General features: G+C 73.4%; 124 protein-coding genes, 1 tRNA gene and 1 riboswitch (1 of these 126 only partly in view). Of the genes, 80 read left to right on the top strand and 45 right to left on the bottom strand.

Annotation, left to right across the window (positions count from 1 at the left end; translation table 11 throughout):
* The 26 genes from ACQZ2A_RS02345 to ACQZ2A_RS02220 all read left to right on the top strand — a co-directional run.
* Window positions 1–98 carry the 3' portion of a hypothetical protein gene (locus ACQZ2A_RS02345; RefSeq protein WP_430206890.1) on the top strand. Its footprint begins 58 nt before the window's first position, so the window shows 98 of its 156 coding nt (coding positions 59–156); the start codon falls outside the window, past its left edge; its stop codon occupies window positions 96–98.
* 167 nt (window positions 99–265) lie between these two features.
* Window positions 266–664, top strand: a complete 399-nt coding sequence (locus tag ACQZ2A_RS02340; RefSeq protein ID WP_430206889.1) for a hypothetical protein — start codon at window positions 266–268, stop codon at window positions 662–664.
* Entirely contained in the window at window positions 661–1083 is a 423-nt protein-coding gene (locus tag ACQZ2A_RS02335; protein ID WP_430206888.1) for a hypothetical protein, read from the top strand. Before ACQZ2A_RS02340 ends, ACQZ2A_RS02335 begins: the two co-directional genes overlap by 4 nt.
* A gap of 5 nt (window positions 1084–1088) precedes the next feature.
* On the top strand, window positions 1089–1463 hold the full coding sequence (locus ACQZ2A_RS02330; protein ID WP_430206887.1) for a hypothetical protein: 375 nt from the start codon (window positions 1089–1091) through the stop codon (window positions 1461–1463).
* On the top strand, window positions 1460–1765 hold the full coding sequence (locus tag ACQZ2A_RS02325; protein WP_430206886.1) for a hypothetical protein: 306 nt from the start codon (window positions 1460–1462) through the stop codon (window positions 1763–1765). The genes ACQZ2A_RS02330 and ACQZ2A_RS02325 overlap by 4 nt, the downstream gene beginning before the upstream one ends.
* Entirely contained in the window at window positions 1765–2712 is a 948-nt protein-coding gene (locus ACQZ2A_RS02320) for a hypothetical protein (protein WP_430206885.1), read from the top strand. Before ACQZ2A_RS02325 ends, ACQZ2A_RS02320 begins: the two co-directional genes overlap by 1 nt.
* A gap of 2 nt (window positions 2713–2714) precedes the next feature.
* Window positions 2715–3836, top strand: a complete 1122-nt coding sequence (locus ACQZ2A_RS02315) for a hypothetical protein (protein ID WP_430206884.1) — start codon at window positions 2715–2717, stop codon at window positions 3834–3836.
* Complete coding sequence (locus ACQZ2A_RS02310) at window positions 3833–4147, top strand: hypothetical protein (protein ID WP_430206883.1); 315 nt, start codon at window positions 3833–3835, stop codon at window positions 4145–4147. Before ACQZ2A_RS02315 ends, ACQZ2A_RS02310 begins: the two co-directional genes overlap by 4 nt.
* The gene (locus ACQZ2A_RS02305) at window positions 4144–4896 is read left to right on the top strand and encodes an exonuclease domain-containing protein (protein ID WP_430206882.1); all 753 of its coding nucleotides are present in this window, start codon (window positions 4144–4146) and stop codon (window positions 4894–4896) included. The genes ACQZ2A_RS02310 and ACQZ2A_RS02305 overlap by 4 nt, the downstream gene beginning before the upstream one ends.
* Window positions 4896–5369 carry a hypothetical protein gene (locus ACQZ2A_RS02300; RefSeq protein WP_430206881.1) on the top strand — a complete coding sequence of 158 codons (474 nt, stop codon included), beginning with the start codon at window positions 4896–4898 and terminating at the stop codon, window positions 5367–5369. Before ACQZ2A_RS02305 ends, ACQZ2A_RS02300 begins: the two co-directional genes overlap by 1 nt.
* Entirely contained in the window at window positions 5369–5668 is a 300-nt protein-coding gene (locus tag ACQZ2A_RS02295; RefSeq protein ID WP_430206880.1) for a hypothetical protein, read from the top strand. The genes ACQZ2A_RS02300 and ACQZ2A_RS02295 overlap by 1 nt, the downstream gene beginning before the upstream one ends.
* Window positions 5665–6141, top strand: a complete 477-nt coding sequence (locus ACQZ2A_RS02290) for a RusA family crossover junction endodeoxyribonuclease (protein WP_430206879.1) — start codon at window positions 5665–5667, stop codon at window positions 6139–6141. The genes ACQZ2A_RS02295 and ACQZ2A_RS02290 overlap by 4 nt, the downstream gene beginning before the upstream one ends.
* On the top strand, window positions 6141–6467 hold the full coding sequence (locus ACQZ2A_RS02285) for a hypothetical protein (protein WP_430206878.1): 327 nt from the start codon (window positions 6141–6143) through the stop codon (window positions 6465–6467). The genes ACQZ2A_RS02290 and ACQZ2A_RS02285 overlap by 1 nt, the downstream gene beginning before the upstream one ends.
* Window positions 6464–7567: a helix-turn-helix transcriptional regulator gene (locus ACQZ2A_RS02280; RefSeq protein ID WP_430206877.1), complete on the top strand. Its 1104-nt coding sequence runs from the start codon at window positions 6464–6466 to the stop codon at window positions 7565–7567. The genes ACQZ2A_RS02285 and ACQZ2A_RS02280 overlap by 4 nt, the downstream gene beginning before the upstream one ends.
* Window positions 7568–7592: 25 nt before the next feature.
* Window positions 7593–7997, top strand: coding sequence for a hypothetical protein (locus ACQZ2A_RS02275; RefSeq protein ID WP_430206876.1), 405 nt, complete (start codon window positions 7593–7595; stop codon window positions 7995–7997).
* A 3-nt stretch (window positions 7998–8000) separates the two neighbouring features.
* Window positions 8001–8873, top strand: a complete 873-nt coding sequence (locus ACQZ2A_RS02270; RefSeq protein ID WP_430206875.1) for a DUF2303 family protein — start codon at window positions 8001–8003, stop codon at window positions 8871–8873.
* Window positions 8874–8970: 97 nt separating this feature from the next.
* On the top strand, window positions 8971–9330 hold the full coding sequence (locus ACQZ2A_RS02265; RefSeq protein WP_430206874.1) for a hypothetical protein: 360 nt from the start codon (window positions 8971–8973) through the stop codon (window positions 9328–9330).
* On the top strand, window positions 9327–10901 hold the full coding sequence (locus ACQZ2A_RS02260) for an AAA family ATPase (protein ID WP_430206873.1): 1575 nt from the start codon (window positions 9327–9329) through the stop codon (window positions 10899–10901). The genes ACQZ2A_RS02265 and ACQZ2A_RS02260 overlap by 4 nt, the downstream gene beginning before the upstream one ends.
* Window positions 10902–11098: 197 nt before the next feature.
* Window positions 11099–11488, top strand: coding sequence for a hypothetical protein (locus ACQZ2A_RS02255; protein WP_430206872.1), 390 nt, complete (start codon window positions 11099–11101; stop codon window positions 11486–11488).
* The gene (locus ACQZ2A_RS02250) at window positions 11485–11754 is read left to right on the top strand and encodes a hypothetical protein (RefSeq protein WP_430206871.1); all 270 of its coding nucleotides are present in this window, start codon (window positions 11485–11487) and stop codon (window positions 11752–11754) included. Before ACQZ2A_RS02255 ends, ACQZ2A_RS02250 begins: the two co-directional genes overlap by 4 nt.
* Window positions 11751–12341, top strand: coding sequence for a hypothetical protein (locus tag ACQZ2A_RS02245; RefSeq protein WP_430206870.1), 591 nt, complete (start codon window positions 11751–11753; stop codon window positions 12339–12341). Before ACQZ2A_RS02250 ends, ACQZ2A_RS02245 begins: the two co-directional genes overlap by 4 nt.
* 3 nt (window positions 12342–12344) lie before the next feature.
* Window positions 12345–12539: a hypothetical protein gene (locus tag ACQZ2A_RS02240; RefSeq protein ID WP_430206869.1), complete on the top strand. Its 195-nt coding sequence runs from the start codon at window positions 12345–12347 to the stop codon at window positions 12537–12539.
* Complete coding sequence (locus ACQZ2A_RS02235) at window positions 12536–13000, top strand: hypothetical protein (RefSeq protein WP_430206868.1); 465 nt, start codon at window positions 12536–12538, stop codon at window positions 12998–13000. Before ACQZ2A_RS02240 ends, ACQZ2A_RS02235 begins: the two co-directional genes overlap by 4 nt.
* Complete coding sequence (locus tag ACQZ2A_RS02230) at window positions 12997–13677, top strand: hypothetical protein (RefSeq protein WP_430206867.1); 681 nt, start codon at window positions 12997–12999, stop codon at window positions 13675–13677. The genes ACQZ2A_RS02235 and ACQZ2A_RS02230 overlap by 4 nt, the downstream gene beginning before the upstream one ends.
* Window positions 13677–14093 (top strand): hypothetical protein, encoded by a 417-nt coding sequence (locus tag ACQZ2A_RS02225; protein WP_430206866.1) that lies wholly within the window; start codon window positions 13677–13679, stop codon window positions 14091–14093. Before ACQZ2A_RS02230 ends, ACQZ2A_RS02225 begins: the two co-directional genes overlap by 1 nt.
* Window positions 14090–15022 carry a hypothetical protein gene (locus ACQZ2A_RS02220; RefSeq protein WP_430206865.1) on the top strand — a complete coding sequence of 311 codons (933 nt, stop codon included), beginning with the start codon at window positions 14090–14092 and terminating at the stop codon, window positions 15020–15022. The genes ACQZ2A_RS02225 and ACQZ2A_RS02220 overlap by 4 nt, the downstream gene beginning before the upstream one ends.
* 251 nt (window positions 15023–15273) lie before the next feature.
* Here ACQZ2A_RS02220 and ACQZ2A_RS02215 read toward each other — a convergent pair whose 3' ends face one another.
* A complete protein-coding gene (locus ACQZ2A_RS02215; RefSeq protein WP_430206864.1) occupies window positions 15274–15555 on the bottom strand; it encodes a hypothetical protein in 282 nt (93 codons plus the stop codon).
* 134 nt (window positions 15556–15689) lie between these two features.
* Here ACQZ2A_RS02215 and terL point away from each other — a divergent pair, with 134 nt between their 5' ends.
* The 16 genes from terL to ACQZ2A_RS02135 all read left to right on the top strand — a co-directional run bounded on the left by terL (window position 15690) and on the right by ACQZ2A_RS02135 (window position 27471).
* Window positions 15690–17207: a phage terminase large subunit gene (terL, locus tag ACQZ2A_RS02210; protein ID WP_430206863.1), complete on the top strand. Its 1518-nt coding sequence runs from the start codon at window positions 15690–15692 to the stop codon at window positions 17205–17207.
* Window positions 17208–17226: 19 nt separating this feature from the next.
* Complete coding sequence (locus tag ACQZ2A_RS02205) at window positions 17227–18765, top strand: hypothetical protein (protein ID WP_430206862.1); 1539 nt, start codon at window positions 17227–17229, stop codon at window positions 18763–18765.
* A 6-nt stretch (window positions 18766–18771) separates the two neighbouring features.
* Window positions 18772–19848: a phage minor head protein gene (locus ACQZ2A_RS02200; RefSeq protein ID WP_430206861.1), complete on the top strand. Its 1077-nt coding sequence runs from the start codon at window positions 18772–18774 to the stop codon at window positions 19846–19848.
* Between the two features lie 189 nt (window positions 19849–20037).
* Complete coding sequence (locus ACQZ2A_RS02195) at window positions 20038–21411, top strand: hypothetical protein (RefSeq protein ID WP_430206860.1); 1374 nt, start codon at window positions 20038–20040, stop codon at window positions 21409–21411.
* A 3-nt stretch (window positions 21412–21414) separates the two neighbouring features.
* Complete coding sequence (locus tag ACQZ2A_RS02190; RefSeq protein ID WP_430206859.1) at window positions 21415–21783, top strand: hypothetical protein; 369 nt, start codon at window positions 21415–21417, stop codon at window positions 21781–21783.
* A 13-nt stretch (window positions 21784–21796) separates the two neighbouring features.
* The gene (locus ACQZ2A_RS02185; protein WP_430206858.1) at window positions 21797–22951 is read left to right on the top strand and encodes a Mu-like prophage major head subunit gpT family protein; all 1155 of its coding nucleotides are present in this window, start codon (window positions 21797–21799) and stop codon (window positions 22949–22951) included.
* Window positions 22945–23277, top strand: a complete 333-nt coding sequence (locus tag ACQZ2A_RS02180; protein ID WP_430206857.1) for a hypothetical protein — start codon at window positions 22945–22947, stop codon at window positions 23275–23277. Before ACQZ2A_RS02185 ends, ACQZ2A_RS02180 begins: the two co-directional genes overlap by 7 nt.
* A gap of 203 nt (window positions 23278–23480) precedes the next feature.
* Window positions 23481–23846 (top strand): hypothetical protein, encoded by a 366-nt coding sequence (locus ACQZ2A_RS02175; RefSeq protein ID WP_430206856.1) that lies wholly within the window; start codon window positions 23481–23483, stop codon window positions 23844–23846.
* On the top strand, window positions 23843–24268 hold the full coding sequence (locus ACQZ2A_RS02170; protein ID WP_430206855.1) for a DUF6093 family protein: 426 nt from the start codon (window positions 23843–23845) through the stop codon (window positions 24266–24268). The genes ACQZ2A_RS02175 and ACQZ2A_RS02170 overlap by 4 nt, the downstream gene beginning before the upstream one ends.
* A 13-nt stretch (window positions 24269–24281) precedes the next feature.
* On the top strand, window positions 24282–24626 hold the full coding sequence (locus ACQZ2A_RS02165) for an HK97-gp10 family putative phage morphogenesis protein (RefSeq protein ID WP_430206854.1): 345 nt from the start codon (window positions 24282–24284) through the stop codon (window positions 24624–24626).
* A complete protein-coding gene (locus ACQZ2A_RS02160; protein WP_430206853.1) occupies window positions 24623–25066 on the top strand; it encodes a hypothetical protein in 444 nt (147 codons plus the stop codon). The genes ACQZ2A_RS02165 and ACQZ2A_RS02160 overlap by 4 nt, the downstream gene beginning before the upstream one ends.
* 46 nt (window positions 25067–25112) lie before the next feature.
* Window positions 25113–25448: a hypothetical protein gene (locus ACQZ2A_RS02155; RefSeq protein ID WP_430206852.1), complete on the top strand. Its 336-nt coding sequence runs from the start codon at window positions 25113–25115 to the stop codon at window positions 25446–25448.
* A complete protein-coding gene (locus tag ACQZ2A_RS02150) occupies window positions 25448–25906 on the top strand; it encodes a hypothetical protein (protein WP_430206851.1) in 459 nt (152 codons plus the stop codon). The genes ACQZ2A_RS02155 and ACQZ2A_RS02150 overlap by 1 nt, the downstream gene beginning before the upstream one ends.
* A gap of 2 nt (window positions 25907–25908) precedes the next feature.
* Entirely contained in the window at window positions 25909–26421 is a 513-nt protein-coding gene (locus tag ACQZ2A_RS02145) for a hypothetical protein (RefSeq protein WP_430206850.1), read from the top strand.
* A 106-nt stretch (window positions 26422–26527) separates the two neighbouring features.
* Entirely contained in the window at window positions 26528–27112 is a 585-nt protein-coding gene (locus ACQZ2A_RS02140; RefSeq protein ID WP_430206849.1) for a hypothetical protein, read from the top strand.
* Between the two features lie 65 nt (window positions 27113–27177).
* Window positions 27178–27471, top strand: a complete 294-nt coding sequence (locus tag ACQZ2A_RS02135; RefSeq protein ID WP_430206848.1) for a hypothetical protein — start codon at window positions 27178–27180, stop codon at window positions 27469–27471.
* Here the strand turns inward: ACQZ2A_RS02135 and ACQZ2A_RS02130 are convergent.
* Complete coding sequence (locus ACQZ2A_RS02130) at window positions 27468–27623, bottom strand: hypothetical protein (RefSeq protein ID WP_430206847.1); 156 nt, start codon at window positions 27621–27623, stop codon at window positions 27468–27470. The two genes, ACQZ2A_RS02135 and ACQZ2A_RS02130, sit on opposite strands and share 4 nt — an antisense overlap.
* Window positions 27624–27725: 102 nt before the next feature.
* Between ACQZ2A_RS02130 and ACQZ2A_RS02125 the strand changes: the two genes are divergently transcribed.
* The 19 genes from ACQZ2A_RS02125 to ACQZ2A_RS02035 all read left to right on the top strand — a co-directional run bounded on the left by ACQZ2A_RS02125 (window position 27726) and on the right by ACQZ2A_RS02035 (window position 43951).
* A complete protein-coding gene (locus tag ACQZ2A_RS02125) occupies window positions 27726–31361 on the top strand; it encodes a phage tail tape measure protein (RefSeq protein ID WP_430206846.1) in 3636 nt (1211 codons plus the stop codon).
* Window positions 31358–32299, top strand: a complete 942-nt coding sequence (locus tag ACQZ2A_RS02120) for a carbohydrate binding domain-containing protein (protein WP_430206845.1) — start codon at window positions 31358–31360, stop codon at window positions 32297–32299. Before ACQZ2A_RS02125 ends, ACQZ2A_RS02120 begins: the two co-directional genes overlap by 4 nt.
* Window positions 32299–33654 carry a glycosyl hydrolase family 28-related protein gene (locus ACQZ2A_RS02115; RefSeq protein ID WP_430206844.1) on the top strand — a complete coding sequence of 452 codons (1356 nt, stop codon included), beginning with the start codon at window positions 32299–32301 and terminating at the stop codon, window positions 33652–33654. The genes ACQZ2A_RS02120 and ACQZ2A_RS02115 overlap by 1 nt, the downstream gene beginning before the upstream one ends.
* A 48-nt stretch (window positions 33655–33702) precedes the next feature.
* Window positions 33703–35049, top strand: a complete 1347-nt coding sequence (wzy, locus tag ACQZ2A_RS02110) for an O-antigen polysaccharide polymerase Wzy (RefSeq protein ID WP_430206843.1) — start codon at window positions 33703–33705, stop codon at window positions 35047–35049.
* Between the two features lie 86 nt (window positions 35050–35135).
* Window positions 35136–37019 (top strand): hypothetical protein, encoded by a 1884-nt coding sequence (locus tag ACQZ2A_RS02105; protein ID WP_430206842.1) that lies wholly within the window; start codon window positions 35136–35138, stop codon window positions 37017–37019.
* 12 nt (window positions 37020–37031) lie between these two features.
* The gene (locus ACQZ2A_RS02100) at window positions 37032–37586 is read left to right on the top strand and encodes a hypothetical protein (protein ID WP_430206841.1); all 555 of its coding nucleotides are present in this window, start codon (window positions 37032–37034) and stop codon (window positions 37584–37586) included.
* Window positions 37583–37981 (top strand): hypothetical protein, encoded by a 399-nt coding sequence (locus ACQZ2A_RS02095; RefSeq protein ID WP_430206840.1) that lies wholly within the window; start codon window positions 37583–37585, stop codon window positions 37979–37981. Before ACQZ2A_RS02100 ends, ACQZ2A_RS02095 begins: the two co-directional genes overlap by 4 nt.
* The gene (locus ACQZ2A_RS02090) at window positions 37978–38439 is read left to right on the top strand and encodes a hypothetical protein (protein WP_430206839.1); all 462 of its coding nucleotides are present in this window, start codon (window positions 37978–37980) and stop codon (window positions 38437–38439) included. Before ACQZ2A_RS02095 ends, ACQZ2A_RS02090 begins: the two co-directional genes overlap by 4 nt.
* Window positions 38436–38873 (top strand): hypothetical protein, encoded by a 438-nt coding sequence (locus tag ACQZ2A_RS02085; RefSeq protein ID WP_430206838.1) that lies wholly within the window; start codon window positions 38436–38438, stop codon window positions 38871–38873. The genes ACQZ2A_RS02090 and ACQZ2A_RS02085 overlap by 4 nt, the downstream gene beginning before the upstream one ends.
* A gap of 62 nt (window positions 38874–38935) precedes the next feature.
* The gene (locus tag ACQZ2A_RS02080) at window positions 38936–39076 is read left to right on the top strand and encodes a hypothetical protein (protein ID WP_430206837.1); all 141 of its coding nucleotides are present in this window, start codon (window positions 38936–38938) and stop codon (window positions 39074–39076) included.
* Window positions 39073–39945, top strand: coding sequence for a CHAP domain-containing protein (locus ACQZ2A_RS02075; protein ID WP_430206836.1), 873 nt, complete (start codon window positions 39073–39075; stop codon window positions 39943–39945). Before ACQZ2A_RS02080 ends, ACQZ2A_RS02075 begins: the two co-directional genes overlap by 4 nt.
* A gap of 10 nt (window positions 39946–39955) precedes the next feature.
* On the top strand, window positions 39956–40198 hold the full coding sequence (locus ACQZ2A_RS02070) for a hypothetical protein (RefSeq protein WP_430206835.1): 243 nt from the start codon (window positions 39956–39958) through the stop codon (window positions 40196–40198).
* Window positions 40199–40202: 4 nt separating this feature from the next.
* Entirely contained in the window at window positions 40203–40349 is a 147-nt protein-coding gene (locus tag ACQZ2A_RS02065; RefSeq protein ID WP_430206834.1) for a hypothetical protein, read from the top strand.
* Window positions 40346–41494, top strand: coding sequence for a beta-galactosidase (locus tag ACQZ2A_RS02060; RefSeq protein ID WP_430206833.1), 1149 nt, complete (start codon window positions 40346–40348; stop codon window positions 41492–41494). Before ACQZ2A_RS02065 ends, ACQZ2A_RS02060 begins: the two co-directional genes overlap by 4 nt.
* A 10-nt stretch (window positions 41495–41504) precedes the next feature.
* Entirely contained in the window at window positions 41505–41825 is a 321-nt protein-coding gene (locus ACQZ2A_RS02055) for a hypothetical protein (protein WP_430206832.1), read from the top strand.
* Between the two features lies 1 nt (window position 41826).
* A complete protein-coding gene (locus tag ACQZ2A_RS02050; RefSeq protein ID WP_430206831.1) occupies window positions 41827–42162 on the top strand; it encodes a hypothetical protein in 336 nt (111 codons plus the stop codon).
* A 9-nt stretch (window positions 42163–42171) separates the two neighbouring features.
* Entirely contained in the window at window positions 42172–42945 is a 774-nt protein-coding gene (locus ACQZ2A_RS02045; protein WP_430206830.1) for a hypothetical protein, read from the top strand.
* On the top strand, window positions 42945–43646 hold the full coding sequence (locus ACQZ2A_RS02040; protein ID WP_430206829.1) for a hypothetical protein: 702 nt from the start codon (window positions 42945–42947) through the stop codon (window positions 43644–43646). The genes ACQZ2A_RS02045 and ACQZ2A_RS02040 overlap by 1 nt, the downstream gene beginning before the upstream one ends.
* Before the next feature lie 92 nt (window positions 43647–43738).
* On the top strand, window positions 43739–43951 hold the full coding sequence (locus tag ACQZ2A_RS02035) for a hypothetical protein (protein WP_430206828.1): 213 nt from the start codon (window positions 43739–43741) through the stop codon (window positions 43949–43951).
* 8 nt (window positions 43952–43959) lie between these two features.
* Here ACQZ2A_RS02035 and ACQZ2A_RS02030 read toward each other — a convergent pair whose 3' ends face one another.
* From ACQZ2A_RS02030 to ACQZ2A_RS02010, 5 genes are all read right to left on the bottom strand, one after another.
* Window positions 43960–45270 (bottom strand): ComEC/Rec2 family competence protein, encoded by a 1311-nt coding sequence (locus ACQZ2A_RS02030; protein ID WP_430206827.1) that lies wholly within the window; start codon window positions 45268–45270, stop codon window positions 43960–43962.
* Window positions 45267–46223 (bottom strand): helix-hairpin-helix domain-containing protein, encoded by a 957-nt coding sequence (locus tag ACQZ2A_RS02025; RefSeq protein ID WP_430206826.1) that lies wholly within the window; start codon window positions 46221–46223, stop codon window positions 45267–45269. The genes ACQZ2A_RS02030 and ACQZ2A_RS02025 overlap by 4 nt, the downstream gene beginning before the upstream one ends.
* A gap of 97 nt (window positions 46224–46320) precedes the next feature.
* Window positions 46321–46920: a glycerol-3-phosphate acyltransferase gene (locus tag ACQZ2A_RS02020; protein ID WP_430206825.1), complete on the bottom strand. Its 600-nt coding sequence runs from the start codon at window positions 46918–46920 to the stop codon at window positions 46321–46323.
* A gap of 5 nt (window positions 46921–46925) precedes the next feature.
* Window positions 46926–47789 (bottom strand): DegV family protein, encoded by an 864-nt coding sequence (locus ACQZ2A_RS02015; protein ID WP_430206824.1) that lies wholly within the window; start codon window positions 47787–47789, stop codon window positions 46926–46928.
* Between the two features lie 36 nt (window positions 47790–47825).
* On the bottom strand, window positions 47826–48338 hold the full coding sequence (locus tag ACQZ2A_RS02010; RefSeq protein ID WP_430206823.1) for a hypothetical protein: 513 nt from the start codon (window positions 48336–48338) through the stop codon (window positions 47826–47828).
* Between the two features lie 26 nt (window positions 48339–48364).
* On the opposite strand from ACQZ2A_RS02010, the gene ACQZ2A_RS02005 reads away from it, so the two are divergent.
* Together ACQZ2A_RS02005 and ACQZ2A_RS02000 are read left to right on the top strand one after the other, a co-directional pair.
* Window positions 48365–49075, top strand: a complete 711-nt coding sequence (locus tag ACQZ2A_RS02005) for a response regulator transcription factor (RefSeq protein ID WP_430206822.1) — start codon at window positions 48365–48367, stop codon at window positions 49073–49075.
* Window positions 49072–50361 carry an ATP-binding protein gene (locus tag ACQZ2A_RS02000; RefSeq protein WP_430206821.1) on the top strand — a complete coding sequence of 430 codons (1290 nt, stop codon included), beginning with the start codon at window positions 49072–49074 and terminating at the stop codon, window positions 50359–50361. Before ACQZ2A_RS02005 ends, ACQZ2A_RS02000 begins: the two co-directional genes overlap by 4 nt.
* A gap of 28 nt (window positions 50362–50389) precedes the next feature.
* Here the strand turns inward: ACQZ2A_RS02000 and ACQZ2A_RS01995 are convergent, their stop codons facing one another.
* Window positions 50390–50791, bottom strand: coding sequence for a hypothetical protein (locus tag ACQZ2A_RS01995; protein ID WP_430206820.1), 402 nt, complete (start codon window positions 50789–50791; stop codon window positions 50390–50392).
* Between the two features lie 197 nt (window positions 50792–50988).
* Here ACQZ2A_RS01995 and ACQZ2A_RS01990 point away from each other — a divergent pair, with 197 nt between their 5' ends.
* The 5 genes from ACQZ2A_RS01990 to ACQZ2A_RS01970 are packed head-to-tail and all read left to right on the top strand — an operon-like array spanning window position 50989 to window position 54506.
* Window positions 50989–51441 (top strand): hypothetical protein, encoded by a 453-nt coding sequence (locus ACQZ2A_RS01990; RefSeq protein ID WP_430206819.1) that lies wholly within the window; start codon window positions 50989–50991, stop codon window positions 51439–51441.
* Window positions 51438–52412: an FAD:protein FMN transferase gene (locus ACQZ2A_RS01985; RefSeq protein WP_430206818.1), complete on the top strand. Its 975-nt coding sequence runs from the start codon at window positions 51438–51440 to the stop codon at window positions 52410–52412. The genes ACQZ2A_RS01990 and ACQZ2A_RS01985 overlap by 4 nt, the downstream gene beginning before the upstream one ends.
* On the top strand, window positions 52409–53017 hold the full coding sequence (locus tag ACQZ2A_RS01980; protein WP_430206817.1) for a ferric reductase-like transmembrane domain-containing protein: 609 nt from the start codon (window positions 52409–52411) through the stop codon (window positions 53015–53017). Before ACQZ2A_RS01985 ends, ACQZ2A_RS01980 begins: the two co-directional genes overlap by 4 nt.
* Window positions 53014–54279 carry an NADH-ubiquinone oxidoreductase-F iron-sulfur binding region domain-containing protein gene (locus tag ACQZ2A_RS01975; protein ID WP_430206816.1) on the top strand — a complete coding sequence of 422 codons (1266 nt, stop codon included), beginning with the start codon at window positions 53014–53016 and terminating at the stop codon, window positions 54277–54279. Before ACQZ2A_RS01980 ends, ACQZ2A_RS01975 begins: the two co-directional genes overlap by 4 nt.
* Window positions 54276–54506: a ferredoxin gene (locus tag ACQZ2A_RS01970; RefSeq protein ID WP_430206815.1), complete on the top strand. Its 231-nt coding sequence runs from the start codon at window positions 54276–54278 to the stop codon at window positions 54504–54506. The genes ACQZ2A_RS01975 and ACQZ2A_RS01970 overlap by 4 nt, the downstream gene beginning before the upstream one ends.
* Window positions 54507–54519: 13 nt before the next feature.
* Here the strand turns inward: ACQZ2A_RS01970 and ACQZ2A_RS01965 are convergent, their stop codons facing one another.
* The 4 genes from ACQZ2A_RS01965 to ACQZ2A_RS01950 form a co-directional block, all read right to left on the bottom strand.
* Window positions 54520–55869, bottom strand: a complete 1350-nt coding sequence (locus ACQZ2A_RS01965) for an aminotransferase class V-fold PLP-dependent enzyme (protein WP_430206814.1) — start codon at window positions 55867–55869, stop codon at window positions 54520–54522.
* A 44-nt stretch (window positions 55870–55913) separates the two neighbouring features.
* Window positions 55914–56027: riboswitch (SAM riboswitch) on the bottom strand.
* Between the two features lie 69 nt (window positions 56028–56096).
* Window positions 56097–57749, bottom strand: coding sequence for an amidohydrolase (locus ACQZ2A_RS01960; RefSeq protein WP_430206813.1), 1653 nt, complete (start codon window positions 57747–57749; stop codon window positions 56097–56099).
* A gap of 35 nt (window positions 57750–57784) precedes the next feature.
* Window positions 57785–60688, bottom strand: a complete 2904-nt coding sequence (leuS, locus tag ACQZ2A_RS01955; protein ID WP_430207076.1) for a leucine--tRNA ligase — start codon at window positions 60686–60688, stop codon at window positions 57785–57787.
* A gap of 188 nt (window positions 60689–60876) precedes the next feature.
* Window positions 60877–61347 (bottom strand): DUF4396 domain-containing protein, encoded by a 471-nt coding sequence (locus ACQZ2A_RS01950; protein ID WP_430206812.1) that lies wholly within the window; start codon window positions 61345–61347, stop codon window positions 60877–60879.
* A 135-nt stretch (window positions 61348–61482) separates the two neighbouring features.
* On the opposite strand from ACQZ2A_RS01950, the gene ACQZ2A_RS01945 reads away from it, so the two are divergent.
* Window positions 61483–62460, top strand: a complete 978-nt coding sequence (locus ACQZ2A_RS01945) for a M43 family zinc metalloprotease (RefSeq protein ID WP_430206811.1) — start codon at window positions 61483–61485, stop codon at window positions 62458–62460.
* Window positions 62461–62515: 55 nt separating this feature from the next.
* On the opposite strand, the gene ACQZ2A_RS01940 is transcribed toward ACQZ2A_RS01945, so the two are convergent.
* Window positions 62516–63160, bottom strand: a complete 645-nt coding sequence (locus ACQZ2A_RS01940) for a lysoplasmalogenase family protein (protein ID WP_430206810.1) — start codon at window positions 63158–63160, stop codon at window positions 62516–62518.
* A 488-nt stretch (window positions 63161–63648) separates the two neighbouring features.
* On the opposite strand from ACQZ2A_RS01940, the gene ACQZ2A_RS01935 reads away from it, so the two are divergent.
* A complete protein-coding gene (locus ACQZ2A_RS01935) occupies window positions 63649–64299 on the top strand; it encodes a MarR family winged helix-turn-helix transcriptional regulator (protein ID WP_430206809.1) in 651 nt (216 codons plus the stop codon).
* Here ACQZ2A_RS01935 and ACQZ2A_RS01930 read toward each other — a convergent pair.
* Complete coding sequence (locus ACQZ2A_RS01930; protein ID WP_430206808.1) at window positions 64292–65764, bottom strand: flavin-containing monooxygenase; 1473 nt, start codon at window positions 65762–65764, stop codon at window positions 64292–64294. The two genes, ACQZ2A_RS01935 and ACQZ2A_RS01930, sit on opposite strands and share 8 nt — an antisense overlap.
* A gap of 80 nt (window positions 65765–65844) precedes the next feature.
* Here ACQZ2A_RS01930 and ACQZ2A_RS01925 point away from each other — a divergent pair, with 80 nt between their 5' ends.
* Genes ACQZ2A_RS01925 through ACQZ2A_RS01915 form a run of 3 tightly spaced genes read left to right on the top strand, consistent with a single transcriptional unit; the run spans window position 65845 to window position 68100 of the window.
* Window positions 65845–66345: a glutathione peroxidase gene (locus tag ACQZ2A_RS01925; RefSeq protein ID WP_430206807.1), complete on the top strand. Its 501-nt coding sequence runs from the start codon at window positions 65845–65847 to the stop codon at window positions 66343–66345.
* Window positions 66342–67487, top strand: a complete 1146-nt coding sequence (locus ACQZ2A_RS01920) for a metallophosphoesterase (protein WP_430206806.1) — start codon at window positions 66342–66344, stop codon at window positions 67485–67487. Before ACQZ2A_RS01925 ends, ACQZ2A_RS01920 begins: the two co-directional genes overlap by 4 nt.
* A gap of 7 nt (window positions 67488–67494) precedes the next feature.
* Window positions 67495–68100 (top strand): DNA-3-methyladenine glycosylase I, encoded by a 606-nt coding sequence (locus ACQZ2A_RS01915; RefSeq protein ID WP_430206805.1) that lies wholly within the window; start codon window positions 67495–67497, stop codon window positions 68098–68100.
* A 70-nt stretch (window positions 68101–68170) separates the two neighbouring features.
* On the opposite strand, the gene katG is transcribed toward ACQZ2A_RS01915, so the two are convergent.
* The 7 genes from katG to ACQZ2A_RS01880 form a co-directional block, all read right to left on the bottom strand.
* The gene (katG, locus tag ACQZ2A_RS01910; protein ID WP_430206804.1) at window positions 68171–70372 is read right to left on the bottom strand and encodes a catalase/peroxidase HPI; all 2202 of its coding nucleotides are present in this window, start codon (window positions 70370–70372) and stop codon (window positions 68171–68173) included.
* Window positions 70373–70415: 43 nt separating this feature from the next.
* On the bottom strand, window positions 70416–70844 hold the full coding sequence (locus ACQZ2A_RS01905) for a Fur family transcriptional regulator (protein WP_430206803.1): 429 nt from the start codon (window positions 70842–70844) through the stop codon (window positions 70416–70418).
* 321 nt (window positions 70845–71165) lie between these two features.
* Window positions 71166–71238, bottom strand: a tRNA-Ala gene (locus ACQZ2A_RS01900).
* A 67-nt stretch (window positions 71239–71305) separates the two neighbouring features.
* Window positions 71306–71971: a histidine phosphatase family protein gene (locus ACQZ2A_RS01895; RefSeq protein ID WP_430206802.1), complete on the bottom strand. Its 666-nt coding sequence runs from the start codon at window positions 71969–71971 to the stop codon at window positions 71306–71308.
* The gene (rsfS, locus tag ACQZ2A_RS01890; RefSeq protein ID WP_430206801.1) at window positions 71968–72348 is read right to left on the bottom strand and encodes a ribosome silencing factor; all 381 of its coding nucleotides are present in this window, start codon (window positions 72346–72348) and stop codon (window positions 71968–71970) included. Before rsfS ends, ACQZ2A_RS01895 begins: the two co-directional genes overlap by 4 nt.
* Window positions 72345–72914, bottom strand: coding sequence for a nicotinate-nucleotide adenylyltransferase (gene nadD, locus ACQZ2A_RS01885; protein ID WP_430207075.1), 570 nt, complete (start codon window positions 72912–72914; stop codon window positions 72345–72347). Before nadD ends, rsfS begins: the two co-directional genes overlap by 4 nt.
* A gap of 26 nt (window positions 72915–72940) precedes the next feature.
* The gene (locus ACQZ2A_RS01880) at window positions 72941–73201 is read right to left on the bottom strand and encodes a hypothetical protein (protein ID WP_430206800.1); all 261 of its coding nucleotides are present in this window, start codon (window positions 73199–73201) and stop codon (window positions 72941–72943) included.
* A 572-nt stretch (window positions 73202–73773) separates the two neighbouring features.
* Here ACQZ2A_RS01880 and ACQZ2A_RS01875 point away from each other — a divergent pair.
* Window positions 73774–74820, top strand: coding sequence for a glycosyltransferase family 2 protein (locus ACQZ2A_RS01875; protein ID WP_430206799.1), 1047 nt, complete (start codon window positions 73774–73776; stop codon window positions 74818–74820).
* On the opposite strand, the gene ACQZ2A_RS01870 is transcribed toward ACQZ2A_RS01875, so the two are convergent.
* Window positions 74805–76097 carry a glutamate-5-semialdehyde dehydrogenase gene (locus ACQZ2A_RS01870; RefSeq protein WP_430206798.1) on the bottom strand — a complete coding sequence of 431 codons (1293 nt, stop codon included), beginning with the start codon at window positions 76095–76097 and terminating at the stop codon, window positions 74805–74807. The two genes, ACQZ2A_RS01875 and ACQZ2A_RS01870, sit on opposite strands and share 16 nt — an antisense overlap.
* A gap of 74 nt (window positions 76098–76171) precedes the next feature.
* Between ACQZ2A_RS01870 and pdxY the strand changes: the two genes are divergently transcribed.
* Window positions 76172–77026, top strand: a complete 855-nt coding sequence (gene pdxY / locus ACQZ2A_RS01865) for a pyridoxal kinase PdxY (RefSeq protein ID WP_430206797.1) — start codon at window positions 76172–76174, stop codon at window positions 77024–77026.
* A gap of 10 nt (window positions 77027–77036) precedes the next feature.
* Here the strand turns inward: pdxY and proB are convergent, their stop codons facing one another.
* The 8 genes from proB to ACQZ2A_RS01825 form a co-directional block, all read right to left on the bottom strand.
* Entirely contained in the window at window positions 77037–78176 is a 1140-nt protein-coding gene (proB, locus tag ACQZ2A_RS01860) for a glutamate 5-kinase (RefSeq protein WP_430206796.1), read from the bottom strand.
* A gap of 5 nt (window positions 78177–78181) precedes the next feature.
* A complete protein-coding gene (gene obgE / locus ACQZ2A_RS01855; protein WP_430206795.1) occupies window positions 78182–79705 on the bottom strand; it encodes a GTPase ObgE in 1524 nt (507 codons plus the stop codon).
* Between the two features lie 103 nt (window positions 79706–79808).
* A complete protein-coding gene (rpmA, locus tag ACQZ2A_RS01850) occupies window positions 79809–80075 on the bottom strand; it encodes a 50S ribosomal protein L27 (RefSeq protein ID WP_430206794.1) in 267 nt (88 codons plus the stop codon).
* Between the two features lie 33 nt (window positions 80076–80108).
* Window positions 80109–80417 (bottom strand): 50S ribosomal protein L21, encoded by a 309-nt coding sequence (gene rplU / locus ACQZ2A_RS01845; protein ID WP_430206793.1) that lies wholly within the window; start codon window positions 80415–80417, stop codon window positions 80109–80111.
* 153 nt (window positions 80418–80570) lie between these two features.
* Window positions 80571–83453, bottom strand: a complete 2883-nt coding sequence (locus ACQZ2A_RS01840) for an Rne/Rng family ribonuclease (RefSeq protein ID WP_430206792.1) — start codon at window positions 83451–83453, stop codon at window positions 80571–80573.
* A 154-nt stretch (window positions 83454–83607) separates the two neighbouring features.
* Window positions 83608–84366 (bottom strand): TIGR03936 family radical SAM-associated protein, encoded by a 759-nt coding sequence (locus tag ACQZ2A_RS01835; RefSeq protein ID WP_430206791.1) that lies wholly within the window; start codon window positions 84364–84366, stop codon window positions 83608–83610.
* Window positions 84367–84438: 72 nt separating this feature from the next.
* Window positions 84439–85302: a hypothetical protein gene (locus tag ACQZ2A_RS01830; protein WP_430206790.1), complete on the bottom strand. Its 864-nt coding sequence runs from the start codon at window positions 85300–85302 to the stop codon at window positions 84439–84441.
* Window positions 85299–86240, bottom strand: coding sequence for a hypothetical protein (locus tag ACQZ2A_RS01825; RefSeq protein ID WP_430206789.1), 942 nt, complete (start codon window positions 86238–86240; stop codon window positions 85299–85301). The genes ACQZ2A_RS01830 and ACQZ2A_RS01825 overlap by 4 nt, the downstream gene beginning before the upstream one ends.
* Before the next feature lie 186 nt (window positions 86241–86426).
* On the opposite strand from ACQZ2A_RS01825, the gene ACQZ2A_RS01820 reads away from it, so the two are divergent.
* On the top strand, window positions 86427–87794 hold the full coding sequence (locus ACQZ2A_RS01820) for a transaminase (RefSeq protein ID WP_430206788.1): 1368 nt from the start codon (window positions 86427–86429) through the stop codon (window positions 87792–87794).
* A 70-nt stretch (window positions 87795–87864) separates the two neighbouring features.
* On the opposite strand, the gene ACQZ2A_RS01815 is transcribed toward ACQZ2A_RS01820, so the two are convergent.
* The 7 genes from ACQZ2A_RS01815 to ACQZ2A_RS01785 form a co-directional block, all read right to left on the bottom strand.
* Window positions 87865–89733: a S53 family peptidase gene (locus tag ACQZ2A_RS01815; protein ID WP_430206787.1), complete on the bottom strand. Its 1869-nt coding sequence runs from the start codon at window positions 89731–89733 to the stop codon at window positions 87865–87867.
* A 277-nt stretch (window positions 89734–90010) separates the two neighbouring features.
* Window positions 90011–90973 (bottom strand): permease prefix domain 1-containing protein, encoded by a 963-nt coding sequence (locus ACQZ2A_RS01810; protein ID WP_430206786.1) that lies wholly within the window; start codon window positions 90971–90973, stop codon window positions 90011–90013.
* A gap of 27 nt (window positions 90974–91000) precedes the next feature.
* Complete coding sequence (locus ACQZ2A_RS01805; protein WP_430206785.1) at window positions 91001–91330, bottom strand: PadR family transcriptional regulator; 330 nt, start codon at window positions 91328–91330, stop codon at window positions 91001–91003.
* A gap of 81 nt (window positions 91331–91411) precedes the next feature.
* A complete protein-coding gene (locus ACQZ2A_RS01800) occupies window positions 91412–92362 on the bottom strand; it encodes an acyl-CoA thioesterase (protein WP_430206784.1) in 951 nt (316 codons plus the stop codon).
* 33 nt (window positions 92363–92395) lie between these two features.
* The gene (locus tag ACQZ2A_RS01795; RefSeq protein ID WP_430206783.1) at window positions 92396–92890 is read right to left on the bottom strand and encodes a hypothetical protein; all 495 of its coding nucleotides are present in this window, start codon (window positions 92888–92890) and stop codon (window positions 92396–92398) included.
* A gap of 27 nt (window positions 92891–92917) precedes the next feature.
* Window positions 92918–93469, bottom strand: a complete 552-nt coding sequence (locus ACQZ2A_RS01790; RefSeq protein WP_430206782.1) for a VOC family protein — start codon at window positions 93467–93469, stop codon at window positions 92918–92920.
* A complete protein-coding gene (locus ACQZ2A_RS01785) occupies window positions 93466–94554 on the bottom strand; it encodes a potassium channel family protein (RefSeq protein WP_430206781.1) in 1089 nt (362 codons plus the stop codon). The genes ACQZ2A_RS01790 and ACQZ2A_RS01785 overlap by 4 nt, the downstream gene beginning before the upstream one ends.
* A 109-nt stretch (window positions 94555–94663) precedes the next feature.
* On the opposite strand from ACQZ2A_RS01785, the gene ACQZ2A_RS01780 reads away from it, so the two are divergent.
* Window positions 94664–95101, top strand: a complete 438-nt coding sequence (locus ACQZ2A_RS01780) for a YdeI/OmpD-associated family protein (RefSeq protein WP_430206780.1) — start codon at window positions 94664–94666, stop codon at window positions 95099–95101.
* A gap of 21 nt (window positions 95102–95122) precedes the next feature.
* On the opposite strand, the gene ACQZ2A_RS01775 is transcribed toward ACQZ2A_RS01780, so the two are convergent.
* Both ACQZ2A_RS01775 and ACQZ2A_RS01770 read right to left on the bottom strand, forming a co-directional pair.
* Window positions 95123–97096 (bottom strand): TIGR03960 family B12-binding radical SAM protein, encoded by a 1974-nt coding sequence (locus tag ACQZ2A_RS01775; protein WP_430206779.1) that lies wholly within the window; start codon window positions 97094–97096, stop codon window positions 95123–95125.
* A gap of 56 nt (window positions 97097–97152) precedes the next feature.
* Window positions 97153–97740 carry a DinB family protein gene (locus tag ACQZ2A_RS01770; RefSeq protein WP_430206778.1) on the bottom strand — a complete coding sequence of 196 codons (588 nt, stop codon included), beginning with the start codon at window positions 97738–97740 and terminating at the stop codon, window positions 97153–97155.
* A 137-nt stretch (window positions 97741–97877) separates the two neighbouring features.
* Here ACQZ2A_RS01770 and ACQZ2A_RS01765 point away from each other — a divergent pair, with 137 nt between their 5' ends.
* Genes ACQZ2A_RS01765 through ACQZ2A_RS01755 form a run of 3 tightly spaced genes read left to right on the top strand, consistent with a single transcriptional unit; the run spans window position 97878 to window position 100741 of the window.
* On the top strand, window positions 97878–99257 hold the full coding sequence (locus ACQZ2A_RS01765; protein WP_430206777.1) for a dihydrolipoyl dehydrogenase family protein: 1380 nt from the start codon (window positions 97878–97880) through the stop codon (window positions 99255–99257).
* A 57-nt stretch (window positions 99258–99314) separates the two neighbouring features.
* Window positions 99315–99890: an RNA polymerase sigma factor gene (locus ACQZ2A_RS01760; RefSeq protein ID WP_430206776.1), complete on the top strand. Its 576-nt coding sequence runs from the start codon at window positions 99315–99317 to the stop codon at window positions 99888–99890.
* Window positions 99887–100741, top strand: a complete 855-nt coding sequence (locus ACQZ2A_RS01755) for a hypothetical protein (protein ID WP_430206775.1) — start codon at window positions 99887–99889, stop codon at window positions 100739–100741. Before ACQZ2A_RS01760 ends, ACQZ2A_RS01755 begins: the two co-directional genes overlap by 4 nt.
* A 64-nt stretch (window positions 100742–100805) precedes the next feature.
* Here the strand turns inward: ACQZ2A_RS01755 and ACQZ2A_RS01750 are convergent, their stop codons facing one another.
* The 6 genes from ACQZ2A_RS01750 to infB all read right to left on the bottom strand — a co-directional run.
* Window positions 100806–102677 (bottom strand): AMP-dependent synthetase/ligase, encoded by a 1872-nt coding sequence (locus ACQZ2A_RS01750; protein ID WP_430206774.1) that lies wholly within the window; start codon window positions 102675–102677, stop codon window positions 100806–100808.
* Window positions 102678–102774: 97 nt separating this feature from the next.
* Window positions 102775–103905: a rod shape-determining protein RodA gene (gene rodA, locus ACQZ2A_RS01745; RefSeq protein ID WP_430206773.1), complete on the bottom strand. Its 1131-nt coding sequence runs from the start codon at window positions 103903–103905 to the stop codon at window positions 102775–102777.
* Entirely contained in the window at window positions 103869–104831 is a 963-nt protein-coding gene (locus ACQZ2A_RS01740; RefSeq protein ID WP_430206772.1) for a bifunctional riboflavin kinase/FAD synthetase, read from the bottom strand. The genes rodA and ACQZ2A_RS01740 overlap by 37 nt, the downstream gene beginning before the upstream one ends.
* Window positions 104832–104841: 10 nt before the next feature.
* Window positions 104842–105777 carry a tRNA pseudouridine(55) synthase TruB gene (truB, locus tag ACQZ2A_RS01735; RefSeq protein ID WP_430206771.1) on the bottom strand — a complete coding sequence of 312 codons (936 nt, stop codon included), beginning with the start codon at window positions 105775–105777 and terminating at the stop codon, window positions 104842–104844.
* Entirely contained in the window at window positions 105761–106234 is a 474-nt protein-coding gene (rbfA, locus tag ACQZ2A_RS01730) for a 30S ribosome-binding factor RbfA (RefSeq protein WP_430206770.1), read from the bottom strand. Before rbfA ends, truB begins: the two co-directional genes overlap by 17 nt.
* A gap of 229 nt (window positions 106235–106463) precedes the next feature.
* A partial coding sequence (gene infB / locus ACQZ2A_RS01725) for a translation initiation factor IF-2 (RefSeq protein ID WP_430206769.1) occupies window positions 106464–108900 on the bottom strand: 2437 nt, incomplete at its 5' end.

Below are 108900 nucleotides of genomic sequence, written 5' to 3'. Positions count from 1 at the left end.
GCCCTCCCCCACCCCACGTGCTCTCCCGGGTGCGAGCCATCCGCACGAGAGCCACCAAGCACGCCGCGAACCCGATGCCCCCGGGCGACGCGGCGTAGCCGGCCGGGGCGTGACTCCCCCTCCCGCCCCGGCCGGCATCCCAAGAACACCTCGGTGGACCTGTCAGGGGGATCCACCGAGGACCAGCACCACACCGACAGAAAGCCGGAGGCCGGGCCTCCCGACAAGAAGAACCCGGCCTCACGAACCACAAGGAGTGTCCCAGATGGGAAGCACCGACACCAGCAACAAGGCCGCGATGCAGCGGTCGATGGACTACATCGCGACCAACTCGACCCTGCTCACCGGCGCCTACCTCATGTCCGCCTGGGCTGGAGAGGTGAAGATCCAGGGCAACCGCATGGACGTCATCGAGCTCGTCCGCGTCCTTGGCCTCGCCTACGACGACGACCACACCACCGACACCGGCGTCGTCATCGCCACCTACCGCGGCGTCGACGGCGACATCGCCATCGACCTGGCCGTCTGCTACAGCCCCATGCTCGGCCAGTGCGACGTGTGCGACGACATGGCCACGGCGCCCCACCCGAAGCAGGACCACTACCTCACTCCGAAGCAGGCCGCGCACAACGACCGCGAGTCCTTCCAGGCGGTGACGGTATGACCACCCCGCAGCTCGAGGTCGACCGCATCGTCGAGAACACCGACGACGGCCACACCCACCACGTCCAGATCACCCTTTCCCCCGTCCAGTACCGGATGCTCGTCGGCGACATTGCCCGCCGCATCCACGCCATCCGCGGCGCCAACTCCGTCGCCATCTGGGCACTCATCCACCGCGCCGGCGAGCCCCGCTCCTCGGTGCTCCGCGAGGACGCCCTCAGCGACCTCCTCCAGATCCTCAACCTCCCGGCGCCCTCGGTCCTCATCGAGGCCGGCGAGGAGTTCGAGGAGCTGATGGCCGCGCTCGAGGAGGCCGGGGCCGAGCCGGCCCTGTGCGGGTGCGGCGCCGCCGTCGAGCGGCCCGGGTTCACCGAGTGCGGCGTGTGCGACGAGCGCCACGACACGCGACGGGCCGGGTGATCGCGATGACCGCCACTGCCACCTGGACCGAGGTCGAGCACCTCGACACCGCCGAGACCCTCCTGGTCTCCGGCTGGGCCCACTTTCTCACCCACGGCCAGACGCCGGAGTTCATCGCCGGGCTCATCGTCGCCGCTGTCCACTACGAGCCCCGCCTCGGCATGTCCATGGACGTCTGCGAGAAGCACGGTTGCTCAACCTTCGTCGACGAGGCCGCGCGTGACGAGCTCGGCCGGCTGTTCTGCTCCGAGGGCTGCCGTGACGAGCACGACTCCAACGTCTACGACGAGTGGGTCGAGCGGACCTACCTCTGCGGTGGCCCGACCCGCCGCGAGCCGTCCTACGAGATCGACCCCATGACCGGGCGGTGGGCGTCATGAGCCGCCTCGACCGCATCGTCATGTGGACCATCCGGCTGATGCTCCTGGCTGCGCTCGGCGCCCTCGCCGGCTGGGCCGCCGCGATCGTCGGCCTCGACGCCGCGACCACCGCCGCCGCGTTCACCCTCGGCCTCGGCTCCCTCGTCGTCGTCGGCATCGCCCTCGCGGTCGCCGCCATCCGCGACGAGATCAACCGGGCGCCGAAGCAGCCGGCCGCCCTCTCGGCCTACGACATCCGCTCCGGCCACGACTACTCCGCGCACAACGAGCAGGCCGCCGTGGCCGGGAAGCGACGTGCCTGATGACCAGCCCCCGCCACGCCGAGGCCACCGCCCTCGGCCGCTACTACACCCACCCGATCACCGCCGAGTCCCTCATCAGCGTCACCAACGTCCTGTCCGTCGGCTGCGCCAAGCCCGCCCTCGTCCCGTGGGCCGCCAAGATCGTCGCCGAGCACTCCTGGGACCTGCTCCCCCGCATGGCCGGCGCCCTGCGCGCCAAGGACTGTGGCGCCGGACCGAAGCGCGACCAGGCATGCGGCCGCTGCCGCGACTGCCTCACCCGCGAGCTCAAGGGCGAGGTGACCGTCGCCCGCGACAAGGCCAGTGACCTCGGCACCCGCGTCCACCACCTCGCCGAGCAGCACGTCCTCGGCGTCGAGGTCGCCGAGCAGGAGGGCGACGACGTCGCACGCCAGTACCTCGCCCAGTACCTCGCCTTCCTCGAGGGCTGGGGCGTCGACCTCGAGCACGACGTCGAGGCCGTCGAGGTCACCGTCGCCAACCCGCGGCTCGGGTACGCCGGCACGCTCGACCTCATCATCCGTCTCCCGCTCGACGGGTTCGTCGCCGGCCAGAAGGTCCAGCCCCTGCCCGACGGGAAGAAGAGCCTCTGGCTCGTCGACCTCAAGACCTCCGAGACCCGCGCCGCCACCAGCGTCTACGGGGAGTACGCCCTCCAGCTGGCCGCGCTGCGCTTCGCCTCCGAGGTCTGGCTGCCCGACGACACCACCGCTCCGATGGTCAAGGGCATCACCGGCGCTGCCGTGCTCAACCTGCGCCGCCGCACCTTCGAGCTCGTCCCCCTGCCCACCGGCAAGGCCGAGTTCGACGCGTTCCAGGGGTCGCTGGCCCTCTCGAAGTGGATGCACTCCACCGGCCACGACATCAACGGCGGCACCTACCGCCCCATCACCCGTACCGGAGCCGTCAAGCCCAAGCGCGGCGCCACCACCAGGAAGGCCGCCTGACCATGCCCATCATCACCACGCAGCGCCGCATGGCCGAGCACGGACGAATCCGCCTCGGCCAGAAGGTCACCGGCACCAGCCGCGCCGGCAAGGAGTACACCCGCCCCAGCAAGCTCGACCGGTTCCGCTTCACCTCGCCCAACCAGGGCCTCATCGAGCAGATCGCGCAGCGCTACGGCGGGACCGCCGCCCCCTGGGACAACGCCGGCAAGGCCGAGCACGAGGTCGTCAGCGACGCCCGCTCCATCCCCGTCATCGTCGTCAAGGGCGGCTTCTCCCAGTGGCATGAGTTCTGGACGGCCGGCGGGTGCAAGCACCGCTGCGACGGCGAGAAGGACCCGACCGGCGCCTACTGCGACCCCGACGACCCGAACCACATCGCCGCCATCGACAAGCCCACGACCCGCCTGTCGGTGATGCTCTCCGAGATCGAGTCCCTCGGCGTGTGGCGCATGGAGAGCAAGGGCTGGAACGCCGCGGCCGAGCTGCCGTCCATGGCCGAGCTCGCGATGCACGTGGGCGACCTGGTCCCGGCCACCCTGTCGCTGGCCGAGCGCTCCTCGATCATCGAGACGCAGAAGGGCCCGCAGACCTCGCGGTTCGTCGTGCCCGTGCTCGACCTGCACGTCACGAAGGCCCGCCTCGTCGAGCTGGTCGGTGGCCCGAACGGCGCCCCGCAGATCGGTGCCGCTCCTGCCGGCGGCGCCGCGCAGATCGAGGCCGCCCCGGCCGTGCCCGACTACGGCGACGACATCGCCGCCTGCACCACCGTCGACGAGGTCTCCTCGCTGTGGCGCCAGATCGCCGCGTCGGGGCACCTGTACGACCACGTGCGAGCCGCACTCATCGCCCGCGGTGACGCACTCCAGCCGGCCGCCGAGCCCGAGCCGCAGCCCAACGACGACGGCACCTATGACGCCGAGGAGGTTCCCGACGAGGACGCCTCCGGCGTCTGGATGCAGGTCCTGGCCGAGGCCGGCGAGCACGGCTGGACGAGCAACGCGCTCGTCTCCGCGTTCGAGCAGTGGGCCGCCATCCCGGTCTCCGACGGCAGCGGCGCGCAGTACCAGGAGTTCCTGGCGGCGCTGCGCCGTGGTGAGGTCGGGACCGAGGGGGCGGCGTGAGCGCTGACAACTGGGCCCGATGCCCCAAGTGCCTCGACCGCGCGCACGAGCAAGTGCTCGACCTCCAGGCGAAGGTCAACGCCTCCTACGGCGAGGTCTCCATCGAAGAGTTCGACCGCCTGCGCTCCGAGCTGAGCCGGCGCGCGATCGATCTCGACGACCCGACGTCGTTCCAGACTCTGCGCGAGGAGTACGAGTTCCACGGCGCCGAGCAGGGCAAGGTCACCGCCGCGTACGGGGCCGGGTGCACCGTCTGTGGCCTGTCGGCTTCCTTCTCTCACAGCCAGGTCATCTGGGAGCAGCAGTCATGAGCTGGCACACCGGGCCGTTGGCCCTCTTCGACCTGGAGACTACCGGCGTCGACCCCCACCGCGACCGCATCGTGACCGCAGCCGTCATCACCGCCGGCGGCGGCCGCCCCACGCAGAACCGGGAGTGGCTCGTCAACCCCGGCATCGACATTCCCGAGGGCGCGGCCGCCATCCACGGCATCACCACCGACCTCGCCCAGTCCGACGGCACCGACGCCCGCGACGGCGTCTGGGAGATCGCCGACACCCTCCTCGCCTGCATCAACGCCGGCGGCCGGCCCGTCGTCGGGCACAACATCACCTACGACCTCACCATGCTCTTCGCCGAGTGCGTCCGCCACGGCCACGACAGCTACGCCGAGCAGCTCACCCGCGTCCGGCCCGTCATCGACACCTTCGTCCTGGACAAGTGGGCCGACAAGTTCCGCAAGGGCTCCCGCAAGCTCGTCGACGTCGCCCGCCACTACGGCGTCGAGCTCTCCGAGATCGACGCGCACGGTGCCGCTGCTGACGCTCTGGCCGCCGGCCGGGTCGCATGGCACATCGCTCAGCGGTACCCGGGAGCGCAGATGGACCCGCTCGAGCTCCACGACTTCCTCGTCGAGGAGAAGCGCTACCAGGCCGAATCGTTCGGCAAGTACCTGGTCAAGCAGGGCAAGGTCGACGACGTCGCGCGGGAGTGGCCGATCCAGCCGTTCCCCGCCGGGTGGTCGCCCGAGCAGCTGCCGGCCGAGCGGGCGGTGGCCTGATGGGCACCTACGCTTCCGACACCTCCGTCTCGAGCGAGAAGTCCCGCAACGAGATCGAGCGCACCCTCGCGCGCTACGGCGCCTCGTCGTTCATGTACGGCTGGGAGGACCGGTACGCCGTCGTCGGCTTCGTCGTCGACTACCGCCGCGTCCGGTTCACCCTCCCGATGCCCGACCGCAACGCGCGCGAGTTCACCCACACACCGTCCCGTGGCAACCGCCGCTCCGACGCCCAGATCGCGGCCGCGTACGAGCAGGCCGTCCGGCAGCGCTGGCGCGCCCTCGCCCTCGTCGTCAAGGCGAAGCTCGAGGCCGTCGAGGCCGGGATCGTCACCTTCGACCAGGAGTTCGGCATGCACTTCCTCCTCCCGTCCGGCAAGACCGTCGCCGACGAGGTCCTCCCCGCGATGGTCGAGGCCTACCGACTCGGCCACATGCCCACCGGCGGCCTCCTCCAGATCGGGCGTGCGTGATGGCGCGCACGACGACCCGGCCCAGCAGCGACCTCGACGTCCGCGTCGACCTGCGCCGCGACACCCAGGGCAAGTGGCGCTGGCACGCCCGCGTCCCGGGCCACCTCCTCGCCGACTCCGGCGAGGGCTACTCCCGCCGCATCGACTGCCTGCACGGCGCCATGCGCGTCGTCGGTGTCCACAGGGTCGAGTGGCTCACCGAGCAGACCGGACGTGAGTCACGGATCTACGACTACGGACAGGCGTCCCGCGGCGCCTCCGTCGTCGAGTTCTACATCTGGAAACGGTGGGTCCGATGACCGACGTCCTCATCATCAGCGTCAACGGCACCCCCGGCGCTCAGGGCAGCAAGCGCCACGTCGGCCGCGGGGTCATGGTCGAGTCCAGCAAGAAGGTCAAGCCCTGGCGCTCCGACGTCAAGGACGCCGCCGAGCGCACCATCGCCAGCCTCGAGCACTTCGCGCCGTGGGCCGTCCTCGACGGGCCGCTCCACGCCTCCATCACCTTCCGGTTCCCCCGCCCGAAGGGCCACTACCGCACCGGGCGCAACGCGCACCTCCTGCGGGACAGCGCCCCCGTGTGGCCCACCAGCCGCGCCCTCGGCGACGTTGACAAGCTCGTCCGCTCCACCTTCGACGCCCTCGTCTCCGCCGGCGTCGCCGCCGACGACTCCCTCTTCGCCCGCGTCCTCGCCGAGAAGGTGTGGTGCAGCGACGGCCAGCCAGCCGGCGCGCTCATCCGCATCCGACCACTCACCGCGGCGGTGGCGTGATGCCCTGCACCGACACCGAGAAGTGCGGCCGCCCCCAGGACGGCCCCGGCCACCCACGCAAGGGCTGGATCCGCACCCACGTCGCCGGCACCTCCGGCTCCACCCGTTGGTGGTGCTCACTGCGCTGCCTCATCGCCGGCATGACCGGCGTTCCCGGCGCCGACCGCGACGACGTCGCCGCCTGCGTCACCTGCACCAACCGCCACGACCGCGACCACCGCTGCCCCGTCTGCGGCACCCGCCCCCAGCAGGTCCAGGGCGTCCCCACCGCGGCGACGCCGCGAACCGGTGGCCGGATCTTCCAGAACCTCGGGAGGTCCGCGTGAAGCGCTACACCGCCGGCCCCTGCGACACCTGCGGCTACGTCGCCGGACCGTCCAAGACCCAGCCTCTGGCCGAGCACGGCTTCCGCATCCACTCGTGCGCGAAGCGCCTGGCGCGCAAGGCCTCCGCCGCACGTGGCCGAGCGCGCGACGCTGCGGTCGACCGCACGCCCAAGCGGTGCGAGCACCCGCAGGCCCAGCACGAGCACGGCACTCATGCCTGCTACGTTCTCGACCGGTGCCGCTGCCGGCCCTGCGCCGCCGCCAACGCCCGGTACGAGCAGCAGCGGGCGCGCCGCCACGCCTACGGCCGGTTCGACACCTACGTCGACGCCCAGCCCGCTCGTGACCACGTGCGGCGCCTCATGGACGCCGGCGTCGGCCTTAAGCGCATCGCCGAAGTCGCCGGCGTCAGCCAGTCCGCCCTCGGCAAGCTCATCTACGGCGCGAAGGGCCGCCCGGCCACCGCCAGGGCCACCCGCCCCGTCGCCGACAAGATCCTCGCCGTCCGCCTCACCCTCGACACCTACGCCCCCGGGGCGCGCGTGCCCAACGTCGGCACCAAGCGCCGGCTCCAGGCCCTCATGGCCGGCGGCTGGTCCCAGACCCGGCTCGCCGAGCAGATCGGCATGGAGGTCCGGAACTTCAACCACCTCCTCCACGGCAAGCGGGCCGTGACCGCGCGCACCGCCCGCGCCGTGGCCGACCTTTATGACCATCTGTGGGACCAGGCGCCGCCTGCCACCAGCCGCTGGACCGCCGGCGGCATTACCCGCTCTCGGGGGTATGCCCTCGAGCACGGCTTCGCGCCGGCTGTCGCGTGGGACGACGACACCATCGACGACCCAAGCGCCACGCCCGACCTCGGCGAGACCGGCCCCAAGCGCGCCGGGCGTCCCGTCGAGCACGTCATCGAGGACATCGAGTTCCTCCTCGACCTCGAGCCGCTGGCCACTGCCGAGCAGATCGCGCAGCGCCTTCGTTACCGCGACCGCTCCGCCGTCCAGAACCTCCTGGCGCGCGCGGAGCGTCGGGACCTGCTCGACGTGCTCGCCCGCAATGCCTCCCTCATCACCGGCAGCGACTCCCGTCGCACCGCCTGACCACCACAGAAAGGACACCCACCACATGGCCGACCAGCCAGACCAGCCCCGCATCCGACCCTTCGCGGACTTCCTCCGCGAGCACGGACGCGGCCGCACCCACGACGAGCTCGGAGAGACCCTCCACCAGCTCATCGCCCGCGTGAAGGACACCGGCAAGAAGGGCGCCGTCACCCTCACCGTCGTCGTCGAGCCGATGAAGAAGGACGACCGCATGGTCGTCGTCTCCGACCAGATCAAGGTCAAGCTCCCCGAACACGACCGCCCCTCCGGCGTCTGGTTCGTCGGTCCCGACGGCAACCTTCAGCGCGACGACCCCGACCAGATGGCCTTCGACTCCCTGCGCGAGGTCCCGCCCCCGCCCGGGGTCGACCCGGCCACCGGCGAGGCCGACGCCTCCGTCCCGATCCCCACCACCCGGAAGGCCTGACCCATGGCAACCAGAGACCTCAGCACCGAGATCGAGGCCCGCATCGGCACCACCGAGGAGACCAGCGCCGCGCGCGTCGTGCGCGACCTGGCCTTCAAGGCCGCCGAGCCGACCGTTGTCAGCGAGGGCCTGTACCTCCTGAGCAGCGGCCAGACCGTCGATCTCCGCAAGGACCTCGAGCGGTTCGAGGAGCGCCCCCGGCGCAAGCGCGGCGGGTACACCGTCACCGACGCCACCTCGTTCGTCGCCTACCTCGCCAAGCACGCCCTCCCCCAGACCGAGCTCTGGGCCAACGACCGGGCCGGGACCGTCCGGGCCGTCGTCAACGCCCCCATGGGCGTCGTCGAGGACGGCGTCGAGGACTACGCCGGGTGGGAGGACCACACCGCCACCCTCGCCCTCCCCTTCACCAAGGACTGGCTCGAGTGGGTCGCCCGCGACGGGAAGATGCTCCCGCAGAACGAGTTCGCCGAGTTCATCGAGGACCACCTCCCCAACTTCGTCCAGCCGAGCGGCGCCGACATGCTCGAGCTCGCCCAGACCTTCCAGGCCAAGACCAAGGTCGACTTCGAGTCCAGCCAGCGCCTCAAGTCCGGCGAGACCCAGCTCACCTACGTCGAGGACACCACCGCGTCCGCCGGCAAGAAGGGCTCGCTCGCCATCCCCGACACCTTCGAGCTGGCGCTGCAGGTCCACGAGCGCGGCCCGATCTACCGGGTGAAGGCCCGCTTCCGGTACCGCATCAGCGGCGGGAACCTCTTCCTCGCCTACCGGCTCGACCGCATCGACGACGTCCGCCGGCACGCCTTCGACGAGGTCGTCACGCAGATCACCGCCGACACCGGCCGCGAGGTCTGGAACACCACCACCGGGTGACCCGCGAGCGCCGCGGCGGCCGGCCCCACTGAGCCGAGCGACCGGCCGCCGCGAGCCCCACCAGCACACCACCCGAACCAGCCCAGAGAGGCACTCCGTGACCGACCCTCGTCCAGCCGGCCCCGAGCTCTTCGATGCCACGCCCTGGCTCGTCGAGCCCGACAACGACGAGCCCCTCAGCGCCGACCGCCGCCGGACCCTCCGTCAGCGCAACGACATCGCCCTCGGCCGCCACCCCCTCGCCGGAGCGCCCATCCACGCCCAGGCACCCGCCGACGCAGCCCCCGGCGACCGCAGCCGCCCCTTCACCTGCGGCACCTGCACCCACCGCACCCGCCGGCGCGGCTACCCCAAGTGCGACCTCGCCCCCGACACCCACGGCGGTGGCACCGACCTCCGGCTCTGGTGGCCGGCCTGCACCCAGTACAACGACACCCCCGCCAGCGGTGACGCATGACCGACCGCCACCTCACCGTGGCCGACCTCGCCGAGCCACCACCGGACGAGCCACGCCCCGACGAGCGCACCCCACCCAACGACCACCGCGCCGAGCAGGCCGTCCTCGGCTCCATGCTCTTCGACCCACGCGGGGCCGTCGAGATCACCGGCGTCATCGACGGCCACCACTTCTACTACCCCCGCCACGAGACCATCTACGAAGCCCTGCGCAAGCGGGTCCACAGCCTCAAGCCCATCGAGCGCTACCTCCTGGCCAACGACCTGCGCGACGCCGGCACCCTCGCCCGGTGCGGCGGGACCGTCTACCTCGAGGAGCTCTACCAGCTCGGCATCGCCGTCCCCACCGACGCCGCCCTCCACTTCGCCGACGAGGTCCGCCGCACCGCCGCCCGCCGCCGCCTCGTCGAAGCCGGCACCCGCATCATGGCGCTCGGCTACACCCCCAGCGACACCCCACCAGCCGAGCTCCACCACACCGCCCTCGACACCCTCGAGCGCGACCTCATCCTCCAGCCCGTCCCCGGCGTCGACGAGGAGGTCGGCGACCGGTTCCTCGACTTCACCACCCTCTACACCACCCCACCCCAGCCGATCCCCTGGCTCATCGCCCCCATCCTCGCCGAGGGCCGCATCACCCTCCTCTACGCACCCGGCAAGGCCGGCAAGTCCCTCGTGGCCATGGAAGCCGCATGCGCCCTCGCCACCGGCGGTCTCGCCCTCACCCAGCGCACCCCCCACCACCCCGTCCACGTCCTCTACGTCGACCAAGAGCAGACCCCCGAGGACTGGCGCGACCGCACCCAGGCCATGGGCTACACCGTCCAGGACGCCGCCGAGCTCACCGAACACCTGCACGTCTCCAACCTCCAGGCGTGGGCCCCCCTCGACACCGTTGCCGGCGGCGCCCAGCTGCTCGCCGAGGTCCGACGCACCGGCGCACGCGTCGTCATCATCGACACCGTCTCCAAGGTCGTCGCCGGCGAGGAGAACAGCAACGACACCCACCAGGCGCTTTACCGCCACACCCTTGCCCCCCTCAAGCGCGAAGGCCTCGCAGTCCTCCTCCTCGACCACACCGGCAAGGACCTCGAGAAGGGCGCCCGCGGCGGCTCCGCGAAGACCGACAACATCGACATCGCCTACCAGCTCACCCCCCGCAGCCACGACAAGCTCACCCTCGCGCCCACCCACGTCCGGTTCCGCGACGACGCCACCAGCCGCACCATCACCCTCGTCCGGTCCACCATCCCCCGCCTCACCCACGTCGAGGACACCTGGAGCGACAGCACCAGCCCCGCCGCCGAGTTCCGGCCCACCCGCTTCATGGAGAAGATCAGCCGGCTCGTCGAGGCCACCCCCGGCCTGTCCAAGTCCGAGGTCCTCGACCTCGTCACCGGCCGCGCCGAGTACAAGCGCAAGGCCCTCGCCACCCTCATCGCCGAGGGCTACATCGAGGACGTCCGCGGCCAGCACAACAAGGCCACCCTCGGCGAGCTCAAGCCTTACCGCGAGGCCTCCGACCCCATGGCCTCCGACCGTCCCGACGGCGACCAGGACGGCACCCCGTGAGCGCTCTCCAGTTCGGTCCCCAGATAGGTCCCCAGTTAGGTCCAGACCTGTCCCACGGTGCCCCCACAGCAGTTGGGTCCGTCCGGTCCCTACCTCTACGAGGACCGGACCCAACTGCGGCCACCCCGCCGGACCCATCAGTTCGGTCCTCAGTTCAGTCCCCGACCCCGTCAACCACCACCACGAAGGAGCACCCCGTGAACGAGATCCAGCCGGCCGCCACTCCACCCCGGGACCTCGTCGACGTCGTCATCCAGCAGCTCGGCGACGCCCGTGACGTTCCGGGCTCGTCGGGCGCGCACGAGGTCGTGTACGTCGACTCGGCCCCGCGCATCCCCGGCCACCTGGGCACCACCGCCGCCCACGTCCACGTCCGCGGCACGGATGCGTGCCTGCGCCGCCCGGACGGGGTGGAGTGCCTGACACCGGCTGAGCTGCGGCTGCGGCTGGACGCGTTACGGCACTTGGCCCAGGAGCGCGCGACCGCGCTGTACATCAAGCGCGTCGTCTACCCGCACGAGGTGCTGGAACTCCTCGACCCTCCCGTCCTCGACGCCCCTTCCACCACCAAGGAGACCAACCGATGAGCGACACCCAGCAGACCAAGCGGCCGATCTACGCCACCTGCCCGCTGCCCCACTGCGACGCTGACCTTGGCATCGAGGTCAGCGCTTGGGACCCGATCGACGACCGCCCCGGCGCACACCTGCCCGATGCCCAGCACCCCCGCTACGGCTACTGGAAGCTGACCTGCGAACAGGGTCACGTCGTGGACGAGGGGGCGCACGAGGCAGACGGCCGTTCCGCCCTCGTCGGCCACCGCGTCGGACAGGTGCTCGGAGGCGTGCGATGACCGCCTCGGACGCTCACGACGACACCCAGGCCCGGCAGGCACGCCACGCCCACTGGGACGCGCTGGAGGAGCGGGCACGTGCAGCGACACCCGGACCGTGGGAGGCGGTCAGCGAGCACGGGCGCGACTACACCGACGAAGGCTGGTCGTACGTCGCCGTGCGCGCCGGGCGCATTGACCTCGCTGTCACCTATCCGCTCCCTGGTGGCTACGAGCACGACCAGCACGAGGCCGACGCCGCGCACATCGCGGGTGCTGACCCGGCCACGGTCCTCGCCCTCGTCGAGCAGGCACGCAAGGCCGACACGCTCCAACGGCAGGTCGACGCCGTGACGGCGCTGCGAGACGAGTGGCGCGCCGGACACGAGCCGGTCCACCACCTCGGCTACATCGCGGACCTCGACCGAGCCCTCGACGGTGCGGTCCCGGCCCCGCCCCAGAACCAGCCGCAACCCACCGACGAGGCGGAGGGGCGCGCTTTCCCGACGGGCGAATGCAAGGACGCCGAGCCCCACGGCAAGCACCTCGCCGAGGGGACGTACCGCTGCATCGGTCGCGCCGCCCGGCAGCAGGACGGGGGCGCGTGAGCCGTGAGCAACCGCACCGACCGATACCCGCCCTTCACGGCTAGCCCAGCCGACCAATGCGACATCCCGGGCTGCGACCAGACATCGGTCGCGCTCGTCGCCAACGACGAGCCGCTCCTGAGTTCCGACTACCTCGAACGTCAGGTCTGCCGCTGGCACGTCGCCAACCCGTTCCCGACCGAGGAGGCCACCCAATGACCGCCCTCCCGCCCGCCACCCCGGACGACGCGACACCGACCCCCGCGCCGCCACCCGACCGCATCGACACCATCGCGCGGGTGCGCGCCATCGGGCTGTACCACCGGCCCGCTGCCATCTCGGTCGAACGCGACACCCTGACCTGTCAATGCGGTCACGAGTCGGCGAACACCGACGGCCTCGAGGAGCACCGCGCAACGCTCATCGTCGACCTGTTCCTGACCGAACCGGCCGTGGTCCGTGCCCTCGCCGACCACCTCATGGAGAACCACCCCGACGTCACCGACTGGCGCACCACCCCCGGCGTGGCCGTCGGAGGCATCTACATCCGCCTCCCCGACGGCCGAGCGTCCTACATCCCCGCCGTCGCGCTCATCGGCGAGGACGGCGAGATCGACATCACGCCGACCGGCGAGAGCCGCCCCGTCACCATCGTCGACGACACCCAGGACCAGCCGTGAGCGCCACCCCGTGGGACTGCCCCGACTGCGGCGACACCCACCCCAAGGGCTGCCACGCCCACACCAACCTCAAGGACGACGACGGCCGCATCACCGGCCGCCGCGCCTGCAAGGCACCCGCCGTCACCGGCCTCACCGTCTGCTACCGCCACGGCGGTGCCACCGCCAAGGCCTCCGCCAAGGCCGCCACCGCACGCACCGAGCAGGCCGCCGCCCGCGAGGTCGCCCGCCTCGGCGTCAAGCTCGACGTCCACCCCGCCACCGCCCTCATCGACCTCGTCCAGTGGACCGCCGGCGAGGTCGCCTACTGGCGCGACGTCGTCACCGTCCTCGCCGAGGGCGGCCACGAGGCGCTCACGTGGGGCGTGACCAAGACCGAGCAGGGCACCGACCGCGACCAGGTCACCGACATCACCACCGAGCAGGCCGGCCAGCACATCGCCTACACGATGCTCGAGAAGGCCTCCGACCGGCTCGCCTCCTACGCCGCCGCCGCACTGCGCGCCGGCGTCGACGAGCGCCGCGTCCAGCTCGCCGAACGCCAGGGCGCCCTCGTCGCCGACGTCATCAAGGGCGTCCTCGACGCCCTGCACCTCACCCCCGAGCAGCTCGAGCTGGTGCCGACCGTGGTGCCCGCCCAGCTGCGCCTGCTCACCGCCACCAAGGAGATCGGCTGATGGCCAACCGCCGCCCCCGAGTCACCGCCCACCACCACCGCGAGGCCCTCACCCTCGACAAGCTCTGCGGCATCGGGGAGACCACACCGAGCGTCGACCTGGTCGTCGAGTTCGACCTGCACGACCACACCGGTGCCCTCATCGCCCTCGAGGCAGCCGTCGCCGACGTCCGAGCCCAGATCGAGGAGACACGGGAGCGGCCCACCTCGTCCGGCGGCTTCATCGACGGGTCTCCGGTCACCGTCGCCGTGCGCCCGGCCGGCCACGACGCCCAGAGCCACCCCCTCTTCTCCATCAACGGCGGTGAGCCCGAGCGCATCTACTCCGTCGACGACCTGCGCAAGCTCAGCGACCGCGACCTCGCCGACATGCTGCGCGCCCACGCCACCCCCACCGAGGAGACCCGCGACCGATGAGCCGCCGCCGTGAGTTCACCGAGCCCACCACCGACGACCTCCCCAGCACCCCCGTCGACGAGGTCCGCAAGGCCCTCGACACCATCGCCCGCGGGTGGCGCCACGTCCTGGACCCCATCCGCACCACCGGGGCCGGCGTCACCCAGACCGGCATCCGACCAGCCACCGAGGAGGAGCACGAGCTCCCACCCGACGCCCGCCTCGACACCCCCCGCGTCCTCGCGTTCTGGGTCCACGCCGCCCTCGACGAGTGGCCCACCATCCTCCAAACCCTCGTCGAGGGCGAGGACGGCCGGCACCGCCTCGAGACCACCGAGAGCATCGACTGCACCGACGTCCCGGCCATGGCCCGCCTCCTGCACCGCGAGGCCGACCGCATCGTCGCCTGGGTCGAGCCCGGCCACGACTTCGGGCGCACCTTCACCGAGGAGGTCACCGCCATCGCCCGCGCCGTCGAGCGCGTCGCCTGGCCACCCAAGGGCGACCGGCTCACCATCGGCGAGTGCCCGGACTGCGGCCGGCGCGTCCGGGTCAAGGCGCCCACCTGGCGCCAGCGGCCCGTGCGCGTCCCCGTGCCGACCACCGACCCCACCACCCTCGCCGAGTGGACGTGGATCGTCCCGGACAGCGCCGAGTGGGCGGCCGACCGGGACAAGCCGATCCGCTGCCGGTGCGGCCTCGAGGGCACGCTCGAGGAGTGGCGGGCCAGAATCGCCGGCCCGCCCAGGCTGCTCACGGCCGAGGAGCTCGTCGTCGAGGTCCGCACCCACCTCGGCCTGCGCTACCAGCCGGCCAGCGTCCGGCAGTGGCAGCGCCGCGGCTTCGTGCAGCGCGTCGACTACTCACCGCAGGGTCACGCCCGCTACGACCGCACCCAGGTGTTCGCCGCGCTCATCGCCCGCGAGAAACAGCGGGACCGCGCCTCGTGACGGGGTGCTTGACGAACGAATCACACCCGTGTCATTCTTCAGCCGTGACACGACAGGGGTAGAACTCTGCCCAGTCGTACCGAACGCCCCCGCCGGCCCAGTGGTCGGACCGGGGGCGTTCGGCGTTCACCCCCAGACTGGCCTCGCCGCCACCCAGCGACCCTTCACCTCCGACATGCGGTGCCGCTGCGAGCGGCCTTCCCGGAGTGCATGAGGCGCGGAGAGCGGCGGGGCCGGAACCTCAGCTCGGCTCAGCCCGGCCAGTTCACGCGGATCCAGTTGGCCGCCTCGTCCGGCAGCCACCCGTTCCGGTCGTCGCGCGTCACGTCGACGACCAGGAGCGAGTCGTTGTCGTCCACCCCGGCGGCCTTGAGCTTCTGCGCCACCTGCCCGGTCGACGAAGACGTCACGATCAGCCAGGTGGACTCCAGCGGGTGACACCAGGTCGTCCCCGCCGACTTGATGGCGTCGTGCACCGCCGGGTACTTCTGGCCCGGGTTGTTCAGGTCGTACGTGATGAGCATGACCGCCATGGCCTGCCCCCCTTCCGTCTCGCCGCCTCCCCTGCCGGGCTGCGGTCTACGTGAAGCGTCTCAGGTGTCGCCCACACCACCCGGCGATACGTCCACAGGCCAGTCGGTGGGCAACGACCGTGCGGGGAGGTCCGGTGACCGTCGACCTCGACCTCTGGGAAGCCGCCGCCCGCCGCTTCGAGCCACCCCGCCGGCGCTGGGCCACCCCGGGCGCGCTCGCTCGCGAGCTCAACCCGAAGACCGTGCAGACCCCGGCGCTCCAGCTCATCGACGAGGCGCTCGTGCGGGTGGCCAACACCCCCGACAGTCGCCAGATCATCACCATGGCCCCGCAGGAGGGCAAGAGTGTCCGCGTCGCCGGCGACTTCCCCACCTGGCTCCTCACCGAGGATCCCGACCTGCGCATCGTCACCGCGTCCTACGGCCAGTCCCTCGCCAACCGCAACGGCCGCGCCATCCGCAACCGGATCACCAGCCACCCCGAGCTCGGGCTGCGCATCGCCCCTGACAACGGTGCCGTCCACGAGTGGAGCATCGACGGCCACGAGGGCGGCGTCCTCTCCGTCGGCGTCGGCGCGGGCGTCACCGGCCGGGCCGCGGACCTGCTCATCATCGACGACCCCATCAAGGACCGCGCGCAGGCCGACTCCAAGACCTACCGCGACAACGTCTGGGACTGGTGGACCGACGCCGCCTCCGCCCGCCTCGCCCCTGGCGCACCGGTCGTCCTGATCCTGACCCGCTGGCACCACGACGACCTCGCCGGCCGCCTGCTCGCCCTCGACGAGGGCTGGCAGATCCTCAACATCCCCGCCCAGGCCGACCACGACCCGGCCAAGGGTGGCACCGACCCGCTCGAGCGCGAGCCCGGCGAGTTCATGATCTCGGCTCGCGGCCGCACCACCGCCCAGTGGGAGCAGCGCAAGCGCACCGCCGGCTCCCGCACCTGGGCCTCGCTCTACCAGGGCCACCCCACCCCGGACAGCGGCAACCTCTTCCCGTCCGACGGCTGGTCCCGCTACACCCAGCCCCTCTGGGTCGTGCGCGACGACGGCGCCCGCCTTGTCCCCGAGGCTGGCCACGACCCCGACGTCGAGCTCGTCCAGTCCTGGGACTTCACCTTCAAGGACACCAAGGGCAGCGACTACGTCGTCGGCCAGGTGTGGCTGCGCCGCGGCGTGCACGCCTACCTGCTCGACCAGGTCCGCCGGCGGATGACGTTCTCCGAGTCCTGTCAGGCCATCCTCGACCTGACCGCGCGCTGGCCCCAGGCCGTCGCCAAGCTCGTCGAGGACAAGGCCAACGGCCCGGCCATCCTCAACGCGCTACGCGCGAAGGTCGGTGGGCTCATCCCAGTCGAGCCCGAGGGGTCGAAGTACGCCCGGGCCGCGGCCATCACGCCTCTGGTCGAGTCGAAGAACGTCCACCTGCCGGACCCGACGCTCGTCGAGGGCACCGCGTGGGTCTCCGAGCTCACCGAGGAGGCGCGGGACTTCCCGAACGCCGCGCACGACGACACCGTCGACGCCATGAGCCAGGCCGTGCACCGCCTCCTGCTCGTGCCCCTGCTCGACGGGACCGTGCACGACGCTGCCGATCTGCTCGCCGACACCGACGACGACCTCAGCCTCGACTGGGCCGCCAACTACTGACCCGCGAGGAGGGCGACCCGTGGCCGACACCGTCACCCTCCCCGCCGGCGAGCTCGCCCAGCTCGAGCACCTCGTCGAGACCCTCGAGGAGGCCGCGCTCGACGCGCAGCGGATGCTCGCCGCCGACGACTACGGCTGGGCCAAGGTCGGGGACCTCGCCGGCGAGGGCGCCATCGGCCGCGAGACCGTCAAGGGTGTCCAGCGCCTCGCTCGGGTCATGGCCATCGCCGACCCGCTCATCCGGCGCGCGGTGGCGCTGCACAAGGCCTACGTCTGGGGCGGCGGCTGCACCATCGCCGCGAAGCAGGAGGACGGCGCCGAGCAGGACGTCAACGCCGTCGTCCAGGCCTTCCTCGACGACCCCGGCAACCAGGCCGCCTTCACCAGCGCCCAGGCGCGTGAGGACCTCGAGGGCAAGCTGCAGACCGACGGCGAGGTCTTCCACGCCCTGGTCACCCGGCCCCTGAGCGGCGGCGTCCAGGTCCGCGAGATCCCCGCCCTCGAGGTCGATGAGATCATCAGCAACCCCGAGGACGCCGTCGACGTCTGGTTCTACAAGCGGACCTACACGCAGAAGCGCCTCGCCGCGCGCGGCGTCGAGACCGTCACCGAGTCCTCCACCGTCACCGTGCTCTACCCGGACGTGAACTACCGGCCGGCCGTGCGCGTGCGCACCATCGACGGGCACACCGTCCAGTGGGACTCCCCTGTCATCCACACCGCCATCAACCGCTCCGGCGGCCGCGGCACCCCCGACCTCTACGCCGCCCTCCCCTGGGCCCGCGGCTACAAGGGCTTCCTCGAGGACTGGGCCACCTTGGTCAAGGCGCTGTCCCGGTTCGCGTTCCGCGCCACCGCGAAGAACCGCGCCGGCGCCGCCGCGGTGCGCACCGCCATCGCGTCCGCCCCGGCCGCGGCCAACGGCCAGGTCGGGCAGACCGTCGTCACCGGCGAGGGACAGGCCTTCGAGGCCATCGGCAAGTCCGGCGCGACCATCGACTCCGAGTCCGGCCGGCCACTGGCCGCCATGGTCGCGGCGGCGACCAACTGGCCCGTGACGATGCTGCTGGCCGACCCGGGTGTCACAGGCGCCCGCGCCACCGCCGAGACCCTCGACGGCCCGGTCCGCGCCATCATCGGCGCCCGCCGCACCCTGCACGCCAGCCTCATCCGCTCGGTGCTGCTGCACGTGATCCGCGAGGCCGTCCGCGCCCCCCGCGGCCCGCTCAAGGGCACCGTCATCCGCGACGCCGTCACCGGCCGCGAGGTCGTCACCCTGCGCGGCGACCAGCCCATTCGGCTCGACGTCGACTTCCCGACGCTGGACAAGGTCGACGTCAAGGTCCTCATGGACGCCATCACCGCGGCCGACGGGATGGACAAGCTGCCGTCGCTGCTCGTCGCGAAGCTCGCCATGCTCGCCCTCGAGGTCGACGACATCGACGACTGGCTCGAGCAGATCACCGACGCCGAGGGCAACTTCGTGGCGCCGGCCGACTCCGACGCAGCCCGCTCCCAGCAGGACGCCATCGCCCGCGGCGACGTCCCCCAGGACTGACCCGCGGTGGCCATCGACCGGCGCACCCTCGACGAGATCCGCGGCATGCGGATCGACCTCGACGGCACCGTCGGGTTCCACGAGCAGCAGCTCATCCTCGCGTGGGCCCGCTCCTGGTCCGAACTGCGCGGCGCCTGGCTCGACGCCATCGACGACCTCGTCGCCGCCAGCCAGGACGGCGCGTGGCCGTCACGCGCGAAGATCCGCAAGGCCCGCCGCGCGCAGGCCGCCCTCGCGCTCACGACCGACGCGCTCGACCAGCTCGCCCGCGACTTCCAGGTCCGCATCCTGCGCGACGTGCCCAAGGTCGTCGGCGACGCCGCGCAGTGGGAGGCCCGGCTCATGGCCGCCCAGCTGCCCGAGACCGAGGTGCTGACCGCCACCCTCGCCGGGCAGTTCGACCGCATCGACGCTCGGGCGCTGGACGCCATCGTCGAGCGCACCACCGGCCGCATCACCTCACTCACGCAGCCGCTCTCGACGCAGGCCGAGACCGCGATGCGCTCCGCTCTCGTGCGCGGCGTCGCCCTCGGCCAGCACCCCGAGCGCGTCACCACCGACCTCCTCCAGCGCCTCGAGGGCGGCTTCAACGGCGGCCGGAACCGCGCCCTCGTCATCGCCCGCACCGAGCTCCTCGACGCGCACCGCGCCGCGGCCTACGGGCAGGACCAGGCCAACGCGAAGACCCTGCGCGGCTGGCAGTGGGTCGCCACCCTCGACCGCCGCACCTGCCCCTCGTGCTGGGGCATGCACGGGACGGACCACCCGCTCGAGGAGCCCGGCCCGCTGGACCACCAGCAGGGCCGGTGCGCGCGCATCCCGCGGATCCGGCCGTGGAGCGAGCTCGGCATCGACGTCGACGAGCCCGAGGACCTCCTGCCCGTCGCGCGCGACGTCTTCGACCGGCTGCCGCGCGAGGACCAGCTCGCGATCATGGGCCCGGAGCGCCTGCGGCTCCTCGACGACGAGCAGATCGACTTCGGCGACCTGGCCAAGAAGCGCTCGACCGGCGGCTGGCGCGACTCCTACGCGCCGGCGTCGACGCGGGACCTACTGCGGGTAGTCAACCAGTCCGGCCGGTGAGGTCGTCCGGCGTCACCAGACGCGGTGCCCCGCACCGGGAGCACTCCTCCTCGACGTAGGCCCCGTCACCGGCCAGCGTCACGCCGACCAGCGCCCAGGCGTGCTCGACGCACTCCCCAAGGCCCGGTCCTTCATTCCGGTCGTCTGAACCCATCGGCTTCATCGTCCCACCCCGAGGAGGGCCACACCATGCCCAAGGAGATCCGCGAGGCCGGCCCGTTCGGCGCCGTCCGCGAGACCAGCAGCGGCCGCATCCAGGTCGGGCTCATCACCCCCGGCTGGGGCTCGTCCGGCTACTACAGCCAGCAGGTCCTCGAGAACGCCGCCGCCGCCAAGGTCTTCCCCGCCGGCACCCAGATGTTCCTCGACCACCCCGGCGAGACCGAGCGCTACGACCGCCCCGAGCGTTCCGTGCGCGACCTCGCCGCCGTCCTGACGACCGACGCCGTCTGGGACGGCAACGCCCTCGTCGGCGAGGCGCAGGTCTTCGGCCCGTTCATCGACACCCTCACCGACGAGCACTTCGCCAAGGCCATCGGCGTCTCCATCCGCGCGGCCGCCGAGGTCACCGCCGGCGAGGCCGAGGGCCGCAAGGGCACCCTCGTCACCGAGCTCGTCGAGGCCCAGTCCGTCGACTTCGTCACCCGGGCGGGCCGCGGCGGGTCCATCCTCGCCGTCCTCGAGTCCGCCCGCCCCGCGCAGGTCCTCGAGCGGGCCATCGCGCACGGTGTGGCCGAGGCCTCCGCCAACGACACCCGCGACGCCCTCATGGACGCGCTCAAGGGCGCGTACGGCGCCGAGAAGACCTGGGTGTGGGTGCGCGACTTCGACGAGACCACCGTCTGGTTCGACCTCGAGACCCCCGACGAGCAGTCCGTCTACCAGCAGGGCTACACCCTCGACGACCAGGGCGGCGCCGTCCTCGTCGACGGCGACCCGCTCGAGGTCCGCGCGCGCACCGAGTACGTGCCCGTCACCATCGCCGCCGAGAGCGGCCTGGTCATCCGCCTCACCGGCTCGCTCGACCCGGTTTCCGTGGCGCGACAGGTCGAAGCCGCGCTGGCGCAGCACCGCACCCCCAAGAACGCCCCAGCGCCCGCTGGGCAGTCCACCGCCACCGAGTCCAAGGAGACGACCATGGCAACCACCCAGATCGAGGAGGCCGAGCTCGGCCGACTCCGTCAGGACGCCGAGCGGGCGCAGACGCTCGAGTCCGAGCGCGACACCGCCCGAGGCGAGCTCGCGACCTTCAAGGCCCGCGAGGCCGCGCGCCCCGCGGTGACCAAGAAGGTCGGCGAGTCCGCCACCCTCCCGCCGAGCCGCAAGGCCCGCGTCGTCGAGTCGGTCCTCAAGCAGGTCCGCGTCGACGAGAACGGCGCCGCCAACGCCGAGGAGCTCGTCCGCATCACCGAGTCCGAGGTCACCGAGGCCGAGACCGAGCTCGCCGAGCTCGCCGAGGCCCTCGGCCACGGCCGCGTCACCGGCTTCGGCCAGGTCCACGAGTCCACCGGCGCCAGCGTCGAGGACTTCGACGCCGCCTTCTCCACCAGCCAGGAGGGCTGACCGATGAAGAACGAGTTCCAGCGCCCGGCCACCGAGCTCTCGCTCCCGGTCGTCGCGCAGACCAAGTCGGGCGACCCCGTCCGCGTCGGCGTCGTCAACGGCGTCGCCGCGACGGACCGCGACGGCGGCGGCAACCCCTCCGGGTGCGCCACCGTCGTCACCGACGCCCGGTCGTACACCTACGAGGTCGCCGGTGCCATCGCCGGCCCCTTCACGCCGGTCTACCTGGTGCCGCGCTCCGGGGCCACCGCCCCCATCCTCCAGACCACCGCCTCCGGTGCGATCTGGGGCTACACCGTCCCCAAGGTCGGCGAGACCGGGGTGCGCACCGCGACCTCCGGCGTGGCCGTCGTCCGCCCCGCCCAGGTCTGAGGAGGCCGCCATCATGAGTTCCGCCCTGTTCCGGCCCGAGACCTTCGGGCTCAACGAGTCCATGCGCCTCGACGGCGACACCCCCCGCGCCCGCCGCGACCGGGAGCGTGCGTCCGAGGCGATGCGCTCCCGCATCCTCCAGGCCAAGAGCCTGCTCGAGGCCGCGTGGCACGGCGACCCCCTCGCTCGACTCAAGGTCAACGAGGCCATCACCACGTCCGACCTCTTCAAGTCGGCCGCCGGCGCGGTCCTCGACCGCATCCTCGTCGCCGACTACGAGCGCCGCCAGGGCGCCACCTGGTCGACGTTCTCGGCGAAGACCTCGCTCAAGGATTTCAAGCCGAAGACGCTGATGGAGCTCACGAGCAACACCGGCGCCCTCCCCCGCGTCCCGGAGCACGCCAACTACTCGAAGGCCAACATCGACGCCGCCGAGCGCACCATCTCGGTCGGCAAGTTCGGTGAGCAGTACGGCTACACCTTCGAGGCGCGCGTCAACGACGACATCGGCGAGCTCGAGCAGGTCCCGGCCGGCTGGTCCGCCCAGGCCACCGCGACGGAGAACCGGACGTCGCTCGAGCAGATGGCGAACCCGCTGACGGGCGCCCCGAACACGGGCTTCTTCTCGCCGGCGAACACGAACATCTACACCGGCGCGCTCACGGCCGACAACCTCCAGGCGGCCTACACCGCCATGACCACGAAGCGCGACAAGGACGGGTCGCTCCTCGTCGCCCCGGCGATGCAGCTCATCGTCGGGCCGGCCCTGCAGTTCACCGCCGAGCGGATCATGAACGCGCAGACCGTGCGCCTCACCAACGGCTCCACTCAGACCGAGGAGCCCAACCCCCTGCGGGGCAAGTTCCAGGTCAACGTCCTGCCGAACCTGCCGGGGACCGCGTGGTTCCTCGTCCCGGTGCCGCAGCAGGGCCGCAAGAACGCCTTCTACACCGGCTTCCTCATCGGCTACGAGACCCCCGACATCCGGGTCAAGGCCGACGCGGGCGTCCGGGTCGGCGGCGGCGCCATCGCCGCCCAGGAGGGCTCGTTCGACGACGACACGGTGTGGTTCCGTGTGCGCCACATCGTCGGCGGCGCGCAGGGCGACCCGACGTTCACCATGGCGTCGGACGGCACGGGCACCACGCTCACGAAGGCCGGGTGGTGACGATGGCGGACAAGGTCAAGTTCGTCGACGTCGTCGACGCCGACGGTGAGGTCATGCCCGGCTTCGAGCACCCGGTCCCGGAGCACTGGGTCGGCAGCGACCTGCTCCCGGCCGGCGCGAAGAAGAAGGGCCGCTCCTCCAGCGGCTCCTCGTCGAAGCAGGAGCCGCCCGCGGGCGGCGGAGTCCCCGCCGTGTCCTCGACCCGCCCCGAGCTCGAGGCCTACGCCACGGGTACCGCCGGGTTCACCGAGGACGAGGCCAAGGCCTTCGCCACGAAGGAGGAGCTCCACGCCGAGCTCGTCAAGCGCGCCAGCTCCTCGAGCTGACGCCCTTCTCTCGCGGCCCCGGTCGACCGACCGGCTGGGGCGGCGGGGGTGGGGCGTCAACGACCGAAAGCTGGCACAGCAGCGGATCACGTGAGGTCGAAGGCCGCTTGGGGAGCCCGTGGCGGGAAACGCCGAGCCGGTGCCGCGCTCACCTTCCCTCCCTGCAACAGCGCGACCTGCGCCCCAACCCTCCAGGAGGACTCGTGCCCGACAACGCCAACGCCATCGGCCTCGCCCGCCTCTACGCCGCCGACGTCGACGACACGGCCCCGCTGCTGACCAACGGCCAGTACGCCACCCTCCTCGCGCACAACGGCGACAACGCCCGCCTCGCCGCCGCGGACGCCCTCGAGGCCATCGCCGTGTCCGAGGTGCTCGTCGCGAAGAAGATCCGCACCCAGGACCTCACGACCGACGGTCCTGCCGTCTCGGCCGAGTTGCGCGCGCTGGCCCAGCGCCACCGCGAGCTCGCCGCGGCCGGTACCGACGACGGCATCTTCGACGTCGTCGACACCCTCCCCGGGTGCCGTCGCCCCGAGCACACGAACCACGAGGTGTGGGGACTGTGAGTCCCCTGCCGAACACCCGCGTCGTCCCGGCCGACTGGTCGCGGCACCACGCCCGCGCGGCGGCCGGCGGCATGAACGGCCGGTGCCGCATCTACGACCCGACCACCGAGACCACCGGCTGGGACGACGCCACCGAGTCCAGGACGCTCGAGCGCGGCCTGCCGGTCTACGCCGACGCCTGCCGCATCCAGGCGCTCGTCGACGTGCGCACCGAGGTCCAGGCCGACGAGGAGGTCGGCCGGCGCCGCTACCTCGTCCAGCTCCTCTTCGACGCCCCGCCGCTCGAGAAGGGCTGGGTGCTGGTGCCCTACGGCTGCACCAACGACCCGCAGCTCGAGGGCGCCGAGCTCGTCATCGACGACATCCAGCTCGGCACCGAGCGCTTCACCCGCGACATCGCCTGCACCCACAAGCTGACCTGACCCGGGAGGTGCCGTGGACGTCGACCTCTCCGACCTCAACCGGCACATCGCGGAGCTGGGCAAGGTCGGCCCCCGTGTCGCGAAGAAGGCCGCCTTCCTCGTCGAGGCCGCCACCCGGGGCACCGAGCGCGACGGCAAGATCCTCGCCGCCGTCGACACCGGAACCATGCGGGACAGCATCACCAGCGAGGTCCGCGGGCTGACCGGCGAGGTCGGCCCCACCGCCGAGTACGCGATCTACGTCGAGCTGGGCACCTCCCGCATGGCGCCCCAGCCGTTCATGGGCCCGGCCACCGACCGCAACGCCGCCCTCTTCTTCAAGGGCATGGAGACCCTCGCGGACCGGGAGGGCCAGTGACCCCGAACGAGCTGCGCCAGACCTGCCTCACCCTTCTCGCCGCCCAGTCCAACCTGCAGGTCTGGAACGGCGCCCCGGCCGAGAGCGAGCCGGCGCTCGGCTTCGGAGCCGGTTCGCTCGACGTCGCCCTCGACCCCGACGGCCGCGCCCACCTCTACGCCGCGCTCTACGTCGGGTCCGGCTGGCGCACACCCGAGGACGACCGGCTCGCCGGCGTCTCCGGCACCCGCGTCTCCACCTTCCAGGTCACCGCGGCCGGCGGCGACATCGACCGGTGCCTCCGGGCGGCCGACAAGGTCTTGGCCGCGCTCGACGGCGTGCTCATCGCGTCGGGCGGAGTCATCCGCAACGACATCGACCCGGGCCTGCCCCGCGAGGACCGGGACCCCAAGCCCTCGCGGTACTACCTGCCGCTCATCTTCCGCGTCGCCATCTCCTGACGCCGCGGCCGCCACCACAACCACGCTCCCGGAAGGGGACATCACCATGGCACTGCTCTCTGTCCAGCAGGCGTCCCTCGACGGGAAGCCGATCACCTACGGCGCCGCCGGCGCCGGCGGGGACACCTTCCCCGTCCCGCACGGCGCCGTCGCCCTGCGCGTGAAGAACGGCAGCGGCTCGGCCATGACGGCCACGCTCGCGTTCCCGGGCAACACCGCCTACGGCGTGGCGAACCCCGCCAAGCAGTCCGCGAGCATCGCGGCCGGCGCCGAGGTCGTCATCGGCCCCATCCCGCAGGCCGCGGTCGACACCTCGACCGGCGTCGCCAGCGTCTCCTACTCCAGCGCCACCTCGGTGACCGTCGCGGTGGTGGGGCACTGATGACCGACACCCAGCCCGAGGTCACCGACCAGGTCGAGGTCTACGACCCGTCAGCGCACACCGTCCCCCAGGTCCTCGAGCACCTCGAGACCCAGCACCCCGACGAGCGCGCACGCATCCTCGCCGCCGAGGAGGCCGGTAAGGCCCGCACCACCATCCTCGACAGCACCGTCGCCGCCGAGGCCGAGGAGGTCGAGCCCGCCTCCGTCGAGGAGCAGCTCGGCGCCGACGACCCATACGAGCTCGTGCGGGCACGCACCGCCGGCGACAGCCCGGTCGAGTACACGACCACCCGCGTCGCCGCCCTCAACGCCGGCTCGACGGTCCTGGACAAGCCGGCCGCCGACCAGTTCGGGGTCTCGTACCCCACCAAGACCGTCCTCGACCTGAGTGCTGAGGCGACCCCCACCGACGCCGAGGCTGACAGCCAGCCCGGCACCGACTCCGAGGAGATCTGACCATGCCCACCACGGTGCCCCCGGGCTTCGTCGCCGACGCCTCCCTGCGGGTGTGGGTCGTGACGTCGCTCGCCAACCCCGCCGCCCCGATCGTGTCGAGCGAGATCAACGCCGGCACGACCATCGACGCCTCGTGCTACCTGACGAACGGGTTCAACCCCGACGCCAACACGGCCACGATCAGCGACGACCGGCTCTGCCTCGCCCAGGTCCTCGAGGACATGGGGACCACGACCTGGTCCATCGACGACATCGAGTACATCTACGACGTCCAGAACGCCGCGAGCGTCTCGAACAAGCTCTACGCGGGCCTCCCGCAGGGCGCCTCGGTCTTCCTCGTCGCCCGCTACGGCATGAGCGTCGACACCGCGCCGGCCGCCGGCCAGAAGGTCGACGTCTTCCCCGTCAAGGTCGGCCCCGGCCGCAAGCTCCCGCCGGAGCGCAACACCAAGGGCCGCGTGCGGCAGAAGCCGTTCGTCAACGGCGTCGTCCAGCGCGACGTCGCCCTCGTCTGACCCCAGACGCCCGATGCGGGCGGGGCGGCCCCGGGCTGGTGCCGCCCCGCCTCTCGACTCACCCACCAGCCCACCACCAGCCCGAACCAGCCCACAGGAGAACGTCATGAGCAACAACGGAAGCGCCTTCACCTCCACCCCCGACAAGCCCGAGACCGCCGACGTCACCGGCTTCGACCTGCGCGCCTGGATCCGCGGCGCCACCCCCGTCACCCGCTCCGTCACCGTCTACGGCCGGCCCGACCTCATGGGCCAGATCGAGGCGCTCAAGGAGCAGCTCGTCGCCGTGCAGAGCGCGCCCTTCGACGACGACCGCCCGCTCGTCAAGACCGAGGCGATGCGCATCGCCGAGGAGATCGAGCGGCTGCGCGACGAGATGAAGGACAGCGCCCTGCGTTTCCGGTTCCGCGGCATGAAGAACGGCGAGCTCGAGGACATCAAGAAGGAGATGGGCCGCGAGGACGACGCCCCCGACGGCATCGGCGAGCTCGACTACCGCTGCATGGAGCGGCAGTGCGTCGAGCCGGCCGGCCTGTCGTGGGAGGACTTCCGCGAGCTGCACACCAACCTCGGCAACTACTTCAACCAGACAATCATCCGCACCTGCAACGCCGCGGCCCGCGGGGGCGAGGTGGACGTCCCTTTCTCGTCGGCGTCCTCAGCGCTGACCGGGACCTCCTCCAAGAGCTGAGGGCGGCCCAGCAGAACGCGCTCCCCCCGCTGGTGTGGTGGGGGGATCGCGATCCCGGCACGCGCATGACGGACGCCGACCGCCTCATCCTGCGGGCCCTGCACGAGTACGAGAGCGGCCTCTGCGCCTGCGGCCACCCGCGCTCCGAGTCATGGAGCCCCGAGCACGACCCGGCCAACCCCGAGCACGTCGCGCGATACCAGACCGGCGCGCCGTACCGGTGCTTCGCCTGCACCGAGCTCGCGAAGTCGCAGAAGCGCTACACCACCCAGCTCGGGCAGGACTCCGACTACGCCGACGGCGCGTACTGGGTCACCGAGCTGGTCCCGCGGGGCCTGGCTCTCGCGCCGCCGGGCTAGCGGGCCCGGAGGCGCCCCACGGCAAGCATCAGCAGGGCGACAACCCCTACGGCCAGGCCGACCCCCGCCACCACCTGGGCGTGCGCCAAGAGCGCGACCACCCAGACCGCCAGACCGGCCGCCGCCACGAGCAGCCATCGCTTCGTCGTCATCCCCGTCATCGCACCAGTCAACCACCAGCCCATCGGCCTCGCCGTCGGTGAGCTGGTGGCGACTGCGTCGTCGCCTCAGCCCGTCCCGATGGAGGTGACCCGTTGGAGCGCACGGTCGTCACCCGGTACGAGGCGAAGATCGAGGGATACCTCGCCAGCCACTCCCGCATGGAAAAGGCGAACCAGAAGCTCGCCCAGACGACCGTCGCCGCGGCCAAGACCTCCACCCAGACCCGCGCGCAGAGCACCAAGAGCGCCGAGGAGTCGGCCGCCTCGATCGTCAAGGCGCTGGACAAGCAGGAGCGCGCCGAGCGGCACCTCGCGAGCGTCCAGATCGCAGCCCAGAAGGAAGACGCGGCCCGCAGCGCGAAGCGCTCGGCGTCCATGCGCGAGCTCGGCGACCAGACTGCGAAGACCGCCACCGTGGCAGGTCTGGCCCTTGGCACGCTCGTCGCGACCTCGGTGAAGAAGTACGCCGACTTCGAGGCCGAGATGTCGAAGGTCGCGGCCGTCACGAACGCGACGACCGCCGAGCAGGAGAAGCTCTCGCGCGCCGCCATCCAGGCGGGACAGGACACCGTCTTCTCGGCGACCGAGGCAGCTCAGGCGCAGGCCGAGCTGGCCAAGGCCGGCGTCAAGACCTCTGACATCCTCGGCGGCGCCCTCCGCGGCTCCCTCGACCTCGCCGCCGCTGGCGGGCTCGATCTCGCGAAGTCCGCCGAGATCGCCGCCCAGTCGATGAACATCTTCAACAAGGAGGGCAGCGACGTCGGGCACATCGCCGACGTCCTGACCGCTGGCGCGAACAAGAGCGCGGCCGGTGTCGACGACCTCGGCCTCGCCCTGCAGCAGGGTGGGCTCGTTGCCAAGCAGACCGGTCTCACGTTCGAGGACACCGTCGGCGTCCTTTCTGCCTTCGCCGACAACGCGCTCAAGGGATCCGACGCCGGCACGTCGCTCAAGACGATGCTGCAGCGGCTCAACCCGCAGTCCGACGAGGCAGCGGCCCTCATGGACCAGCTGGGCCTGCGCGCCTACGACGCCCAGGGCAACTTCGTCGGCCTCGAGAAGTACGCCGGGATGCTGCAGAGCGCGCTCTCTGGGATGTCGGCGGAACAGCGCAACGCCGCCCTCCAGACCCTCTTCGGCTCCGACGCCGTGCGCGGCGCCAACGTGCTGTACGAGCAGGGCGCCGCCGGGATTCGCGAGTACATCGCCGCGGTCGACGACCAGGGCGCCGCACAGCGCATGGCTGCCCGGATGACCGACAACCTCAAGGGCGACCTCGAGCAGCTGTCGGGCACCCTCGAGTCGGCGTTCATCAACGGCGGCTCTGGCAGCTCCGAGGCCCTGCGCGACCTGGTGCAGATGGTCACCGGCCTCGTCGACCGCTTCAACGACCTCTCCCCCTCGACCCAGAACGCCGTCGTTAAGATTGCGGCCGCGACCGCGGCGGCGCTCCTGCTCTCGGCGGCCGCCATCAAGACCGCCACCTCCGTCGCCGCGATGAAGGCGAGCATCGAGGCGGCCGGCATCTCCGGCGGAAAGCTGACGACGTCGCTCAAGGCGGCCGGCACCGCGGCCGCCGTGCTGGGCGGCATCACCATCGCAGGCAGCGCGATGCAGGACATGTGGGTCGGGCTGTCCGGCGCGAACGACGACGCCACCCGATCGCTGCAGGCCTACATCGACGGCGGGTCCGACGCGAAGTACGTCACGGACCAGATGGGCTACGGCCTCTCGAACCTGGCCGACCAGGTCAACCAGGCGATGAACCACGGCTTCCTCAACAACGTCGGCGAGTTCTTCGCAGAGATCGGCACCGTGGGCGGCATCTTCGGCCCGACCCGCCGGGACGAGGCCGAGGCCTTCTTCGCCACCCTCGACAAGGGCCTCGCCGGGCTCCAGCGGTCCAACCCCGAGCAAGCCGCCGCCACCTTCGCGAAGATCGCGAAGGAGATGCAGGCCCAGGGCTACTCGCTCGACCAGACCCGCGAGCTCCTGCCGCAGTTCTCGGCCGCCCTCGACACCTCGACGGTCTCCGCCCAGGGCACCGCCGGCGCGGTGGACCAGCTCACCAACGCGAACCAGAAGACCGCAGAGGTCACCGAGGAGGCCGCGCAGGCTCAGATCGACCTCGCCAAGGCGCTGGTCGAGACCCGCGACGCCGCTCTCGCGGCCTCGAACAGCAACATCGCCCTCGGTCAGGCCAACGCCGACCTCGCGAAGACCGCCGAGGAGCTCAACGGCCAGACCAACAAGTCGCGCACCGCCTTCGACCTGTCGAAGAAGTCCGGCCGCGACGCGCAGACCGCGCTCAACGAGTACGCCGCCACGGCGCGCAAGGCGGCCGAGGACAACCTCGCCGCCGGCGACTCGACGGCCAAGGTCGGCAAGGCCATGGACACCTCGCGCGAGGCCTTCATCAAGGCTGCCACGCAGATGGGGCTGTCGAAGAAGGCCGCGTCCGAGATGGCCGACGAGTTCGGCCTCTCGCGCAAGGGTGTCAACGAGCTCAAGGGCTCGCTCGACAAGCTGCCCAGCTCGAAGAACGTCAACGTCAACGTCAAGACCTACGGGCTCTCCGGGCTCCAGCAGGCGCAGGCCTACCTGCGCAACGTCCGGGACAAGAGCGTCACGCTCACCGTGGGCACAGTGCGCGTCGGCAACACCCGGGTCAACGCCGGCCAGTTCGCCGACGGCGGCGCGGCCATTGGACCCGGCACCGCGACCTCCGACAGCATCCCGGCCCTCCTCTCCAACGGCGAGCACGTCCTGACCGCCTCCGACGTGCAGAAGGCGGGAGGCCAGGGCGCGATCTACCGGATGCGCGCCGGCATCCAGGCCGGGCAGCTCCGGTTCGCAGCCGGCGGGGCCGTCGGCCCGGCCAAGTTCGCCGACGGCGGCGAGGTCGACTGGTCCGACATCCTCGACATCCTGCGCGACATCACGACCTCCGACGAGGTCGAGCGCTCCCGCCAGACCACGGCCTCGCGCGCGACGACGCTCAAGTCGGCCAGCACCTCGCTGGCGACCATGCGCCGGCAGCTGGCCGCGGCGAACCGGGCCGTTCGCGCTGCGGCCAAGACCAAGGGCCGCAGCGACGACAACGCCGCCCTCGAGAAGCGCCGCGTCCTGCTCGGCAAGATCGCCGTGCAGGAGGACCGGGTCGCGCTGGCCACGTCGAAGGTGACGTCGGCTCGCAAGGCGCAGCGTGCGCTCGAGCTGGAGTACACCGCTGACCGTCGCGGCATCCTCGACCGGACCCTGAGCGCCTCGAGCTCGTCGAACACGAAGTCGAAGAAGTTCCTCGACAACATCGACAAGCTCACCCGGATGGGCTTCAAGACCCTCGCGCTCGAGCTGCTGAACATGGGCGGCGTCGAGGCCGAGGGCATCGCCGCGCAGGCCGTCCTCTCGGCGGCCAAGGCCCGGGCTCTGGAGTCGCAGCTCAACACGTCGGCGGGCCTCTCGGCGCGCGAGCAGGCCATCCGTGACGCCCTCGAGGGCAAGCAGTCCGGCACGGCCGACCCGCAGCTGTCCTGGTACGCGCAAGTCCGCAACCTGGGCCGCATGGCCAGCGCGGCGCCGGCGTCCGGCCGGACGGTCGCCACGGGGCCGACGGTGGTCATCCAAGGCGCGCTGGACCCCATCGCGGTCGGTCGGCAGGTGGAGAAGGTGCTGCAGGACTACAGCTCGGTGACCGGCCAGCCGGTGCGGATCGAGGTGCAGCGGTGAGGTTCCCGTGGGACGCCGCGAAACCGCTGCGGGTCGAGGTCTCGCTCGCCTCACCCTCCGCGGCCCCGGCGTGGCAGGACGTGTCGGCGGCCGTCAAGGGCTCGGGCGTGCGCATCCAGCGCGGCGCGGGGCACTGGCGGGAGCCGGCGCGCGAGGGCATGTGCTCGCTGGCCTTCGACAACACCGACGGAGCGTTCTCCGAGGTCGTCGCGACCCCGGGTGGACCGGCGGCGAGGACGCTCTACCGCAAGCCCCTGCGGGTCGCCTATCGCCACCCGATGCCCGGCAACATGGTCGACGCGGAGTCCGCGACGTTCGAGGGCGGCACCGTCGGCAACTGGACGGGCTCCTCGGGCGCCACGGTTGATCCCAGCACCGTGCGGGCGGCGTCCGGTGCCCGCTCAATGCTCGTCACGTGGCCGAGCGTCTCGGCGAACGGGGCCTCGGCGTCGTGGACCCGGCCGCCCGTGCTGGTCATCGGCCGCCGGTACACGGCCTACGCCAAGGTCTGGGTGCCGGCCGGATCGCCGCCGGTGCGCCTGGCCTTCGTGTCCCAGGTGTTCCCGTACTACGGCTCGGCGTCCACGGTGACCGGCGACTGGCAGCGCATCAGCACCACCTTCACGGCTCCGGCTACGGAGCTCTTCCTCGTGGTCCGTCCGGCGTCGGCGGCCACTGCGGGACAGCAGGTCTGGGTCGACGAGGTGCTCATCGACGAGGCCGACCTGCCGCCCGAGGTCGTCTTCCGACGCAACTTCGCGACGAACCCGCGGCTGGTGGGGGCGCTCACGGAGTGGGGCGGCGCGCTGGAGTACATCGAGCCGCAGTTCTCGCGCGCGGTGCTGCCTGACGCTCCTGCGTCGACCACGGGCGCCATCCTCGGCTCCGGCGATCCGACCGGAACCTTCACCCGAACGATCGATGGAGGGCAGCCGTAGTGGCGGAGAGACTGCAGCAGCGTCAGGGCACGAGCGCCCAGTGGGCCGCCGCGAACCCGGTGCTCGTTGCGGGCGAGATCGGCTACGACCGCACCACCGGCAAGGTCAAGTTCGGCGACGGGTCGACGGCCTGGTCGGCACTGCCCGGTCTGCCCGGCGCCACGGACCTGGTGTTCAACGTGAAGGACTTCGGCGCCAAGGGCGACGGCGTCACCGACGACCGGGCCGCCATCGTCGCGGCCATGACCGCGGCTCCCGCCGGCTCCACGATCTACTTCCCGCCCGGCACGTACCTCGTGGACGCCAGCCTCACCATCACCAAGGCCCTGACCTTCCGAGGAGCCGGCGCGACCATCGTCAAGGGGCCCACGACGACCATCACCGGCAACTGGATGGTGGCCAACGTCGGCGGCATCAAGTTCCGCGAGCTCGCGGTGACCGACCCGAACGGCAAGATCACCGGCAACATGTTCACCTCCGGTGCCGCCATCAGCGGGCTCGAGTGGCGCGACTGCCAGCTTTACAGCCCCCTCGGCGTCGCCCTCCGGTTCGCCCGGGTCACCTCCGGCCTCATCGACACCGTCGACATCATCGGCTGCCGTGTCGGCGTGCAGATCGAGAACGACGCCCGCCTCGTCGACGTCCACCGCGCCAACATCAGCAACTGGGTTGACCGCGGCGTCTACGTCGTCGGCACGACCAACGCTCCTACCGACGTCACCCTCGACGACATCACCGTCACGAACTTCCTCGGCGGCGGCAGCGCCCGCTACCCGATCATGGCGACCAAGGGCGCGGCCCCAACGAACATCCAGCGCCTCACCTACAAGGACCTCACCGTCGTGGGGCCCGGCCGTTCCTACACCGCCGCAACCAACCCCGGCACAGCCGACCAGATCGCCATGTTCAGCACCGACGACTTCCGCATCATCGGCTGCGTCTCGCGCGGCGGCGGGGACATGGGCATCACCGTCGACGGCGACTGCGCCCGGGGCGTCGTTGCCGGCAACGTCGCTACGGAGAACGACGCGGCGGGCTTCGCCGTGTGGAACGGCTCGAGCAAGATCGCCGTCAACGGCAACACCGCCATGCGCAACGGGCAGAACCGCAACCTCGACCGGTTCGACTACACCCGAGCCGGGTTCCGGATGTCTGGCGCGCGAGACATCGCCCTCTCCGGGAACACCCTCGGCGATGACCAGACGACCAAGACCCAGAACTACGGCGCCTCCCTCTCCAGCTGCACGAACGTCAGCCTTGGCCCCGACGTCGACGCCGGCAACGCGCTGGGCCTCTACTTCAAGGAGGGGGCGGCCAACACGGGCATCGTCCGAGCGACCACCGCGGCGTTCTGACCCGGGCCCGGGTACCTTTGGCGGGTGCTGAAACCGGGTGGGGTGATCGTGGCGTGCTGGACCGCCGCCGCGGTGGTCGCCGCGTTCGGGTTCGGCTGGCTCACCTTCTCGCCGCTGCTCACCCTTACCGTGGCCGCGCTGGTCGCGGTTGGGGCCGCCGTGGTGGGTGTGCAACGGACGCGGCGTGCCGGGCGGGTTGACCTGTTCCACCCGCTACTGTTCCCCACCGCCTACATCGCCGTCGCCACGCTCGCCCCGGTCGCGTGGATCTGGTCCGGGCAGGGCGACCTCGGCTTCGTCACCAGGGACGCCATGAGCGAGCGGACACCGCTGCTGATGGCGCTCGCGGTCCTCGGCTTCACCCTCGGCGCCGCGGTCCCGTTCCGGCCGCTGCGACGGCGCGGGAAGCCCCTCGACCCCGGGCTGCTGCTCCTGACCGGCCGGGCGCTGCTGCTGGTGGCGCTCGCGCTCGCCGCCCGCGACTACCTCGCCGGTGCCGTCATCACCCGCTCCCTCGGGCAGGACGTCTACAGCAGCGCCGACGTCGTCACCACCATCGGGTTCATGGCTGCCCCGGCTGCGGCCACGATGATCTTCACCGCCCGCTACCAGTCCGGGCGACACCCCATCGGCGCCGACGTCCTGCCGCTCCTGGCGCTGATCGGGCTCCTCGGCCTCAACGGCCGCCGCGGCGCCGCCCTCTCCGTCGTCGTCATCGGCCTCGTGTTCATCACCCGCCGCGCCGTCGGGACGTGGAAGGTCGCCGCCGGCATGGGCGCCACCGCCGTCTTCGCCTACGCCGTCGTGATCTACCGCACCGCCCAGCTCGGCGGCGTCACCGCGCTCCCGACTCTGGCCGTGCCGCTGCGGGACCTCGGCTCCGTCGCGTTCACCACCGGCATGACCGACCTGTCCGTCACCTACCCGCAGTCCACGACCGGCGGCTCCACCATCGTGGCCGGGCTGCTGCGGCAGCTCCCGTCGCCCATCGCGGTCCGCCTGTTCGGCGCACCCGACGACACGGGCACGTTCGTGTTCCGCAACGTCACCGGCCTCACCGCCTCCAACCAGGGGTACGGCTTCTCGATCCCCGCCGAGGGCCTGCTCAACTTCGGCGTCGTCGGCGTGCTCGTGCTCTCCCTCGTCGCCGGCATCGCTGTCGCGTGGCTGTACGGCCGGTTCGACCCGACATCCTCGAGGACCGTGGGCCTGCTCTACCCGCTGGCCATCGGCACCCTCCCGTTCGCGTGGCGCTCCGACACCCTCGGCGCTGTCAAGGGCGTCTTCTACCCGGCTGTGGCGCTCGCGCTGGTCCTGATCGTCGCCCGCTCCATCGCGTCCGCGTACAAGCCCGCCACGCCCCGCTCCGTGGCCCGCGCCCGCCTGCGCGTCTAGCACCACCCCGCCCCGCCCTACCGAAGCGCCTCCCACCGTGGGGGCGCTTCGTCGTGCCCGCCCCGGACCTGACGAGGAGGCTCGCGATGCCCGGCGTCATCCTGTCGTCCCCGCACTCGCTGGCGGTCGCCGCACCCGACGGCACCACCGTCACGCTCGCGCTCGGGGACGGCACCACCGCCACCGGCAGCGTGACCGGCGGCATCGCGACGTTCACCGCCACCCCCGGCACCGTCATCCGTTCCGTCATGGTCGGAGACGGCAGCTACTTCGACGGCGACAGCGCCGGAGCCGGCGGCAAGCTCATCCGCTGGACCGGCGCCCCCGGTGCCTCCGCGAGCGAGGAGTACACCCCCGGCCTCGGCCCGTTCACCACCGACCCGCCGCCCATCTCCTATCGCTTCACCGGCCGCATCGCCACACCCCGCATCGACTTCCCCGTCATCGGGCGCTCAGTCACCACCATCACCGCCACCGACGAGCTCGCCTGGCAGGGGCCGGTGTTCCGCAAGTTCATCGACGTCCCCGGGCAGGAGATCCTTTCCCGCGGCCCCGTGTCCCTCTTCCGGCTCGTCGGCGGCGACCTCTCCGACGCCGTCACCAATGGCCTGCCCGCCGCCCTCGTCGGCACCGGCACCGCGCCGGCCGACTCCGACGCGGTCGTCACCGCCGCCTCCGACGCCCACGGCACCACCTTCTCCGGCGGCCGGTACGTCACCGGCGACCTCGCCACCGAGATCGACCCGTACTTCCCCGCGGGCGCCACGCTCGTCGCGACCATCCGCACCACCTCGAGCACCCCGGCCGCCATCGCCTCCCTCAACGACCGCTACATGCCCAAGGTGATCCTGTCCCTCGACGCCGCCGGCAAGGTCGTCGCCTCCACGAACAACCCCTACTTCCCGGCCTTCCAGCTCAGCGTCACCTCGGCCGCCGCGGTCAACGACGGCCTCCCCCACGTCATCGCCGCCCGCTGGGACAACACCGGCACCCTGTCCCTCGTCGTCGACCAGCTCGCACCCGTCAGCGCCAGCAACGCCTCCGCGGTCGGCCCGCAGGGCGCCAGTCGCTCCCTGAGCATCGGCGGCAGCGCCAACGCGGCCACCTTCACCGGCACCATCGCCAACGTCGCGGCTTTCGGCGCCCCGCTGGCCGACGCCGCTCTCTACGACATCGCCGCCGCCGCGCTCACCGGCTTCCAGGGCGAGACCACCGCGGCCCGCCTCGACCGGTACAACCGCTGGGCCGGAACCCCGTTCCCCGCCATCGACGCCACCGGCGCCACCTCCCAGATGGGGCACCTCGACACCGAAGGCAAGGGCCTGACCGACTGCCTCGACGCCGTCGCGGTCGTCGAGGACGGCATCCTCCACGTCGCCGGCAACGGCAACCTCGTCCTCGTCGCCCGCGCCAGCCTCTACAACCAGGCGCCGGTCTTCACCATCCCGGGGCCCTCCGACGGCGAGGCCAACCGCCTGGGCGACAGCCTCTCCTACCCCGTCGACCCGCGCGACGTCATCAACGACATCACCGGCACCCGGCCCAACGGCACCACCCAGCGCGTCATCAACTCGACCTCCGCCGACGAGTACGGCTGGCGAACCGACTCCGTCGAGGGACCCTTCGTCACCGACGCCGACCTCGCCGGGCTCCTCGACTGGATCATCAACACCCGCTCCACGCCGCAGCGCGCCGCCGAGGGGGTCCGGGTGCGGCTCAACCAGCTCGACGACGCCCAGACGGCCGCCCTGCTCGCCGCCGACATCGGCAAGGGCATCGCCTGGACCGGCCTGCCCACCCAGGCGCCCCGGCCGACGGACGCCGGCACCGTCCTGGGCATCACCGAGACCTACTCCAGCAGCGACCTGCTCTGGGAGGTCGACGCCCCTCCCAACCCCTACGCCGACGTCTGGATCATCGGCGACCCGGTGCACGGCCAGATCGGCACCACCCACCGAATCGCGCACTGAGGAGCGACCTGCATGGGCACCATCCCGACGTTCCCCACCTTCGCCGACGGGGAGATCCCCAACGCCGCGAAGCTGAACCAGATGAAGACCGCCAGCGACTTCTGGGCCCTCACCCCCCGCTGCTCCGTCTTCCCCTCTGCACCGCAGACCCTCTCGCACACCGTGTGGGGACTGATCGGCTTCAACAGCGAGGTCTACGACATCGTGCAGTCGGGCGACACCCCGTCGCACGACACGGCCACGAACAACTCCCGGCTCATCGTCCGCACGGCCGGGAAGTACGAGATCGCGGCCCAGGTCCAGTTCGCGACCAGCGGCACCGGACAGCGCGACGCGCAGATCCGCCTCAACGCGGGCGGATCCTCCTCGAGCGGGACCTTGATCACCCTCAACCAGCAGAGCGCCGTCGGGTCCGGGTCGACGTCGGTCGCCATCACGCCCGTCGAGATCGCGCTCGCCGCCGGCGACTACATCGAGATCTTCGCCCGCCAGAACAGCGGCGGCGCCCTCGACACGGTGCCCGGGTCAGGCATCACGTTCCTCCGCTTCAAGCTCACCGGGTCGTGACCGTGCGCGACTGCGCCCCTGAGACCTTCATCGCGTGCGTCGTCCGCGGCACCAAGGAGACGGGGTGGACCGTCCTCGACGACGGCGGACACGCCCCGTATGGCGTCGCCGGCGTTGACGTCCTGGCCGACCGGGTCCGAGTCCGGTACTCCTGCCCGCAGGCGCAGCTGGCCGCCGTGCAGGCCACCGCCGACGAGACGTACGCGCGCGCTGGCATCGCCGTCGGCGTCTCCGGGGCCTTGACCCACGCCGACCTCTTCTTTGGCCGCAGCTGCGCACCGCTCGCTCCTGCCGCGGCCCTCCTGCCGGGAAGCAACGTGTGGCTCACCGGGACGGGCTGGACTACGCCGCTCGAACCGGCCATCACCGAACTACCGAAGGAGGCCCGAGCGTGACCCTGCGACGACTCGCCACCCGCGCACGACCTGACCGCAAGGGCCACGGGCTGCTGCTCATGGCCGCCGTCTGGATCGTTCTCGGCCTCGGCATCCCCGGCCAGCGCATCCCCGTCGACTCCGCCTGGCACACCGCCATCCCAGACGCCATCACCGTCACCGCGTGGGTCACTAGCGGCGCCCTCGCCGCGGCTGCCGCGTTCTGGAAGCCGCTGCGCCCGGCCGCCATCGGCGCGCTCATCCTCATGCCCGGCCTGCGCGCCGCGTCCTACATCACGTCGTGGGTCGCCTACCTCTCCCCCGGCGGCGCCCCCGGCTACGACCGGGCCTACCTGCTCGTCGCGCAGCAGGCGCTCATGGTCGCGTTCGTGTTCTTCGTCGCCACCGAGAGCGAGACGCAGGACACCACCGTGAGCGACCTGACGCACGCCCTGCGAGGCACTGGGGGCGAGAGGTGAACAGCCCCCTCTCCCTCGCCGCTGTCGGAGTCGTCGGGAGCGTCCTCGTCGGGCTCCTCACCCTCGCCGGTGTGCGCATCCAAGCGCGCAACCAGCAGAAGTCCACCGAGGCCAACGTCGGCCTCGAGGCCCTCGTCGCCGCCTTGGCCGAGCACCGCGCCATCGCCACCGACGCGAAGGCCGACGCAGCCGCCGCCCGGGCCAACTCCGAGGAGGCCGTGCAGGAGGCGAAGAGCGCACGCTACGAGGCGACCGTCGCGCGCGAGCAGAACGAGCGGCTCGAGGCCGACGTGCTCGGGCTCGTCGACTACCTGCGCCTCATCTGGGACGGCGTCCTCGCCGGGACCGTGCCGCCCGCCCCGCCGATCCCGGCACGTCTGCGGCACCTGCTGTCGCCGTCGGACTTCACCACGCCCACAGCCGAGAAGGACTGAGCCCTTCCCTCCCGACCCCGCTGCCCGGCGGGGCCTTCGTCATGCCCGTGAGGAGAACCCCCATGTCCGACCAGCCCGCCACCCCGTGGCCGAACCAGACGCCGATCGTCGACGGCGTCACCCCCGAGGCCGACGTCCCACAGGACCCGAACCTCTTCGCCGACGACGACCTGTCGTTCCTCGACGAGGAGGGCGACCGATGACCCGCGCCCAGGCCGTCAAGGCCGTCCTCGACCGGATGCGCTCCGAGATCGGCCTCGGCGAGACCCCGCCCGGGTCGAACAACAACCGGATCGTCCAGTGGTACAACGACGAGGTCGAGCGCATCGGGCGCGGCCCGTGGTGCCAGATGACCGTCACGTGGGCGTTCTGGACCGGCGTCGGCCGCATCGTCCGCGGGCGGGCCTACACCGTGTGGGCCGCGCAGGACTTTCTCCTCCGCAACGAGGGGACCTGGACCTACGGTCTCGCCGGCGCCCAGCCGGGCGACATGATCTTCTACGACTGGGGCGGCCGGAAGGGCGACACCGCCTTCATCGACCACGTCGGGCTCGTCGAGCGGGTCAACGGCGACGGCACCGTCTACACCCTCGAGGGGAACTACGGCGACCGGCTCGTCCGGATGCACCGCGACAGCAAGTACGTCGTCGGCCTCGGCCGCGCCGACTGGTCCAAGGTCGTCGCCGGCGGCGGCTCCAGCGCCCCCGTCCCCGCGCCGAAGCCCCCGGCCGCCCCGGCCGCTGGGAGGGTGGCCGTCGACGGCTGGCTCGGCCCGAAGACGATCAAGGCCTGGCAGCGGGCGATGGGCACGAGCGCTGACGGTGTCATCTCCTACCCCCGCTCCGAGCTCGTCGCCGCGGTGCAGCGGCACCTCAACAAGAAGGGTGCCCGCCTCGTCGTCGACGGCAAGGGCATCGCGTCCAACGAGTCCGGCCGCTACCCGCGCACCGGATCCACGAGCACGCTCCGCGCGCTCCAGCGGTACCTCGGCGTCTCCGCCGATGGCTACCTCTCCGCCCCGTCGGACGCCGTCAAGGCGCTCCAGCGGAAGCTCAACACCGGCAAGTTCTGAGGAGAACCCCATGGACCACATCAAGCCCTACCTCAAGGCCGTCGTCGGGTTCGTCACCCCCGGCGTCGTCGCCCTCGTCGCCGCCGTGCAGGACGGCTCGCCCGGCGGCTCGGCCATCACCGGACCGGAGTGGGTCGGCATCGGCGCGGCGTGCATCCTCACCGGTGCCGCCGTGTTCCGCACCCCGAACATCGACTCCGAGCCCGAGCCGCTCGCGGCTGTCCCTTACGACCCCCGCCACGGCGAGGACTGACGTCGTGGAGCGCGCCCTCCGGCTCGTCGACTGGCTGGCCCTCACCAAGCAGGGCCAGCACACGGCGCTGGCTGCCCAGTGTGTCGGCGCCGCCCTCGCGGTCACCCTCCCCCTCATCGGCCGCCGCTTCCGCGGCACCCCGGTCCGATGACGTCCGCGGCCGAGCGGGACGCCCTGCTCAAGTACGCGACCCGGGTGAAGTCCAGCGCGGCATCGATGCTGTCGAACGCCTCGCTGCTCTACAAGGCGGCCGACGCGCTCGTCGTCGAGGAGCCTCCTCCGGTCGAGCCGCCCCCGCCCGTCGAGCCGCCCCCGCCGGCGCCGGCCCCGCTCAAGCGCAACTACGGCGGGCTGTACGGCACGACCGAGGCCGACCGGAAGCGCCGCGGCGTCAACCAGCAGTGGCTCAAGGTTCGCTGGTCCGACCTCGAGCCCACCGAGGGCACCTACGCCTGGAAGTTCATCGACTCCCTGCTCGAGTCCGACCCGCAGCTGGTCGTGCGCGTCCACGTGCAGGGCGGGCAGTTCGCCCCGGAGTGGCTCAAGGCGGCCGCCGGCAGGGTGTCCGTGAGCAACGCGAAGGACGGCATCACCGCCACCGTCGGCCAGTACTGGACCGACCGCTACCGGGCGGCCTACGCCCGGTTCGTGGCGGCCCTCGGCGCCCGGTACGACGGCCACCCGCGCGTCGCGTCGGTCAACCAGTTCGGCACGTCGCTGATCTACGACGAGCCGTGGATCGTCGGCGGCACGGCGGCCGGGGCGGCGCTCTTCGCCGCCGGGCTGACCAAGGACAAGGTCATCGCCTCCCAGGAGGCGGCGCTCGCCGCGACGGTCGCCGCGTTCCCCACCACCGCCGTCGAGGTGCCGCTGCACACCCAGCTCACCTACCCCGTCGAGGGCGGGCAGAAGGGCACGTGGGCCGACGGCCTGCCGCTGGCCAACGCCTGGGACGCCCGGTACGGCGAGCACGTCGTGTTCGTCCACTACGGCTGGGGCGCAGGCGACTACACCCCAGCCGCCGACAGCCTCGAGACCGCGACCAGCCTCTACGCCTGGATGCACAAGCGCGCCGACCTCGGCCGTCCCATCGCCTTCCAGGCCACCCTCGCCCCCGGCACCGCCGCCGGCACGGTCAAGCCCACCGTCGAGGTCGCGCGGGCCGCGTGCAACGAGGCCGTCCGCATGGGCGCCCGCTGGTTCGAGCACGCCTCGTGGGCCTACTTCGACGACGTCGCCGAGGCCCGCGCCATCGACGAGGCGCTTAAGGCCAACATGCCCACCCCCGCACCGTAGGAGGCGCCTCGTGGCGACGATCCGGCTCGGCCGCACCCCCGACGACCTCACCGTCGAGCTCGTTCCGGGAGACCCCTTCACCACCGTCATGCGCCAGTTCGACAAGCCCGAGGGCGACCCGACTCGCCAACCCGAGGACTGGACGTCGCCACCGGTGCTCGAGTTCGCCGCGGCCGACGTCGCTCCGTGGACCGCGGTCGTCGCGGGCAACGTCGCCACCTGGGCCGTGCCGTCGACCGACGTCGATGCGCTCCTGGCCACCGACGAGCACGTCGTCGAGCTGACCGTCGGCGGACTGGTCTGGGCCCGCGGCTTCTGGACCGAGGCCTGACGTGCCGACCCTCACCCCTGGCGGTTACGTCGACGTCAGCGCGCCGTCCACCCCCGCCGTCGTCGACGTCACCGCACCCGGCCGGTTCGTCGATGTGCACACCGCGCCGCGCGTCACGGTCGGCGGGCCCGCAGGCGGCACCCGCTACCTCCACACCCAGACCGCGCCGGCGGCGCAGTGGACGGTCACCCACAACCTGGGCACCTTCCCGCAGGTCGTCACGATCGGCGACTCCGAGCCCGGCCGGCCCGTCATCGCGGACGTCTTCTACGTCGACGCCAACACCCTCACCATCACCTGGCCCTCGCCCGAGTCGGGCAAGGCGTACCTCTCCTAGGAGCAGCTCATGCCTCAGAAGTTCACCAACGGCATCGACCTCGCGGGCAAGCGCGCGCAGAACGCCGCCGACGGCACCCAGCCCACGGACCTGACGACCCTGCAGCAGGTCCGGGCCCTCATCAACGCGCGCTCGCCGAAGGACGACGTCGTCGTCGCGTCCTCGAGCAACATCAACCTCTCCGCGCCCGGAGCCACGGTCGACGGCGTGACCATGAGCACCGGCATGCGGTTCATCGCGCGCGGGCAGACCACCGGCTCCCAGAACGGCATCTACGACTGGAACGGCGCCGCGGTCGCCGCGACCCGCTCGGCCGACGCCGACTCGATCACCGAGCTCTCCGGCGCGGTAGTCGCGGTGCAGCGCGGCACCGACGCCGACAAGCTCTTCCTGATCACCAACGACGACACCGACACCCTCGGCACGACGACGATCACGTTCCTGCAGACGGGCGTCGGAGCGTCGTACATCGCCGGTGCGGGCATGACGCTGTCCGGGTCGACGTTCGATGTCGGCGCCGGCACGGGCATCGTCGTCGGCGCCGACACCGTCAGCGTCGACACCTCGGTCGTCGCCCGCCGGATGGGGTTCGACTGCGTCGCCACGACCAACCCGCAGACCTTCACCCACGGCCTCGGCACCGACGTCCAGGTCGAGGTGTGGGAGGGCACCACGAAGGTCTTCCCCGACGTCACGAAGGCCGGCACCTCCGGCGGGCAGGTGACCGTCGACTGGGGCGGCGCGCCGACCGCCGCGCAGTACCGGGTCGTCGTCGTCGGCTGATGGGCATCCGTCAGCTGGGCCTCCGCTCGGTCGAGCTGTCGTCCCCGTCCAACCCGCCGGCCGGGCAGCGGCTGCTCTACCCGAAGCCGGACGGGTCGTGGGCCTCGAGGGACTCCTCGGGCGCCGAGGCCCGGATCGTCACCGACCGGACCAGCGTCGTCATGCCGACGGCGGTCGGATCGATGATCACGCCGTTCAACTACGTCTCGAGCGCCAACAGCGTGCAGACCTCCGGCGACATCGGGATGGTCCCGGTCATCCTCGAGGGCGGCTCCTGGGACGCGCTCGTGGCGCAGGTCACGACGGCCCAGTCCGGCGGCACGGTCGCGCTCACCCTGGGGGTCTACGGCTCCGACCCGGACACCGGGCTACCCGTCCTCGCCGGTGGCCCGATCCGCTCGGCGGCCTCACCGGCGCTGACATCGACCGGCAACCGGATCACCACCTTCACCGCCTGGACCCCCACGCCGGGCCTGTACTGGCTCGCCGCGCTGTACGTGCAGACCGCGGCGCCGACGACGGTGCCGCAGTTCGCGAAGATCGCCAACCACATCCGGCTGCCAGGGCTCACCACGACCGTCCTGAGCCAGACGGTGCGTGGTTACTCGATGACCGGGCAGACGTCGCTCCCCTCGAGCGGCACGATCTCGGAGGAGACCGGCACCCGCTGCCTCCTCCTCGGCATCCGCCGCTCCGCCTGACGCCCCCCAGGCCACCGCCCCCACCGGTAGCGCACCCCTGCGCGAGACCGGTGGGGGCGGTTTCGTCATGCCCTGGGCGTACCGTGCCGCGGGTGAGCGAGGAGCGCGGCGGCTGGGTCTACGAGTCCTTCCGGTGGTACGAGGGCGACGGCGACGCCGCCACGTGGCGGGAGGAGCTGCTCGCCGCCGGCTGGCAGGAGTCCGAGTACGGCGTCGGCGCATGGTCGGTCATCGACGGCCAGCGCGTCTTCGTGATGGTGTTCAAGCGGTGGTCCGAACGGCCCAACGCGGCCCCGCCGCCCTGAACCTGCGATCAGCGGTAGAGAGACCGGACCGCACTGAGGTCGACGGCGGTCACCGTCGGTGAGAGGTCGGAGCCGCCGAGCTCGGTCCAGAACATGACCGAGGGTCCGTCGACGGAATGCCCGAGCCCGAGGCAGTGCCCGAGCTCGTGGGTGAGGACTCCGGAGACGTCCTCGCCGCGCAGGCTCGACGCGAGACCGATCCGGCAGCCCATGATCGTCGAACCCTCGGTCTCGGTCGTGGCCGTGGCGCCGATGTCGCTACTCGGCGAGGCGCCGGAGTCGACCGGGCCGTCGAGGACGATGTCGGCATCCGCGTCCGTGGTGAGGACCATCGCGAAGACTGGGCGCCACTGCGCGAGGCTGGCCTCGACGTCGGTGCCGGACCACGCCGCCTCGTCCGCGACGTGCACCGTGAGGACCGGCTTGTCCCAGCGCGGCGAGCCTTCCGTGGCGCTCCCTTGCGGCGCCGGCACCATCACGGCGATGATCGCCGCGGCCCCCACGAGAGCCTGTCGGACTCCTACAACACCCCTCATGCTGACGTTTGCTCCGGACACAGCGGTGAGGTGGGTCATCCCCGTCGCGAGCATGGCCTCGGTGAGGTCCGGCGGCGTGCGGCTGGTGTCGCCGATGACGAGGCCGGGCAGCAGGCCGCGCGGATCGGCCGGGGCGTGGTCGACCGCCGCTCGCAGCCCCGCTCGCAGCCGCTCGGCGCCCTGTGCGACGGCACCGGGTGGCTCCACCACCCGGACCGGACCGCTCACCGTCAGCGCGGCGACGCGGTCGTCAGCGGGGTCGAGCGGGCCCAGCCGTCCCCGGACGACGACGGTCGAGCGCCATCGGGGAGCCGCGAGCTCGCTGCCGCCGATCAGCAGCACGGGGGCGTCGGTGCTGCGGGTCCGGCCGCGCCCGGTGAGCACCCGCACCGTGCCCTCGCGCAGCACCCGCGCCTCGCCGTCGCGCGAGGTCACGGGTAGCGGGTCGCCGGTCAGGACGACCTCGGCGACGACCGCGGCCCGGTCGGCCGCGAGCCCGTGGACCCCGCCCCGCTCGCGCAGGGCGCCGTGGCCGACCGCCGCCCCCTGCAGGAGCACGACGAGAACGGCGACGAGCAGGGCCGGACCACGCCACGCCGCGACACGGGACGAGGGCCGCCGCCCCAGGACCACGAGTGCGCCCGCGACAACGGCGACGGCCGACACCGCGACCAGCCGCAGCGCCCATCCGGCGCCGAGGGTCGCCGCGGCCACCGCCCACGCGACGAGGGCCGGCCCGAGCAGGCGCAGGTCCGGGCGCGGCGCGTCCGACCTCACGCTCATGGCACGACCAGCGGTCGCAGCTGCGCCAGCAGCTTCTCGCCGATGCCCGACACCTCGGCGAGCTCGTCGACGCTGGTGAACCGCCCGTGCTCGGTGCGCCAGTCGACGATCCGCTGCGCCAGGACCGGGCCGATGCCGGGCAGCGCGTCGAGGGCGGAGGCGTCGGCGGTGTTCAGCGACACCGGTCCGCCCGGAGCGGAGCCACCACCTCCGCCGGACCCGCCACCACCGGCCGGGGTCCCGCCGGAGGGCGGCCCGGGACCGGCGACCACCTCCCCCGGCGCCGGCACCCGGACCTGCTCGCCGTCGACGAGCACGCGGGCGAGGTTCAGCCCGGAGAGGTCCGCGCCGCGGGTGGCTCCACCGGCCGCCTCGACGGCGTCGGTGACCCGCGAGCCCGACGGCAGCCGGAGCACACCGGGGTGGCGGACCCGGCCGACGACGTGCACCACGAGGACGGCGCCTGCCCCCGACGCCGACGCGGTGGGGGACGCGGACGTGCCGGCCGACGCCGACGGCCCCGTGGTCGGCACCCCCACGCCCACCGCCCCCGCGGACAGGCCGGTCGGACCGGCGCGGGCACCCCCGCCGGGCGCCACGACGTCGCCGTCGTCCGAGCGGGCCCAGGCCACCCGCAGCCCCAGCACGAGCACCGCGAGCACGGTGACCAGCGCGACCCCCAGCACCGCGGCCCGCCCCGGCTGCCAGCGCGCCGTCGCGAGGGACACGGGCAGGCGCACCCTGCCCGGACGTCGACCGCCGACACCCATACCGGCCCCGCCGCCGACGTCCGCCGCGACCTCGACGGGTAGGTCCTCCTCCACCTCGACCGGCACGTCCACCGACGAGGGCGACCGCGGCACCCATCCGGGCCGGTCCCCCCGACCACGGTTCTGCCGCAGCCGCGCCCGCGCCCTGGGTGAGAGGGCGTGCGGGTCGGGTCGGTCGCGCATCCCCCGACGCTAGGCACCACGAGCCCCCCCGTGACCGCCCCCGCGGACATCTGTGGACGACGCCCGCGCCCCACCGCCCCTGTGGACGACGGGACCCTCACCCGCGCCGGCGCCCCCACCAGGCGACGACGTTGCGCCGGTGGCGGTACAGCACGAGCAGGGCCAGGACGACGAGCCAGCCGCCGACCAGCGGCTCGACGTACCCCACCACCCCGACCAGCCCCAGCACCCCGACGACGACGAGCCCCAGCGTGACGACGACCGAGGCCTCCCCGATGTAGCGGACCAGCGCCAGCGCCACCCCGAACAGCACGAGCGCGCCCAGCGCCACCCACGGCACGATCGCGAGGATGGCGCCCAGCGCGCAGGCCACGCCCTTGCCGCCGCGCCCCCGCAGGAACGGGCTCCAGACGTGCCCCAGCACGACAGCCAGCCCCACCACGACGGCTCCGAGCGTCCCGATGGACCGGAGCACGAGCACGGTCGGCAGCCACGCCTTGAGCACGTCGAGCGCCAGCACGAGCACGCCCCACTTGCGGCCCAGCACCCGCCCGGCGTTCGTCGCCCCCGGGTTGCCCGACCCCGCCGAGCGCAGGTCGCGCCCGAGCCCGCGCGCCACGAGCGTCGCCGGGTTCACCCCGCCGAGCAGGAAGGCGAGGACGGCCAGGACGACCAGCTCGCCGACGAGGAGGACCATCGCGCTCAGCCGGCCGGCCTCGGCACGACGGCCACCGCGAGCGTGCCCGGGCCGACGTGCGCCCCGACGACCGCCCCGAGCTCGACGACCCCGACGGGCGACCCCGGCAGCCGGCTGCCCAGCCGCTCGGCGAGCCGCTCGGCCCGCTCCGCGGAGTCGAGGTGGTGCACGGCGAGGTCGACACCGGGGGCGCCGCCCGCGAGAGCCGCCTCGGCCGCCTCGACGGCCAGCTCCTCGAGGCGCGCGATGGCCCGGCTCGAGGTGCGGACCCGCTCGAGCGGCACGATCTGCCCGTCGCGCAGGCCGAGGATCGGCTTGATGGACAGCGCCGACCCGAGCAGCGCGCCGGCCCGCCCGATGCGCCCGCCGCGGCGCAGGTACTCGAGGGTGTCGACGTAGAAGACGACGGTGGCGCCGGCGCAGGTGTCCCGGACGAGGCGCGTCACGTCCTCGGCCGAGGCGCCGTCCCGGGCTGCCGTCGCCCCGGCGAGCACGGCGTGCCCCATCACCATGCCGAGGGCGCGCGAGTCCACGACGGTCACCGGCACCGGCGACTGCCCCGCGGCGAGCTCGGCGCCGCCGACGGTGCTCGACAGCTCACCGGAGATGTGGACCGAGACCACGCTGTCGGCGCCGGCCCGCGCCGCCTCCTCGTAGGCCTCGAGGAACGCTGCGGGCGCCGGGCGCGAGGTCGAGACCGGGGTGAAGGAGCGCAGCGCGGTGGCGACCTCGCCGGCCCCGACGTCGAGGCCCTCGCGGTGCTCGCGGCCGCCGATGACGACGTGCAGCGGGACGACGTGGACCGGCAGGCCGTCGAGGGCCCCGGCCGGGAGGTACGCCGTGGAGTCGGTGACGAGGGCGGTGCTCACCCCCGCAGGCTAGTGGCCCGGGACGAACCCGGCTCGTCACTCGTCGGCGTACCTCGTGGGCACGCCGTCGACGCATCCGACACGGATCTCGACCTCGCCGGCGTCGTCGTCGCCCTCGACCTCCTCGCGCGCGGGAGCATCGGTGCGGGAGAAGTGGATCTCGAGCTTGTCGGGCTCGCGCTCGTCGGCGAAGCGCCAGCCGTCGCGCACCGTGATGGACTCGGCGCGCACCTGCGACCCGGTGCACGAGGCCACCACCGTTCCGCCGCGCGAGGTGAACGACCGTGTCCGGACTTCCGGTTCGTCCTCGGGCGTGCTGGAGGCCGTGTCGGTCGGGGTCGGCCGGGAGGAGGACGGTGCGGGCCGGGGTGTCGTGGAGCCGGCACCGGCCGGGGCGTCGGCGACGGTGCGCAGCGCCGAGGCCTGCCCCACCTGGCTGCCGGCCCGGGAGACGACGACGAACGCCAGCCCACCGACGACGAGGACCACGGCGACCCACGCCACGACCATCCCGACGAGCGCGCGACGGGGCGCGTCCACGCGGCTCACCCCTTCCCTGCTCTAGCGTGCCCACTGTGGCACACGTGCTGGTCATCGAGGACGACCCCGCGATCCGGTCCTCGCTCGTCCGCTCCCTCACCGACCGGGGGCACGCGGTCTCGAGTGCCCGCACGGGGATGGACGGCCTGCGGCTGGCCGTCGACGACGCCCCCGACCTCGTGCTGCTCGACCTCGGCCTGCCGGACGTCGACGGCCACAGCGTCCTGACGATGCTGCGCGCCGTGCGCGACGTCCCCGTCATCGTCGTGACGGCGCGCGACGACGACCCGTCCGTGGTCCGCGCCCTCGACGCAGGCGCCGACGACTACGTGGTCAAGCCCTTCGGCACCGCCCAGCTCGAGGCCCGGATGCGAGCCGTCCTGCGCCGCACCGGGTCCGACGGCCCCGCCGAGCCGCTGACCGTCGGCGAGCTCGTGGTCGACCCGGTCTCGCGCGAGGCCAGCCTGCGCGGCGCGCCCCTCGAGCTGACCCGGCGCGAGTTCGACCTGCTCGCCCACCTCGCGCAGCACGCGGGCGAGGTCGTCACGAAGCGCGACCTGCTCGCGGAGGTCTGGAACCAGCCCTACGGCGGCGGCGAGCGCACCGTCGACGTCCACCTGTCGTGGCTGCGGCGCAAGCTCGGCGAGAGCGCGGCTCATCCCGTGTACCTCCACAGCGTCCGGGGCGTCGGCGTGCGCCTCGTGGCCCCGCCGGCCGCGGGCACCGACCCCGCCCCCGGCGGATGACCCGCCGCATCGCCTGGCTCGTCGCCGCGACCACCTCGGCCGTCGTCGTCGCCTTCGTCGTGCCGCTGTGCTTCCTGGTGGCCAACCTCGCTGCCGACCGCGCCACCACCCGCGCACGGGACCAGGCCCAGAGCGTGGCCCGGTTCACCGCGACGCTCACCGACCGCGCCACCCTCGACCGCACCGTCACCGACCTGTCCGCGGAAGGGCCGGAGGTCGCCGTCGTCGAGCCCGACGGGACCCTGCTGGGCGACGGACGCGCCCTGGACCCCGCCACCCTCACCGCCGTCGACCGGGCCCGCACCGACAAGGAGGCCTTCACGGCCCGGCGCGACGGGGGCCTGGACGCCCTCGTGCCGGTCGCGACCGGCAGCGGCATCGACGTCGTCGTGGCCACCGTCTCGACCGACGAGCTGCGCGCCGGTGTGCCGTCGGCGTGGCTGACCATCGGGCTGCTGGGGCTCGCGCTCGTCGGGGCCTCGGTGGGCGCCGCGTGGAGCCTCGGGCGCCGCGTGAGCATCCCCGTGACGGAGGTCGCCGAGGTCGCGCACCGCCTGCGGGAGGGCGATGCCTCCGCGCGCGCGGTGCCCGGTGGGCCGCCCGAGACCGCCGAGCTGGGCCGGGCGCTCAACGCGCTGGCCGACCGCATCCACGGGCTGGTCGAGGCCGAGCGCGAGACGGTCGCCGACCTCGGGCACCGCCTGCGCACCCCCGTGACGGCCCTGCGCCTCGACACCGAGCTCGTCGCCGACCCGGAGGTGGCCGACCGGCTGCGCGAGCACGTCGACCACCTTCAGCGCAGCATCGACGACGTGGTGCGCGAAGCCCGCCGCACGGTCGCCACCGAGCTGACCACCGGGGCCGCGCCGTCGGTGGTCGCCGCCGCGCGCGTGGCGTTCTGGCGCCCCCTCGCCGAGGACCAGGACCGCGTGCTGCGGTTCACCGGCGACGACTCGGCGCCGCCGGTCCGGCTGTCCGAGGAGGACCTGGCCGAGCTGCTGGACACGGTGCTGGACAACGTGTTCGCGCACACGCCCGAGAGTGCTGACGTCGTCGTCGGCGTCGCGCGCAGCGACGCGGGGGCGGTGCTCACGGTCGAGGACGCGGGGCCCGGGATGGACCTGCCGTGGCGCGGGCGTGGGCACAGCGCGCGGGGCTCGACGGGGCTGGGGCTGGCGATCGTGCACCGCCTGGCCGAGCAGGCCGGGGGCGGTGTGCAGCTGGGGCGTTCGGACCTCGGCGGCCTGCGCGTCCGCGTGGACCTGCCGGCCGTCGACCCCGACTGACCTCCGAGGAGAGGCCGCAGCCGGAGCCTCAGTCGTCCTCGTGCTCCCCGCCGTCGTCACCGGTGTCCTCGTCGTCCTGGTCGTCGCAGTGGTCGTCCTCACGGTCGTCGGCGACGGCGGGTCCGGTGGTCGGCGCCGCGGGCCGGGCCGTGCGCCCGGCGCTCGTCGTCGTGCCGGACGCGGCCCGGGAGGTCGCCGGGAGGGTCACCGTCGGGCCCGGCTTGTGTGTCACGCAGACACCGTGCTCGAGCCGTGCCGGGGCGGTGCACCCGGCGAGGTGCGTGACGGTCGGGGTGGGGACCGGCGCGTACGTGGGCGCGACCGGCTGCCGGACGGCGGACTGGTCGGGCGGGGCGGTGACGGCGTAGACGCCGACGGCGAGCAGGCCGCCGGCGAGGGTGCCGGTGGCGATGGTCGTCGCGAGGGACACGGGGACCTCCGGGGTGCAGGGGCGCCCATCGTGGGGTCGCGCACGTCAAGCGTGGGTCGTCGGACCGATAAGGCTGGGTTAAACGGCTCAGGCCGGGCCCCGGCATGACGAACCCTTAACGCGACGATGACCCGCCCTTGCGCGGCCCGGCGCCACGCTGGACGGGTCAGCCCAGCCCCTGCCCGGAGGAGACACCGGTGGACCCCCTGCTCAGCCGAGGACAGCGCGACCGCTCGCGCGTCCTCCTCACGGTGCTCAGCGGCGCCCTCGCGACGGCGGCCGTCGCCGCCACCGGGGCCGCGACCGCCGCCGCCGCGCACGAGACCGCCACGGCCGATGCCGCCAAGGCCCGGGCCAAGGCCGCCGCGGACGCGACGGCGGCCAAGGCGTACCACGAGCAGCTCCTCGCCTGGGCCAAGGCGCACCCGGCCGTCGTCACCAAGGCACGCAAGACGCGGACCGTCGTCGGGCCGAAGGTCGTCGTGCGCGCCTCCGCGTCGGGCTCTGCCCGAGTGGGCGGCGGCTCGTCCGGCTCGTCGGGAGGCTCGTCGGGTTCGTCCGGAGGTTCGTCCGGCTCCTCCGGCGGCGGGTCGGTGGCGGCACCCGCTCCCCCGCCCCCTCCTCCGCCGCCCCCGAGCACCGGGTCATGACCACGGCGGTGCTCCCGCAGGACGTCGTGCTGCACCCGCACCACGGCGCCGCGTCGTGGCGTGCGCTCGCCACCTACGTCGACGTCCGGACGACGCCGGCCGCTCTGGACGCGGTCGTCGCGCTGGTCGCCGAGGTGCTCGACGACGTCGATGCCACCTGCAGCCGGTTCCGCCCCGACAGCGACCTGTCGATCGCCAACGCGGGCGCCGGCCATCCCGTCCTCGTCGACCCCGTGCTCGTCGCGGCGGTGCGCGTGGCCCTGGAGGCCGCCGACGAGACCGCGGGGCTGGTCGACCCCACGCTCGGCTCCGTCCTGACGGCCGCGGGCTACGACCGCACCTTTTCGCTGGTCCCGAGCGAGGATCCTTCTCCCGCAGCACTTCCGGTGCCGACCGGGTCGTGGCGCGACGTCGCCGTCCACGGGTCGACGGTGTGCGTACCCGTCGGCGCGGCCCTCGACCTGGGCGCCACGGGCAAGGCGTTCGCCGCCGACCTCGCGGCCCTCGCCGTCGTCGAGGAGCTGGGCGTGCCCGTGCTCGTCGACGTCGGGGGCGACCTGCGCATCACCGGGCCGGATGGCTCGACCGTGCCGTCGCACCGGGTCCGGCTGGGGCACAACCTCACCGAGCTCGACGGCGAGTCCGGCGTGACGGTGGTCGTCGGTGCCGGTGGCCTGGCCACGTCGAGCACCTCCGCCCGCCGCTGGCGACGCGGCGGGCGGCAGTGGCACCACCTCGTCGACCCTCGTTCCGGCACACCGGCGTCGGGCCCGTGGCGCACCGTCACCGCCCTGGGCCACACCGCCGCAGCCGCCAACACCGCGTCCACCGCCGCCGTCGTGCTGGGGACCGACGCGCTCGGGTGGCTGCAGGCGCACGACGTCGCGGCGCGCCTCGTCGGCCACGACGGAACCATCGCGACGACCCCCGCCTGGGACGCCGCCGACCTCGAGGAGACCGAGACCGCATGACCTCACCCCTGCTCTGGTACCTCAACCGCGGGAGCGGCGTCGCCCTCGTCGCCGTGTTCACCCTGACCGTCGTGCTCGGTGTCCTCGCCACCGGGCGCGGGGTCCGCCCCTGGTGGCCCCGGTTCGTGACCCAGGGCCTGCACCGCGGCCTGTCCGCGGTCTCGGTCCTGCTCCTGCTGCTCCACGCCCTCGTCGCGGTCGTCGACGAGTACGTCGACATCAAGTGGTGGCAGGCGTTCGTCCCGGTGGGCTCCGACTACGAGCCGCTGTGGCTGGGCCTCGGGACGCTCGCCCTCGACCTCACCCTCGTCGTCGTCGCCACCTCGCTCGCCCGCTCGCGCCTCCCCCACCGGGCCTGGTTCGTCGTCCACCTGACCACGTACGCGGCCTGGGTCCTCGGTGTCGTGCACGGCCTGGGCATCGGCACGGACGCGGGAGCGCACTGGTCGGTGGTCGTGACGGCGGTGTGCGTCGGGCTGGTCGCCGTCGCGGTGGTCTCGCGCCTGGTCGCGGTGCTCGTCGGCCGACGCCGGGAGCGCGGGCACGAGCGCATCGAACGGGCGTGCACCGCCGACCGCGTGCTGCTCGGACGGGGTTCCCGATGAGGTCGGTCCTGCCCCCTGCCCGTCTCGAGGTGCGCCGCGGCCCGCTGCTGCTCTCCGGCGTCGACGACGGGCCGTCGCTCGCCGCCCACCGCGCCCGCTTCGGTCCCCTGCCGACCCCGGACCTGGCCCACCTCGTGGACCTCGTCGAGTCCGCGGCCGTCCGGGGTCGCGGGGGCGCCGGCTTCCCGCTGGCCCGCAAGCTGCGGACCGTCGCCCGGGGCCGTGGCCGGTTGCCGTCGCGCCGACCGGTGGTCGTCGTCAACGCCGCCGAGGGCGAGCCGGTGAGCGCGAAGGACGAGGCCCTCGTGAGCGTGGCGCCCCACCTCGTGCTCGACGGTGCGGAGGTCGCCGCCCGCGCCCTCGGCGCCCGAGATGTGCACGTCGTGACCTCCGCCGACCGCCCGCTCGTGGGCCGCGCCGTGGCGCAGGCCCTCGCCGAGCGGCGCGGGGACGGGCTGCGCTGGAGCACCCACGAGGCCGAGGGCCGGTTCGTCGCCGGGCAGGCCCGGGCCGTGCTCGAGCTGATGGACGGCCGCCCCGGCCTCCCGGTCACCGCGTGGTCGCCCGAGGCCGTCGACGGCCACCGCGGCCGCCCGACCCTCCTCTCCAACGCCGAGTCCTGGGCGCACCTCGGCGCCCTGGTCCACGTCGGCGGAGCCGCCTACGCGCGCCTCGGCACGCCCGACGAGCCCGGCACGATGCTGCTCACCGTCACCCGGCCGCCGGGGCCGGACGGCCGCATCGCCCTCGCGGGCGTCGTCGAGGTCGAGCACGGCAGCCGCGCACGCGACGTCCTCGATGCCGACGCGCTCGCCGCCCCGCTGCTCGTCGGCGGGTTCCACGGCACGTGGGTGCACCCCTCGGCGCTGCGCGACCTGGCGTGGTCCCAGCCGCACCTGCGCTCCCTCGGGGCGTCGCTCGGGGCGGGCGCCCTGGTCTCGCTCGCGGACGGCTCGTGCCCCGTCGGGCACACCGCCGCGTGGACCGAGTTCCTCGCCGTCGAGTCGGCGGGTCGCTGCGGTCCGTGCCGCAACGGCCTGCCGGCCCTGGCCCGCGCGACGGACGGGCTGGCCCGCCGCGTCGACACCCGGCCCCGGATCCGCGAGCTGACCGGGCTCGTGACCGGACGCGGCGCCTGCGCCCACCCGGACGGCACGGCCCGGCTCGTCGGCTCGATGCTCACCGCGCTCCCCGATCACGTCGAGGACCACCTCACCGGCGCGTGCCGGTGCGGCGTGCGCGTCCCGGCGGTGGTCGCGTGAGCGCCGCGAGCGAGCGGGTCGGCGGCGCCCCCGCCGGGACCCTGCGGGTCGACTGGCCCGAGTGCCGGGCCCGCGGGCTGTGCGCCGAGCTGCTCCCCGAGCGGATCGTCCTCGACGAGTGGGGCTACCCCGTCGTGCTCGGTCCGGTGCGCGACGACGAGCTGGGTCTGGCGCGCGAGGCGGCGCTGGCCTGCCCCCGCCGCGCCCTGCACCTCGTCAAGGACTGAGGGGGCGCACCGCTCACCAGGGCAGCGGCACGTCGGCGGCGCGGGCGTCCTCGACCGGCACCCATCCGTGGGTCTCGTCCCGGCGGTACGCGACGCGCGGGCCGTGGGCGGCGAGGTCGGCCACCGCGGCGAGCAGGCGCTCGACGTGCTCGTCGGTGGTCGCCAGGCCGGCGCTCGCCCGCACGGCGGTCGCGTGCGGGCGCTTGGGGTCGCGAGCCAGCAGGGCATCGACGAGCAGGTGCGCGCAGAACTTCCCGGCGCGCACCCCGATGCCGTGCTCGGCGCTGAGGGCGGCGGCGACGAGGCCGCTGTCGAGGCCGTCGACCGTGAAGGCGACGACGGGGACCCGGTCGTGGTCGTCGCCGAAGACCGAGTGGGTGCGCACGCCCGGGACGGCCCGCAGCCCCTCGACGAGACGCCGGGTGAGCCGCTCCTCGTGGGCCTCGAGCGCCCCGCGGTGCCGCCGGACGGTGGCGCAGGCGGCGGCGAGGGCGACCGCACCGAGGACGTTCGGGCTGCCGCCCTCGTGGCGCGCCGCGCCGGTGGTCCAAGTCGTGCTGGCCTCGGAGACAGCGGCACTCGCGCCACCGCCGGCGAGGTAGGGGTCGGCGGCGTCGAGCCAGTCTCGGCGACCGACCAGCGCTCCGGCACCGAACGGCGCGTGCAGCTTGTGGCCCGAGAAGGCGACCCAGTCGGCGTCGAGGGCCGCGAGGTCGACCCGCCGGTGCGCCACCAGCTGGGCGGCGTCGAGCAGGACGCGGGCGCCGTACCGGCGGGCGACGGCCACGACCTGCTCGACCGGCCACAGCTCGCCGGTGACGTTGGAGGCCCCGGTGACGACGACGAGCGGCGCCGGCCCGTCCGCCAGGCCGGAGAGCGTGGACTCGAGGCGGCCGAGGGCCTCGGCGGGTGAGGCCGGGACGGGGAGCCGGTGCGTGCGCTCGGCCGGCCACGGCAGCAACGAGGCGTGGTGCTCGGAGGCGAAGACGACGACCGGCGTGCCGTCCGGCAGGGCGCGGGCCAGCAAGTTCGTCGCATCCGTCGTCGCGCGCGTGAAGACCACGACGTCGTCCGCCCGGGCGCCGACGAAGCGGGCGACCTCCTCGCGCGCGGCCTCGTAGTGCGCGCTCGTGACGCGCGAGAGCCATCCCGTGCCGCGGTGGACGCTGGAGTACGTCCGGGTGACGGTGTCGACCGCCCGCACCACCGCCTCCAGCGCCGGGGTGGACGCGGCGTGGTCGAGCGGGGCGTACTCGACGAGCTCGCCGGTGACGAGCGGCACGGGGTCGGGGTGGACCACGGCCGGCAGGCGGCGGGTCAGGGTCTGGGTGGTGGTCGTGGCGGACGCGTGGTGCGTGGACATCGGTGCTCCCGGAGGGCCGGAGGACCCTCGGAGTGCGTCCCGGGATCCCGCGCTTGCCGACGCCACGGCGGCGCCGACCAGGTCGTCACCCGGGGCACCCCACCGCGGAGGAGGGTTGCCGGCCAGCGAGCCGGGGCTTGTCACTGGCACTCATGACCTACGCCGACGAGTGTGACAAGCGGCGGCGACGGGCGTCATCCGGGGTCCACCACCCGAGACGGATGCCCTCAGGCGTCGTCCGCAGCGAAGATGCGCCGGCCGTCGACGACGGTCTGGAGCACCCGGGTGTCGGCGATCTCCTCGGGCGCGCCGTCGAACGGGTCGCGGTCGAGGACGACGAGGTCGGCCGGCGCGCCGACCTTGATGGTCCCCGTGTCGTCGAGCCGGTTCACGTGGGCCGAGCCGGCGGTGTACGCGGTGAGTGCCGTGGCGAGGTCGAGCCGCTGCCCGGGCAGGAACACCGGGTGCTCGGGCTCGCCCTCGCGGTGCGCCTCGGGGATCTGCCGGGTGACCGCGACGTGGATCGCCGCGAGCGGGTCGGCCGTCGAGACCGACCAGTCCGACCCCATCGCGAGCGTGGCGCCGGAGCGGTGGAGGTCGCCGAAAGGGTACTGCCACGAGCCGCGGGGCTCGCCGAGGAACGGCAGGGTGAGGTCGACCATCTGCGGCTCGAGAGCGGCCCAGAAAGCCTGGAGGTTGGCGACCACCCCGAGCTCGCGGAAGCGGTGGACGTCGTCGGGGTGCACGACCTGCAGGTGGGCGAGGTGGTGGCGGCTGTCGCGCCGGCCGTTCGCGCGCAGCGCCCCCTCGACGGCGTCGAGGCACTCGCGCACCGCCCGGTCGCCGATGGCGTGGAAGTGCAGCTGGAACCCGGCGGCGTCGAGCTGCTGCGCGGCAGGCCCGAGCACGTCCACGGGCACGAACGAGATGCCCGAGTTGTCGGTGCGGTGGCCGTGCCCGTCGCAGTAGGGCTCGAGCATCGCGGCCGTGAAGTTCTCGGCCACACCGTCCTGCATGACCTTGATGCTCGTCGCACGGAACCTGCTCGTGGACAACGCCTCCCGCCGCGCGATCAGGTCGGGGACCTGCTCGAGCCCGGCGTCGCGGTCCCACCACAGCGCCCCGACGACGCGCGCCGTGAGCAGCCCCGCCTCGTCGGCCGCACGGTACGCCGCAGCCGGGTTCCCGCCATCGCCGTAGTCGCCGACGATGGCGTCCTGCCAGGCCGTCACGCCGAGCGAGTGCAGGTGGGCCTGCGCGCGCAGGAGGCCTGCGAGGCGCTGCTCGTCGGTGGTCGGCGGCACGAGGTCGGCGACGAGCCGCATCGCGCCCTCGTGCAGGGTGCCCGTGGGCCGGCCGTCGGCGTCCCGTTCGATGCGCCCGTCACGCGGGTTCGGGGTGTCGCGGTCGATGCCGGCGCGCCGCAGCGCCGCCGAGCTGACCCACGCGCCGTGGACGTCGCGGTTGGGCAGGAACACCGGGCGGTCCCCCACGACGGCGTCGAGCGCGGCGGCGGTCGGCGCTCCGCCGGGGAAGGCGGTCATCGCCCACCCGCCACCGAGCACCCACTCCTCGTCGGGGTGCTCGCGCGCGTACGCCGCGATGCGCTCGAGGTACTGCTCGGCCGTGTGCAGCTCCGACAGGTCGCAGCGCAGCATGTCGACGCCCGCCCACACCGGGTGGACGTGCGCGTCCTGGAAGCCCGGGACGAGCATCCGGCCCGTGAGGTCGACCCGTTCGGTCCGCGGGCCGGCCAGGTCGAGCACCTCGTCGTGCCCGACCGCCACGACCCGGCCGGCGTCGACGGCCACCGCCGTGGGGCGCGCCCGCCCGGCCCCGCCCGTGAACACCGGTCCGCCGGAGAAGATCGTGTCGACCACGGCCGGCGCTCCCTTCGGGTGGTGGGGCGCCGGCGTCAGGCCGGGACGACGTTGACGAGCTTGGGCGCCCGCACGATGACCGTGCGCACACCGTTCTCGAGGGACGCCTGCACCTTCGGGCTGGCCAGCGCCAGCTCGCGCAAGGCGTCCTCGGTGATGTCGCTCGGCACCTCGAGGCGGTCCTTGACCTTGCCCTTGACCTGCACGACACACGTGACGGTCGCGTCGACGAGGAGGGTCGGGTCGGCCACGGGGAAGTCGGCGTGGACGACCGAGTCCTCGTGTCCCAGACGGCTCCACAGCTCCTCGGCGATGTGCGGCGCCAGCGGCGCGACCATGAGGACGATCTGCTCCGCCGCCGAGCGCGGCACCCCGCCCTCCAGCTTGGTCAGCGCGTTGTTCAGCTCGGTGAGCCGAGCGATCGCGGTGTTGAAGCCCAGGCCTGCGTAGTCGGTGCGGACGGCGTCGATGGTGCGGTGCAGGACGCGGGTGGTGGCGTCGTCCAGCGGCGCGTCGACGACCACGACCTCGCCGCTCTCCTCGTCGATGACGTTGCGCCACAACCGCTGCAGGAAGCGCTGGCTGCCGACGACGGCACGCGTGTCCCACGGCTTGCTCTGCTCGAGCGGGCCGAGACCCATCTCGTACAGCCGGAAGGTGTCGGCGCCGAACGCGGCGTACATCTCGTCCGGGCTGACCATGTTCTTCAGCGACTTGCCGATCTTGCCGAACTCGCGGGTGACCGGCTGCCCCTGCCAGGTGAAGCTGCCGTCCTCGGCCTCCTCGACCTCCTTGGCCTCGACCGGCTGGCCGCGGTCGTCGCGGTAGGCGGCGGCCTGGATGTAGCCCTGGCTGAAGTACGTGCGGAACGGCTCGTCGGAGCTGAGGTGCCCCAGGTCGTGGAGCACCTTGTGCCAGAACCGGGCGTAGAGCAGGTGCAGCACGGCGTGCTCGACACCGCCGACGTAGAGGTCGACGCCACCGGGGTCCCGCGTGCCGGCGGCCGCGCCGGCGACCGGCTCGTCGCGCGGGCCCATCCAGTACGACTCGTTCTCGGGGTCGACCAGCGCGGCGGCGTTCGCCGGGTCCAGGTAGCGCAGGTAGTACCAGCACGAGCCGGCCCAGTTGGGCATCGTGTTCGTCTCGCGGCGGAAGCGGCGCGGGCCGCGGCCGTCGCCGAGGTCGAGCTCGACGTGCACCCACTCGTCCACGCGCGACAGCGGCGGCTCGGGCTCGCTGCTCGCGTCGTCGGGGTCGTAGGTCTTCGGGCTGTAGTCCGGCACCTCGGGCAGCTCGACGGGCAGCATCGACTCGGGCACGGCGTGCGCGACGCCGTCCTCGTCGAAGAGCACCGGGAAGGGCTCGCCCCAGTAGCGCTGGCGGCTGAAGAGCCAGTCGCGCAGCTTGTAGGTGATGGTCGCCTCGCCGATCCCCCTCTCCTGCAGCCACTGCGTCATCCGCGCCTTGGCCTCGGCGACGCCCAGGCCGTCGAGGCTCAGCTCGGCGTTGCTCGAGTTGATGGCCGGGCCCTGGCCGGTGAAGGCGGTGTCGAGGTCGTGGCCCTCGTCGGGCTGTACGGTGCGGATCTTCGGCAGGTCGAAGACCGTCGCGAAGTCCCAGTCCCGCTCGTCCTGGCCGGGCACGGCCATGATCGCCCCGGTGCCGTAGCCCATGAGCACGTAGTCGGCGACGAACACGGGGACGCGGGTCCCGGTGACCGGGTTGGTCGCCCAGCCGCCGGTGAAGACACCGGTCTTGTCCTTGCCCTCGCTCTGGCGCTCGACGTCGCTCTTGCGCGAGGCGGCGCGGCGGTACGCGGCGACGGCCTCGGCGGGGGTCGCGGCGCCACCGGTCCAGGCGTCCTTCGTGCCCTCGGGCCACTCCCCGGCAGGGACGAGCGTGTCGACGAGCGGGTGCTCGGGTGCGAGCACCATGAAGGTCGCCCCGAAGAGGGTGTCCGGGCGGGTCGTGAAGACCTCGATGCCGGAGGCGTCCTCGGCACCCACGACGGGGAACGCAACGCGCGCACCCTGGCTGCGCCCGATCCAGTTCCGCTGCATGATGCGGACCTTCTCGGGCCAGTCGACGCGGTCCAGGTCGTCGGCGAGCCGGTCGGCGTAGGAGGTGATGCGCATCATCCACTGGCGCAGGTTGCGCTTGAAGACCGGGAAGTTGCCCCGCTCGGAGCGGCCGTCGTTGGTGACCTCCTCGTTGGAGAGCACGGTGCCGAGGCCCGGGCACCAGTTGACCGGCGCCTCGGAGGTGTAGGCGAGGCGCTGGGCGTCGAGGATGCCGGCGCGCTCGACGTCGGACAGGTCGTCCCAGCCGCGGCCGTCGTCGTTCGGCAGGGGTCGGGAGCCGCTGCGGTACTCCTCGACGAGCTCCTCGATGGGCCGCGCGCGGCCGGTGCCGCCGTCGGGGCGTGGGGCGTCGGCGTCGTACCAGGAGTTGAAGATCTGCAGGAAGATCCACTGGGTCCAGCGGTAGTAGTCCGGGTCGATCGTGCGGATCGAGCGCCGGTCGTCGTGGCCCAGCCCGAGGCGGCGCAGCTGGCGCGCCATGATGACGATGTTGTCCTCGGTGGTCTTGCGCGGGTGCTGGCCGGTCTGCACCGCGTACTGCTCGGCGGGCAGCCCGAAGGCGTCGTAGCCGAGGCAGTGCAGCACGTTCTTGCCGAGCATCCGGTTGTAGCGGGCGTAGACGTCGGTGGCGATGTAGCCCAGCGGGTGGCCGACGTGCAGGCCGGCCCCGCTCGGGTACGGGAACATGTCGAGGACGAGGAGGTGCCCCTCGGGGTGCGCGGCGACGCCCTCGGGGTCGGCCCACGGCCCGGCCGGGTTCGGCGCGTGGTACGTGCCGCGCTCGGCCCAGCGGTCCTGCCAGGCGACCTCGATCTGCCCGGCCAGCTCGGCGGTGTAGCGGTGCGGAGTCTCGCTCATCTCGTCCTCGTCGTCGGTACGTCCTGCGGCCATGAAAAAACCCCTCGCACAGGAGGGGTCGCCGCGCGGGCCGGGTGGCCGGCGCGGCTAGGCAAGGAGCAGGTACTTCGGCACGCGCTCAGGGTACCGCAGGGGGTCCGGGGCACGCTCGGCACATCCGGGGCGTGCGCCCGCGGGCGAGCGGCGCGTCAGTGCATCCCGTGGACGACGGCGTGTCCCCGTCCCCGCGCGATGAGCCAGCGGTTGACCGGCACGGTGACGACGAAGGCCACGGCCAGCGAGAAGGCCAGGCTCCCCCAGAAGAGCACGGACGCGAGGCCGGCCTCCATCGCCCCGGGCACGGCGACCATCACGAGGTTGTCGACGATCTCCATGACCGCGATGGAGACCGTGTCGGCGGCGACGGTGAGCCCGAGCGCGGCGCCGAGGGCCACCCCGGCCCGCAGGATCGGCGTGAGGGTCAGGGCGTAGCCGAAGACGAACGCGAGCGCGACGGACAGGACGACCGTGGCGCCGGTGGACAGGCCCGCAGCCGTGCCGACGACCATCCCCAGCACCTCGCCGATGGCGCAGCCGGTGAGGCAGTGCAGCGTGGCACTCGCGGCCTGTCCCCCGGTCGCGCCGTGTACCGCGTGGGCGTGCTCCTCGTGGGTGCTCATACCCGCGACACCCGATACCCCTGTGGGGTATTCCTCAGGGGACGGGGAGCGCTCCCCCTTCCCCCGGCGGCGCGCGAGGTCTAGACAGGCCCCGGGGGCCGGACCGCCCGTCTCCCGACCGAGAGGGGGACCTCGATGACGAGGACCGCACGACGAGGATTCACGACCACCCGCGCCCTGGCCGCCGTGGCGATCGGCGCCGCACTGATGGTGCCGGGCGCCTCGGCCACACCGCTCGCGGGCGGAGGCGTCGGGTGCGCACCCGGAGCACCGGCCGCCGGCGCCTCCGCCGAACCGACCGACGCCACTTACGCGGACCACGCCGAGGACACCGCCGACGAGGCCGCCGAGCGCGAGTACCGCGCCGCGCTCGAGATCGGCGGATCGCGGCTCGCCCGCACGGCCCAGGCCGCATCGCCGACCGTGACCGTCTGGTTGCACAACCTCCACGAGACCGATGCCGGCCGGATGGACAACCAGGAGGCCCTCGACGCCGTCGCGCGCCTCAACAACGCCTACGCGGGTGCGCAGGGCGGCGTCGACACCGACGTCACCTTCGTCTACGCGGGCTACGAGAACATCCGGGTGGCCAACGCCAACCTCGACCTCGACAGCGACCGCGCACGGTCGCTGACCCGCCAGTACCACCGCGGCGGCACGCGGACGCTCAACGTCTACACCGCCGCGTCCATCGGTGACGACGGCTCGACCACCGGCCTCAACGGACGGGCAACGTTCCCGTGGGACGTCGACGAGCGCCCGAACCTCGACGGCGTGTGGCTCGACCACCAGGTGATGCCGGGCGTCCCCGGTGGGTCGACGATCCGCAACGGCGACACCCTCGTCCACGAGGTCGGTCACTGGCTGGGGCTCTACCACGTGTTCCAGGAGGGCTGCAGCGCGCCCGACGACCGGGTCGCGGACACCGGCCGGATGTCGAGCGCCTCTGCGGGGCGCACCGACTGCGACGCTCGCAACAGCTGCGGCGGGGACGACGGGCGGGGTGACCCGGTCCGGAACTTCATGAGCTACACGCAGGACGGGTGCCGCGACCTGTTCACGGCCGGCCAGCGTGCACGCATCCACAACATGTGGAGCCTGCACCGGGCCTGAGCCGCACGGCGTTTCGGGGCCGCGTCGTCCACCCGGGCGGCGCGGTCCCGCTCGTTCAGGCGAGGAGCCCGACGAGGAGGAGCGCCTGCGCGAGGTGGTACGTCGTGATGACGGCCAGCGCGTGCCAGGGGCGCTCCGCGACGAACTTGCGCAGCGCGAGGACCGTGTCGCTGACGACGAAGAGCGAGGCACCGAGACCGACGAGGAGGTGGCCGGTCGCCCACCCGGTGAGCGCCATCGCCGCGATGACCGCCATGTAGAGGGCGACGGGTGCGGCGAGCGCGGCGCCGCCGTCGCGCCACGCGGCCGGGAGGATGCGGCGACCGACGACGAGGGCGGCGACGACGAGCACGGCCCCCACGCCGGCGAGCGCCGGCCGGTCCAGTCCGATGCCCACGAAGGTCACCACCCAGGCGAGGTGCCCGAGGAGGAACGCCGCGAGGCCACCGAGGAAGCGCGTGGGGGTGTCCTCGAGGAGGAGGACGTCACCGACCAGGCCGAGAGCGAGGGCCACGAGGACCCACGGCAGCACCGGGTGGCCGTCGCCGAGCGCGAGTGCCACACCGAGCAGGCCGACCATCACGGTGGGCTTGGCCCAGCGCTCGACCGCGGGTCGTCGGGTGGCGACGGCCCACCAGTCGGCGGCGGCCGCGACGACGGAGGCCAGGACGGCGAGGACCAGGAGGAGGGAGGCGGTCACGGGCGGCATCCTGCCAGCGCCGCGACGCGCGGTCCGGACGCTCGCGGCATCACGCCGCCGGAGGAGGTTACGAACGGTCCGGCGACCCGGCTCACGACAGTCTCTCCCCGGAACCCCGGTCGCCGCGTCAGGGATACCGGACACCGCGACCACGATCCCGGACGCCACGACCGCGATACCGGTCACCCCGACCGGGATACCGGACACCGCGACCACGATCCCGGACACCCCGACCGGGATACCGGACGCCACGACCGCGATACCGGACACCCCGATCGGGATACCGGACATCGCGACCACGATCCCGGACGCAACGACCGGGATACCGGTCGCAGCGACCGGAATCCTGGAGAACACCACCTTCGTGCCGGGCCGGGTCAGGCCGTGAACGGCCCGTCACCCACCCGTGAGTGACCCCTGTGGATGACGCCGGCGGCACCACACCCGCATGGGGAAGGATCGTCGGCACCCGAGCGAAGGGAGTCCCGATGGACGTCCCCACCGCCGACGGCCCGGGCCGTCGGTCCCCGACGTGGATGCGCCGCCGCGGCATCCCGACGAGCGAGGCTTCGGAGCACACGCCATGGGTCCGCCTCCACGACCACCTCGCCCTGCGCCACGGGATCCGTGCCGACCAGCCGCGCCGATGGGAGCGGCCCGTCCCCGACGACCACCTCAATCTCCCCGTCCTCCTGCGGCAGGCCGGCGCCCAGGTCGACCGTGGGCTCGTGCAGGCCATCTCCGGCCTCGCGCCCGGCATCACACCCACCGGCCTCGACGCGCTGCGCCGACTTCGCGACAAGCCGTCCTCGGGCGTCAACCTCGCGGAGTACCTCGCCCTCCCGGAGCGTCGCGTGAGTCGCCTCCTCGCGGGCCTCGAGGCCGCCGGGCTCGTGTCCCGCGAGCCCGGGTGGCGAGAACTGCGCACCCACCGGACGGAGCTGACGCCCCGAGGTCGTGAGCTCCTCGACGGCGTGGAGGAGTGCCTCGAGTCCCTCTCCGCCGAGTGGTTCGAGGGCCTGGAGCCCATCGAGGTGCGAGCCCTGCTCCGGCTGCTCCACGCCCTCGCCGACCGGCCGCTCCCGCGGCGGCCGCTCCGCGCCGCCCGCCCCTCGCCACCCGAGCAGCAGGTCAGCTGAGCTCGAGCACCCCGTCGTCGAGGCGCCCGAACCGGGTCACGGCGACGTCGTACACGTAGCTCTGCACGACCCGCCACGGCCGGCGCGAGCCCTGCTTGGGCAGCAGGTGCTCACCGCGCCGGACGTACCCGGACGACAGCCCGAGCAGCGGCTGGTCCGCCCCACCCGAGCCGTCCCAGCGCGGCACTGCCACCCGCAGCCCCCGGCGATCGAGGTACCCCAGCAGGTGGCACACCCAGCGCGCGGTGAGGTCGGCCTTGAGCGTCCAGCTGGCGTTCGTGTACCCCACGGACAGCGCGAGGTTCGGCACGTCGGAGATCATGCAGCCCTTGTAGACGTGCCGCGTGGCGAGGTCCACCCGTTCGCCGTCCACCACCACCTCCGCCCCGCCCCCGACCTCGAGCCGCAGCCCGGTCGCCGTGACGACGACGTCGGCCGGCAGCACCTCGCCCCCGGCCAGCCGCACGCCCTCGGGCTCGAACCCGTCGATGGTGGCCGTGACGACCGAGGCCCGCCCGTCGGCCAGAACGTCGAGCAGGTCGCCGTCCGGCGCGACGCAGACGCGCTCGTCCCACGGGTCGTAGCGCGGGTTGAAGTGGGTGTCGACGGGATAGCCGTCCGGCAGCCGGTCCGCCACCCGGCGCCGCAGCAGCCTCCGCCCGGCCTGCGGCCACCGCCGCAGAGCCTGGTAGCTCACCGTCGAGAGCGCGACGTTCTTGCCGCGGACCACCTGGTGGGCGACCCGCCCCGGCAGCACCCGCCGCAGCCCGTCGGCGACGACGTCGGTGTTCGGGAGGGCCGCCACGTAGCTCGGGCTGCGCTGGAGCATCGTCACCGACGCCGCTCCCTGCTCGACGAGCGCCGGCACGAGCGTGATGGCCGTGGCCCCGCTCCCGACGACGACGAACCGGCGCCCGGCGACGGCCATCCCCTCCGGCCAGTGCTGGGGGTGCACGACCTCGCCGGTGAACGACTCCTGCCGGGGGAACTCCACGACGTGCCCGGAGTCGTAGGCGTAGTAGCCGGTCGCCACGTGCACGAACCGCGCGCGGTGGAGCAGCACCTCCCCGGACTCGGTGCGGGCGGTCACCGTCCAGCGCCGCTCCTCCCCCGACCACTCCAGCCGGGTGACCCGCTGCCCGAGGTGGGTCCGCTCGGTGACGCCGTGCTCGTCGGCGGTGTCGCGCAGGTACCGCAGGATCTCCGCCGCGGGGGCGATGGACGTGCGCCCGCGCCACGGCCGGAACGGGAAGCCGAGCGTGTACATGTCCGAGTCGGACCGGATCCCCGGGTACCGGAAGAGGTCCCACGTGCCGCCCGTGGCCGACCGGGCCTCGAGGACCGCCCAGGTCAGCTCGGGCCGGTGCATCGCGAGGCGGCAGGCCATGTCGATGCCGGAGAGCCCGGCCCCGACCACGAGCACGTCGACGTCGAGGGGCGGCGGGGCCATCGGGTCACGGGGCACCGGCTCAGGCTATGCCGGGGCGCGTCGAGGGTGGCCGCCGCGGGGCCGGCAGCGTCAGGACCGCGTGCGACGATGACCCCATGACCACCATCTCCGACTTCTCCGCGACCGCCCTCACCGGCGAGCAGCGCGACCTGTCCACGTACGCCGGCGACGTCGTGCTCGTCGTCAACACGGCGAGCAAGTGCGGCTTCACCCCCCAGTACGCCGGCCTCGAGGCCCTGTACGAAGAGCTCAAGGACGACGGCTTCGTAGTACTCGGCTTCCCCTGCAACCAGTTCGGCAGCCAGGAGCCGGGGGCCGAGGACGAGATCGGCGAGTTCTGCCAGATGAACTACGGCGTCACCTTCCCGATGTTCGCCAAGGTCGACGTCAACGGCGACGACGCCCACCCGCTCTTCGAGTGGCTGAAGTCCGAGAAGAAGGGCCTGCTCGGCGGCCGCATCAAGTGGAACTTCACCAAGTTCCTCGTGGGCCGCGACGGCCGCGTCATCGAGCGCTACGCCCCCAACACCGAGCCCGCCGACATCACCGCCGACGCCCGCGCCGCCCTGGCCGCCGGGGGCAGCACCGAGGCATGAGCGCGCTCGCGGCCCTCGTGCCGATCGGCGTCTTCGCCGGCTTCCTCGTCTTCGTCTGGCACCGTCTCGCCGTCGCGCCCCGCTGGGGCCGGCGCTGGGTGCCGTGGGTCCTCGCCGTCGTGCTCATCGCCCTGCTCGCCGCCGTCCTCGAGGGCTTCGACGTCTGGGGCGGCGCGTGGAGCCCGGCCACGATGCGCCCCGTCGCGTGGACCGGGCAGGCCTTCCTCGCGACCTGCCTCTACCTCTTCCTGGGGTTCCTCGTGCTCGGGGTCCTCAAGACCCTCGTGATGCTCGCGCGCTGGCGCCACGACCGCGGCCGGGCGGGCCGGCTCCGGCTCAACCGCGTCGGGGCGCCGCTCGTCGCGCTGCTCGCCGTCGGCGTCACCGGCTACGGCGCCTACGAGGCCAGCCACCCGTCGGTCACCGAGTTCGAGGTCTCCTCCCCCGAGCTGCCGGCCCAGTTCGACGGCGCCCGGGTCGCGCTCGTCACCGACATCCACGCCGGGGCCGTCCGCAGCGCGGACTTCACCCGCGGCGTCGTCGACCTCGTGAACGCGCAGAAGCCCGACCTCGTCGTCATCGCCGGCGACCTCGAGGACGGCTACGCCGCCCGCTACGGCCCCGAGCTCGCCCCGCTGCGCGACCTCGAGGCGCCGCTCGGTGTCTACGCGACCACGGGCAACCACGAGATGTTCCGCGACACCGCCAACTGGGTGCGCGCCTTCGAGGACCTCGGCATCCGCGTCCTGAAGAACGAGAACGTCGCGCTCGACAAGGACGGGGCGTCGATCACCCTCGCGGGGGTGCACGACATCTCCGGTGGCGGCGAGTTCGCCCCCGACCCCGAAGCAGCCCTGGCCGGCGTCGACCCCGCCGGGTTCACGCTCTACGCGGCGCACCAGCCGCGCCAGGCCCGCGACGTCGCCGGGCGCGGGGTCGACCTCCAGCTCTCCGGGCACACCCACGGCGGACAGATGTGGCCCCTGCGGTACCTGGTGCCGCTCCAGCAGCCGGTCATCGACGGCCTGCACGACGTCGGCGACGTGCCGGTGCTCACCTCGCGCGGCATCGGCGCCTGGGGCCCGGCCATCCGGGTCGCGGCCCCGCCCGAGCTGCCGGTCGTGACGCTGCGGCGCGGGTGACGCGGCGATGACGACCACCGGGCTCGTCGTCGGTGACGACGGCCTCGCGCGCCCGCTCTGGGCGGCGAGCGACCCGCTGCTGCGCGAGTACTACGACACCGAGTGGGGCATGCCCGTGCGCGACGAGCGCGGGCTCTTCGAGCGGCTCTCGCTCGAGGCCTTCCAGTCGGGCCTGTCGTGGGCGACCATCCTGCGCAAGCGCCCCGCCTTCCGCGAGGCCTTCCACGGCTTCGACCCCGAGGTCGTCGCCCGCTACGACGACGCCGACGTCGCCCGGCTGATGGCCGACGCCGGCATCGTCCGCAACCGCGCCAAGGTGCTGGCCACCATCACCAACGCCCGGGCCACCCTCGCCCTGCGCGAGGACCCCGACGGCGACCTCGCCGCCTTCGTCTGGTCCTTTCGGCCGGCGGACACCCCGCGCCCCCGGGACTTCTCCGAGGTGCCGACGACCTCGCCGGAGTCGCTCGCGCTCTCGAAGGCGTTGAAGCGCAAGGGGTTCACCTTCGTCGGCCCGACCACCATGTACGCGCTGATGGAGGCCGTCGGCATCGTCGACACCCACCTGCTCGGTAGCCACCGCCGCGGCACCAGCGGCGTCTGGCCGGACTGAGCACCTCCCGCACGCACCGCGGCCCGGCCCCCACGAGGGGACCGGGCCGCGGTGCTGCGAGGTCAGGACCTCACTGGTGCAGGTCGAACCGGTCGTTCTCCATGACCTTGACCCAGGCGGCGACGAAGTCGTCGAGGAAGCGCTGCTCCCCGTCGGCGCTGCCGTAGACCTCGGCGATGGCGCGCAGCTGGGCGTGCGAGCCGAGCACGAGCTCGGCGGCCGTGGCCTGCCACTTGCCGTCGCTGCTGTCGTAGACGTTCGCCGTGTTCGTCGACGTCGACCAGGTGACGCCCGGCGCGAGGAGGGTCGCGAGGACGTCGTTGGTCAGCTGCCCGGGGCGCTCGGTGAGTACACCGAGCGAGGTGCCGGGCGCCGTCACGCCGACCGCCCGCAGGCCGCCCATGAGGACGACGAGCTGCGGGGCGGTGAGCCCGAGCAGGTTCGCGCGGTCGAGCAGCAGCACCTCGGCGCCCAGCTTCTCGCCCTCGCGCAGGTAGCCGCGGAAGGCATCGGCACGCGGCTCGAGGTAGGAGAAGGACTCCGCGTCCGTCAGCTCCTGCGTCGCGTCGGTGCGACCCGGCGTGAACGGCACGGTGAGGTCGCGGCCGGCGTCGCGAGCCGCCTTCTCGAGACCGGCGGACCCGCCGAGCACGATGAGGTCGGCGAGCGAGACGGTGCGCCCGCCCTTGCCGTCGAAGTCGGCCTTGACCCGACCGAGCACCTCGAGCACCGAGGCGAGCTCCTCGGGCTGGTTGGCCTCCCACGAGCGCTGGGGCTCGAGGGCGATGCGCGCGCCGTTGGCGCCACCGCGCATGTCGGTGCGGCGGAAGCTGGCCGCCGAGGACCACGCGGTGCGCACCAGCTGCTGCACCGACAGGCCGGAGTCGAGCAGGGCCTGCTTGAGCGCGGCGACGTCGTCGTCGGACAGCTGCTCGCCGGAGCGGGCGGGCACCGGGTCCTGCCAGAGCTGCGCCTCGGGCACCCACGGGCCGAGGAAGCGGTCGACCGGGCCCATGTCGCGGTGGAGCAGCTTGTACCAGGCCTTCGCGAAGGCGAGGCGGAACTCCTCGAAGTTCTCGTGGAAGCGCCGCGAGATCTGCTCGTAGGCCGGGTCGGTGCGCAGCGCCAGGTCGGTCGTGAGCATCGTCGGCGGGCGGTTGAGCGCGCCGTCCTCGGGGTCGGGGACGGTGTTCGCGCCGCCGCCGTCCTTCGGCTGCCACTGGTGGGCACCGGCCGGGCTCTTGGTCAGCTCCCACTCGAAGCCGAAGAGGTTGTCGAAGAACTTGTTCGACCACTGCGTCGGCGTCTGGGTCCAGGTGACCTCGAGGCCGCTGGTGATGGCGTCGCGGCCCTTGCCGGAGCCGAACTCGCTCTTCCAGCCCAGGCCCATCGAGTGCACGGGGCAGCCCTCGGGCTCGGTACCGACGAGGTCGGGGTCACCGGCGCCGTGGGTCTTGCCGAAGGTGTGGCCACCGGCGATGAGCGCGACGGTCTCCTCGTCGTTCATCGCCATCCGCTTGAACGTCTCGCGGATGTCGCGGGCCGCCTTCATCGGGTCGGGCTCGCCGTTGGGGCCCTCGGGGTTGACGTAGATCAGGCCCATCTGGACCGCGCCGAGCGGGTTGGAGAGCTCGCGGTCGCCGGCGTAGCGCTCGTCGCCGAGCCAGGTGTCCTCGTTGCCCCAGTTGACCTCCTCGGGCTCCCAGACGTCCGGGCGGCCGAAGGCGAAGCCGAAGGTCTCGAAGCCCATGTCCTCGAGCGCGACGTTGCCGGCGAGGACGAGCAGGTCGGCCCAGGAGACGGACTGGCCGTACTTCTGCTTGACCGGCCAGAGCAGGCGGCGGGCCTTGTCGAGGTTGGCGTTGTCGGGCCAGGAGCTGAGCGGGGCGAAGCGCTGCTGCCCGCGACCGCCACCGCCGCGGCCGTCCTCGACCCGGTAGGTGCCGGCGGCGTGCCAGCTCATCCGGATGAACAGCGGGCCGTAGTGGCCGAAGTCGGCGGGCCACCAGTCCTGGGACGTGCGCATCACCTGGACGAGGTCGGCCTTGAGCGCGTCGACGTCGAGCCCGGAGAAGGCCTGCGGGTAGTCGAAGGAGCCGCCGAGCGGGTCGGCCTTCTCGCTGTTGGTGTGCAGCACCGAGAGGTCGAGCTGCTCGGGCCACCAGTCCTTGTTGGTGCGCGGGCGGGTGCCGGTCTTGGGGGTGGGCGCGTCGATCGCGGGGTTCTCGCTCTCGCTGCCCTGCGCGGTCACGCCGTCATGCTGGTCGGTCACGGGGGTCCATCTCCTTCTCGGTGGTGCGGGACGGTCGGTGGGGTCAGGCGGGGGCGGCCGCGCACTGCGGGCAGCGGCCCCAGTAGACGACCTCGGCCTCGTCGAGGACGAAGCCGTGGTCGGCGGACGGGTGCAGGCACGGGGTGTCGCCGACCGCGCAGTCGACGTCGGCGACCGCGCCGCAGCCGCGGCAGACGACGTGGTGGTGGTTGTCGCCCACCCGGCCCTCGTAGCGGGTCGCCGAGCCGGCCGGCTGGATGGCGCGGACCAGACCGGCCCCGGTGAGGGTGTGCAGGGAGTCGTAGACCGCCTGGTGCGACACGGACGGCAGGGCGTCACGGACGGCGCGCAGCAGGGTGCCGGTGTCGGCGTGCGGGTGGGCGTGGACGGCCGCGAGGACCTCGAGCCGGGGGCGGGTGACCCGCAGGCCGGCCTCGCGCAGCAGGCGCGTCGGCTCGGCGGTGTCGGGCATGGCTCCACCCTGTCGCGCATTCTTGAATTCGTCAAGACAAGCCGGTTCCGCACCGCGGAACGTCCGGTGAACGCAGAACGGGCCGGCTGGCGCCGGTCCCATCAGTCGTTCCACTGGGTGGAGCTGAGGGGACCCCTCGCTCGTCCCTCGCTCGTCCCGAATCCCCCCTCCACACGCAGAACGGGCCGGCTGGCGCCGGCCCGTTCGTCGTGTGGAGCTGAGGGGACCCCGTCGCTCGTCCCTCGCTCCTCCTCGAATCACTCCGTTCGATCGCACGACAAAGGGCCCGGCGAAAAACGTGCCGGGCCCTGCGTCGTGCGGTGGAGCTGAGGGGATTCGAACCCCTGACCCCCTCCATGCCATGGAGGTGCGCTACCAACTGCGCTACAGCCCCGAGTGGGTGTTCCCCCGAAGGGGCGTCGTGAAGTTTACAGACGGGGTGCCCCTCCCCCAAATCGGCCTCACGGAGGCATCGTGGGGTCGGGCGCGGTGAGCCCGGCCGAGGTGTTCCAGGTCCGCAGCCGCCACCCCTCGCGACCCTCCACGAGCTCGCCCCAGCAGCAGTTGCCGAGCGCGCCGAGCACGCGCCACGCGGTCGCCTGGTCCAGCCCCACCAGCCATCCCACGACGGCCCGGCCGGCGGCGCCGTGCGTCGACAGCACCAGGCACTCCCCCGGCCCGAGCGCCTCGAGGTGCTCCGTCGCGGCCTCGGCGACCCGCGCCACGACGTCGGCCATCGTCTCGCCGTCACCACCGCGCGGGACGTCCTCGCCGCGCAGGACCGCGGCCCGCTCGTCCGGCCAGCCGGCGGCCACCTCGGCGTTGGTCAGCCCCTGCCATCCCCCGGCGTGGATCTCGCGCAGCCGGGCGTCCTCGACGAGCGGGACGCCCGCCGCCGACGCCACGGCGGCACCGGTGCGCCGGGCCCGCGCGAGGTCGGAGGTGACCACCCGCACCGGCCCGAGCGCCGCGACGGCGGGCCCGGCCGCGGCGGCCTGTGCCTCCCCCAGCTCCGAGAGCGGGCTGTCGAGCTGGCCCTGCCAGATGCCCGCCGCGTTGTGCGTCGTCTGGCCGTGGCGCAGGACGACGACCCGACGCGGCGCGGCGGCCCCCGGGTTCGGGCTCACCGACCGCCCTGCTCGGTGCCGACGACGCCGAGGTCGACGGCGGGGCAGTCCTTCCAGAGCCGCTCGAGCTCGTAGAACTCGCGCTCCTCGTCGTGCTGGACGTGGACGACGACGTCGCCGAAGTCGATGAGCACCCAGCGCCCCTCGCGCTGCCCCTCACGGCGGATCGGCTTGACGCCGTGCCCGCGCAGGACGTCCTCGACCTCGTCGACGATGGAGCCCACCTGCCGCTCGGACTCGGCCGAGACGATGACGAAGACGTCGGTCAGCGCGAGCTGGTCCGAGACGTCGATGCCGGAGATGGTGGTGGCGAGCTTGTCGGACGCGGCGGTCGCCGCGGCGCGGGCGAGCTCGAGCGCTCGGTCGGTGGCGGTCACGGTGCTCCTCTGTAGAGGTGGTGCTTGGAGATGTACTGGACGACGCCGTCGGGGACGAGGTACCAGACCGGCTCGCCGGCCCGGACCCGCTCGCGGCAGTCGGTGGAGGAGATCGCCATCGCGGGGACCTCCTGGAGGGTGACGCGGTCGGCGGGCAGGCCGAGCTCGCTGAGGACGTAGCCCGGCCGGGTGACCCCGACGAAGTGGGCGAGGTCCCACAGCTCGTCGGCGTCCTTCCACGACAGGATCTGGGCGAGCGCATCGGCGCCGGTGATGAAGAACAGCTCGGCGCCCGGGCGCTGCGCCCGCAGGTCGCGCAGGGTGTCGACGGTGTACGTGGGCCCCTCGCGGTCGACGTCGACGCGGGAGACGGTGAACCGGGGGTTGGAGGCCGTGGCCACGACGGTCATCAGGTACCGGTGCTCGGCCGGGGAGACCTCGCGCTCCTCCTTCTGCCACGGCTGCCCGGTGGGGACGAAGACGACCTCGTCGAGCCCGAGCAGCGCCTGGACCTCCGAGGCGGCGACGAGGTGGCCGTGGTGGACCGGGTCGAAGGTGCCGCCCATGACCCCCAGGCGCACCGGGCGGTCGCTCAGTGGTGCCCCGGGTGCTCGGGCCAGTGGCTGTCGGAGTGCGGCCCGGCGTCGTCACCCGTGTGGGTCTGCGAGCCGGCGGGCGTGCCGTCGCCGTACTCCGGGCGGGCGTACTTGTTGTGCGTGCCGCGGAAGGACCACGTGACGCCCAGGAGGAAGGCGAAGGCGATGAGGGCGATGACCCCGGTGAGCCACGGTGGGATGGGCAGCTCGGTGTGAGCGGCTTCCTCGGCGGCGGTGAGGGCGGCGAGCGTCGACATGGCCCCCAGCGTACCGGCTGCGTTGTCCACGGATTTCGTCCACAGGGCTGTGCACGGACGGCGTCCCGAGCACCCGGGGCTGTGGACGACCGGGACCCCTCGCGAGACGTCCGAGGAACTTCCCGGAACCGCTTGCCCCGGGCCGCGCGGAGCACTAGAACAGACCCCACGCCCCCTCGGCGGTCGGAGTCCGAAGGCCTGTTGGTCGACGGTCGTCCCGGGGGTGGGTCGTTCGGATAACGGCACATCGTCTCGTCCCCGGTCCGCCGGTGACGGGCCGTACGAGCCCATCTGGGGGAGTACGCCGCGCGCGACGGTGCGGGTGCTGCGGCCGACGGCCCGAGTCGAAGCTCGTCCTCCCCGAGGACGGCGCCATCGTCGTGTGGCAGACCTCTGTGCGGCTCGCCGCAGGGACCGACCGGCTCGATCCGACCGGCGGCGGCGTCGCCGGTGGGGGCCCCCGAATCTCATACTCGGGGGCCCTCCGTCGTTCGGCGCCGCCGTCCTCGTCCGCACAGCCCGGTCACGGCGAGCCACAGGCGCCGCACGGGTGGCCGTCCTACCCTTGGGCCATGCCCGTCCCGCACGCCGCACCCGAGGCGCCCGTCGCGCTCAGCGTCGTCGTCCCCATGTACAACGAGCAGGAGGTCCTCCCCCTGTTCGTCGAGCGGCTGCGTCCGGTCGCCGAGGCCTGGGGCGTCACGTACGAGGTGCTCTGCGTCGACGACGGCTCCACCGACGCCACGCCCGTCCTGCTCCAGCGGCTGCGCCGCGAGTGGGATGCCGTGCGCGTCGTCCGCCTCCGGGCCAACGCCGGCCACCAGGCGGCCATCTCCGCCGGGCTCGCCCGCGCTCGGGGCGCGTACGTCGTCACCATCGACGCCGACCTCCAGGACCCGCCCGAGACCATCGGCGAGATGCTGCGCACGGCCGGCGAGCAGGGCGTCGACGTCGTCTACGGCGTGCGCTCCGACCGCTCCACCGACACCGCCTTCAAGCGCTGGACGGCCCGCGCCTTCTACCGGGGGATCCGGGCGCTCTCCGACGTCGACGCGCACGTCGACGCCGGCGACTTCCGCCTGATGTCACGCGCCACCGTCGACGCCGTCAACTCGCTGCCCGAGTCCAACCGGGTGCTGCGCCTCGTCGTGCCGGCGCTGGGCTTCCCGAGCGCCTCGGTCGAGTACAAGCGGGCCGCCCGGGCCGCCGGGGACTCCAAGTACCCCCTCGGCAAGATGCTGCGGCTCTCCATCGACGGCGTCACCGGCTTCTCCATCGCCCCGCTGCGCTTCGCGACGTGGCTGGGGCTGCTCGGCGGCGCCGCCGCGGTGCTCGTGCTCGTCTACGCCGTGGTCGGCCTGCTGCTCGGCAACACCCTGCCCGGCTGGGCGTCGACGGTCGTCATCGTCTCGGCGGTGGGCGCCGTGCAGCTGCTGGCGCTCGGCATCCTCGGCGAGTACGTGGGCCGCACGTACTCGGCGCTCCAGGCGCGGCCGTCGTACTTCGTGGCGCACGACAGCCTCGACCTCGAGTCACCGGCCCAGGGGCCGGTCGCCACCGCCGCCGACGAGGACGACGCCGCCGCCTTCGAGCGCGTGGTCTCTCAGACCCGCACCTGACCGTCGCCCTCGACGACCCACTTGGTGGTCGTCAGCTCGGGTAGGGCCATCGGGCCACGCGCGTGCAGCTTCTGCGTCGAGATGCCGATCTCGGCGCCGAACCCGAACTCCCCGCCGTCGGTGAAGCGCGTGCTGGCGTTGACCATGACGGCCGCCGCGTCGACCTCGGCGGTGAAGCGGCGGGCGGCGGCGCGGTCCTCGGTGACGATGGCCTCGGTGTGCCCGGACCCGTAGCGGCGGATGTGCGCCAGCGCGGCGTCGAGGTCGTCGACGACGCCGACCGACATCTCGAGGCCGTGGAACTCGGTGGCGAAGTGCTCGTCGGTGGCGGTGTCGTGCGGGACGCCGGCGGCGTCGGCGCGCGAGCCCGAGTCGGCGTCCGTGTGCAGGACGACGCCCTCGGCCGAGAGGGCCGCGAGCGCCTTCGGCAGGAACGCGTCGGCGACGTCGCGGTGCACGAGCAGGGACTCGGCCGCGTTGCAGACGCTCGGCCGGTGGGTCTTGGCGTTGACCGCGATGGCCAGCGCCTTGTCGAGGTCGGCGCGGGCGTCGACGTAGACGTGGCAGTTGCCGACGCCGGTCTCGATGACCGGCACGGTGGAGCCGGTGACGACGGCCTCGATGAGGTCCGCTCCCCCGCGCGGGATGAGCAGGTCGACCAGGCCGCGGGCGGTCATCAGGGCGTGGACGGCGCCGTGCCCGCCCTCGAGCAGGCCGACCGCGTCGGCGGGCAGCCCGTGGGCATCGAGGGCGCGGCGCAGGACGCCGACGAGGGCGCGGTTGGTGTCGGCGGCGGCACTGCCCCCGCGCAGCAGCACGGCGTTGCCCGACTTCAGGCCGAGGGCCGCGGCGTCGACGGTGACGTTGGGCCGGGCCTCGTAGATCATCCCCACGACGCCCATCGGCACCCGGACCTGGCGGATCTGCAGGCCGTTGGCCAGCGTCGAGCCGCGCACCACCTCACCCACGGGATCGGGCAGGGCGACGATGTCGCGCACCGCCGAGGCGACGGCCGCCACCCGCGGCGGGTCGAGGCGCAGCCGGTCCTGGAGGCTCTCGGCCATCCCCTGCTCGCGGCCACGCGCGAGGTCGCGCTCGTTGGCCTCGGCGACCTCCTCGGCAGAGGCGTCGAGGGCGTCGGCCAGCGCGTGGAGCGCGGCGTCCTTCTCGGCGCGGCTGAGCAGGGCCAGGCGGCGGGAGGCGGTGCGGGCGGCCTCGGCGAGGACGCGGACCTGCTCGACGTCGGCGGGCTCGGCCGTCGTGGTGCGCTCGGACATGGGTCAAGGGTAGGCCGGGTGGCGGGCGGTGGCCTCGGGGTTCTCGGCGCGCGGGACGGTGACAGGATGGGACGGTGACGACGATCCTCTCCATCCAGTCCTCCGTCGCGTACGGCCACGTCGGCAACTCCGCGGCGGTCTTCCCGCTCCAGCGGCTCGGCGTCGAGGTGTGGCCGGTGCACACGGTGCACTTCTCGAACCACACCGGCTACGGCGCGTGGCGCGGGCCGCTCATGGCACCCGAGGACGTGCGCGAGGTCGTCACCGGCATCGAGGAGCGCGAGGCCCTCGCCGAGGTCGACGCCGTGCTCTCCGGCTACCAGGGCGGCGAGCAGATCGGCGAGGTCATCCTCGACGCCGTCGCCCGCACCAAGGCCGTGAACCCGAAGGCGATCTACGCCTGCGACCCGGTGATGGGCAACGCCAAGTCCGGATGCTTCGTGCACCCGGCCATCCCGGTCCTGCTGCGCGAGAAGGTCGTTCCGCAGGCCGACCTCATCACGCCGAACCAGTTCGAGCTCGGCTTCCTCACCGAGACCGACCCCGGCGACCTCGACTCCACGCTGGCCTCGGTCGAGGCGGCCCGGGCGATGGGCCCTTCGACCGTGCTCGTCACCTCCGTGCTGCGGCCCGACCGGCCGGAGGACACCATCGAGATGCTCGCCGTCCACGGCGACGGCGCGTGGATCGTCCGCACGCCGCACCTGCCGCTCAAGGCCAACGGCTCCGGCGACGTGACGGCCGCGCTGTTCACCGCGCACCTGCTGGAGACCGGGGACGCCGGGGTCGCGCTCGGTCGCACGGTGTCGTCGGTGTTCGACCTGCTGCGCACCACGCTCGACTCCGAGCGGCGCGAGCTGCAGCTGGTGCAGAGCCAGGAGGCCATCGCGAACCCGCGGATGCAGTTCGAGGTCGAGCGCCTGCGCTGAGGGGCGTCGGTCAGAGGACCACGAGGTCGTCGCGGTGGACGACCTCGCGCTCGTACGCCTTCCCGAGCTCGCGGGCCAGGTCGCGCGTGGAGCGGCCGAGCATCCGGGGCAGCTCGCCGGACGCGTAGGTGACCAGCCCCCGGGCGATGACCCGTCCGTCCGGCGCGCAGACGTCGACCGGGTCGCCGGCCGCGAAGGTGCCGCCCACCTCGACGATGCCGGCCGGCAGCAGCGAGGTGCGGCGCTCGGTGACGGCGGTGACCGCACCCTCGTCGATGACCAGCCGACCCCGGGCCGTCGTGGCGTTGGCCAGCCAGCGCTTGCGCGAGCCGCGGGTGGCCGCGGCCGGTGCGAACACCGTGCCGACGTCCTCCCCCGACAGCGCCGCCCCGACGTCGGCGAGCCGGGTCAGCAGCGTCGGCACCCCGGCCGACCCCGCGATGCCCGCCGCCTCGACCTTGGTGACCATGCCGCCGCTGCCGACGGAGGAGCCGGTGCCGCCGATGGTCACCGAGTCCAGGTCCTCGGTCGTCGCGACGAAGGGCACCCGTGCCGTGCCCGCCCGTGAGGGCGGTCCGTCGTACAGCGCGTCGACGTCGGTGAGCAGGACGAGCCCGTCGGCGGCGACGAGGTCGGCGACGAGCGCGGCGAGCCGGTCGTTGTCCCCGAACCGGATCTCGTGCGTCGCGACGGTGTCGTTCTCGTTGACGATCGGCACGATGCCGAGCTCGAGGAGCCGCTCGAGGGTGCGCCGCGCGTTCGTGTAGTGCGAGCGGCGGGTGGTGTCGTCGGCGGTGAGCAGCACCTGCCCGACGGTCAGCCCGTGCCGCGAGAACGCCGCCTGGTAGGCAGCCACCAGCGCCCCCTGCCCGACCGAGGCCGCCGCCTGCTGCGTGGCGAGGTCGGTGGGCCGTCGGTCCAGACCGAGCGGCCCGATGCCGGCGGCGATGGCGCCCGAGGAGACGAGGACGACCTGGCGCCCCGCCGCCCGCCGCGCGGCCAGGGCGTCGACGAGCGCGTCCAGCGCGCCCACGTCGAGGTGCCCGCCGTCGGCGCTGGTCAGGGAGGACGAGCCGACCTTGACGACGAGCCGCCGCCCCTCCCCCACGGCACGCCGCAGCCCGGCCGCGGTGCCGTCGGCGGTGCTCATCGGGCTCAGTCCTCGGAGTCGGGGCCGGACCAGCGACCGGCGCGGCGCTCGGCGGCGAGCTCCTCGCGGGCGGCGGTCTGGGCGTCCTTGCGGGCGTGGAACTCCTCGCGCTTCTCGCCGCGCGTCTTGCGGCCGTAGTCCTCGAGGCGCACGTCGGTGCCACGCGGCCCGGAGAGCAGCTCGGCGCCGCTGCTCATCGTCGGCTCCCAGTCGAAGACGACCGCGTTGTCCTCGGGGCCGATGAGCACCGTGGAGCCCGCGACGGCGCCGGCCTTGAGCAGCGCCTCCTCGACCCCGAGCCGGCCCAGCCGGTCGGCGAGGTAGCCGACGGCCTCGTCGTTGGAGAAGTCGGTCTGGCGGACCCAACGGGTCGGCCGCTCACCGATGACGCGGAACACCTCACCGTCGGAGGTGTTCTCACGACGCACGTGGAAACCGCTGTCGTCCACCGCGACCGGCCGGATGATGGTCCGCGGCCGCTCGACGACGGTGGCCTCGACCTCGGCCCGCGCCTGCGCGACGTGGCGCGCGAGGGCGAAGGTCAGCTCCTTGAGCCCGATGTGCGCGACCGCCGAGACGACGAACACCTCGAGCCCGCGCTCCTCGAGCATCGGCTTGACCATCTCGGCGAGGTCGCGCGCCTCGGGCACGTCGGCCTTGTTGAGCACGACGACGCGCGTGCGCTCGGACAGCGGACGACCACCGAGGGTGTCGTCGGTGACGTACGCGGCGAGCTCGGCCTCGATGACCTCGAGGTCGGTCATCGGGTCGCGGCCGGGCTCGAGGGTGGCGCAGTCGACGACGTGGACGAGCACCGAGCAGCGCTCGACGTGGCGGAGGAACTCCAGGCCCAGGCCCTTGCCCTCGCTGGCGCCGGGGATGAGCCCGGGCACGTCGGCGATGGTGTAGCGCTCCGAACCGGCCGTCACGACACCGAGGTTCGGGACGAGCGTGGTGAACGGGTAGTCGGCGATCTTCGGCTTCGCGGCCGAGACGACGGACACCAGCGAGGACTTGCCGGCCGACGGGAACCCGATGAGCGCGACGTCGGCGAGCGACTTCAGCTCGAGCACGACGTCGAGGGACTCCCCCGGCTCGCCGAGCAGGGCGAAGCCGGGCGCCTTGCGGCGCGGGCTGGCCAGCGCCTTGTTGCCGAGACCGCCGCGCCCGCCCCGGGCGAGCACGTGCGTGGCCCCGGCGCCGACGAGGTCGGCGACGACGTCGCCGTTGCCGTCCTTGACGACGGTGCCCTCCGGCACGGGGAGGACGAGGTCGGTGCCGTCGGCGCCGTTGCGCTCGTCGCCGGCACCGGGCCGGCCGTTCTCGGCCTTGCGGTGCGGGGTGTGGTGGTAGTCGAGCAGGGTCGTGGCCTGCGGGTCGACGGCCAGGACGACCGAGCCGCCCCGCCCGCCGTTGCCCCCGTCGGGACCCCCGAGCGGCTTGAACTTCTCGCGCTTGACCGAGGCCACGCCGTGCCCGCCGTTGCCGGCGGAGACGTGGAGGACGACGCGGTCGACGAAGGTCGCCATCGGGGGTGGTGCTCCTGACTGGGGGGAGGAACGCGTGAGGGGCGGGCCTGCGGGCCCGCCCCTCACGGCGTGGTGCGTGGTGCCGGGCGGGCCCGGCGACGCGTCACTCGGCGGCGACGGCCACCGGGGCGATGTTCACGGTCTTGCGGCCGCGCTTGGTGCCGAAGAGCACCGCACCCGGGACGAGCGCGAACAGCGTGTCGTCGCCGCCACGGCCGACGCCGTCACCGGGGTGGAAGTGCGTGCCGCGCTGGCGGACGAGGATCTCGCCGGCCTTGACGACCTGGCCGCCGTAGCGCTTGACGCCGAGGTACTGGGCGTTGCTGTCACGACCGTTGCGGGTCGAGGACGCACCCTTCTTGTGTGCCATGTCTGTAGTCCTTCGGTGAGTTCCGTGCGGCGGTCAGGCGTCGATCGCGGTGATCTTGACCTGGGTGAGCGGCTGGCGGTGGCCCTGGCGCTTGCGGTAGCCGGTCTTGTTCTTGTACTTGAGGATCACGATCTTCGGACCCTTGGCGGCCTTGACGACCTCGGCCGTGACGGTGACCTTGGCGAGCTTGCTCGCGTCGCTGGTGACGGTGCTGCCGTCGACGACGAGGAGCGGCTGCAGCTGGATCGTGTCGCCGGCCACGCCGGACGTCTTGTCGATGAGCAGGACGTCGCCGACGGAGACCTTCTCCTGGCGACCACCCGCGCGCACAATCGCGTACACGTTCGATCTCACTCTCTGTTCGGGCGCGCGCTCTGGGACCGGCCGGTCGCTACCCCGTGGACGACACGGGACACCGACGCGGTGGGCGCACCGACTCACCAGACTACCGGCGGGCGGGGCGGCCATCCAAATCCTCGGCGCCCCGCCCGACGGTCAGGACTGCGGGGACTCGGCGGAGGCGTCGCCGGACGGCTCCGCGGGGGTCTCGCCGGGCACGGAGGCGGCACCGGACGGCGGTCCGGCGGGTGCGACGACCCGCCCGCGCTTGCGCCGCGTCCGGCGGGCCGGCTCGGGCTCGGCGACGACCGGCGCCACGGGCTGGGCGGCGGTCTCGACGACGGGGGCCGGGGTCGGCTCGGGTGCGGGGGTCGACGCCTCGGCCTCGACGCTGGCCGCGACCTCGGCCGCCACCTCGGCGGCGACCTCGGGGCTCTCGCTGTGCTTGAGGGCGGCGGCGTGCGCGGCGGCCGCGATCTGCGCGGCGCTCGGGCCTGACGTCGGGCGGTGCTCCGGCTCGGCCGGGGCGCTCGACCCGCCACCGGAGGAGCCGTTGCCCCCGCCGTTGCCGCCGGAGGACCCGCGGCCACGGCCGCGGCCGGAGCGGGAGGACCCGCCGCCGTCACCGGAGCCGCCGCCGTTGCCCCGCTCCACCGGCTCGGACTGCACGACGATGCCGCGCCCGCCGCAGTGCTCGCAGGGCTCGGAGAAGACCTCGATGAGGCCCGAGCCGACGCGCTTGCGGGTCATCTGCACGAGGCCGAGCGAGGTGACCTCGGCGACCTGGTGCTTGGTGCGGTCGCGCCCGAGGCACTCGAGGAGGCGGCGCACGACGAGGTCGCGGTTGGACTCCAGGACCATGTCGATGAAGTCGATGACGATGATGCCGCCGATGTCGCGCAGCCGGAGCTGGCGGACGATCTCCTCGGCGGCCTCGAGGTTGTTCTTGGTGACCGTCTCCTCGAGGTTGCCCCCGGAGCCGACGAACTTGCCGGTGTTGACGTCGACGACGGTCATCGCCTCGGTGCGGTCGATGACGAGCGAGCCGCCCGAGGGCAGCCACACCTTGCGGTCCATCGCCTTGGCGATCTGCTCGTCGATACGGTGCGACGCGAAGACGTCCTCCTCGGCGGTCCACCGGGTGACGCGGGCGGCGAGGTCGGGGGCGACGTCCTCGACGTACTCGCTGACCTCGCCCCAGGCCTTCTCGCCGGAGACGACGAGGGAGGCGAAGTCCTCGGTGAAGACGTCGCGGATGACGCGGATGGTCAGGTCGGGCTCGCCGTGCAGGAGCGCCGGGGCGCCACCGCTGCCGGACTTCTTGGCCTTGGCCGACTCGGCCTTCTTGACGATGCGCTCCCACTGCTTGGTCAGGCGCTCGACGTCGGCGGTCAGCTCGGCCTCGGAGGCTCCCTCGGCGGCCGTGCGCACGATGACGCCGGCGCCGTCCGGGACGACCTCCTTGAGGATGCCCTTGAGGCGGGCCCGCTCGGTGTCGGGGAGCTTGCGCGAGATGCCCGTCATCGAGCCCTCGGGCACGTAGACGACGTAGCGGCCAGGCAGGCTGATCTGCGAGGTGAGGCGCGCACCCTTGTGGCCGATGGGGTCCTTGGTCACCTGGACGAGCACGGTGTCGCCGGACTTCAGCGCGTTCTCGATGCGTTTGGCCTGGTTGACCTCGAGGCCGGCGGCGTCCCAGTTGACCTCACCGGCGTAGAGGACGGCGTTGCGGCCCTTGCCGATGTCGACGAAGGCGGCCTCCATCGAGGGCAGGACGTTCTGGACCCGGCCGAGGTAGACGTTGCCGGCCATCGAGGCGGTGGTCTCGCGCGAGACGTAGTGCTCGACGAGGACGCCGTCCTCGAGGACGCCGATCTGGGTGCGGCCGTCGCGACCGCGGACGATCATGCTGCGCTCGACGCTCTCGCGGCGGGCGAGGAACTCGGCCTCGGTGATGATCGTGCGCCGGCGCCCGGCCTCGCGGCCCTCGCGGCGGCGCTGCTTCTTGGCCTCGAGGCGGGTCGAGCCCTTGACCGCGGTCGGCTCGTCGCGCTCCGAGCGCGGCTCGCGGACCTTGGTGACGGTGCCGGGCGGGTCGTCGCCCTCGGCGGACCCGGAGCCGCTGCGGCGGCGGCGCCGGCGGCGACGGCTCGAGGCCGACTCGCCTTCGCTGTCGTCGTCGTCCGTGGCGGCGACCCGCCCGCCGCGGCGGCCGCCCTTGGGCTGCTCGGCGGCCTCGTCGGTGGTGTCGTCGTCGGAGCCCTCGGTGCTCCCCTGCTCGTCCTCGCCCTTGCCGCGGCCCCGTCGGCCGCGACCGCCGCGGCGGCGACGGCGCGAGCCGCCCTCGCCGTCGGCGCTGTCCTGGTCCTCGTCGGGGCGGGTGTCGGGGGTGGTCGCCTCGGGCTCGGCCTCGGCGGGCGCGGCCTCGGCGGGCGGGGCGACCGGCTCGACCGGCTTCTCCACGGGGGCCTGGGCCGGGGAGGTGGCCCGGCGCCGGCGGGGGGCGACGGTGACCTCGGGGGCCTGGAAGAGCAGCCCGAAGCTCGGCCCGGCGGCGACGGGGGCGTCCTCGGCCTCCTCGTCCTCCTCCGGCTCCTCGACAGGGGCGGCAGGGGCCTCAGAGGGCGTCACGTCCGCCGGGGCCGCCTCGGCGGCCTTGGCGCGGCGCGAGCGCGTGGCCTTCTTCTTCTTCTCCGGTGCCGGCTCGGCGAGGGTGCCTCCCTCGGCCGGCGCGGAGGTCTCGGCGTCGGCGGGCGCGGCATCGGCGGCCTTGGCGGAGGCCTTCTTGCGGGTGGCCTTCGCCGGCTTCCGAGGGGCGCGGATCGGGGCGTCGTCGTCGGCCGGGTCGGCAGCGGCCGGGGCGGCCACCTCGGCGGCGGCCGGGGCAGCCGCCTTCTTGGTGGCACGCTTGCGCGTGGCCTTCTTCTTCGGCGCGTCCACGCTGCTCGAGGCGTCGTCCCCCGCGGGCACCGAGGTCTCGACCGGGAGGGTCGGGAGGTCGGCGGGCTGGGGGGTGGTCGGGTCGGTCTCGGAAGCCATCACGGCCCCTTTCGTCACCCGTGGGCCGACGACCACACCGGGACGCCCGGGGGGCGGCTCCTCGTCGACCGCGCGGTGTGCGATCGCATCGCGTGGGCGGGTGGCCCACACGGAAGTCAGCTGCTGCCCCGGGGCGGCTCGCGCGAGCGGCGCGTCACCGACCGGGGCCGACGGCCTCCCGGTCGGCGGCCAGTGGATCGGCCACCCCGGCACCTGCCTCGAGGAGGGGCCCCTGCGCGAGCCGGGTGACCAGTGGTGGCTCCGGCGGCGCGAACCCCGTGACTGCGTGGAGTGCGGTCAGGATGTCGTCGGGGCGTACGGACGGTGTGGTGTGCCGTACGACCATCCGCAGTATCGCACACGCCTCCCCGGCGTCCTCGGAGACGCGCATGGTCAGCACCGGTTCCCGCGTGTCGAACGTGCGCGGCCCGGACTTGAACGTGCGGGTGGCCTCGGCCCGTTCGGCGGCGAGGAACGCGGCGACCACCGGCTCGAGCTCTGCGGGGGCGGTGCGGCGCAGGCGCAGCTCCCAGTCGCTGCCCTCGAGGCGGTCGGCGAGAGCGCCCGGCCCGGCCTCGACGACCTCGACGACGTCGAGACCCTCGGGCAGCGCCTCGTCGAGCGCCGCGCGGACGGCCTCGGGGTCGACCCTCTCGGTGACCCGGATCTCGAAGTACTCCGCCTCGCTCGCCGTGCCGGTCGGGGCGGCGTTCGCGTAGGAGATCTGCGGGTGGGGGTGGAAGCCGGCCGAGAAGGCCATCGGCACCCCGGCCCGGCGCAGCGCGCGCTCCAGGGCGCGGGAGAAGTCCCGGGTGGAGGAGAACCGCAGCCGCCCGCGCTTCGCGTAGCGGATGCGCAGCTTCTGGACCGCGGGGGGCGGCGGGGGTCCCTCGGGGGTGCGCTGGCGGGCCATGGCGCACCAGCCTAGGAGCCGGGCGCTGCGCCGCCGAATCCGACGGTGCGAGCCCGCCCCCGGCGGCGTCGGTCAGCCGACGGTGCCGGGCACCGGCCAGGTCCCGAAGCGCTGCGCGATCGTGATCCGGCCGTAGTCGCCGTCGACCTGGGGTCCCGGGCGGCGGGGGGCTGCCTCGCTGAAGGCGTTCGTCACCGCGGTGCGGAGCGTGTCGTCAGCGGTGGCGAGGGCCGTCTCCGCGCTCTCGCGGGGGGTCACGAACCGTGACTCGATCTCGTACGCCGACACGTGGAGGGTGCCCACGAGACAGACGGTGCCGGCCCCGTCCGGCACCTGCACGGGCGACTCGGGCCCCATGACCGGTGGGGGCGTGAGGGGGAACCTCTGGGTGCCCGAACCCGGCGAGAGGAACCCGGGGCTGGTGTGGAACTGGTGCGTGAGGTGCTGCGTGAGGGTCGTCGCCAGGGTGCTGACGGACTCGAAGTGCGCCTCGCCGGCGGTCTCGAGCGAGGTGCAGCCGCGCTTCATGTCGAGGCAGGCCTCGTGCACCGTGGACAGGGCGGCCCGCTGGGGTGGCGCGGCGGCCCGGTACTGCGGGGAGGCGCCGCGCCGCCAGGACCCGATGGCGCGCAGGGCCGGCTCGGCCACGGCCGCCTGGGCGTCCGACGCGTGGCTCGCCGCCTGGTTCCACTCGCGGGTGCGGTCACCGACCGTGCCCACCCATCCGCTGTCGTCGAGCCGTCGCTCGATCGTGGTGGCGAGACCACGCACGGCGTCCCGCGCCGCGACCACGTCCGAGCGCAGGTCGACGAAGCCGGCGCACGAGCGGTGGTCGCCGGCGTAGACGTCCCAGTTGCTCACGACGTGGTCGGCCCACGACCGCAGGTAGGTGACACGGTCCCGGGCCACCGACACGCTCGCCTGCAGCCCGGTCATGCCCACTCCTCAGCGTCCACCCGGCGCGCGGCCGGCTCCCACTCGGTCCCCGTCGGCACGCCCTCACCCGATCCGGCGGCCGGGACGGGCTCGGCCACTCCCTGTGCCTGGAGCAGGTCGGGCACGCCGTCCGCGTCGTCGTCCTCGGCGAGGTCGACGACGCCGTCGCCGTCGGAGTCCTCCCAGAGGTCCGGGACACCGTCGCGGTCGGTGTCCGGCACCGTGGCCGGTGCGCCCTTGACGTCCTTCCAGACGTCGTAGCGGCCATCGCCGTCGCGGTCCTCGAGCAGGTCTGCGGTGCCGTTCCCGTCGGTGTCCTGGAGGATGTCGGCCGCGCCGTCGCCGTCGCGGTCGGCGAAGAGGTCGGGGACACCGTCGTGGTCCCGGTCGCGCCAGATCCGGGGAGTGCCGTCCCGTCCGGTCTCCCAGACGTCGAGCACGCCGTCGCCGTCCTCGTCCTCGAGGACGTCGGGACGGCCGTCACCGTCACGGTCGCGCAGGTAGAGCGGGTCCTTCTCCGGCGTCGGGACCGGCTCGGCGACCCAGCTCGCCGAGCCACCTCCGCCTCCGCCGCCCCCACCCGGACCGCCGGTCCCGGGACCGGCGACACCGCCCCCTCCGGCCGCGGTCACCCGGCCGCCCGCTCCCGTGTCGTTCCCGGTGGTCTCGGCGGTGTTGGCGTCGATGAGGTCGGCGACCGTCCCCGTGGCCGCTGCGCCGGCGCGCAGGAAGTCCCGGACGGCTTCGGCCTGGGCCACGTAAACCGGCTTCACCATGTCCGCGTACACGCCGAACACCGGATGCCCGCTGACCTCCCCTGCCGCGAGCGTCCCGGCCTGGCCCAGGTGGCTCTGCGCACTGCGCCACTGCGCCGCGTCGTGCTCCATGTCCGCGAAGACGATCTCCACGCCGTCCGGCCCACCGCCCACGGTCCCCACCCCTTCCTCCGATGTCCCGGTGCCGAAACTAGCGGCCCGCTGCGGCCGGAGCCATGGGGAGGACTGCCCGTTCCGTGGCGCCGGAGCATCAGGCCGACCGATCCGACGGCCGCGATCCCGATCGAGAACGGATCGAGCGGCGGATCGCACTGTCGGCGACGCCATCCGCAGCACTATCGTGCAGCCATGTCGCCGACCGACCACGCCCGCCTCGCCACGCTCCTCGCCGCCGAGCAGGAGCGCTACACCGCCGAGCACCCCCGCAGCCGCGAGCTCTTCGCCGCCGGGTCCAACCTGTTCGGCCGCGTGCCGATGACCTGGATGAACAAGTGGAGCGGCGGCTTCCCGCTCTACCTCGACCACGCCCGCGGCAACCGGATCACCGACGTCGACGGGCACACCTACGTCGACTTCGCCCTCGGCGACACCGGCGCGATGGCCGGCCACTCCCCCGTCCCCACGGCCACCGCGGTCGCCCGGCGGATGGGCGAGCTCGGTGGCATCACGACGATGCTGCCCAGCGAGGACGCCCAGTGGGTCGGCGAGGAGCTGACCCGCCGCTTCGGGATGCCGCTGTGGAGCTTCACCCTCTCGGCCACCGACGCCAACCGCTGGGCGGTGCGCCTGGCCCGGCTGGCCACCGGCCGCTCGAAGGTCCTCGTCTTCGGCTACTGCTACCACGGCTCGGTCGACGAGACCTTCGCGATCCCCGGCCCGGACGGGACCACCGTCTCGCGCCCCGGCAACGTGGCGCCTCCGGTGCCGCTCGACCTCACGACCCGCGCCGCGACGTGGAACGACCTCGCCTCCGTCGAGCGCGAGCTCGCGCACGGCGACGTCGCCGCGATCCTCACGGAGCCGGCGCTGACGAACATCGGCATCGTCCTGCCCGAACCCGGGTTCCTCGAGGGGCTGCGCGAGCTGGCGACCCGGCACGGCGCGCTGCTGATGATCGACGAGACGCACACCTTCTCGGCCGGCTGGGGCGGCGCCACCCGGGCGTGGGACCTCGAGCCCGACATCTTCGTCATCGGCAAGTCGATCGGCGGGGGCATCCCCTGCGGCGCCTACGGCATCACCGAGGAGGTGGCGGCGCGCATCACCCGGCACACCGACGCCGGGGAGGCCGACATCATCGACGTCGGCGGCGTGGGCGGCACCCTCGCGGGCAACGCGCTCTCGACCGCCGCGATGCGCGCCACCCTCGGCGAGGTGCTCACCGAGGCCGCCTTCGAGCACATGACCGGGCTCGCCGAGGCGTTCACCGACGGCGTGCAGGGCGTCCTCGACGAGTACGACGTGCCGTGGTCGGTCAGCCGGCTCGGGGCCCGCTCGGAGTACCGGTTCGCCCGGCCCGCCCCGCGCACCGGTGAGCAGGCGGCCGCGGCCCACGACGACGACATCGACGCCTACATGCACCTGGCCACGTGCAACCGCGGCATCCTCATGACGCCGTTCCACAACATGGCCCTGATGTGCCCGGACACGACGCGCGCCGACGTCGACCGGCACACCGAGGTGTTCCGCGAGGTCGTCGGCGCCCTCTACGGCTGAGGCCGGGCACGCCCGAGGGCCCGGCCGCACACCTCGGCCGGACCCTCGGGGGGTTCTGGTGGACCGCTGCTCAGCGGCCCGACGCTGCTCGCAGGTAGGCCGCCGTCGGGCTGCCGACCCCGCTCACGTCGTCCCAGCCACGACCCGTCGTGAGGCTCGAGTCCTGGTCGAACGTGCGCACCGTGGCGGCCGTGCCGTCGTCGGCGTTGGCGCCGTTGACGTAGTCGACGCGGATGTTGCCCGCGTCGCCCTCCGGCCGCACGTCGTGGAAGACACCGGAGCGCTTCCCGAGCCGGTACAGCATCGGGTTCGCGAAGCCGATGCGACCCCGGGTCTGCTGGACGTCGGCCTGCAGTCCCGCCATCAGCGGTGACGCGAGGCTGGTGCCGCCGATGCGGTACTCGCCGTAGCGGACTCCCTGGCCGAAGCGGGTCGGGAGGTCGAACACCTGGGTCTCGCCGACGAGCATGCCTGTCGTCGGGTCGGCGTCCATCGCGACGTCCGGGACGCCGCGCATGGCGCAGCCGGTGCTCGTGTGCTGCTGGTAGAAGGGCTTCGTGAACAGGCTGCTGCAGCCGCCACCGGCTCCGTAGAGGTAGCCGGCCGGGTCCCAGGCGCCGTTCGCCAGGGTGTACTTCTCGGTGCCCCAGCCGGTCTCGAACCGGCGCTGCCCGTTCTTGTCGACCGCGAGCGCGGTCCCGCCCACGGCGGTGACGTACGGGTCGGCAGCCGGCCAGTCCGGCGACACGACACCGGTGTTCGCGCCCTCGTCGCCGTCGTCACCCGAGGAGAAGTAGGTGCCGATGCCCTGCACGGCACCCTGGAGGATGACCGACTCGTAGGCCTGGACGAGCGCGTCGTCGATGGTCGGCGTCTTCACGCCGTCGACCACGACGTAGGTGGGCTCACCCCAGGAGTTGGAGATGACCGACGCCTTGTCGTCGTGCACCACGCGGGCGATCGAGTTCAGCAGGTCGTCGTCGTAGCAGCTGGCCGCTCCGTAGTAGGCGACCTTGGCGTCGGGCGCCATCCCGTGGACGGCCTCGACGTCGAGGGTCTCCTCACCGAACCAGCCGTTGCCACCGCACTCCTCGACCTTGGCCGGGTCGTAGGTGGTGTCGTTGGCCTGCGAGAACTGGCCGCGACGGAAGGCCTTGTCCCCGTGGCGGGTCGCGTAGGTGTTGGCGTCCTCCTCGATGGTCGGGGCGGCGAACGCGTCGGTGATGGCGACGGTCTCGTTCTTGCCGGTGCGCTTCGTCGCGGTGACGCCGTAGGCCGATCGCAGCTGCTTCGGGGTGTAGCCGCAGACGGAGTAGGGCAGGTGCTTGCCCTCGAAGGCGGGGTCGGTGCGGTCGACCTTCTGGCCGTAGTACGCACCGCACGTCGTGGAGTTCACGAACCCGGCGGGCGGGCCGAGGTCGCTCGGGGAGGCCGACGACGTCGTGCTCGTGCCGCGACCGCCCTCCTGCGCCGGGGTCGTCCGGTGGGTGACGGTGTCGAGGCCGGTGACGGCGAGGACCTGGCCACCGAGGGCGTCGGGCACGGTGACGGCGGTCGTCGGGGCCGTGCCCGTGTGGCCGTCGAGGGTGAAGGTCTGCAGGCCGGCCGTGAAGGCGGTCGAGACCGCCGAGCGGCTGCCGGAGACCTCGACGAAGTGCCGGTCGGTCCCGACCGCGTCGACGTGCAGCCCGGCGCCCCGCGCCCAGCTGCCGACGGCCGAGACGGTGGCCGCCGAGGGGGCGAAGCGCGCCGCGTACTGCGCGGTGTCCAGGAAGCGCCCGTACTGCGCCGAGGCGGGATCCGAGACGGAGGCCGCGAGCGCCCGGAGCCCGGCGGCGTCGCGCGGGGCGAGCCAGACCTTCACCCGGGTCGTGCCGCCCGTGGTGGCGGCGGAGCGCTGCGAGGCGACGTGCGCCGTCCAGGCGGGCGCCCTGCTCACCTCGTGCCGACCGTTTGCGTGGGGTGATGCCACGGCGGCACCGGCGGATGCCACGGCGAGGGCGGCGACGCCGATCAGCGCCGCCGTGCCACGAGTCGTACCTGTCACGGAGGACCTCCTGCGAGTGACGGACGCGGGACGGTGGCCCCGCGTGGCCGACTCTCACCCCGCGCCCGCCCCTCACCCCCTGACGGATGTCACGGGTCGGGCTCCGGCACAGGCGCGCCCGCACCGCCGTCCTCAGCGAGCGCTCAGCCTCGGGCTCCGGACGGTCCGCTCACCCCCGCCGGAGGCGGCGGACGGTCTCGACCTGGTCCCAGACCGTCACGACGAGCACGCCGAGGGTCACCCCGACCGTGAGATCGCGCGGCGCGTTCACCCAGCCGCCGTCGACGAGCGCGTCGAGGAACCGGCCGTCGAAGAAGCGGTCGGTCTGGAGCAGCCACACGAGCAGCGCGGCGGTCGCCACGTCGAGGAGCCCCCCGACGCCGGCGCTCCCCCACGTCCAGCGCCCGGCCCGGTGGACGGCGACGACGAGCACCGCCTGGGCGACGAGCAGCGCGAGGAGCACCGGCAGCCATCCGGTCCAGAGGTCGGGGTCGAGCACCGGCACCTCCTCGCCGCGCAGCCGCACCGGCGAGCTGACCTGCTGCCACACGAGGGCGAGCACCATCACCAGCAGCGCGACGAGCGAGCCGACCGTCTCGCCGCGGCTCACCGACCGGCGCGAGTCGGGTGCGTCGGGCAGCTGCTCCGGCGTCCATCCCATGACGCCCTTCCCCGGCTGCGTGCGCTCGAGGATCGCGAACACGAGCGTGGTCCAGAAGGCGATGTGCAGGGCGGTGCTGAGCCCGGCGAGGGCGGCGCTCCCGAAGGCCGGACCCACTCCGTCGGTCGCGACGTCGTCGACGAACAGGCGCACGACGAGGGTGCCCACGGCGGCGATCGGCACGACGACCGCGAGGAGGACGGTGACGAGCCGGCGCCACTCCGGGTAGAGCGCCGGGCCGATGAGGTGCAGCGGCCGGCCGGTGTAGCCGGCGGCGAGCCGGATGGGGTCGCCGAGCTCGACGAGCACGTCGTGCTCGGCGGCCTCGCGGTCGGAGGCCGAGCCGGCGTCGAGGCGGGCCTCGACCATGTCCTCGATGGTGCCGCGCAGCTCGCGGTCGACGTCCTCGCGCTGGTCCTGCGCGAGCTCGCGGACGGTGGCGGAGACGTAGCGGTCGGTCAGGGTGCCCATGGGGGTCGTCCTCTCGGTCGGAGCAGGTCAGGCGAGGTCGGTGATGGCGGCGTCGAGGGAGCGCCAGTCGGCGCGCAGGGCGGCCAGGACGCTCTCCCCCGCCGGGCTGGTGCGGTAGAACTTGCGCGGCCGGGACTCCTCGGTGTTCCACTCGGCCGTGAGCAGCCCCTGCTTCTCGAGGCGCCGGAGCAGCGGGTAGAGAGTGTTGGCGTCGACCTCGAAACCGCCCCGCGCCAACGACTCCAACAGCGCGTAGCCGTAGTCCGGCGTGCGCAGGCCGGCCAGGCACGCCACGACGACGGTGCCCCGCCGCAGCTCCTGCAGGTGCCCCGCCAGCACACCCTCGTCATCCGTCATGCGTCACACCATAGTGTGCGTCACACACTATCGTCAATGACACAAGCCGCAGACGGCGCGGACGGGATGCGGGCGGACCGGTCAGTCGCCGTGGCGGGCGCGGATGGCGACGAGCTCGACGGCGTGCGCGTCCAGCGCACGGTCCTCGTCGGACACCGGCACCCACGGCGGCGTCGGCACCGCCCGGCGGTCGGCATCCAGGCCGACGAGGATGGTGCGGCAGTACGTGGTCAGCTCGAGCGCGTCGGCGCCGCCGGTCGGGTCGCCGGAGCGCACGTGGACGCCGACGTGCATCGAGGTGCGCCCGGTGTGCAGCAGCCGGGCCTCGACCTCGACCAGGTGCCCGATGCGCAGCGGCCGGTAGAACCGCACTCCCCCGGTGAAGATCGCGACGTTGTCGGCGTCGCCGGTCCACTGCGTCGCGAGGACGTGGGCCGCCTCGTCGATCCAGCGCATGACGATGCCGCCGTGCACCTTGCCGCCCCAGTTGACGTCGGTCGGCGCAGCGAGGAAGCGCAGCGTCACGCGGGGCGCGGTGCCGGCGTCGGAGTAGACCTGGCCGGCCATCGCCGCCTCGACCTCGGCGCGCACGTCGGCCCGGCGCAAGGCCCACGCCCGCGCCAGCTCGTCGGCGGTGGTACGCGGCACGAGCTCGGGGACGGGGGTCGAGCGGCCTGCGTCGTCGACCGCCACGAAGACGATGAGGCACCGGGTGGCCGGTTCGAGGGCTCGGGTGCGCGGGCCGCCCGAGGCCACGTCGACGCTGATGTGCATCGAGCTGCGCCCGGTGTGCACGACGCGGGCCGTCACCTCGACGAGGTCGCCGATCTCGACCGGGCGGGTGAAGCGGACGTTGCCGACGTACGCGGTGACGCAGTAGGTGCCGCTCCAGCCCGCGGCCGCGGCGTAGCCCGCCTTGTCGATCCACTCCAGCACCCGGCCGGCCGAGACCGAGCCGGAGTGGCCGGCATCGGTCGGGGCCGCCAGGAAGCGCAGCGTGATCTCGCTGGGCGGGGGCGGGCGGTCGTCCACGGTCGCCATCCTGTCAGCCGGCCTGCCCCGCGCTCAGGCGCCGGCCACCTGGCAGACACCAGTCTTGAGCATGAGCAGGGTCAGGGCCGAGGGCTGCCCCGCCTGCACCTGGCCGGCGGCCTTGGTCAGGTCGTCCGCCAGGGCTCGCCTCCCGACGGTGGGGTTGGCCCCCGCCACGGCCGACGCCGCCGCGAGCAGGGGGTTCGGGTCGGTGGCCGGGTTGCCATCGAGGGAGTCGGAGAGCACCGTGGTGACGGCGTCGCAGGCGACCGCCCTCTCCTCGGCCGGAACCTCGCGGTAGCGGGTCGCGGCGTCGCGCAGGGACGAGGACCACCCGCGCAGGAGGTCGTCGGTGGAGCGACCCGCGGCATCGGCCTCGGGCTGCGCGAGGCGGAGCACCTCGTCGCTGTCCAACCGGGTGGCGCGGGCGACGTCGTCGGCCAGGGTCGCGACCCGGCTGCCCTGCCCGCACCCGACCGTGAGCAGCACGGCGAGCACGGGGGCGAGGGACAGGACCGCTCGGGGCACGGACCCACTGTGGCCGACGCGGGGCGGTCAGGGAAGGGGCGGGCCGAGGTGGGTCATCGCCTCGTCGACGGTGCGGAAGACCTCGCTCGGCGGCGCATCGGGGTCGGGGCGCCATCGCGGGAGCTCGTCGGGGCCCTCGCTGGGCGCCGTGCTCCCGGGGCCGTACTCGAAGAGCCACCACACGCCGTGCCACGGGTCGAGGAGGCGGGCCAGCCGCTGGCCGCCGTGGAACGCGGTGGGCGGCGTGACCACCTCGGCGCCGTGCGCGACCGCCCTGTCCACGACCTCCGCGACGTCGGCCACGTACACCTGGAGCAGCGCCGGGGTGAAGGCCCACTGCGGCTTGGCGTCGGCGCACATGATGGTGGAGTCGCCGACCCGTACCTCGGCGTGAATGAGCAGGCCATCGGCGTCGACGGTGTGGGCGGCGAGCGTCTCGCGTCCCCCGAAGACCTCCTCGACGAACCGGACGAAGCCGGCACAACCACCGGGGCCCCGGACCGCGGCGAACGGGTTGACGCTGCCGTACCCGGGGGGCAGGGCGGGGCCGGTGAGGACGGACGGGTGCTCGGTGCTCATCCCCCCAGCGTGCCCCCGACCGCCGACACGGGCTGCCCCGTGACCGCGAGCGCGCGCAGCCGGCCGACCTGCTCGGGGGTGCCGAAGACGATGAGCGTGGCTCCGGCCTCGAGGACGCGGTCCGCCGGCGGCGACGGCGTGAAGGGGCCCTTGCGCGGCGCGCGGACGGCGAGCAGCTGGCAGCCGCAGGTGCCGAGGACGTCGACCTCGCCGAGGGTGCGCCCGACGACCCCGTCCGCGTCCGTGAGCCGCACCTGCTCGATCCGGACGTCGAGGTCGTCGTCGTGCATCACCTCGTCGAGGAACTCGGCGACGTCGGCGTGGAGGGCGAAGGAGGCCATCCGCCGTCCGCCGATGAGCTGCGGGTTGACCGCCCGGGTGGCCCCGGCGAGGACGAGCTTGTCCTTCGAGGCCAGGGTGCGGGCCCGGCTGATGATCACGAGGTCGGGTCGCAGCGCGCGGGCCGAGAGCGTCGCGTAGGTGGTGTCGGCGTCGCTGTCGAGCGCGCAGACCAGCGCCCGCGCCCGCTCGATGCCGGCCGCGCGCAGGACGTCGTCGTCCGCGGCGTCTCCGTGGACGCAGGGTCCGTCGGCCCCGGCCAGCCGGACCTCGTCGGTGTCGACGACGACCACCCGGTGGCCGCGGTCGAGCAGGTAGCGACTCGCGGAGCGGCCGACCCGGCCGTACCCGCAGACGATGACGTGGTCGCGCAGCCGCGCGATGTCGTGCTCCATGCGACGCCTCCGGAGGTGCTCGCGCAGGTGGCCCTCGGTGACGGCCTCGACGAGGACCCCGAGGTTGTAGAGGACCGTCCCCACCCCGAGCAGGATGAGGACGATCGTGAAGGCCTGGCCGCCCGGCCCGAGCGGCCGCACCTCGCGGAAGCCGACCGTCGCCACCGTGGTGACGGTCTGGTAGAGCGCGTCGAGGAACGGGAAGCCGAGGACGACGTAGCCGAGCGTGCCGACCACCGTCACGGCCGCGAGCGCGCTCAGCGCGACGGCGATGCGGCGCAGGGCGTCCCGGCCGGAGTCGGAGCCCAGGAGGAGGGCCCGACGCCGGCTGCTGCCGCTCGGCCTGCCCACGGGTCCATCGTCCCCCCGCCTCGGCGCCGGCGTCCGCCGCTGCGACCCACGCCACGCGTCGCCTCCGTCACCCTGCAGGACCGGTCTGCGGTCGGGCAGACTGCCGCCCATGGAGTTCACGACGGAGCTCGAGGCCACCGGCGGCACGACGACGGGCTTCGTGGTCCCCGACGAGGTCGTCGAGGGGCTCGGTGGCGGCCGGCGCCCGAAGGTCGCGGCGACCGTCGCCGGTCACACCTGGCGCACCAGCATCGCCTCGATGGGCGGGCGCTTCCTCCTCGGGGCGAGCGCGGCGGTCCGCGAGGCGGCGGGCATCGCCGCCGGCGAGACGCACACGGTCACGGTGGTCCTCGACGACGCGCCGCGCACGGTGGAGGTGCCGGACGACCTCGCCGCCGCCCTGGCCGCCGAGCCCGCGGCCGCGAGTGCCTGGGCGGCCCTGACGTACAGCGCGCAGCGCCGGCACGCAGAGGCCGTCCTCGCGGCGAAGAAGCCCGAGACGCGTGCCCGACGGGTCGAGTCGGTCGTGGCGGCTCTGCGCGCCTGAGGCCACCACGAGCGCCCGGCGTCAGTGCGTGTGCGCGGCCTCGGCCATCGCCGCGCGGCCGGAGCCGAGGACGGTGAGCGGCAGGAGGGTCTTGCCCGTGGGGCCGATCTCGATCTCGGTGTTCATCTGCGGGCAGACGCCGCAGTCGAAGCACGGGGTCCAGCGGCAGTCCTCGACCTCGGTCTCGTCGAGCGCGTCGAGCCAGTCCTGCCAGAGCCACTCCTTGTCGAGCCCGGAGTCGATGTGGTCCCAGGGCAGGACCTCGCTCTCCTCGCGCTCGCGGGTGGTGTACCAGGCGACGTCGACGCCCTGCGGGGGCAGCTCGCGCTCGGCGGCGGCCATCCAGCGCTCGTAGGAGAAGTGCTCGCTCCAGCCGTCGAACCGGCCGCCGTCGCGCCACACGGCCTCGATGACCCGGCCGACGCGGCGGTCGCCGCGCGAGAGCAGGCCCTCGACGATGCCGGGCTTGCCGTCGTGGTACCGGAACCCGATGGCGCTGGCGAAGCGGCGGTCGGCGCGGATCGCCTCGCGCAGCTTCTGGAGCCGGGCGTCGGTCTCCTCGGCGCCGAGCTGGGCGGCCCACTGGAACGGCGTGTGCGGCTTGGGCACGAACCCGCCGATCGAGACGGTGCAGCGGATGTCGCGGCGGCCGCTGACCTCGCGGCCGGTCTCGATGACCCGCTTGGCGAGCTCGGCGATCTGGAGGACGTCCTCGTCGGTCTCGGTCGGGAGGCCGCACATGAAGTAGAGCTTGACCTGCCGCCAGCCGGCGCCGTACGCGGCGGCCACCGTGCGGATGAGGTCGTCCTCGCTGACCATCTTGTTGATGACCTTGCGGATGCGCTCGGAGCCGCCCTCCGGCGCGAAGGTCAGGCCGGAGCGGCGACCGTTGCGGGTCAGCTCGTTGGCGAGGTCGATGTTGAAGGCGTCGACGCGCGTGGACGGGAGCGACAGACCGGTGTTCGTGCCCTCGTAGCGGTCGGCAAGCCCCTTGGTGACGTCGGCGATCTCGGAGTGGTCCGCGCTCGACAGCGAGAGCAGCCCGACCTCCTCGAATCCCGTTGCCGCGAGGCCGCGCTCGACCATCTCGCCGATCCCGGTGATGGACCGCTCGCGCACCGGGCGGGTGATCATCCCGGCCTGGCAGAAGCGGCAGCCGCGCGTGCAGCCGCGGAAGATCTCGACCGACATGCGCTCGTGGACCGACTCGGCGAGCGGCACCAGCGGCTGCTTCGGGTAGGGCCAGGCGTCGAGGTCCATGACGGTGTGCTTCGAGACGCGCCACGGCACGCCGGGGGCGTTCGGCGCGACGCGCTGGATGCGACCGTCGGGCAGGTAGGTGACGTCGAAGAACGCCGGCACGTAGACGCCACCGGTGCGCGCCAGGCGCAGCAGCAGCTCGTGGCGTCCGCCGGGACGGCCCTCGCGCTTCCAGTCCCCGACGATGTCGGTGATGGCCAGCACGGCCTCCTCGCCGTCGCCGACGACGGCGCAGTCGACGAAGTCGGCGATGGTCTCCGGGTTGAACGCCGCGTGGCCACCGGCGACGACGAGCGGGTGGGACTCGTCGCGGTCACGAGCGTGCAGCGGGATGCCGGCGAGGTCGAGCGCCGTGAGCATGTTCGTGTAGCCGAGCTCGGTGGAAAAGGACATCCCGAGCAGGTCGAAGTCGCCGACCGGGCGGTGCGCGTCGACGGTGAACTGCGGCACGCCGTGCTCGCGCATCAACGCCTCGAGGTCCGGCCACACCGCGTAGGTGCGCTCGGCGAGGGCGTCGGGGCGCTCGTTGAGCACTTCGTAGAGGATCATGACGCCCTGGTTCGGCACGCCGACCTCGTAGGCGTCGGGGTACATCAGGGACCAGCGGACGGTCGCGTCGCCGGCGACGTCCCAGGGCTTGACCGTCGAGTTCAGCTCGCCGCCCACGTACTGGATGGGCTTGCTCACCTGCTCGAGCAGCGGCTCGAGGGCGGGGAAGACGGACTGTCCGGGCATCCCCCAAGGGTAGGTCGGGCACGGGCCGTGCCCAAACCGGCCGCTCCCGTCGTGGCTCAGGCGTCGAGGGTGCCGGGGGCCGCGACGTAGGGCTGGAAGAAGGCGTTGGCCGGCGCCCCGAGACGGGACAGGACGAGGCGCGGCACGGCCTCGCCGTCGACCTGCTCGCGGAGGATGTCGGCGTGGCCGGCGTGCCGGGCCATCTCCTCGACCTGGTGGGTCAGGTAGTAGCGGGTGCGCGCGGGCATCGGCTCGGTGATGCCGTGCCACGGCGAGGGTGGCTCGAGGCGCTCGGCGTCGGGGTCGGCCGCGCGCAGGGCCGCGAGGTAGCGGGGTCGTGCCGCGTCGAAGGCCTCGAGCACCCCGGCGGCGCTCTCGTCGTCGGTGAGCGAGAAGGCGGCCTGGTACGCCGCGTACGCCTCGGCGTCGAGCACCCGCTCCTCGCCCGCGAGCAGCGCGACGGCCCCCTCCATCCCCCGGGTGACGTGCTTGAGCAGGCCCGCGAGGGAGAGCGCGCTGCGGCACGGCGTGCTGCGCGCCTGCTCCTCGGTGAGGCCGTGCACCGACGCGCGCAGGGCCTCGAGCTGCTGGTCGACGTAGCCGACCAGCGTGGTGGACTCGTCGTCGGGTGCGGGTGCGTACATCGGTGGCCTCCTCGTGCCGGCCCCGGGGGCTCGGGGCGCGGGACCCTGTCTACCGCGGGCCGCCGACACCGCCGAGGAGCGAAAGTGGGCGTCCGCGGGGGTCCCCGGGGCGGGGACGGCGTGCGAGGCTCTTCGCCATGAGCGATGACCAGCGCGTCGACCTCGTCGTCATCGGCCTCGGACCCGGGGGCGAGCACCTCGCCACCGAGGCCGCCCGCGCCGGGATGCGCGTCGTCGGCGTCGACGAGCGCCTCGTCGGGGGCGAGTGCCCGTACTACGGGTGCATCCCGAGCAAGATGATGATCCGCGCCGCGAACTCCCTCGCCGAGGCGCACCGGGTCGGCACCCTCGCCGGCTCCGCGAGCGCCACCCCGGACTTCTCGGTGGTCGCCACCCGCATCCGCGAGGAGGCCACCGACGACTGGGACGACACCGTCGCCGTGCGCCGCCTCGAGGACGCGGGCGTCACGTTCGTCCGCGGCCACGCCCGCCTCGCCGGTCCCGGCGTCGTCGAGGTCGACGGGCAGCGCTTCGTCGCCTCCACCGGCGTCGTCCTCAACACCGGTACCGCGCCGTCCGCGCCGCCGGTGGACGGGCTGGCCGCCGCGCCGTACTGGACCAACCGGGAGGCGCTGCGCGCCACCGAGGCCCCGGCGTCGCTCCTCGTCATGGGCGGGGGCGCCATCGGGGCCGAGCTCGCCCAGGCCTTCTCCCGCTTCGGCACGACGGTCACCCTCGTCGAGGCCGCACCGCGCCTGCTCGCGCTCGAGGAGCCGGAGGCCTCCGCGGTCGTGGGCCGGGCCTTCGCCGCGGACGGCATCCAGGTCCTCACCGGCGCCACGGCCTCCTCCGTCGACCACGTGGACGGCCGGTTCTCGCTGGTCGTCCGCCCGGAGGGCGGCGACGAGCTGACCCTGGAGGCGGACCGGATGCTCGTCGCGGCGGGCCGCCGCCCGAACCTCGGCGACCTCGGGCTCGAGACCGTCGGCCTCGACCCCGCCGCCCGCTCGGTCGTCACCGACGAGCGGATGCGCGCCGGCGAGAAGCTGTGGGCGGTCGGCGACATCACCGGCCAGGGCGCCTTCACGCACATGTCGATGTACCAGGCGGGCATCGCGCTGCGCGACCTCACCGGCGCCGACGGCCCGTGGGCCAGCTACCACGCGGTCCCGCGCGTCACCTACACCGATCCGGAGGTCGGCGCGGTCGGCCTCACCGAGCAGCAGGCCCGCGACGCCGGGCTCGACGTCCGCACGGGCACGACCGCGCTGGAGGAGTCGACCCGCGGCTGGATCCACAGTCCCGGTGGCGAGGGCCTCGTCAAGGTCGTCGAGGACCGCGCGACCGGCCACCTCGTCGGTGCCACGTCGGTCGGTCCCACCGGCGGCGAGGTGCTCTCGATGCTCGCCACCGCCGTCCACGCCCGCGTCCCCACCGCCGTGCTGCGCGAGCAGGTGCTCGCCTACCCCACCTTCCACCGGGCCGTCTCGAGCGCCCTCGCCGACCTCGTGTCCTGACCCACGGTGCCCGCCCGCCGGTGACACACTTCCCCGGCAGGCGGACAGGAACGGGACATGGACACCACGAACGCCCCACCGGGGCCCTCCGACGAGGACCGGTTCCGCGCCGCGTACGCCGCCTGGTACCCCGACGTGCTCCGCTTCGTCAGCCGACGGGTGCACCCCACCCACGCCGAGGACGTCGTCGCCGAGACCTTCCTCGTCCTCTGGCGACGCGTCGCCGACCTGCCCGCCGACCCGGACGCCGGACGGGCGTGGGCCTTCGGCGTGGCCCGCGGCATCCTGCTCAACGACCGGCGCGGGGTGCGACGCCGGGAGGCGCTCGCCGTGCGGCTCGCCGACGAGGCCCTCCGCGGGAGCGCCCCCACCGGCGAGGACCCCGACCTCGTCGCCCGCCGCCTCGACCTCGTCGCCGCGTGGCCGCGCCTGACGGCCGCCGACCAGGAGGTGCTCGCCCTGGCCTACTGGGACGACCTCACCTCCCCCGGCGCCGCGGCCGTGCTCGGCATCTCCCCGGTCGCCTTCCGGCTGCGCCTCACCCGCGCCCGGCGCGCCCTCCGCCGCCACCTCGAGCTCACCTCGTCCGCGGCCACCCGATCGTCCGCACTGCCCGAAGGGAGCGTGCCGTGAGCCGCACCGACCTCGACCCCACCACCACCCGCGCCCTCTCCGCCCTCGACCCGGCGCCGGCCCGCCCGCTCACCGGCGACGAGGCGGCCCGTGCCGAGGACCTGCTGGCGCGCATCGTCGCGGCCCCGGCCGTCGACGACGGCCCGCACCCCGCACCCCCGACCCGACGCCGCACCCGCCGGCGGCTGGCGGTCGTGGGCGGGCTCGCCGCCGCGAGCGCCGTCGGCATCGTCGGCGTGCAGCTCCTGACCGGTGGGGACACCGCGTACGCCACGTGGACGGCCGTGCCGCACCGCCCCACCACGCCCGAGCAGCTCGCCGCGGCGGATGCCTGCCGCGACTCCCTGCGGGACACCATCTCGGACGGCGGGAGCGACCCGAGCGGGGTGACGCCGGCCGGCCTGGACGCGGCGAGGCTCGTCGTCGCCGAGCAGCGGGGCGCGTGGACGATGGTCGTCCTCGGCGGACCTCCCGGGGTCGAGGGGTCCTGCCTCACCCGGTCGGGTCCCCTGCGCGCGCAGAGCACCACCGGCTACCTCGGCACAGGGGGCACCGCGCCGCAGGGCCGCGAGATCCGGCTCAGCGCCTGGGGCACCTCGGTCAACGGCGACGCCGCCGTCACGGAGGTCGTGGGGGCGGCCGGTCCGCAGGTGGCCTCGGTGGTCCTGCACAGCGCCCAGCGGGGGGACGTCACCGCCACGGTCCGCGACGGGCACCTCCTGGCCTGGTGGCCGGTGGCCTCCGACGGCGGTCCCGTCGACGACACCCTGCCCGAGGCCACCGTCACCTACACCGACGGCAGCACCTGGCGCGGGCGGCTCGAGGCGACGCAGGGGACCCCGACCGGCTGAGCGGCACCGGACGCACGCGGGCCCGGCCACCCGAGGGGGGTGGCCGGGCCCCGGCGCGCGCGGCTCAGCCGGAGTAGTGGGCGTCCAGCAGGTCCTGGTAGCGGTCGGCGACGACCTTGCGCTTGAGCTTCAGGCTGGGGGTCAGCTCGCCGTCCTCGACGCTCAGGTCGTGCTCGAGGATGGTGAACTTCTTGATCGTCTCCCACCGGTTCAGGCCGGCGTTGAGCTCGTCGACGTAGCCCTGGACCATCGCCCGACACGCGTCGGAGGAGACCACCTCCGCGTAGGGGCGGCCCGCCATCCCGTTCTGCGCGGCCCAGCCGGCCATCGCGTCGGCGTCGAGGGTGACCAGCGCGGACACGAAGTTGCGGTCCGCGCCGTGCACGATGAGCTGGCTGGCGTACGGGCACAGGCCCTTGAACGTGGACTCGATGATCGAGGGCGCCACGTACTTGCCACCGCTGGTCTTGAACAGGTCCTTCTTGCGGTCGGTGATCCGCAGGAAGCCTCGCTCGTCGAGCTCACCGATGTCGCCGGTGTGCAGCCACCCCTCGGCGTCGATGGTCTCGGCCGTCGCGTCGGGGTTGTTGTGGTAGCCCTGCATGATGCCCGGCCCGCGCATCAGGACCTCGCCGTCCTCGGCGATGCGCGCCTCGGTGCCGGGCAGCGGCCACCCGACCGTGCCGTACCGGTAGGCCTTGGTGCGGTTGACGAACGAGGCGGCGCTGGTCTCGGTCATCCCGTAGCCCTCGGCGATGAGCATCCCCATGCCGTCGAACCAGCGCGCGATGTCCTGGTTGAGCGCGGCCGAGCCCGAGATGAAGAAGCGGATGTTGCCGCCGAAGCGCTCGCGGATCTTGCTGGCCACGAGCTTGTCGAGGACGGCGTGCTTGCGGGCGAGGAGCCCGCCGGGGTTCTTGCCCTGCTCGCGCAGGATGCTGACCTCGCGGCCGGTGTCGCTGGCCGCCGCGAAGAGCCTGGCCTTGAGGCCGCCCTCGGCCGCCATCATCATCTGGATCCGCGCGTAGGCCTTCTCGAAGATGCGCGGCGCGGCACCCATGAAGGTCGGCTTGACGACGGCGAGGTTGTCGACGATCTTGTCGATCCGGCCGTCGATGGCCGTCGCGAAGCCGATCTGCAGCGGCAGGGTCAGCAGGTTCTTGCCGAAGACGTGCGCGAGCGGCAGCCAGAGGTACTGCACGTCGTCCTCGGTGAGGATGTTGATCGCGTCGGTGGCGGCACCCTCGTAGGTCCACGAGCTGTGCAGCAGCCGCACGCCCTTGGGGCGGCCGGTGGTGCCCGAGGTGTAGATGATCGTCGCCAGCTGGTCTGGCTTGATGGCCTCGACCCGCGCGTCGACGGCGCCGGGGTCGCCCGCGAGGTACTCGCGGCCGATCTGGCGCAGCTGGTCGAAGGTCAGCGTCCAGTCGTCGGTGTCGGGGACGCCCTCCATGAGCACGACCCGCCCGACACCGGGGATGCGGTCGCGGATGGCCCGCAGCTTCTCGAGCTGCTCGGAGTTCTCGGCGAAGACGACGCGGGCCCCAGAGTCGGAGAGGATGAACGCGACGTCGTCGGCGATGGTCGTCGGGTAGATCGTCGTCGTCGCGGCCCCGGCGAGCATGTTCGCGAGGTCGGCCAGGGCCCACTCGTAGCGGGTGCCGGAGGCGATGGCCACACGGTCCTCGGGCTCGACCCCCAGGGCGACGATGCCCGCCGCCAGCTCGCGGACGACGACGTCGAGCTCGCGCCAGGTCACCGTGACCCACTCGTCCCCGGACTCGCGGACGATCGCGTGGAGGAAGGCCGGTCGGTCGGCCGAGGCGGCCACCCGGTCCCGGAACAGGTGCGCGACGCTCTGCGCCCGGTGCTCGAGGACGGCGTGGTCGACGGGCTCGTCGGCCGGCGTGTTGATCTGCGGGGTCACCAGGTGCATGGTTCATCGTCCTCGGCATCGGTGGCGTGGTGCCGGAATCCTGTCACACCGCACGGCCGGAGGGAACCAATTCGGTTACCCGCGAGTCACTTCTCGGTCAGCGCCGGTCCGGCCCGGCGCGGGCGGCGTCGACGAGGCCGATCGCCAGCCACGAGGCGATCATCGAGGACCCGCCGTACGACACGAACGGGAGCGGGAGCCCCGTGACCGGCAGCAGGCCGAGGTTCATCCCGACGTTCTGCACGACCTGCACGGCCAGCCAGGTGGCCACCCCGACGCCGACGAGCCGCCCGAACGCGTCCTCGGCGCGGGCCGCGACGACGAGCGTGCGCACGACGACGACCCCGAGCAGGACGACCAGCCCGGCCGCCCCGACGAACCCGAGCTCCTCCCCCGCCACCGAGAAGACGAAGTCGTTGAGCTGGAACGGCACGAAGCCGCCCTGCGTCCGCGAGCCGTCCATGAACCCCTGGCCCCAGAGGCCACCGCCGCCGATGGCCAGGCGCACCTGCCGGACCTGGTACCCGGCGCCCTCGGGGTCGGCGGTCGGGTCGGCGAACGAGGTGAGCCGGGCCCGTTGGTAGGGACTGAGCAGCGGTGTCGTCAGGGCGAGCACGACGGCGGCGACGGCCAGCGCCAGGCCGGCGGCGACCCATCGGCGCGGCAGCCCCCCGACGACGACCACGACGCCCCCGGTCGCCAGCAGCACGAGGGTGGTGCCGAGGTCGGGCTGGAGCAGCACGAGGGCCACCGGCAACCCCAGGACGACGGCGGCGAGCAGCAGCTCGCGCGGGCCGGGGTCGCGCCCACGCTCGAGCCGGCCGCCCAGCAGCGCGGCCAGGGCCAGCACCACCCCGACCTTGGCGATCTCGGCCGGCTGGAGGGTGAACCCGGCGACCAGCGGGAGCCACGAGCGCGACCCGTTGACCGTCGTCCCGAGCGGGGTGGGGACGAGGAGCAGGAGGACGACACCGCCCGCCCACGCCCACGGGGCCGCGGCGCGGACCCGGCCGCGGCCGGCGCGGGCGACGAGCACCGCCAGCGCCAGCCCGACGGCCGCCGTCAGCAGGTGGCGGACGAGGTAGGCCGACCCGGTGGTGCGCGCCGTCGCCGACCAGACGAGGAGGGCGCCGACGAGGGAGGCCCCCGCCGCGGCGACGAAGAGCCCGACGTCGTGCCGGGCCCAGCGCGTCAGGCGGGAACGATCTTGGCCAGCAGCTCGCGGCACCGCTCGACGTCCCCCGCCATCGCGTCCTGGAGCTCCTCGATGCTCTCGAAGCGCAGCGTCGGGCGGATGTGCTCGACGAACTCGACCATGACCGTCTCGTCGTAGAGGTCCAGGTCGTCCCGGTCGAGGACGTAGGCCTCCACGGTGCGGCGGTCCTGCGTGTCGAAGGTCGGGTTCGTGCCGACGCTGACGGCGGCCGGCATCGTGCGGTCCGGGGCGTCGTCGGGGACGTCGAGGCGGGTCAGCCAGCCGGCGTACACGCCCTCGGCCGGGACCAGCCCGTCGGAGTCGGGGGCGAGGTTGGCCGTGGGGTAGCCGAGCGCGCGGCCCCGGTGGTTGCCGTGCACGACGGTGCCGACGACGCGGTGCGGGCGGCCGAGGATGCGGGCCGCCTCGGCGACCCGGCCCTCTCCGAGCTCGCGGCGGATGACCGTGGAGGAGAAGCGCTCGCCGTCGCCGACGTCGTCGAGGGCGATCACCTCGAAACCGAACTGCTCGCCGAGGTCGACGAGGGTGCCGACGTCGCCGGAGTTGCGGTAGCCGAAGCGGGTGTCCATCCCGACGACGACGCAGCGGGCGTCGAGGCCTCGGACGAAGACCGAACGCACGAAGTCCTCGGGGGTCTGCTGCGCGAACTCGGTCGTGAAGTCGAGGACGAGCAGGCCGTCGACCCCGGTGTCCGCGATCAGCTCGTCACGGATCCGCGCCGGGGCGATGAGCTCGGGGGCGCGCTCGGGGTGCAGGACCGCGACCGGGTGGGGGTCGAAGGTGATGGCGACCGACGGCAGGCCCAGGCGCGCCCCGGCCTCGACGAGCGAGGCGAGCACCGCCTTGTGGCCGCGGTGGACGCCGTCGAAGTTGCCGAGCGTGAGGACGCAGGGGCGCAGGGCCTCGGGCGTGCGGGCGGGGTCGGACCATCGGTGCACAGGAGACACTCTACGAACTCGCCGGGGCGAAGACGACGAGGGACCGCGCGCTGGCGCGTTCCTCGTCGAGGACGGCCACGAGCCTGCCGTCCGGGGCGAAGGCGGCCACCGGCCCGCGACGCCCGGCCTCGGCCGACGGGATGCGCTGGCCGTACCCGACGGCGCGGGTCTCGGCCTCGTCGAGCTCGCGCACGGGGAAGGCCGCCCGGGCGGCCTCGGCGAGCGGCAGGGTCGGCATCGGCTCGCCCTGCCGGGCCTCGAGGTCGGCCAGGGCGTGGGCTCCGGCGAGGTCGAAGCCGCCGACCCGGGTGCGCCGCAGCGCGGTGAGGTGCGCGGCGCTGCCGAGGGCCGTGCCGAGGTCGCGGGCCAGGGCCCGGACATAGGTTCCCGAAGAGACAGTGACCTCGACGTCGACGTCGAGCACGGGTGTGCCGTCGGCGTCGGCCGGGCGGAGGTCGCCGACGACGAAGCGGGAGACCGTGACCGGCCGGGGGGCCAGCTGCACGTCCTCCCCGGCCCGGACGCGGTGGTAGGCGCGCTCGCCCTTGACCTTGATGGCGCTCACGGCGCTCGGGACCTGCTCGATGTCGCCGGTGAGTGCGTCGACGGCAGCCTCGACAGCGGCGCGGTCCAGACCCTCGGCGCCCGGGGAGCTCGTGGTCTCGCCCTCGGCGTCGTCGGTCAGGGTGCCCTGGCCGATCCGGATGGTCGCCGTGTAGTCCTTGTCGGCGCCGACGAGGAAGGTCAGCAGCCGCGTCGCCCGGCCGACGCCCAGCACGAGCACGCCGGTGGCCATCGGGTCGAGGGTGCCGGCGTGCCCGACCTTGCGGGTCGCGCAGAGCCGCCGGGCACGGGCGACGACGTCGTGGCTGGTCCAGCCCTCCGGCTTGTCGACGACCAGCAGGCCGTCGGGGGTCGGCGCGGCCGGCTCAGCGGGCGTCGGCACCCGGGGCGTCCTCGCCGTCCTCGGCGGCGGCGTCCTCGTCCCGCTCCTTGCGGTAGGGGTCGGCCTCGCCGGCGTAGCGGGCCTCGGCGGCGGCCCGGGCCACCTCGGCGTCGCGCTCACGAGCCTCCTTGAGGAGGTCCTCGAGGTGCGCGGCGGTCTCGGGGATGGCGTCGGCGATCCACTCGAGGGAGGGGGTCAGCCGGATGCCGAGCTGCTTGCCGACGAGCGAGCGCAGCCGGCCCTTGTTCTGCTCGAGGAGCCGGGCGGTGGTCGCGCGCTGGTCCTCGTCGCCGAAGACCGTGTAGAAGAGCGAGGCGTGCTGGAGGTCGCCGGTGACGCGGACGTCGGTGACCGTGACGAACCCGAGGTCGGGGTCCTTGACGATCGACTCGAGGTTCTCGGCGGTCACCGTCTTGATCCGGTCGGCGACCTTGCGGGCACGGGCTTCGTCGGCCACGGCTCCTCCTCTGCTCGGCGGGCGCGGCCCCACGGCGGTGGGGCCGTCCAACCCTAGGTCACCGGCGGTCCGCGCCGCGCACTCCCCCGCCGGCCCCCGGCCCGGTCACCCGTCGAGAGACGAGAACATGCCGCGCACCCCGGAGGGCACGCGGCATGTTCTCGTCGTTCGTCAGGAGCTCCGCATCAGGCGCGCGGCTTCGCCCACGCTGCGCGTGGGACCCGCCGCATCAGGCGCGCGGCTTCTCCCGCATCTCGTACGTGGTGATGAGGTCCTCGAGCTGCAGGTCGTTGTAGGACCCGAGGTTGATGCCGCACTCGAAGCCCTCGCGGACCTCGGTGACGTCGTCCTTGAACCGGCGCAGGCCGGCGATGTCGACGTTCTCGGCCACCACCACGCCGTTGCGCGTGATGCGGGCCTTCGTGCCGCGCTTGATCTCGCCGCTGCGGACGATGGAGCCGGCGATGTTGCCGAACTTGCTCGAGCGGAAGATCTCGCGGATCTCCGCCGAGCCGAGCTCGACCTCCTCGAACTCCGGCTTGAGCATGCCCTTGAGCGCCTGCTCGATCTCGTCGATCGCCTGGTAGATGACCGGGTAGTACCGGATCTCGACGCCCTCGCGCTCGGCGACCTCGGCGTTCTGGCCCTCGGCCCGCACGTTGAAGCCGATGATGATCGCGTTGGACGCCATCGCCAGGTTGATGTTGTTCAGCGTGATCGCGCCGACGCCGCGGTCGATGATCCGCAGGTCGACCTCGTCGCCCACGTCGATCTGCAGCAGGGCGTCCTCGAGCGCCTCGACCGAACCCGACACGTCACCCTTGAGGATGAGGTTGAGGGTGTCGACCTTGCCCGCCGCGAGGGCCTCGTTGAGGTCCTCGAGCGAGATGCGCTTGCGGGCCTTGGCCAGGCTGGCCTGACGGTCGGCGGCCTCGCGCTTCTCGGCGATCTGGCGCGCGGTGCGGTCGTCGGGGGCGACGACGAAGGTGTCGCCGGCCCGCGGGACCGAGGAGAGACCGAGCACCTGGACCGGACGCGACGGGGTCGCCTCCGCCACGTTGTTGCCGTGCTCGTCGAGCATGGCGCGGACGCGGCCGTGGGCCGAGCCGGCGACGATGGCGTCACCGACGCTGAGCGTGCCGGACTGGATGAGGACGGTGGCCGTCGCACCGCGACCCTTGTCGAGGTTCGCCTCGATCGCGACACCACGGGCGTCACGGTCGGGGTTGGCCCGCAGGTCGAGCGCGGCGTCCGCGGTGAGCAGCACGGCCTCGAGGAGGCTGTCGATGTTCTGCCCCTGCTTCGCGGAGACGTCGACGAACATCGTCTCGCCGCCGTACTCCTCGGCGACGAGGTTGTACTCGGTCAGCTGCTGGCGGATCTTGCTCGGGTTCGCGCCGTCGACGTCGATCTTGTTGACCGCGACGACGATCGGCACGTCGGCCGCCTGCATGTGGTTGAGCGCCTCGATGGTCTGCGGCATGACGCCGTCGTCCGCCGCCACCACGAGGATCGCGATGTCGGTGACCTTCGCACCACGGGCACGCATGGCGGTGAACGCCTCGTGACCCGGGGTGTCGATGAAGGTGATCGGACGGTCGATGCCCTCGTGCTCGCGGTGGATCTGGTAGGCACCGATGTGCTGCGTGATGCCACCGGCCTCGCCGCCCGCGACGTCCTCGTTGCGGATGGCGTCGAGGAGGCGCGTCTTTCCGTGGTCGACGTGACCGACGACGGTGACCACCGGAGGACGGGCCTCGAGGTCGTCCTCGTCCTCGGAGTCGATCCCGAACTCGAGGTCGATGCTGAAGGAGTCGTAGAGCTCGCGCTCCTCCTCCTCCGGCGAGACCATCCGGATGTCGTAGCCGAGCTCGGTGCCGAGGACCTTGAAGGTGTCCTCGTCGAGGCTCTGCGTCGCCGTGGCCATCTCACCGAGGTGGAAGAGCACGGTGACGAGCGCACCGGGGTTGGCGTTGATCTTGTCCGCGAAGTCGCTGATGCTCGCGCCCTGACGGATCTGGATGATCGTCGAGCCGTCGCCGCGCGGGACGCTGACGCCGCCGATCGACGGGGCCTGCATCTGCTCGAACTCGGCGCGCTTGGCGCGCTTGGACTTGCGGGCCCGACCGGGACGACCGCCACCGCGACCGAAGGCACCGGCCGTGCCGCCGCGGCCGTAGCCGCCGCGCCCACCGGGACCGCCGGGACGACCGGCGAAGCCGCCACCACCGGGACCGCCGCCACCGGGGCGACCGCCACCGGCACCGGGGCGACCGCCACCGCGCGCGGGGCGCTCACCGGGACGGGCGACCGCGCTGCGGTCGGGCATCATGCCCGGGCTGGGACGGGCCCCACCCGGACGCGGACCCGCCGGACCGCCGGCACCACCGGGGCCGGCCGGGCGCGGACCGCCCGGACGGCTCTGCGGACGCGGCATGCCCTGGCTGGGGGCGAAGGGGTTGTTGCCCGGACGGGGCGCGGCCTCGCGGCTGCGGCCCATGCCCTGGCTCGGGGCGTACGGGTTGTTGCCCGGACGCGGACCGCCGGGGCGGGGTGCCGGACGGGCACCACCCTGCGCGGCGCCACCCTCGCGGGCGGCGGGGCGTGCCGGAGCCTGCTCCTGGGCCGCGGGGGCCTGGGGGGCGGGCGCCTGCGGGGCCGGGGCC

It is taken from the genome of Phycicoccus avicenniae (assembly GCF_050496545.1).
GTDB lineage: Bacteria > Actinomycetota > Actinomycetes > Actinomycetales > Dermatophilaceae > Phycicoccus > Phycicoccus avicenniae_A.
Note: the sequence above shows the minus strand (reverse complement) of the source record. Positions and strands in the feature narration are given on the sequence as shown.

What these genes read in the sequence shown, in the direction of transcription:
- ACQZ2A_RS02335 (WP_430206888.1), top strand. Translation starts at nt 661, where the DNA reads ATGACCACCCCGCAGCTCGAGGTCGACCGCATCGTCGAGAACACCGAC.
- ACQZ2A_RS02185 (WP_430206858.1), top strand. Translation starts at nt 21,797, where the DNA reads ATGAGTTCCGCCCTGTTCCGGCCCGAGACCTTCGGGCTCAACGAGTCC.
- ACQZ2A_RS01765 (WP_430206777.1), top strand. Translation starts at nt 97,878, where the DNA reads ATGAGCGATGACCAGCGCGTCGACCTCGTCGTCATCGGCCTCGGACCC.
- ACQZ2A_RS02190 (WP_430206859.1), top strand. Translation starts at nt 21,415, where the DNA reads ATGAAGAACGAGTTCCAGCGCCCGGCCACCGAGCTCTCGCTCCCGGTC.
- ACQZ2A_RS01980 (WP_430206817.1), top strand. Translation starts at nt 52,409, where the DNA reads ATGACCTCACCCCTGCTCTGGTACCTCAACCGCGGGAGCGGCGTCGCC.
- ACQZ2A_RS01950 (WP_430206812.1), bottom strand. Translation starts at nt 61,347, where the DNA reads ATGAGCACCCACGAGGAGCACGCCCACGCGGTACACGGCGCGACCGGG.
- obgE (WP_430206795.1), bottom strand. Translation starts at nt 79,705, where the DNA reads ATGGCGACCTTCGTCGACCGCGTCGTCCTCCACGTCTCCGCCGGCAAC.
- ACQZ2A_RS01775 (WP_430206779.1), bottom strand. Translation starts at nt 97,096, where the DNA reads ATGCCCGGACAGTCCGTCTTCCCCGCCCTCGAGCCGCTGCTCGAGCAG.
- ACQZ2A_RS02045 (WP_430206830.1), top strand. Translation starts at nt 42,172, where the DNA reads ATGCCTCAGAAGTTCACCAACGGCATCGACCTCGCGGGCAAGCGCGCG.
- ACQZ2A_RS02100 (WP_430206841.1), top strand. Translation starts at nt 37,032, where the DNA reads ATGGGCACCATCCCGACGTTCCCCACCTTCGCCGACGGGGAGATCCCC.
- ACQZ2A_RS02020 (WP_430206825.1), bottom strand. Translation starts at nt 46,920, where the DNA reads ATGGTCCTCCTCGTCGGCGAGCTGGTCGTCCTGGCCGTCCTCGCCTTC.
- ACQZ2A_RS02145 (WP_430206850.1), top strand. Translation starts at nt 25,909, where the DNA reads ATGCCCACCACGGTGCCCCCGGGCTTCGTCGCCGACGCCTCCCTGCGG.
- ACQZ2A_RS02030 (WP_430206827.1), bottom strand. Translation starts at nt 45,270, where the DNA reads ATGAGCGTGAGGTCGGACGCGCCGCGCCCGGACCTGCGCCTGCTCGGG.
- ACQZ2A_RS02260 (WP_430206873.1), top strand. Translation starts at nt 9,327, where the DNA reads ATGACCGACCGCCACCTCACCGTGGCCGACCTCGCCGAGCCACCACCG.
- leuS (WP_430207076.1), bottom strand. Translation starts at nt 60,688, where the DNA reads ATGAGCGAGACTCCGCACCGCTACACCGCCGAGCTGGCCGGGCAGATC.
- ACQZ2A_RS02300 (WP_430206881.1), top strand. Translation starts at nt 4,896, where the DNA reads ATGGGCACCTACGCTTCCGACACCTCCGTCTCGAGCGAGAAGTCCCGC.
- ACQZ2A_RS01985 (WP_430206818.1), top strand. Translation starts at nt 51,438, where the DNA reads ATGACCACGGCGGTGCTCCCGCAGGACGTCGTGCTGCACCCGCACCAC.
- ACQZ2A_RS02320 (WP_430206885.1), top strand. Translation starts at nt 1,765, where the DNA reads ATGACCAGCCCCCGCCACGCCGAGGCCACCGCCCTCGGCCGCTACTAC.
- ACQZ2A_RS01925 (WP_430206807.1), top strand. Translation starts at nt 65,845, where the DNA reads ATGACCACCATCTCCGACTTCTCCGCGACCGCCCTCACCGGCGAGCAG.
- nadD (WP_430207075.1), bottom strand. Translation starts at nt 72,914, where the DNA reads ATGGGCGGCACCTTCGACCCGGTCCACCACGGCCACCTCGTCGCCGCC.
- ACQZ2A_RS01875 (WP_430206799.1), top strand. Translation starts at nt 73,774, where the DNA reads ATGCCCGTCCCGCACGCCGCACCCGAGGCGCCCGTCGCGCTCAGCGTC.
- ACQZ2A_RS02150 (WP_430206851.1), top strand. Translation starts at nt 25,448, where the DNA reads ATGACCGACACCCAGCCCGAGGTCACCGACCAGGTCGAGGTCTACGAC.
- ACQZ2A_RS01760 (WP_430206776.1), top strand. Translation starts at nt 99,315, where the DNA reads ATGGACACCACGAACGCCCCACCGGGGCCCTCCGACGAGGACCGGTTC.
- ACQZ2A_RS01945 (WP_430206811.1), top strand. Translation starts at nt 61,483, where the DNA reads ATGACGAGGACCGCACGACGAGGATTCACGACCACCCGCGCCCTGGCC.
- ACQZ2A_RS01880 (WP_430206800.1), bottom strand. Translation starts at nt 73,201, where the DNA reads ATGTCGACGCTCGCCGCCCTCACCGCCGCCGAGGAAGCCGCTCACACC.
- ACQZ2A_RS01920 (WP_430206806.1), top strand. Translation starts at nt 66,342, where the DNA reads ATGAGCGCGCTCGCGGCCCTCGTGCCGATCGGCGTCTTCGCCGGCTTC.
- ACQZ2A_RS01915 (WP_430206805.1), top strand. Translation starts at nt 67,495, where the DNA reads ATGACGACCACCGGGCTCGTCGTCGGTGACGACGGCCTCGCGCGCCCG.
- ACQZ2A_RS02135 (WP_430206848.1), top strand. Translation starts at nt 27,178, where the DNA reads ATGACGGACGCCGACCGCCTCATCCTGCGGGCCCTGCACGAGTACGAG.
- ACQZ2A_RS02340 (WP_430206889.1), top strand. Translation starts at nt 266, where the DNA reads ATGGGAAGCACCGACACCAGCAACAAGGCCGCGATGCAGCGGTCGATG.
- ACQZ2A_RS02000 (WP_430206821.1), top strand. Translation starts at nt 49,072, where the DNA reads ATGACCCGCCGCATCGCCTGGCTCGTCGCCGCGACCACCTCGGCCGTC.
- ACQZ2A_RS01750 (WP_430206774.1), bottom strand. Translation starts at nt 102,677, where the DNA reads ATGCACCTGGTGACCCCGCAGATCAACACGCCGGCCGACGAGCCCGTC.
- ACQZ2A_RS01820 (WP_430206788.1), top strand. Translation starts at nt 86,427, where the DNA reads ATGTCGCCGACCGACCACGCCCGCCTCGCCACGCTCCTCGCCGCCGAG.
- ACQZ2A_RS01780 (WP_430206780.1), top strand. Translation starts at nt 94,664, where the DNA reads ATGGAGTTCACGACGGAGCTCGAGGCCACCGGCGGCACGACGACGGGC.
- ACQZ2A_RS02155 (WP_430206852.1), top strand. Translation starts at nt 25,113, where the DNA reads ATGGCACTGCTCTCTGTCCAGCAGGCGTCCCTCGACGGGAAGCCGATC.
- ACQZ2A_RS02220 (WP_430206865.1), top strand. Translation starts at nt 14,090, where the DNA reads ATGAGCCGCCGCCGTGAGTTCACCGAGCCCACCACCGACGACCTCCCC.
- ACQZ2A_RS02140 (WP_430206849.1), top strand. Translation starts at nt 26,528, where the DNA reads ATGAGCAACAACGGAAGCGCCTTCACCTCCACCCCCGACAAGCCCGAG.
- ACQZ2A_RS02080 (WP_430206837.1), top strand. Translation starts at nt 38,936, where the DNA reads ATGTCCGACCAGCCCGCCACCCCGTGGCCGAACCAGACGCCGATCGTC.
- ACQZ2A_RS01975 (WP_430206816.1), top strand. Translation starts at nt 53,014, where the DNA reads ATGAGGTCGGTCCTGCCCCCTGCCCGTCTCGAGGTGCGCCGCGGCCCG.
- ACQZ2A_RS02105 (WP_430206842.1), top strand. Translation starts at nt 35,136, where the DNA reads ATGCCCGGCGTCATCCTGTCGTCCCCGCACTCGCTGGCGGTCGCCGCA.
- ACQZ2A_RS01905 (WP_430206803.1), bottom strand. Translation starts at nt 70,844, where the DNA reads ATGCCCGACACCGCCGAGCCGACGCGCCTGCTGCGCGAGGCCGGCCTG.
- ACQZ2A_RS02235 (WP_430206868.1), top strand. Translation starts at nt 12,536, where the DNA reads ATGACCGCCCTCCCGCCCGCCACCCCGGACGACGCGACACCGACCCCC.
- proB (WP_430206796.1), bottom strand. Translation starts at nt 78,176, where the DNA reads ATGAGCACCGCCGACGGCACCGCGGCCGGGCTGCGGCGTGCCGTGGGG.
- ACQZ2A_RS02330 (WP_430206887.1), top strand. Translation starts at nt 1,089, where the DNA reads ATGACCGCCACTGCCACCTGGACCGAGGTCGAGCACCTCGACACCGCC.
- ACQZ2A_RS01805 (WP_430206785.1), bottom strand. Translation starts at nt 91,330, where the DNA reads ATGACGGATGACGAGGGTGTGCTGGCGGGGCACCTGCAGGAGCTGCGG.
- ACQZ2A_RS02250 (WP_430206871.1), top strand. Translation starts at nt 11,485, where the DNA reads ATGAGCGACACCCAGCAGACCAAGCGGCCGATCTACGCCACCTGCCCG.
- ACQZ2A_RS02295 (WP_430206880.1), top strand. Translation starts at nt 5,369, where the DNA reads ATGGCGCGCACGACGACCCGGCCCAGCAGCGACCTCGACGTCCGCGTC.
- ACQZ2A_RS02025 (WP_430206826.1), bottom strand. Translation starts at nt 46,223, where the DNA reads ATGCGCGACCGACCCGACCCGCACGCCCTCTCACCCAGGGCGCGGGCG.
- ACQZ2A_RS02275 (WP_430206876.1), top strand. Translation starts at nt 7,593, where the DNA reads ATGGCCGACCAGCCAGACCAGCCCCGCATCCGACCCTTCGCGGACTTC.
- ACQZ2A_RS02270 (WP_430206875.1), top strand. Translation starts at nt 8,001, where the DNA reads ATGGCAACCAGAGACCTCAGCACCGAGATCGAGGCCCGCATCGGCACC.
- ACQZ2A_RS02130 (WP_430206847.1), bottom strand. Translation starts at nt 27,623, where the DNA reads ATGACGACGAAGCGATGGCTGCTCGTGGCGGCGGCCGGTCTGGCGGTC.
- ACQZ2A_RS01810 (WP_430206786.1), bottom strand. Translation starts at nt 90,973, where the DNA reads ATGGGCACCCTGACCGACCGCTACGTCTCCGCCACCGTCCGCGAGCTC.
- ACQZ2A_RS01870 (WP_430206798.1), bottom strand. Translation starts at nt 76,097, where the DNA reads ATGTCCGAGCGCACCACGACGGCCGAGCCCGCCGACGTCGAGCAGGTC.
- ACQZ2A_RS02225 (WP_430206866.1), top strand. Translation starts at nt 13,677, where the DNA reads ATGGCCAACCGCCGCCCCCGAGTCACCGCCCACCACCACCGCGAGGCC.
- ACQZ2A_RS01830 (WP_430206790.1), bottom strand. Translation starts at nt 85,302, where the DNA reads ATGACCGGGCTGCAGGCGAGCGTGTCGGTGGCCCGGGACCGTGTCACC.
- ACQZ2A_RS02290 (WP_430206879.1), top strand. Translation starts at nt 5,665, where the DNA reads ATGACCGACGTCCTCATCATCAGCGTCAACGGCACCCCCGGCGCTCAG.
- ACQZ2A_RS02325 (WP_430206886.1), top strand. Translation starts at nt 1,460, where the DNA reads ATGAGCCGCCTCGACCGCATCGTCATGTGGACCATCCGGCTGATGCTC.
- ACQZ2A_RS02040 (WP_430206829.1), top strand. Translation starts at nt 42,945, where the DNA reads ATGGGCATCCGTCAGCTGGGCCTCCGCTCGGTCGAGCTGTCGTCCCCG.
- ACQZ2A_RS02075 (WP_430206836.1), top strand. Translation starts at nt 39,073, where the DNA reads ATGACCCGCGCCCAGGCCGTCAAGGCCGTCCTCGACCGGATGCGCTCC.
- ACQZ2A_RS01965 (WP_430206814.1), bottom strand. Translation starts at nt 55,869, where the DNA reads ATGTCCACGCACCACGCGTCCGCCACGACCACCACCCAGACCCTGACC.
- ACQZ2A_RS02315 (WP_430206884.1), top strand. Translation starts at nt 2,715, where the DNA reads ATGCCCATCATCACCACGCAGCGCCGCATGGCCGAGCACGGACGAATC.
- ACQZ2A_RS01935 (WP_430206809.1), top strand. Translation starts at nt 63,649, where the DNA reads ATGGACGTCCCCACCGCCGACGGCCCGGGCCGTCGGTCCCCGACGTGG.
- ACQZ2A_RS02195 (WP_430206860.1), top strand. Translation starts at nt 20,038, where the DNA reads ATGCCCAAGGAGATCCGCGAGGCCGGCCCGTTCGGCGCCGTCCGCGAG.
- ACQZ2A_RS02060 (WP_430206833.1), top strand. Translation starts at nt 40,346, where the DNA reads ATGACGTCCGCGGCCGAGCGGGACGCCCTGCTCAAGTACGCGACCCGG.
- ACQZ2A_RS02285 (WP_430206878.1), top strand. Translation starts at nt 6,141, where the DNA reads ATGCCCTGCACCGACACCGAGAAGTGCGGCCGCCCCCAGGACGGCCCC.
- rpmA (WP_430206794.1), bottom strand. Translation starts at nt 80,075, where the DNA reads ATGGCACACAAGAAGGGTGCGTCCTCGACCCGCAACGGTCGTGACAGC.
- ACQZ2A_RS01840 (WP_430206792.1), bottom strand. Translation starts at nt 83,453, where the DNA reads ATGGCTTCCGAGACCGACCCGACCACCCCCCAGCCCGCCGACCTCCCG.
- ACQZ2A_RS02245 (WP_430206870.1), top strand. Translation starts at nt 11,751, where the DNA reads ATGACCGCCTCGGACGCTCACGACGACACCCAGGCCCGGCAGGCACGC.
- ACQZ2A_RS01835 (WP_430206791.1), bottom strand. Translation starts at nt 84,366, where the DNA reads ATGGCCCGCCAGCGCACCCCCGAGGGACCCCCGCCGCCCCCCGCGGTC.
- ACQZ2A_RS01790 (WP_430206782.1), bottom strand. Translation starts at nt 93,469, where the DNA reads ATGAGCACCGAGCACCCGTCCGTCCTCACCGGCCCCGCCCTGCCCCCC.
- ACQZ2A_RS01770 (WP_430206778.1), bottom strand. Translation starts at nt 97,740, where the DNA reads ATGTACGCACCCGCACCCGACGACGAGTCCACCACGCTGGTCGGCTAC.
- ACQZ2A_RS02070 (WP_430206835.1), top strand. Translation starts at nt 39,956, where the DNA reads ATGGACCACATCAAGCCCTACCTCAAGGCCGTCGTCGGGTTCGTCACC.
- ACQZ2A_RS02215 (WP_430206864.1), bottom strand. Translation starts at nt 15,555, where the DNA reads ATGGCGGTCATGCTCATCACGTACGACCTGAACAACCCGGGCCAGAAG.
- ACQZ2A_RS02305 (WP_430206882.1), top strand. Translation starts at nt 4,144, where the DNA reads ATGAGCTGGCACACCGGGCCGTTGGCCCTCTTCGACCTGGAGACTACC.